At 67.4% G+C, this 112,153-nt stretch carries 101 protein-coding genes and 2 rRNA genes (2 of these 103 running past the window's edge); 49 read left to right on the top strand and 54 right to left on the bottom strand.

The features are described from left to right. The 7 genes from HFGMBDPB_RS14875 to HFGMBDPB_RS14845 form a co-directional block, all read left to right on the top strand. Window positions 1-308: the 3' portion of an HlyD family secretion protein gene (locus HFGMBDPB_RS14875; RefSeq protein ID WP_012202692.1), read on the top strand. The gene continues 784 nt to the left of window position 1, outside the view; the window shows 308 of its 1,092 coding nt (coding positions 785-1,092); its start codon lies beyond the left edge, outside the window; it ends in the stop codon at window positions 306-308. Further along, entirely contained in the window at window positions 305-3,061 is a 2,757-nt protein-coding gene (rbbA, locus tag HFGMBDPB_RS14870; protein WP_212645652.1) for a ribosome-associated ATPase/putative transporter RbbA, read from the top strand. Before HFGMBDPB_RS14875 ends, rbbA begins: the two co-directional genes overlap by 4 nt. 1 nt (window position 3,062) lies before the next feature. After that, window positions 3,063-4,193, top strand: coding sequence for an ABC transporter permease (locus tag HFGMBDPB_RS14865; RefSeq protein WP_017405871.1), 1,131 nt, complete (start codon window positions 3,063-3,065; stop codon window positions 4,191-4,193). A 53-nt stretch (window positions 4,194-4,246) separates the two neighbouring features. After that, window positions 4,247-4,780, top strand: coding sequence for a hypothetical protein (locus tag HFGMBDPB_RS14860; RefSeq protein ID WP_016453976.1), 534 nt, complete (start codon window positions 4,247-4,249; stop codon window positions 4,778-4,780). Between the two features lie 116 nt (window positions 4,781-4,896). Continuing rightward, entirely contained in the window at window positions 4,897-7,206 is a 2,310-nt protein-coding gene (locus HFGMBDPB_RS14855) for a DUF3141 domain-containing protein (protein ID WP_212645651.1), read from the top strand. Next, a complete protein-coding gene (locus HFGMBDPB_RS14850; protein WP_209799452.1) occupies window positions 7,203-8,669 on the top strand; it encodes a bifunctional enoyl-CoA hydratase/phosphate acetyltransferase in 1,467 nt (488 codons plus the stop codon). Before HFGMBDPB_RS14855 ends, HFGMBDPB_RS14850 begins: the two co-directional genes overlap by 4 nt. Beyond that, on the top strand, window positions 8,666-9,913 hold the full coding sequence (locus HFGMBDPB_RS14845; RefSeq protein WP_212645650.1) for an acetate/propionate family kinase: 1,248 nt from the start codon (window positions 8,666-8,668) through the stop codon (window positions 9,911-9,913). The genes HFGMBDPB_RS14850 and HFGMBDPB_RS14845 overlap by 4 nt, the downstream gene beginning before the upstream one ends. A gap of 13 nt (window positions 9,914-9,926) precedes the next feature. Here HFGMBDPB_RS14845 and HFGMBDPB_RS14840 read toward each other — a convergent pair whose 3' ends face one another. Beyond that, window positions 9,927-10,277, bottom strand: a complete 351-nt coding sequence (locus HFGMBDPB_RS14840) for a chorismate mutase (RefSeq protein ID WP_016449526.1) — start codon at window positions 10,275-10,277, stop codon at window positions 9,927-9,929. Next, window positions 10,274-11,773 carry an anthranilate synthase component I gene (gene trpE, locus HFGMBDPB_RS14835; protein WP_013804687.1) on the bottom strand — a complete coding sequence of 500 codons (1,500 nt, stop codon included), beginning with the start codon at window positions 11,771-11,773 and terminating at the stop codon, window positions 10,274-10,276. The genes HFGMBDPB_RS14840 and trpE overlap by 4 nt, the downstream gene beginning before the upstream one ends. 357 nt (window positions 11,774-12,130) lie before the next feature. Here trpE and HFGMBDPB_RS14830 point away from each other — a divergent pair, with 357 nt between their 5' ends. The 4 genes from HFGMBDPB_RS14830 (at window position 12,131) to HFGMBDPB_RS14815 (ending at window position 15,043) form a co-directional block, all read left to right on the top strand. Continuing rightward, complete coding sequence (locus tag HFGMBDPB_RS14830; RefSeq protein ID WP_013804688.1) at window positions 12,131-12,526, top strand: hypothetical protein; 396 nt, start codon at window positions 12,131-12,133, stop codon at window positions 12,524-12,526. After that, the gene (locus tag HFGMBDPB_RS14825) at window positions 12,523-12,972 is read left to right on the top strand and encodes a hypothetical protein (RefSeq protein WP_016449524.1); all 450 of its coding nucleotides are present in this window, start codon (window positions 12,523-12,525) and stop codon (window positions 12,970-12,972) included. The genes HFGMBDPB_RS14830 and HFGMBDPB_RS14825 overlap by 4 nt, the downstream gene beginning before the upstream one ends. Beyond that, window positions 12,972-13,952, top strand: coding sequence for a CBASS cGAMP-activated phospholipase (locus HFGMBDPB_RS14820; protein WP_212645649.1), 981 nt, complete (start codon window positions 12,972-12,974; stop codon window positions 13,950-13,952). Before HFGMBDPB_RS14825 ends, HFGMBDPB_RS14820 begins: the two co-directional genes overlap by 1 nt. Window positions 13,953-14,446: 494 nt before the next feature. After that, the gene (locus HFGMBDPB_RS14815) at window positions 14,447-15,043 is read left to right on the top strand and encodes a chalcone isomerase family protein (RefSeq protein ID WP_013804690.1); all 597 of its coding nucleotides are present in this window, start codon (window positions 14,447-14,449) and stop codon (window positions 15,041-15,043) included. Here the strand turns inward: HFGMBDPB_RS14815 and HFGMBDPB_RS14810 are convergent. The 8 genes from HFGMBDPB_RS14810 to HFGMBDPB_RS14775 all read right to left on the bottom strand — a co-directional run bounded on the left by HFGMBDPB_RS14810 (window position 15,018) and on the right by HFGMBDPB_RS14775 (window position 23,252). Then, entirely contained in the window at window positions 15,018-16,433 is a 1,416-nt protein-coding gene (locus HFGMBDPB_RS14810; protein ID WP_016450792.1) for a sensor histidine kinase, read from the bottom strand. The two genes, HFGMBDPB_RS14815 and HFGMBDPB_RS14810, sit on opposite strands and share 26 nt — an antisense overlap. Beyond that, complete coding sequence (locus tag HFGMBDPB_RS14805; RefSeq protein ID WP_017407765.1) at window positions 16,402-17,088, bottom strand: response regulator transcription factor; 687 nt, start codon at window positions 17,086-17,088, stop codon at window positions 16,402-16,404. Before HFGMBDPB_RS14805 ends, HFGMBDPB_RS14810 begins: the two co-directional genes overlap by 32 nt. Further along, window positions 17,066-17,566: a hypothetical protein gene (locus HFGMBDPB_RS14800; RefSeq protein ID WP_126311078.1), complete on the bottom strand. Its 501-nt coding sequence runs from the start codon at window positions 17,564-17,566 to the stop codon at window positions 17,066-17,068. The genes HFGMBDPB_RS14805 and HFGMBDPB_RS14800 overlap by 23 nt, the downstream gene beginning before the upstream one ends. A gap of 170 nt (window positions 17,567-17,736) precedes the next feature. After that, on the bottom strand, window positions 17,737-18,429 hold the full coding sequence (locus tag HFGMBDPB_RS14795) for a hypothetical protein (RefSeq protein WP_016450790.1): 693 nt from the start codon (window positions 18,427-18,429) through the stop codon (window positions 17,737-17,739). A gap of 244 nt (window positions 18,430-18,673) precedes the next feature. Beyond that, complete coding sequence (speE, locus tag HFGMBDPB_RS14790) at window positions 18,674-19,969, bottom strand: polyamine aminopropyltransferase (protein WP_212645648.1); 1,296 nt, start codon at window positions 19,967-19,969, stop codon at window positions 18,674-18,676. Between the two features lie 146 nt (window positions 19,970-20,115). Continuing rightward, a complete protein-coding gene (locus HFGMBDPB_RS14785) occupies window positions 20,116-20,793 on the bottom strand; it encodes a phosphoglycolate phosphatase (RefSeq protein ID WP_034348084.1) in 678 nt (225 codons plus the stop codon). A 152-nt stretch (window positions 20,794-20,945) separates the two neighbouring features. Next, window positions 20,946-22,706, bottom strand: coding sequence for a methyl-accepting chemotaxis protein (locus tag HFGMBDPB_RS14780; protein ID WP_212645647.1), 1,761 nt, complete (start codon window positions 22,704-22,706; stop codon window positions 20,946-20,948). Between the two features lie 69 nt (window positions 22,707-22,775). Beyond that, window positions 22,776-23,252 (bottom strand): chemotaxis protein CheW, encoded by a 477-nt coding sequence (locus HFGMBDPB_RS14775; RefSeq protein WP_016450786.1) that lies wholly within the window; start codon window positions 23,250-23,252, stop codon window positions 22,776-22,778. Window positions 23,253-23,574: 322 nt separating this feature from the next. Here HFGMBDPB_RS14775 and HFGMBDPB_RS14770 point away from each other — a divergent pair, with 322 nt between their 5' ends. The 6 genes from HFGMBDPB_RS14770 to HFGMBDPB_RS14745 all read left to right on the top strand — a co-directional run bounded on the left by HFGMBDPB_RS14770 (window position 23,575) and on the right by HFGMBDPB_RS14745 (window position 31,634). After that, window positions 23,575-25,272: a methyl-accepting chemotaxis protein gene (locus HFGMBDPB_RS14770; RefSeq protein WP_047327994.1), complete on the top strand. Its 1,698-nt coding sequence runs from the start codon at window positions 23,575-23,577 to the stop codon at window positions 25,270-25,272. A gap of 74 nt (window positions 25,273-25,346) precedes the next feature. Next, window positions 25,347-26,597, top strand: coding sequence for an HD-GYP domain-containing protein (locus HFGMBDPB_RS14765; protein ID WP_016450585.1), 1,251 nt, complete (start codon window positions 25,347-25,349; stop codon window positions 26,595-26,597). A 211-nt stretch (window positions 26,598-26,808) separates the two neighbouring features. Further along, the gene (locus tag HFGMBDPB_RS14760) at window positions 26,809-27,180 is read left to right on the top strand and encodes a response regulator transcription factor (RefSeq protein WP_017404901.1); all 372 of its coding nucleotides are present in this window, start codon (window positions 26,809-26,811) and stop codon (window positions 27,178-27,180) included. Further along, on the top strand, window positions 27,180-27,944 hold the full coding sequence (locus HFGMBDPB_RS14755) for an HD-GYP domain-containing protein (RefSeq protein ID WP_016450587.1): 765 nt from the start codon (window positions 27,180-27,182) through the stop codon (window positions 27,942-27,944). The genes HFGMBDPB_RS14760 and HFGMBDPB_RS14755 overlap by 1 nt, the downstream gene beginning before the upstream one ends. Window positions 27,945-27,953: 9 nt before the next feature. Beyond that, window positions 27,954-28,793 carry a substrate-binding periplasmic protein gene (locus HFGMBDPB_RS14750; protein ID WP_016450588.1) on the top strand — a complete coding sequence of 280 codons (840 nt, stop codon included), beginning with the start codon at window positions 27,954-27,956 and terminating at the stop codon, window positions 28,791-28,793. Between the two features lie 24 nt (window positions 28,794-28,817). Then, on the top strand, window positions 28,818-31,634 hold the full coding sequence (locus tag HFGMBDPB_RS14745; RefSeq protein ID WP_249343437.1) for a sensor histidine kinase: 2,817 nt from the start codon (window positions 28,818-28,820) through the stop codon (window positions 31,632-31,634). A gap of 26 nt (window positions 31,635-31,660) precedes the next feature. Here the strand turns inward: HFGMBDPB_RS14745 and HFGMBDPB_RS14735 are convergent, their stop codons facing one another. Together HFGMBDPB_RS14735 and HFGMBDPB_RS14730 are read right to left on the bottom strand one after the other, a co-directional pair. Further along, entirely contained in the window at window positions 31,661-34,252 is a 2,592-nt protein-coding gene (locus HFGMBDPB_RS14735) for a putative bifunctional diguanylate cyclase/phosphodiesterase (protein ID WP_223275343.1), read from the bottom strand. A 257-nt stretch (window positions 34,253-34,509) separates the two neighbouring features. Beyond that, window positions 34,510-35,424, bottom strand: coding sequence for a LysR substrate-binding domain-containing protein (locus HFGMBDPB_RS14730; protein WP_016450592.1), 915 nt, complete (start codon window positions 35,422-35,424; stop codon window positions 34,510-34,512). A 162-nt stretch (window positions 35,425-35,586) separates the two neighbouring features. Between HFGMBDPB_RS14730 and HFGMBDPB_RS14725 the strand changes: the two genes are divergently transcribed. The 6 genes from HFGMBDPB_RS14725 (at window position 35,587) to HFGMBDPB_RS14700 (ending at window position 41,118) form a co-directional block, all read left to right on the top strand. After that, window positions 35,587-36,336: an SDR family NAD(P)-dependent oxidoreductase gene (locus HFGMBDPB_RS14725; protein WP_212645668.1), complete on the top strand. Its 750-nt coding sequence runs from the start codon at window positions 35,587-35,589 to the stop codon at window positions 36,334-36,336. Between the two features lie 62 nt (window positions 36,337-36,398). Next, window positions 36,399-37,406 carry a TRAP transporter substrate-binding protein gene (locus tag HFGMBDPB_RS14720; RefSeq protein ID WP_212645646.1) on the top strand — a complete coding sequence of 336 codons (1,008 nt, stop codon included), beginning with the start codon at window positions 36,399-36,401 and terminating at the stop codon, window positions 37,404-37,406. Then, window positions 37,403-37,945, top strand: a complete 543-nt coding sequence (locus tag HFGMBDPB_RS14715; RefSeq protein WP_212645645.1) for a TRAP transporter small permease — start codon at window positions 37,403-37,405, stop codon at window positions 37,943-37,945. The genes HFGMBDPB_RS14720 and HFGMBDPB_RS14715 overlap by 4 nt, the downstream gene beginning before the upstream one ends. A gap of 12 nt (window positions 37,946-37,957) precedes the next feature. Continuing rightward, window positions 37,958-39,217: a TRAP transporter large permease gene (locus HFGMBDPB_RS14710; RefSeq protein WP_212645644.1), complete on the top strand. Its 1,260-nt coding sequence runs from the start codon at window positions 37,958-37,960 to the stop codon at window positions 39,215-39,217. A 33-nt stretch (window positions 39,218-39,250) separates the two neighbouring features. Further along, window positions 39,251-40,114: a transketolase gene (locus HFGMBDPB_RS14705; RefSeq protein WP_209803279.1), complete on the top strand. Its 864-nt coding sequence runs from the start codon at window positions 39,251-39,253 to the stop codon at window positions 40,112-40,114. Further along, window positions 40,111-41,118: a transketolase family protein gene (locus HFGMBDPB_RS14700; RefSeq protein WP_212645643.1), complete on the top strand. Its 1,008-nt coding sequence runs from the start codon at window positions 40,111-40,113 to the stop codon at window positions 41,116-41,118. Before HFGMBDPB_RS14705 ends, HFGMBDPB_RS14700 begins: the two co-directional genes overlap by 4 nt. Before the next feature lie 12 nt (window positions 41,119-41,130). On the opposite strand, the gene HFGMBDPB_RS14695 is transcribed toward HFGMBDPB_RS14700, so the two are convergent. From HFGMBDPB_RS14695 to HFGMBDPB_RS14685, 3 genes are all read right to left on the bottom strand, one after another. Continuing rightward, the gene (locus tag HFGMBDPB_RS14695) at window positions 41,131-41,811 is read right to left on the bottom strand and encodes a winged helix-turn-helix domain-containing protein (RefSeq protein WP_212645642.1); all 681 of its coding nucleotides are present in this window, start codon (window positions 41,809-41,811) and stop codon (window positions 41,131-41,133) included. Window positions 41,812-41,839: 28 nt separating this feature from the next. Next, window positions 41,840-43,273, bottom strand: coding sequence for a hypothetical protein (locus HFGMBDPB_RS14690; protein WP_244387661.1), 1,434 nt, complete (start codon window positions 43,271-43,273; stop codon window positions 41,840-41,842). 112 nt (window positions 43,274-43,385) lie between these two features. After that, entirely contained in the window at window positions 43,386-43,592 is a 207-nt protein-coding gene (locus tag HFGMBDPB_RS14685) for a hypothetical protein (protein ID WP_158528308.1), read from the bottom strand. Window positions 43,593-43,735: 143 nt separating this feature from the next. On the opposite strand from HFGMBDPB_RS14685, the gene HFGMBDPB_RS14680 reads away from it, so the two are divergent. Together HFGMBDPB_RS14680 and HFGMBDPB_RS14675 are read left to right on the top strand one after the other, a co-directional pair. Next, on the top strand, window positions 43,736-44,785 hold the full coding sequence (locus HFGMBDPB_RS14680) for a porin (RefSeq protein WP_212645641.1): 1,050 nt from the start codon (window positions 43,736-43,738) through the stop codon (window positions 44,783-44,785). 156 nt (window positions 44,786-44,941) lie between these two features. Then, the gene (locus tag HFGMBDPB_RS14675) at window positions 44,942-45,268 is read left to right on the top strand and encodes a CzcE family metal-binding protein (RefSeq protein ID WP_212645640.1); all 327 of its coding nucleotides are present in this window, start codon (window positions 44,942-44,944) and stop codon (window positions 45,266-45,268) included. Window positions 45,269-45,383: 115 nt separating this feature from the next. On the opposite strand, the gene rpe is transcribed toward HFGMBDPB_RS14675, so the two are convergent. Further along, complete coding sequence (gene rpe, locus HFGMBDPB_RS14670; RefSeq protein ID WP_016450603.1) at window positions 45,384-46,067, bottom strand: ribulose-phosphate 3-epimerase; 684 nt, start codon at window positions 46,065-46,067, stop codon at window positions 45,384-45,386. 116 nt (window positions 46,068-46,183) lie between these two features. On the opposite strand from rpe, the gene apaG reads away from it, so the two are divergent. From apaG to HFGMBDPB_RS14650, 4 genes are all read left to right on the top strand, one after another. Then, window positions 46,184-46,591, top strand: a complete 408-nt coding sequence (gene apaG, locus HFGMBDPB_RS14665; protein WP_016450604.1) for a Co2+/Mg2+ efflux facilitator ApaG/CorD — start codon at window positions 46,184-46,186, stop codon at window positions 46,589-46,591. 52 nt (window positions 46,592-46,643) lie between these two features. Next, on the top strand, window positions 46,644-48,611 hold the full coding sequence (tlpB, locus tag HFGMBDPB_RS14660; RefSeq protein ID WP_061289849.1) for a transporter-like protein TlpB: 1,968 nt from the start codon (window positions 46,644-46,646) through the stop codon (window positions 48,609-48,611). Between the two features lie 198 nt (window positions 48,612-48,809). Then, the gene (locus HFGMBDPB_RS14655) at window positions 48,810-50,072 is read left to right on the top strand and encodes a cation:proton antiporter (RefSeq protein WP_016450606.1); all 1,263 of its coding nucleotides are present in this window, start codon (window positions 48,810-48,812) and stop codon (window positions 50,070-50,072) included. After that, window positions 50,062-51,186: a YbdK family carboxylate-amine ligase gene (locus HFGMBDPB_RS14650; RefSeq protein WP_013804717.1), complete on the top strand. Its 1,125-nt coding sequence runs from the start codon at window positions 50,062-50,064 to the stop codon at window positions 51,184-51,186. The genes HFGMBDPB_RS14655 and HFGMBDPB_RS14650 overlap by 11 nt, the downstream gene beginning before the upstream one ends. Window positions 51,187-51,206: 20 nt before the next feature. Here HFGMBDPB_RS14650 and HFGMBDPB_RS14645 read toward each other — a convergent pair whose 3' ends face one another. From HFGMBDPB_RS14645 to HFGMBDPB_RS14630, 4 genes are all read right to left on the bottom strand, one after another. Next, window positions 51,207-53,327, bottom strand: a complete 2,121-nt coding sequence (locus HFGMBDPB_RS14645) for an alpha/beta hydrolase domain-containing protein (RefSeq protein WP_016450607.1) — start codon at window positions 53,325-53,327, stop codon at window positions 51,207-51,209. 123 nt (window positions 53,328-53,450) lie between these two features. Beyond that, a complete protein-coding gene (locus tag HFGMBDPB_RS14640) occupies window positions 53,451-54,437 on the bottom strand; it encodes a Bug family tripartite tricarboxylate transporter substrate binding protein (RefSeq protein WP_016450608.1) in 987 nt (328 codons plus the stop codon). A 48-nt stretch (window positions 54,438-54,485) separates the two neighbouring features. After that, window positions 54,486-54,857: an AtuA-related protein gene (locus HFGMBDPB_RS14635; protein ID WP_013804720.1), complete on the bottom strand. Its 372-nt coding sequence runs from the start codon at window positions 54,855-54,857 to the stop codon at window positions 54,486-54,488. Then, window positions 54,854-56,302, bottom strand: a complete 1,449-nt coding sequence (locus HFGMBDPB_RS14630) for an acyclic terpene utilization AtuA family protein (RefSeq protein ID WP_212645639.1) — start codon at window positions 56,300-56,302, stop codon at window positions 54,854-54,856. Before HFGMBDPB_RS14630 ends, HFGMBDPB_RS14635 begins: the two co-directional genes overlap by 4 nt. A 70-nt stretch (window positions 56,303-56,372) precedes the next feature. Here HFGMBDPB_RS14630 and HFGMBDPB_RS14625 point away from each other — a divergent pair, with 70 nt between their 5' ends. The 5 genes from HFGMBDPB_RS14625 to HFGMBDPB_RS14605 all read left to right on the top strand — a co-directional run bounded on the left by HFGMBDPB_RS14625 (window position 56,373) and on the right by HFGMBDPB_RS14605 (window position 61,127). After that, entirely contained in the window at window positions 56,373-57,272 is a 900-nt protein-coding gene (locus HFGMBDPB_RS14625) for a LysR family transcriptional regulator (RefSeq protein WP_047219821.1), read from the top strand. A gap of 65 nt (window positions 57,273-57,337) precedes the next feature. Further along, window positions 57,338-58,303 carry a thiamine-phosphate kinase gene (thiL, locus tag HFGMBDPB_RS14620; RefSeq protein ID WP_212645638.1) on the top strand — a complete coding sequence of 322 codons (966 nt, stop codon included), beginning with the start codon at window positions 57,338-57,340 and terminating at the stop codon, window positions 58,301-58,303. Window positions 58,304-58,341: 38 nt separating this feature from the next. After that, entirely contained in the window at window positions 58,342-59,994 is a 1,653-nt protein-coding gene (locus HFGMBDPB_RS14615; protein ID WP_212645637.1) for a DUF4139 domain-containing protein, read from the top strand. Window positions 59,995-60,124: 130 nt separating this feature from the next. After that, window positions 60,125-60,625 carry a phosphatidylglycerophosphatase A family protein gene (locus tag HFGMBDPB_RS14610; protein WP_012202641.1) on the top strand — a complete coding sequence of 167 codons (501 nt, stop codon included), beginning with the start codon at window positions 60,125-60,127 and terminating at the stop codon, window positions 60,623-60,625. 10 nt (window positions 60,626-60,635) lie between these two features. Beyond that, on the top strand, window positions 60,636-61,127 hold the full coding sequence (locus HFGMBDPB_RS14605; RefSeq protein ID WP_212645636.1) for a CinA family protein: 492 nt from the start codon (window positions 60,636-60,638) through the stop codon (window positions 61,125-61,127). Here HFGMBDPB_RS14605 and HFGMBDPB_RS14600 read toward each other — a convergent pair. From HFGMBDPB_RS14600 to HFGMBDPB_RS14545, 12 genes are all read right to left on the bottom strand, one after another. Next, complete coding sequence (locus tag HFGMBDPB_RS14600) at window positions 61,108-61,422, bottom strand: helix-turn-helix domain-containing protein (RefSeq protein WP_012202639.1); 315 nt, start codon at window positions 61,420-61,422, stop codon at window positions 61,108-61,110. The genes HFGMBDPB_RS14605 and HFGMBDPB_RS14600 overlap by 20 nt on opposite strands. A 33-nt stretch (window positions 61,423-61,455) precedes the next feature. Next, a complete protein-coding gene (locus tag HFGMBDPB_RS14595) occupies window positions 61,456-62,280 on the bottom strand; it encodes a YecA/YgfB family protein (protein WP_016450524.1) in 825 nt (274 codons plus the stop codon). Between the two features lie 159 nt (window positions 62,281-62,439). Beyond that, window positions 62,440-62,961 carry a hypothetical protein gene (locus HFGMBDPB_RS14590; protein WP_249343435.1) on the bottom strand — a complete coding sequence of 174 codons (522 nt, stop codon included), beginning with the start codon at window positions 62,959-62,961 and terminating at the stop codon, window positions 62,440-62,442. Between the two features lie 12 nt (window positions 62,962-62,973). Then, window positions 62,974-64,068, bottom strand: a complete 1,095-nt coding sequence (locus HFGMBDPB_RS14585) for a type VI immunity family protein (protein WP_212645634.1) — start codon at window positions 64,066-64,068, stop codon at window positions 62,974-62,976. 34 nt (window positions 64,069-64,102) lie between these two features. Continuing rightward, window positions 64,103-65,191 carry a type VI immunity family protein gene (locus HFGMBDPB_RS14580; protein ID WP_249343434.1) on the bottom strand — a complete coding sequence of 363 codons (1,089 nt, stop codon included), beginning with the start codon at window positions 65,189-65,191 and terminating at the stop codon, window positions 64,103-64,105. A gap of 37 nt (window positions 65,192-65,228) precedes the next feature. After that, window positions 65,229-65,984, bottom strand: a complete 756-nt coding sequence (locus HFGMBDPB_RS14575; protein ID WP_212645632.1) for a hypothetical protein — start codon at window positions 65,982-65,984, stop codon at window positions 65,229-65,231. Continuing rightward, window positions 65,981-66,403 carry a hypothetical protein gene (locus tag HFGMBDPB_RS14570; protein ID WP_249343433.1) on the bottom strand — a complete coding sequence of 141 codons (423 nt, stop codon included), beginning with the start codon at window positions 66,401-66,403 and terminating at the stop codon, window positions 65,981-65,983. Before HFGMBDPB_RS14570 ends, HFGMBDPB_RS14575 begins: the two co-directional genes overlap by 4 nt. After that, window positions 66,382-66,990, bottom strand: coding sequence for a DUF4123 domain-containing protein (locus HFGMBDPB_RS14565; protein WP_017405334.1), 609 nt, complete (start codon window positions 66,988-66,990; stop codon window positions 66,382-66,384). The genes HFGMBDPB_RS14570 and HFGMBDPB_RS14565 overlap by 22 nt, the downstream gene beginning before the upstream one ends. Before the next feature lie 6 nt (window positions 66,991-66,996). Next, complete coding sequence (locus HFGMBDPB_RS14560) at window positions 66,997-67,308, bottom strand: PAAR domain-containing protein (RefSeq protein ID WP_016453939.1); 312 nt, start codon at window positions 67,306-67,308, stop codon at window positions 66,997-66,999. A 45-nt stretch (window positions 67,309-67,353) separates the two neighbouring features. Further along, window positions 67,354-69,732, bottom strand: coding sequence for a type VI secretion system Vgr family protein (locus HFGMBDPB_RS14555; RefSeq protein WP_212645631.1), 2,379 nt, complete (start codon window positions 69,730-69,732; stop codon window positions 67,354-67,356). A gap of 269 nt (window positions 69,733-70,001) precedes the next feature. Then, entirely contained in the window at window positions 70,002-71,144 is a 1,143-nt protein-coding gene (locus tag HFGMBDPB_RS14550; protein WP_012202629.1) for an acyl-CoA dehydrogenase family protein, read from the bottom strand. A 48-nt stretch (window positions 71,145-71,192) separates the two neighbouring features. Beyond that, complete coding sequence (locus tag HFGMBDPB_RS14545; RefSeq protein WP_126312935.1) at window positions 71,193-72,758, bottom strand: AMP-binding protein; 1,566 nt, start codon at window positions 72,756-72,758, stop codon at window positions 71,193-71,195. Between the two features lie 161 nt (window positions 72,759-72,919). Here HFGMBDPB_RS14545 and HFGMBDPB_RS14540 point away from each other — a divergent pair, with 161 nt between their 5' ends. Genes HFGMBDPB_RS14540 through HFGMBDPB_RS14525 form a run of 4 tightly spaced genes read left to right on the top strand, consistent with a single transcriptional unit; the run spans window position 72,920 to window position 77,076 of the window. Then, a complete protein-coding gene (locus tag HFGMBDPB_RS14540) occupies window positions 72,920-74,107 on the top strand; it encodes a thiolase family protein (RefSeq protein WP_047327981.1) in 1,188 nt (395 codons plus the stop codon). A gap of 22 nt (window positions 74,108-74,129) precedes the next feature. Beyond that, window positions 74,130-74,909: an SDR family NAD(P)-dependent oxidoreductase gene (locus HFGMBDPB_RS14535; RefSeq protein WP_016450520.1), complete on the top strand. Its 780-nt coding sequence runs from the start codon at window positions 74,130-74,132 to the stop codon at window positions 74,907-74,909. A 40-nt stretch (window positions 74,910-74,949) separates the two neighbouring features. Further along, window positions 74,950-75,912 (top strand): Bug family tripartite tricarboxylate transporter substrate binding protein, encoded by a 963-nt coding sequence (locus tag HFGMBDPB_RS14530; protein ID WP_046988291.1) that lies wholly within the window; start codon window positions 74,950-74,952, stop codon window positions 75,910-75,912. A gap of 21 nt (window positions 75,913-75,933) precedes the next feature. Next, a complete protein-coding gene (locus HFGMBDPB_RS14525) occupies window positions 75,934-77,076 on the top strand; it encodes a CaiB/BaiF CoA transferase family protein (protein WP_126312934.1) in 1,143 nt (380 codons plus the stop codon). 1 nt (window position 77,077) lies between these two features. Here HFGMBDPB_RS14525 and HFGMBDPB_RS14520 read toward each other — a convergent pair whose 3' ends face one another. Continuing rightward, entirely contained in the window at window positions 77,078-77,860 is a 783-nt protein-coding gene (locus HFGMBDPB_RS14520) for an IclR family transcriptional regulator (RefSeq protein WP_126312933.1), read from the bottom strand. A 140-nt stretch (window positions 77,861-78,000) separates the two neighbouring features. On the opposite strand from HFGMBDPB_RS14520, the gene HFGMBDPB_RS14515 reads away from it, so the two are divergent. After that, window positions 78,001-78,864, top strand: coding sequence for a BUD32 family EKC/KEOPS complex subunit (locus tag HFGMBDPB_RS14515; protein WP_212645630.1), 864 nt, complete (start codon window positions 78,001-78,003; stop codon window positions 78,862-78,864). 30 nt (window positions 78,865-78,894) lie between these two features. Here HFGMBDPB_RS14515 and HFGMBDPB_RS14510 read toward each other — a convergent pair whose 3' ends face one another. After that, window positions 78,895-79,719, bottom strand: coding sequence for an IclR family transcriptional regulator (locus HFGMBDPB_RS14510; protein WP_013804735.1), 825 nt, complete (start codon window positions 79,717-79,719; stop codon window positions 78,895-78,897). A gap of 160 nt (window positions 79,720-79,879) precedes the next feature. On the opposite strand from HFGMBDPB_RS14510, the gene HFGMBDPB_RS14505 reads away from it, so the two are divergent. From HFGMBDPB_RS14505 to HFGMBDPB_RS14495, 3 genes are all read left to right on the top strand, one after another. Beyond that, window positions 79,880-80,860, top strand: a complete 981-nt coding sequence (locus HFGMBDPB_RS14505; protein WP_034389537.1) for a Bug family tripartite tricarboxylate transporter substrate binding protein — start codon at window positions 79,880-79,882, stop codon at window positions 80,858-80,860. 34 nt (window positions 80,861-80,894) lie between these two features. Then, window positions 80,895-83,291 carry a cytochrome P450/oxidoreductase gene (locus HFGMBDPB_RS14500; RefSeq protein ID WP_212645629.1) on the top strand — a complete coding sequence of 799 codons (2,397 nt, stop codon included), beginning with the start codon at window positions 80,895-80,897 and terminating at the stop codon, window positions 83,289-83,291. 414 nt (window positions 83,292-83,705) lie between these two features. Next, window positions 83,706-84,257: a GNAT family N-acetyltransferase gene (locus tag HFGMBDPB_RS14495; protein WP_046241091.1), complete on the top strand. Its 552-nt coding sequence runs from the start codon at window positions 83,706-83,708 to the stop codon at window positions 84,255-84,257. Window positions 84,258-84,270: 13 nt separating this feature from the next. Here HFGMBDPB_RS14495 and sugE read toward each other — a convergent pair whose 3' ends face one another. From sugE to HFGMBDPB_RS14480, 3 genes are all read right to left on the bottom strand, one after another. After that, window positions 84,271-84,588 (bottom strand): quaternary ammonium compound efflux SMR transporter SugE, encoded by a 318-nt coding sequence (gene sugE, locus HFGMBDPB_RS14490; protein ID WP_013804742.1) that lies wholly within the window; start codon window positions 84,586-84,588, stop codon window positions 84,271-84,273. Between the two features lie 190 nt (window positions 84,589-84,778). Next, a complete protein-coding gene (locus HFGMBDPB_RS14485) occupies window positions 84,779-85,267 on the bottom strand; it encodes a putative toxin-antitoxin system toxin component, PIN family (protein WP_016454612.1) in 489 nt (162 codons plus the stop codon). Continuing rightward, the gene (locus HFGMBDPB_RS14480; RefSeq protein ID WP_046987251.1) at window positions 85,264-86,544 is read right to left on the bottom strand and encodes a THUMP domain-containing class I SAM-dependent RNA methyltransferase; all 1,281 of its coding nucleotides are present in this window, start codon (window positions 86,542-86,544) and stop codon (window positions 85,264-85,266) included. Before HFGMBDPB_RS14480 ends, HFGMBDPB_RS14485 begins: the two co-directional genes overlap by 4 nt. 115 nt (window positions 86,545-86,659) lie before the next feature. Here HFGMBDPB_RS14480 and ocd point away from each other — a divergent pair, with 115 nt between their 5' ends. Both ocd and rocF read left to right on the top strand, forming a co-directional pair. Next, window positions 86,660-87,733: an ornithine cyclodeaminase gene (gene ocd, locus HFGMBDPB_RS14475; protein ID WP_070080758.1), complete on the top strand. Its 1,074-nt coding sequence runs from the start codon at window positions 86,660-86,662 to the stop codon at window positions 87,731-87,733. Window positions 87,734-87,750: 17 nt separating this feature from the next. Next, window positions 87,751-88,716, top strand: a complete 966-nt coding sequence (gene rocF, locus HFGMBDPB_RS14470) for an arginase (RefSeq protein WP_026062796.1) — start codon at window positions 87,751-87,753, stop codon at window positions 88,714-88,716. Between the two features lie 6 nt (window positions 88,717-88,722). Here rocF and rtcA read toward each other — a convergent pair whose 3' ends face one another. Genes rtcA through HFGMBDPB_RS14445 form a run of 5 tightly spaced genes read right to left on the bottom strand, consistent with a single transcriptional unit; the run spans window position 88,723 to window position 93,615 of the window. Beyond that, on the bottom strand, window positions 88,723-89,766 hold the full coding sequence (gene rtcA, locus HFGMBDPB_RS14465) for an RNA 3'-terminal phosphate cyclase (protein WP_046239902.1): 1,044 nt from the start codon (window positions 89,764-89,766) through the stop codon (window positions 88,723-88,725). Window positions 89,767-89,775: 9 nt separating this feature from the next. Beyond that, a complete protein-coding gene (locus HFGMBDPB_RS14460) occupies window positions 89,776-90,591 on the bottom strand; it encodes a nucleotidyltransferase domain-containing protein (RefSeq protein ID WP_046239903.1) in 816 nt (271 codons plus the stop codon). A gap of 53 nt (window positions 90,592-90,644) precedes the next feature. After that, entirely contained in the window at window positions 90,645-91,862 is a 1,218-nt protein-coding gene (locus tag HFGMBDPB_RS14455) for an RtcB family protein (RefSeq protein ID WP_200903756.1), read from the bottom strand. Between the two features lie 59 nt (window positions 91,863-91,921). Further along, complete coding sequence (locus HFGMBDPB_RS14450) at window positions 91,922-92,419, bottom strand: hypothetical protein (protein ID WP_046239904.1); 498 nt, start codon at window positions 92,417-92,419, stop codon at window positions 91,922-91,924. A 56-nt stretch (window positions 92,420-92,475) separates the two neighbouring features. Beyond that, complete coding sequence (locus tag HFGMBDPB_RS14445) at window positions 92,476-93,615, bottom strand: slipin family protein (RefSeq protein ID WP_046239905.1); 1,140 nt, start codon at window positions 93,613-93,615, stop codon at window positions 92,476-92,478. A 698-nt stretch (window positions 93,616-94,313) separates the two neighbouring features. Here HFGMBDPB_RS14445 and rtcR point away from each other — a divergent pair. Beyond that, window positions 94,314-95,939: an RNA repair transcriptional activator RtcR gene (gene rtcR, locus HFGMBDPB_RS14440; RefSeq protein WP_046239906.1), complete on the top strand. Its 1,626-nt coding sequence runs from the start codon at window positions 94,314-94,316 to the stop codon at window positions 95,937-95,939. Between the two features lie 21 nt (window positions 95,940-95,960). Here rtcR and HFGMBDPB_RS14435 read toward each other — a convergent pair whose 3' ends face one another. The 9 genes from HFGMBDPB_RS14435 to HFGMBDPB_RS14395 all read right to left on the bottom strand — a co-directional run bounded on the left by HFGMBDPB_RS14435 (window position 95,961) and on the right by HFGMBDPB_RS14395 (window position 104,591). Further along, window positions 95,961-97,577, bottom strand: a complete 1,617-nt coding sequence (locus tag HFGMBDPB_RS14435) for an RNA polymerase factor sigma-54 (RefSeq protein ID WP_016450698.1) — start codon at window positions 97,575-97,577, stop codon at window positions 95,961-95,963. A gap of 54 nt (window positions 97,578-97,631) precedes the next feature. After that, entirely contained in the window at window positions 97,632-98,429 is a 798-nt protein-coding gene (gene lptB, locus HFGMBDPB_RS14430) for an LPS export ABC transporter ATP-binding protein (RefSeq protein ID WP_016450697.1), read from the bottom strand. Then, window positions 98,426-99,088 carry a lipopolysaccharide transport periplasmic protein LptA gene (gene lptA / locus HFGMBDPB_RS14425; protein ID WP_016454602.1) on the bottom strand — a complete coding sequence of 221 codons (663 nt, stop codon included), beginning with the start codon at window positions 99,086-99,088 and terminating at the stop codon, window positions 98,426-98,428. The genes lptB and lptA overlap by 4 nt, the downstream gene beginning before the upstream one ends. 172 nt (window positions 99,089-99,260) lie before the next feature. Then, window positions 99,261-99,911, bottom strand: a complete 651-nt coding sequence (locus tag HFGMBDPB_RS14420; protein WP_016450695.1) for a thiol:disulfide interchange protein DsbA/DsbL — start codon at window positions 99,909-99,911, stop codon at window positions 99,261-99,263. Window positions 99,912-99,992: 81 nt separating this feature from the next. Next, complete coding sequence (locus HFGMBDPB_RS14415) at window positions 99,993-100,673, bottom strand: SPOR domain-containing protein (RefSeq protein WP_133073156.1); 681 nt, start codon at window positions 100,671-100,673, stop codon at window positions 99,993-99,995. 20 nt (window positions 100,674-100,693) lie between these two features. After that, entirely contained in the window at window positions 100,694-102,391 is a 1,698-nt protein-coding gene (gene argS / locus HFGMBDPB_RS14410) for an arginine--tRNA ligase (protein ID WP_016450693.1), read from the bottom strand. A gap of 54 nt (window positions 102,392-102,445) precedes the next feature. Next, window positions 102,446-102,892: a DUF2214 family protein gene (locus HFGMBDPB_RS14405; protein WP_016450692.1), complete on the bottom strand. Its 447-nt coding sequence runs from the start codon at window positions 102,890-102,892 to the stop codon at window positions 102,446-102,448. A 129-nt stretch (window positions 102,893-103,021) separates the two neighbouring features. Then, window positions 103,022-103,627 (bottom strand): DUF3016 domain-containing protein, encoded by a 606-nt coding sequence (locus HFGMBDPB_RS14400; protein WP_209803321.1) that lies wholly within the window; start codon window positions 103,625-103,627, stop codon window positions 103,022-103,024. A gap of 28 nt (window positions 103,628-103,655) precedes the next feature. Further along, window positions 103,656-104,591, bottom strand: coding sequence for a LysR family transcriptional regulator (locus HFGMBDPB_RS14395; RefSeq protein WP_026062476.1), 936 nt, complete (start codon window positions 104,589-104,591; stop codon window positions 103,656-103,658). A gap of 304 nt (window positions 104,592-104,895) precedes the next feature. Here HFGMBDPB_RS14395 and HFGMBDPB_RS14390 point away from each other — a divergent pair, with 304 nt between their 5' ends. The 3 genes from HFGMBDPB_RS14390 (at window position 104,896) to HFGMBDPB_RS14380 (ending at window position 107,629) form a co-directional block, all read left to right on the top strand. Then, window positions 104,896-107,088, top strand: coding sequence for a malate synthase G (locus HFGMBDPB_RS14390; RefSeq protein WP_212645628.1), 2,193 nt, complete (start codon window positions 104,896-104,898; stop codon window positions 107,086-107,088). 80 nt (window positions 107,089-107,168) lie between these two features. Further along, a complete protein-coding gene (locus HFGMBDPB_RS14385) occupies window positions 107,169-107,423 on the top strand; it encodes a cysteine-rich CWC family protein (protein WP_013804760.1) in 255 nt (84 codons plus the stop codon). 17 nt (window positions 107,424-107,440) lie between these two features. Next, on the top strand, window positions 107,441-107,629 hold the full coding sequence (locus tag HFGMBDPB_RS14380; RefSeq protein WP_012202595.1) for a 4-oxalocrotonate tautomerase: 189 nt from the start codon (window positions 107,441-107,443) through the stop codon (window positions 107,627-107,629). 63 nt (window positions 107,630-107,692) lie between these two features. Here the strand turns inward: HFGMBDPB_RS14380 and HFGMBDPB_RS14375 are convergent, their stop codons facing one another. Further along, entirely contained in the window at window positions 107,693-108,322 is a 630-nt protein-coding gene (locus HFGMBDPB_RS14375; RefSeq protein ID WP_349305371.1) for a hypothetical protein, read from the bottom strand. A gap of 138 nt (window positions 108,323-108,460) precedes the next feature. Between HFGMBDPB_RS14375 and HFGMBDPB_RS14370 the strand changes: the two genes are divergently transcribed. Next, window positions 108,461-109,228 (top strand): class II glutamine amidotransferase, encoded by a 768-nt coding sequence (locus tag HFGMBDPB_RS14370; protein WP_034400144.1) that lies wholly within the window; start codon window positions 108,461-108,463, stop codon window positions 109,226-109,228. Between the two features lie 152 nt (window positions 109,229-109,380). On the opposite strand, the gene rrf is transcribed toward HFGMBDPB_RS14370, so the two are convergent. Continuing rightward, a 5S ribosomal RNA gene (rrf, locus tag HFGMBDPB_RS14365) occupies window positions 109,381-109,493 on the bottom strand. Between the two features lie 126 nt (window positions 109,494-109,619). Continuing rightward, window positions 109,620-112,153: ribosomal RNA gene (locus HFGMBDPB_RS14360) — 23S ribosomal RNA — on the bottom strand; it runs 285 nt beyond the window's last position.

The raw sequence follows: 112,153 nt of genomic DNA, 5'->3' as shown, positions 1-112,153 counted from the left end.
CCGCCGGGCGCATCGCCCTGGGCAGCGAGGTGCGCCTGGTGCTGGACGCCGCGCCCGAGTACGTGATCCCGGCCCGCGTCTCCTTCGTCGCCAGCCAGGCCCAGTTCACGCCCAAGACCGTGGAGACCGCCAGCGAGCGCCAGAAGCTGATGTTCCGCGTGCGCGCCCAGATCCCGCCGGAGCTGCTGCGCCGCCATCTGGAACAGGTCAAGACCGGCGTGCCCGGCATGGCCTGGCTGCGCACCGATGCCAGCCATGAGTGGCCCGCCAACCTGGCCATCAAGCTGCCAGCCCAGCCCGCGCAATGAGCGAGAGCACGACGCCCCACGCCAGCGGCTGGGTCGTGCGCCTGAAGGGCGTGCACCAGCGCTATGGCCAGGTCGAGGCGCTGGCGGGCATCGACCTGGACATTCCCGAAGGCCGCATGGTCGGCCTGATCGGGCCGGACGGCGTGGGCAAGTCCAGCCTCATGGCGCTGATCTCCGGGGCGCGCAAGATCCAGGAAGGCAGCGTCGAGGTGCTGGGCGGCGACATGGCCCAGCGCCGGCACCGCGAGGCCGTCTGCCCGCGCGTGGCCTACATGCCGCAGGGCCTGGGGCGCAACCTCTATCCCACGCTGTCGGTGGAGGAGAACCTGCAGTTCTTCGCGCGCCTGTTCGGCCATGACGCGGCCGAGCGGCGCCGGCGCATCGACGACCTCACCCAGGCCACGGGCCTGCGCAAATTCCTGGAGCGGCCAGCCGGCAAGCTGTCGGGCGGCATGAAGCAGAAGCTGGGCCTGTGCTGCGCGCTGATCCACGACCCCGACCTGCTCATTCTTGACGAGCCCACCACGGGCGTGGACCCGCTGGCGCGCGCCCAGTTCTGGGACCTGATCGCGCGCATCCGCCGCCAGCGCCCCGGCATGAGCGTGCTGGTGGCCACGGCCTACATGGACGAGGCCCAGCGCTTCGACTGGCTGGTGGCCATGGACGAGGGCCGCGTGCTGGCCACGGGCACGCCGGCCGAGCTGCTGCAGCGCACGGGCAGCCGCTCGCTGGAAGAGGCCTTCATCGCCCTGCTGCCCGAAGAGAAAAAGCGCGGCCATGCGCCCGTGACCATCGCCCCCCTGCCCGAGGGCGGCGAGGACGACATCGCCATCGAGGCCAGGGACCTGACCATGCGATTTGGCGACTTCGTCGCCGTGGACCATGTGTCCTTCCGCATCCGCCGCGGCGAGATCTTCGGCTTCCTGGGCTCCAACGGCTGCGGCAAGAGCACCACCATGAAGATGCTGACCGGCCTGCTGCCGGCCAGCGAGGGCCAGGCCTGGCTGTTCGGCCAGCCCGTGGACCCGCGCGACATCGACACGCGCCGCCGCGTGGGCTACATGACCCAGGCGTTCTCGCTGTACGGCGAGCTGACCGTGCACCAGAACCTGGTGCTGCATGCGCGCCTGTTCGGCGTGCCCGAGGCGGACATTCCCGCGCGCGTGTCCGAGATGCTGCAGCGCTTCGACCTGCAGGCCGCGCAGCACAGCCTGCCGGCCGCCCTGCCGCTGGGCATGCGCCAGCGCCTGTCGCTGGCCGTGGCCATGGTGCACAAGCCCGAGCTGCTCATCCTGGACGAGCCCACCTCGGGCGTGGACCCCGTGGCGCGCGACGGCTTCTGGCGCCTGCTGGTGGAGCTGTCGCGGCGCGACCGCGTGACCATCTTCATCTCCACCCACTTCATGAACGAGGCCGAGCGCTGCGACCGCATGTCCATGATGCATGCGGGCAAGGTGCTGGACAGCGACACGCCCGCGCGCCTGGTGGCCAAGCGCGGCGCGGCCACGCTGGAGGAAGCCTTCATCGGCTACCTGGTCGAGGCCGGTGGCGGCGAGGCCCCGGCCGCCGAGGAACCGGCCGCGCCTGCCGCCCCCGCTGCCGTGGAAACGCACACTGCGCGCCGCCGCCATTTCAGCGCCCAGCGCATGCTCAGCTATGTCTGGCGCGAAGCGCTGGAGCTGCAGCGCGACCCGGTGCGCGCCACGCTGGCCCTGGTGGGCTCGCTGATCCTGATGTTCGTGATGGGCTACGGCATCAGCCTGGACGTGGAGGACCTGCGCTTTGCCGTGCTGGACCGCGACCAGACCACCATCAGCCGCAGCTATGCGATGAGCCTGTCGGGCTCGCGCTACTTCATCGAGCAGCCGCCGCTGACCGACTACGACGCACTGGACCGCCGCATGCGCAGCGGCGAGCTGACCCTGGCCATCGAGATCCCCCCGGGCTTTGCGCGCGATGTGCTGCGCGGCGGCTCCGTGCAGGTGGGCGCCTGGTTCGACGGCGCCATGCCCACGCGCGCCGAGACCGTGCGCGGCTACCTGCAGGGCATCCACCAGCACTGGCTGACCGAGCAGGCGCGCGAGCGCCTGGGCGTGGCGCCGGCCGGCCTCATCGACATCCAGACGCGCTTTCGCTACAACCCCGACGTGCGCAGCCTGCCGGCCATGGTGCCGGCCGTCATGCCCCTGCTGCTGCTGCTTTTGCCGGCCATGCTGACGGCGCTGGCCGTGGTGCGCGAGAAGGAAAGCGGCTCCATCACCAACCTCTACGTCACGCCGGTCACGCGCACCGAATTCCTGCTGGGCAAGCAACTGCCCTATGTGGTGCTGGCCATGCTGAACTTCCTGCTGATGTGCCTGATGGCCGTCACCCTGTTCGGCGTGCCCGTGACGGGCAGCTTTGCCACGCTGGCCCTGGCGGCGCTGATCTTCAGCGGCGCCTCCACGGGCTTCGGCCTGCTGGCCTCCACGCTGACGCGCAGCCAGATCGCCTCGATGTTCCTGGTGCTGATCGGCACGCTGATCCCCACCACGCAGTTCGCAGGCCTGGTCGACCCCGTGTCCTCGCTGGAGGGCGTGGGCCGCGCCATCGGCGAGGTCTATCCGGCCAGCCACATGATCGCCATCAGCCGCGGCGTGTTCAGCAAGGCGCTGGGATTTCGGGAGCTGGCCGGCTCGTTCGGGCCGCTGCTGCTGTCCGTGCCGGCGATCCTGGGCCTGGCCATTGCGCTGACCAGAAAGCAGGAGAGCTGACATGCGCACCCGCCTTTTCTCCAACATCTACCGGCTGGGCGTCAAGGAGCTGTGGAGCCTGTGGCGCGACCCCGTGCTGCTGGTGCTCATCGCCTATGTGTTCACGGTCTCCATCTACACGGCGGCCACGGCCATGCCCGAGAGCCTGCACAACGCGCCCATCGCCATCGTGGACGAGGACGGCTCGCCGCTGTCGCAGCGCATCGCGGGCGCCTTCTATCCGCCGCAGTTCGCGCCGCCGGCCATGATCGACCGCACGCAGATGGACCCGGGCATGGACTCGGGCACCTACACCTTCGTGCTCAACATCCCGCCCAACTTCCAGCGCGACGTGCTGGCGGGCCGCGCGCCCGAGCTGCAGCTGAACGTGGACGCCACGCGCATGAGCCAGGCCTTCACGGGCAACAGCTATGTGCAGCAGATCGTCTCGGCCGAGGTCAGCGAGTTCGTGCGGCGCTTTCGGGGCGCCACCGCCCTGCCCGTGGACCTGGTGGTGCGCGCGCGCTTCAATCCCGCGCTGGACAAGGTCTGGTTCGGCGGGCTGATGCAGATCATCAACAACGTGACCATGCTGTCCATCATCCTCACGGGCGCGGCGCTGATCCGCGAGCGCGAGCACGGCACGGTGGAGCACCTGCTGGTCATGCCGGTGACACCGACCGAGATCATGCTGGCCAAGATATGGTCCATGGGACTGGTCGTGCTGGTCACCGCCTTTGCCTCGCTCAACCTCGTGGTGCGCGGCGCCCTGGGCGTTCCCATCGAAGGCTCTCAGCCGCTGTTCCTGGCAGGGGCCGCGCTGTGCCTGTTCGCCACAACGTCGCTGGGGATCTTCCTTGCCACGCTGGCGCGCAACATGCCACAGTTCGGCATGCTGCTGGTGCTCGTGCTGCTGCCGCTGCAGCTGCTGTCGGGCGCCATGACGCCGCGCGAAAGCATGCCGCAGCTGGTGCAGACCATCATGCTGGCCGCGCCGACCACCCACTTTGTCGAGCTGTCGCAGGCCATCCTCTACCGCGGAGCGGGGCTGGACGTGGTCTGGAAGCCCTTTCTCGCACTGGCCGCCATCGGCTCCGTGCTGTTCGCCCTCACGCTCGCCCGCTTTCGCAAGACCATCGGCCAGATGGCCTGAGTTTCGTTCCGCCGCCAAGGCATCTTTCCACGTCAACCAGCAAGGAGTTCCATATGAGCGCACAGACCATTCCCCTCCATCTGCTCAAGGCCCAGCTCGAACTGCAGCTGCACCTGAGCCGGCTGCTGCAGGAAAGCGGCCAGCAATGGCTGGAACATGCCGCACGCAACGGCCCCGAGCGCATCGCCGAGACCGGCAACGAGATCGAGGGCGTGCAGCAGACCAGCAGCTGGCAGGAGCTGGCCACCCTGCCCGCCCAGGCCTTCTGGCGCCACGCCCACCTGCGCATGGGCCATGCCCAGGCCCTGGCCCAGACGGCCATGGCCAGCCAGATGACCCTGGCCCAGGGCGTGCAGCAGGCCGTGCACGACTGGCAGCAGCAGGTGGCAGCCACGCTGAGCGGCGGCGCCCAGGGCGCGGCCGACACTGCCGTGCCCTGGAGCGACCTGCTGGCGCGCTGGACCTCGGCCGTGCAGTCCATGGCCCAGTCCGTGACCCCATCCGTCACCCCGCCCGACCATGCGGCGCAGCAGCCCATTGCAGCGGCTGCCGCCGAAACGGCCCGGGACGCTGCCGCCCACGGCTGAAGAGCCCAGGGACTGACACAAGCCGCACGGTCCCGCAGGCGCGGGGCCGTTTGGCGGCCATTCACACGCAATCTGCAAGCAGGGGGCAGGACATGCCCGTTAAAGGAGTGGGCCAGATGAACGAGCACCTCGATAGCCACGGCACCGTGGACGTGGGGGCACTGTGGGGCGATCCGCTGAAGCTGCCCCAGGCAGCTGCACAGTACGCCACCGATGCCTGGCAGCGCACGCTGCTGTATGCCGACATCCGGCGCCAGCGCGGCAACCAGTACCGCGCCCACCTGGCCGAGGAAGTGCCCAATGTGCTGAGCTTCCAGGCCGAGATCGTGATGTCGGGCCTGGAGCTGCCGCGTCCCGTCAACTACGGGCTGGCACGCATCGCGCCCATGGAGGGCACGGTCATCGACCCGGCCAAGCGCCCCTTCATCGTCGTCGATCCGCGCGCGGGCCACGGCCCTGGCATCGGCGGCTTCAAGCCCGACAGCGAGATCGGCGCCGCGCTCAAGGCCGGCCATCCCTGCTACTTCGTGGGCTTCCTGCCCGACCCCGTGCCCGGCCAGACCGTCGAGGACGTGATGCGCGCCGAGGCCGAATTCGTGCGCAAGGTCGCCGAGCTTCACCCCGAGAGCCGGGGCAAGCCCGCCGTCATCGGCAACTGCCAGGCCGGCTGGCAGATCCTCATGACGGCCGCCGTCTGGCCCGAGCTGTTCGGGCCCATCATCGTGGCCGGTGCGCCGCTGTCGTACTGGGCCGGAGACAACCCCATGCGCTACGGCGGCGGCCTCATGGGCGGCAGCTGGGTGACGGCACTGACCAGCGACCTGGGTGCGGGCCGCTTCGACGGCGCCTGGCTGGTGCAGAACTTCGAGAACCTCAACCCCGCCAACACGCTGTGGGAAAAGCAGTACCAGGTCTATGCCGACGTGGACACCGAGGGGCCGCGCTACCTGGGCTTCGAGAAGTACTGGGGCGGCCATGTCTTCCTGGAAGGCCGCGAGATGCAGTACATCGTGGACAACCTGTTCATCGGCAACCGGCTGGCCACGGCCGAGCTGACGACCTCGGACGGCGTGCGCATCGACCTGCGCAACATCCGCTCGCCCATCGTGGTGTTCTGCTCGCATGGCGACAACATCACGCCGCCGGGCCAGGCCCTGGGCTGGATCACCGACCTGTACCGTGATGACGAGGACATCGCCGCCCACGACCAGACCATCGTCTTCGCCACGCACGACAGCATCGGCCACCTGGGCATCTTTGTCTCGGGCGCCGTGGGCCGCAAGGAGCACCGCGAGTTCGCGGCGCACATCGACATCATCGACCTGCTGCCCGCCGGCATCTACCGCGCCGAGATCGCCGACCGCCCGGCCGGTGTGCCGGCACAGGACCTGACCGACGACGCCTACCTGATGAAGATCCGCCGCAGCGACCTGGCCGAGGTGCGCGACATCGTCCGGCCCGACCCCGAAAGCGAGCGCCACTTTGCCGCCGCCGCGCGCGTCTCCGAAATCAACCTCGCCCTGTACCGCAACACCGTGCAGCCCTGGGTGCAGGCCCTGTCCACGCCGTTGTCGGCGCGCTGGCTGCAGGCCATGCATCCGCTGCGCGTGGGCTATGAATACTGGTCGGACTCCCACCCGCTGGCCCCTGCCGTGGCCCAGGCCGCCGAGCAGGCGCGCGAGGACCGCCACCCCGTCGAGCCCGACAACCCCTTCCTGAAGGCGCAGCAGGCCATGTCGCAGGCCGTGGTGCATATGCTGGACACCTACCGCGACCAGCGCGACGCCATGCAGGCGCGGCTGTTCCACGCCATCTATGGCTCGCCCCTGGTGCAGGCCCTGGCCGGCCAAAGCCGCCAGGACGACGGCCCGCCGCGCCCGCACCCGGGCGAATCGCCCGAGCACTGCCAGTACATGTGCCAGGAACTGGCGCGGCTGCACGAAAGCGTGGCCCAGGGCGGGCTGTACGAGGCCGTCATCCGCGCCCTGTTCCATGTGCTGCGTGCACGCGGCGAGGCCGATGAGCGCCACTTCCGCCACGCCTGGCGGCTGCTGCAGGACCACCTGGGCGGCGTGCCGCCCGACATGGCGCAGTTCCGCCGCATCGTGCGCCGCCAGGCCCTGCTGATGCAGCGCGAGCCCGACGCCGCCATGGCCGCCATCACCCAGTTGCTGGCCGCCTCGCCGGCGGCCGACATCCGCTGGGGCATGACCACGGTGGACGAGCTGGCCAACCAGGGAGGCAACCTCAGCGATGCCGAGCACCAGCGCCTGCTGCAGGCCATGGCGCATTTCGTGCAGGCGCTGGAGGTGGCGCAGGCCAGGGAGGCCCCCCAGGAAGCGGCCCCACCCGAAGCCCCGGCCGCCAGGCCCACCCCGCGCGCACCGGCCAGCCGCGCGCACACAGGTACCCGAAAGAAGCGATGAACCTCTCCCCTGCCTCCCATGCGGCCCTGCCGCCCGAAGACCTGGCCCTGCTGCGCAACCACAGCTTCGACGAGCTGGAAGTGGGCGACAGCGCCAGCCTGGAACGCACGCTGAGCACCCAGGACCTGCGCCTGTTTGCCGCCCTGTCGGGCGCGGCCGTAGCCGACGGCGCTGGTGCCGGTGCCGCTGCCGGTGCTGGCACGGTTGCCGGCGCCGACGATGACGACACGGCCCTGATCGCCCACGGCATGTGGGGCGGCATGCTGCTGGCCTCGGTGCTGGGCACGCGCCTGCCCGGCCCCGGCACCACCCTGGTCGGCCAGACGCTGCGCTTTCTGGCGCCGCTGGCCGCAGGCGACCGGCTGACCGTGCGCGTGGAGGTGCTGGCCAAGCAGGCCGAGCAGCGCCAGGTCACGCTGGCCGTGGCCTGCACCAACCAGCATGGCGCCGCCGTGATCGAGGGCCAGGCCACCGTGCATGCGCCTGCGCGCCACATCGAGCGCCAGCGCACCAGCCTGCCCGAGATCCGCCTGGAGGCCGGTGGACGCGACGGCCTGCAGCGCCTGCTGGCCCATGTGGCCGGCCTGCCGCCCATCCGCGTGGCCGTGGTCCATCCCTGCGACGAGACCAGCCTCTCGGCCGCGCTGGACGCGCGCCGCGAAGGCCTGATCGACCCCGTGCTGGTGGCCCCGCGCGCACGGCTGGAGGCCGTGGCGGCCGAGCATGGGCTGGACCTGGGCGGCCTGCGCATCGAGGACGTGCCGCACAGCCATGCCGCCGCCACGCGCGGCGCCGAGCTGGCCGCCTGCGGCGAGGTCGAGGCCATCATGAAAGGCAGCCTGCACACCGACGAGCTCATGGCCGAGGTGGTGGCCGCCGCCGCCGGCCTGCGCACCAAGCGCCGCGTCAGCCACTGCTTCGTGCTGCAGACGCCGCACTACCCGCGCCCCTTCATCGTGACCGATGCGGCCATCAACCTCGCGCCCGACCTGCAGCAAAAGGCCGACATCGTGCGCAATGCCATCGCCCTGGCCCATGCCATCGGCGTGCCCGAGCCCAAGGTCGCCATCCTGGCCGCCGTGGAGACCGTGAGCCCGCACATGCCGGCCACGCTGGACGCCGCCGCGCTGTGCAAGATGGCCGACCGGGGCCAGATCGCGGGCGGCGTGCTCGACGGGCCGCTGGCCTTCGACAACGCCGTGTCCATGGCCGCCGCGCGCACCAAGGGCATCGATTCGCCCGTGGCGGGCCAGGCCGACATCCTGGTCGTGCCCGACCTGGAAAGCGGCAACATGCTGGCCAAGCAGCTCATGTACATGGGCGAGGCGGCCAGCGCCGGCATCGTCATGGGCGCCAAGGTGCCCGTGATCCTGACCAGCCGCGCCGACAGCCGCGCCTCGCGCATCGCCTCCTGCGCCATCGCCCTGCTGCTGGCCCACCGCTACCGGAACTCGCCGCCATGATCCCTGCCCACACCGCATCCTCCCCCGCCCGCGAACTGGTCGTTGTGCTCAACTGCGGCTCGTCCAGCATCAAGTTCGCCGTCTTCGACGGTGCACAGCGCCTGCTGCCGCGCAAGCCGCTGTGGAACGGCAAGGTCCAGGGCATAGGCGGGCCCGCGCCCGACTTCGGCGAGAGCGGCGTGCCGCCCTTTGCCATCACCCTGGACACAGCCCACCCCTACCGCGCCGCGCTGCAGCTGATCCGCGAGCGCATCACCGCGCGCCTGGCGCAGTTGGACGGCGCCCGCGTGGCCGCCATCGCCCACCGCGTGGTGCACGGCGGCAGCCGCTACTTCGAGCCCGTGCGCGTCGATGCCGGCGTGCTGGCCGACCTCAAGGCCTTCATCCCGCTGGCGCCACTGCACCAGCCCTTTGCGCTGGAGGCCATGGACATCCTGCTGCGCGAGCGGCCCGAACTGGTGCAGGTGGCCTGCTTCGACACCGCCTTCCACCACACGCTGCCCAAGGTCGAGCAACTGCTGCCCCTGCCGCATGCGGCCTGGGAACGCGGGCTGCGCCGCTACGGCTTCCACGGCCTGTCCTACGAATACATGGCCACCGCCCTGCCCGAGCGCCATGGCGACCTGGCGCTCGGGCGCACCCTGGTGGCCCACCTGGGCAGCGGCGCCAGCCTGTGCGCCATGCAGGGCCTGCAAAGCGTGGCCACGACCATGGGCTTCTCTGCGCTGGACGGCCTGATGATGGGCACGCGCACCGGCGCGCTGGACCCCGGCGCCGTGATCTACCTGATGGAAATCGAAAAGCTCAGCCTGCAGGAAGTGGGCCGCATCCTGTACCACGAGTCCGGCCTGCTGGGCGTCTCGGGCACCTCGTCCGAGCCGCGCGTGCTGCTGCCGCTGGAGTCAGGCATCGATGCCCAGGCCGAGCGCGCCCGCGATGCGCTGGCCCTGTACGTGCGGCGCATCGTGCGCGAGATCGGCGCCCTGGTCGCCGTGCTGGGCGGCCTGGACCTGCTGGTGTTCACCGCAGGCGTGGGCGAGCACAGCGCCGAGATACGGCGGCGCGTGTGCGAGGGCCTGGGTTTTCTGGGCCTGCGGCTGGACGCCGAGGCCAATGCGCGCGATGCGGCCGTGATCTCGGCCACCGGCAGCGCCGTCACCGTGGGCGTGGAGCCCACCAACGAGGAATGGGTGGCGGCGCGCCATGCGCTGCGCTGGCTGCCGGGCAACGCGATCCCCGCATGAGTGTGAACAGGCCCTAGGAACGATCGTCCTGCGCACCGCCTTCGCGCAGCCGCGCGAACTCGCGGTGCTCGTAGGCAATGCATTCCTCCATGAGGTGGCGGTACACCGCCTCCATCATGTCGGGCTGGCCGCCCTCGGCGGCCGTGCGCTCGCGCACGCGGCGCACGATGGCCTCGATGCGGCCCTCGTCGCGCACCTGGGCCGCATCGGCCTTGATGCGCGCGGCCTGCTGCATGTAGCCCATGCGCGTGACCAGCAGCGGCACCAGCACATCGTCCAGCGCATCCACATTGCGGCGCACATCCAGCATGTCGGTGCAGTGCTGCACCAGGTCGATGGCCTGCTTGGCGCGGTCCGTGCTCATTCCAGTCCTTCCTCCACCAGCTCGGCCGCGCGCATCAGTGCGCGGGCCTTGTGCTCGGTCTCTTTCCATTCCATCTCGGGCACGGAATCGGCCACCACGCCGGCCGCCGCCTGCACATAGAGCGTGCCGTCCTTGATCACGCCCGTGCGGATGGCAATGGCCAGGTCCATGTCGCCCGCAAAGCTCAGGTAGCCGCAGGCGCCGCCGTAGATGCCGCGCTTGGTGGGCTCCAGCTGGTCGATGACCTCCATGGCATGCACCTTGGGCGCGCCCGTCAGCGTGCCGGCCGGGAAGGTGGCCTTGAACACATCCATGTTGTCCATGCCGTCGCGCAGAATGCCCTCCACGTTGCTGACGATGTGCATCACGTGGCTGTAGCGCTCCACGGCAAAGGCCTCGGTCACCTTCACGCTGCCCGTCTTGGCGATGCGGCCGATGTCGTTGCGCGCCAGGTCGATCAGCATCACGTGCTCGGCGCGTTCCTTGGGGTCGGCCACCAGCTCCTTTTCGGTGGCCTTGTCGGCCTCGGGCGTGGCGCCGCGCGGGCGCGTGCCGGCCAGCGGGCGGATGGTGACCTTCTGGCCCTCGTCCGTGTTCTCCTGGCGCACCAGGATCTCGGGGCTGGCGCCCACCACATGGAAATCGCCCAGGTGGTAGTAGTACATGTAGGGGCTGGGATTGAGCGATCGCAGCGCGCGGTACAGGCTCAAGGGGCTGGCCGTGAAGCGCTTGTGGATGCGCTGGCCCACCTGCACCTGCATGAAGTCGCCCGCGGCGATCAGCTCCTTGGCCTTCTCCACGGCCGCCAGGTAGTCTTCCTTGGCAAAGCTGCGCTGGGCCGGATGGCTCTCGCCGGCCTTGATCTGCGGCGCGCTGACCGAGTAGCGCAGCAGATCCTTCAACTGCCGCAGCCGCTTCTTGGCGCGCGTGTAGGCCTCGCTCTCGCCGGGGTTGGCATAGACGATCAGGTACAGCTTGCCCGACAGGTTGTCGATCACCGCCACTTCCTCGCACTGCAGCAGCAGGATGTCGGGGCAGTTGAGCGTATCGGGCGGGCAGGAATCTTCCAGCTTCTTCTCGATATAGCGCACGGCGTCGTAGCCGAAGTAGCCGGCCAGCCCGCCGCAAAAACGCGGCAGCCCCGGGCGCAGCGCCACCTTGAAGCGCTTTTGGTAGGCAGCGATGAAGTCCAGCGGATTGCCCTTGGCCGTCTCCACCACCTGGCCATCGGTCACCACCTCGGTGCATGCCGCATCGCCGAAGCCGCTGGCGCGCAGCAGCGTGCGTGCAGGCAGGCCGATGAAGCTGTAGCGCCCGAAGCGCTCGCCGCCCACCACGGACTCCAGCAAAAAGCTGTGCTTGCCGTCACCGCCCGCATGGGCCAGCTTGAGGTAGAGGGACAGGGGGGTTTCGAGGTCCGCAAACGCCTCGACCATCAGAGGGATGCGGTTGTAGCCCTGCGCAGCAAGGCTCTTGAATTCGAGTTCGGTGATCACGGGGAAAGACTCCGGATTGCGTGGCGCTGGCAGACCTGGTGTGGGTGCGGGCTGCGTATGGATTGCGCCGATTCATTCGATTGGCCCGTAGGGCCTCGGGTGCACGCCGGGTCGCGCCCCGGGTGCTTCAGCTGTTCAGTTGGACAGGCTTGCGCCAGGGCCAGGCTCCCCGGTCTCCACAACCTGCAATGAACATGCGATGAATGAACATAGCGGGCAAGTGTAGCGCAGACGCGGCGGGGTACAAGTGCGGACCGGCGCCTTGCAGGGGCGCCGCAGGGGCCTGCCATGGCCACAATTGACACCCTGGTCAGCCTGACCAACAATGGCAGCACAACCTGACCAGAAAGGTCGACCATGCCGTCCCATTTCTCCGCCCGCACCGACGCTGCCTTGCCCGAGGGCGAGCGCGACCCGCTGAACCGCGCCCTGCGGGACCTGAGCCACCAGGTCGGATCGGCCATGCCGCGCAACACCACGCCCATGCCGATCTCGGTCTTCAAGGCGCAGTACGGCGCGGTGCTCAAACAGGCCGATCACGACGGGGTGGCCCTCATCTCCCAGGGCCGCAAGCGCTACGTGATCGTCAGCGAGGAGCACATGGTGGCCCTGTCCGCCAACGAACGCGCCCCCCGCACGGTGGCCGACATCTGCCGGTCCCTGCCGCTGCCGCGCCAGGCCGTGGATCTGTCCGCTGCGCAGATGTCCGGGGCGCGCGGCGATATCGACGTACCCGCCCGGCGCGCGCCATGAGCCGCTACCTGCTGGGCCCCCGCTGTCTGCTGTGGATGGCGAACCAGGAGCCCGCAACCCTGCAATGGTTCTCCACCATCCGGCCGCTGGACTGCATCGTCAGCGACCTGTCCATGGCCATCGCCAAGGCGGCCGTGGCCGAGGCATTCCACGACCTGCGTGACCGCAACGAGTGGTTCTCCCTGCTCGATGCGCTGTATGCCAACCTGCGGGCCGAAGGCGCCTCCATGCTGACCAGCGTGGACAACAAGGTGCTGGAGCGCTTCATCGAATGGCGCAACTTCGCGCCGCTGGACAGCCAGGGCCCGCAGGGCACGGCGCCCCTGGCGCAGGACCTGCGGCTGCTCATCGCCACGGCCGACCTGCTCAAGGTCTGCTACACCGAGCCCGCCAACCTCTACCTGACGCAGGCCGCAGCCCGGGGCGTTGCCGTGCACGCGCTGTGATGGACTTCGACGTACCGCCCCTGTCCAGCGCGGTGCGCCAGGGCCTGCGCCGGCGCCGGGTCGTCCTGAGCCTGTCGGGCGGCGGCTATCGCGGCCTCTTCAGCGCCCATGTGCTGGAACGCATCCACCGCGAATTCGGCAACGGCGACCTGCTGGAGAAAGTGGACCTGTTCGCCGGCACCTCCATCGGCGCCATCATCGCCACCGCCCTGGCCAGCGGCTGCCAGCCCGCGCGCATCAAGCAACTGCTGCTGGACCACGGCCCCGCCATCTTTCCCTCCAAATGGCTGCCCGGCCTGCGCCAGGCCATGGGCAAGGCGCTCTATGACAGCGCCCCGCTGCGCGCAGCGATCAAGGAGGCCATGCCGCAAGCGGAGCAGTCCGCCCTGGGGCAACTGCAGGTGCCGCTGCTGCTGCCCGCCGTGAACTGGAATTCATCGCAGCTGCACGTGCTGGCCAGCGGCGCCCTGCCCGACAGGGACCGGCTGGGCCTGACGCTGATGGACGCCATGCTGGCCTCATCGGCCGCCCCCACCTACTTTCCCGCGCACGCCGCAGCAGGCCATGTCTTCGTGGACGGCGGACTCGCCGCCAACGCGCCCGACCTGCTGGCCCTGCAGGCCGCCCGCCAGCTCTGGGGGCCGGCCGCCGACATCGTGATGATCAGCATAGGCACCGCCAACCCCCAGCAGGGCCAGGACCCCGTGGCCATGCCCCGGCGCGGGCTGACCCTGGTCAAGCCCCTGCTGGACCTGGTCATGGCCGCCCAGGAGGTCCAGGCCGTCAAGGCGGCCCGCCAGGAACTGGGCACCAGCAGCTACCTGCGCCTGAACTTCACGCAGCCCCCAGCCCAGCAAAAGCGCCTGGGCCTGGACATCGCCAATGCCGACAGCACCCGTCTGCTGCAGGCCCTGGGCGACGAATGCATCGCCGCCCTCACGGAGCAGGAAAAGACGCTGCTGAAGAACGTCCTGGGCTGAAACGCCCAAGGCTTCTCGCCCACCCGGCCGAGCGCAGCGAAGGCCCGCACCCACTCCCCGTATGTCAGCGCCTGCGCCGTGGTGGTTGCGGGGTTGCAGTCCTGCCGAAGGACAGGACTGCTTCGTCATCTGACTCGCCGTGATTGTTTGAACGTAGCGCGCAGCGCGAAGTGAGTTTCACGGCGAACCCCGCAACCGCCACGGCGCAGGTTGCCCCGCAGCGCAGCGAAGGGGACGCGGACATTCGGGCGCTTTTCTTTGCTCACTTTCTTGTAGCGAGACAAGAAAGTGAGTCGGCTGCCGGGCCGAAACCCGGCCTCGAAAAGAAACGCCCCGACAGGGGCTTGCAAACAGAATCAGCGCGGAAACGCCGCCAAAGCAGCGCCATCCACCGGCCCGCGAAAACCCTGTTGCCACCCCCACCCGATCCCCACAACATGTCGCCCGGACGTAACAAACCGCAACCGGGCCACAGCCCCCGCGCAGGAGACACCATGACCGCCTTGCCCCGCTGGATGAAGACAGCCGCCCTGGCCATGGCGCTGGCGATGCCGCTGGCCGCCACTGCCCAGGAGCCGCCGCGCACCGTCGCGGGCGTGGCCTATCCCGCCCAGGCGGGGGTGGGCGGCCAGACGCTGCAGCTCAATGGCGCGGGCATTCGCTACAAGGCCATCTTCAAGGTCTACACGGCCGGCCTGTACCTGGAAAAGCCGGCCGCCAGCCTGCAGGAGATCGCGGCCCTGCCCGGCCCCAAGCGCGTGAGCGTGACCATGCTGCGCGAGATCGATTCGGCCGAGCTGGGCAAGCTGTTCGCGCGCGGCATCGAGGACAACATGGAGCGCGCCCGCTTCTCGCGCCTGGTGCCTGGCGTGCTGCGCATGAGCGACATCTTCACGCAGCACAAGAAGCTGCTGCCGGGCGAGAACTTCTCGGTGGACTGGGTGCCGGGCCAGGGTGCCCAGGTCTTCGTCAAGGGCCAGGCCCAGGGCGCGCCCTTCCAGGAGCCCGAGTTCTTCCAGGCGCTGCTGGGCATCTGGCTGGGCCCGCACCCGGCCGACGATCAGCTCAAGAAGGCATTGCTGGGCGGTTGAACGGCTGCGCGGGCTCCTGAACCGGCCCGGCAAAGCGCGCCTGGATCTCCAGCCCCGTGGCACCGGGCAGGGCCGTGAGCGTCCAGCCGTGGGCGCGCGCAATCTCCAGGCAGATGGGCAGGCCCAGGCCCGCACCCAGGTCGCGCCGCTCGCTGCTGCGCCAAAAGCGCTCGAAGATGCGCGGCAGGTCCTCGGGCGGCACGCCACGGCCCTGGTCCAGCACCGAAAAGCCCAGGCCGCAGGCCTTCACGGTGACGGTGGCGCCCTGCGGGCTGTGCTGCACGGCGTTCTCGATCAGGTTCTTGAGCAGCACGAAGAGCGCGCCCCGGTCGGCACGCCAGGCAGGCGAGCCGTCCTTGACCTCGCAGTGGATGTGCACGCCGCATTTTTCGGAGGCGCGGGCCATGAAGTCGCAGACCTCGCCAATGATGTCGGCCGGCGCAATGTCTTCCATGCGGTAGCGCTGGTGTTCGCAGACCTCGGCCAGGTGCAGCAGCTGCTGGACCTGGCGCGCCATGTGGTCCACGTCCTTGAGCAGCTCGGGGCTGCGCCGGTCCTCGGGCTCCAGCTCGATCTGCACGCGCATCAGGGCCAGCGGCGTCTTGAGCTCATGCGCGGCCATGGACAGGAATTCCTGCTGGTTCCTGAAGCCGGCCTGCAGCCGGTCCAGCACGTGGTTGAAGGCCTCGACCAGGGGCGCGAACTCGCGCGGCAGGTCCTTGGGCTGCAGCCGCGTGCCCAGCGTCTGCGGGGTGATGCGCTGCGCATCCTGCGCGGCCACGCCCAGCGGCCTGAGCATGCGCTGCAGCGTGCGGTGCGTGGAGAACAGGAACACGACCAGGAAGACCACGCCGATGGCCACCATGCCGCGCCACAGCGCGGGCAGGCCCACCGATTCGCGCAGCCAGTCCACCATGCGGTCGCTGACGGCTATCTGCACGTGCCACGTCGTGCCGTCGTGGACCAGCGTGGCCGTGCCCGCGCGCATGACCACGCCGCCGCGCTCGTAGGCAAAGGCCTTGAGCTCGGGGTCGAAGCCCCGGCCGGTCTGCGTCAGCGGCTGCATTTCGCCGTTGGGGGCGAAGACCACGCGGCCGCGGGCGTCGGTGATGCGCAGCTGCATTTCCTCGCCCAGGCTGGTCAGCATCCAGGCCTTGAGTTCGCGCTCGCTGAAACCCTGGGGCACGCCCTTGGCATCGAAGCTCACCCACTCGGCCAGCTTCTCGGCCGCATGCCCCATGCCGCGCTGCAGCGCATAGCTGTCGAAAGGCTTGGCGACGAGGATCACCAGCGCGCCCACCAGCAGCGCGCTGAACACCATGCTCAACCCATAGACGGCCAGCAGCCGCGAGCGCAGGCTACCGGGCCAGCAAAGGTTCGCGAAGCGCATAGCCCTGACCCCGGATGTTGACGATTTCCATGCACGAGCCGGCCGCGGCCAGCTTGCGGCGCAGCCGGTGCAGGGCCACATCGAGGGCGTTGGGCGTGACCACGCTGCTCATGCCCCAGGCCGCCGCCTCCAGCGTGGAGCGGCGCACCGTGGCGCCGGCCTTGCGCACCAGGCTGAGCATGATCTGCAGCTCCGCCGGCGGCAGCGCGATGGCCGAGCCCGCGCAGTGCATGCAGGCCTGCTGCGGGTTGATGCTGATGTCGCCCAGCTGCGGCGCCAGCTCCTGCACCAGGGCCGGGCGGCGCAGCAGGGCGCGCACGCGGGCAATCAGCTCTTCCATGGGAAAGGGCTTGGTCAGGTAGTCGTCGGCACCGGCCTCCAGGCCGCCCACGCGGTCGCTGAGCGCGTCACGGGCCGTGAGCATCAGGCAGGGCGTGGAGCGGCCTGCGGCGCGCAGGCGCTGCACCAGTTGCAGGCCGTCGCCATCGGGCAGGCCGCGGTCGATGACGATCACGCCGTAGTCGATGTCCTGCAGGGCCAGCCAGGCCGTGGAGATCTGGTGGAAGACATCGGTCTCTATGCCGGAGTTGGCCAGCGAGCGGCTGACCAGCGTGGCCAGCCTGGCATGGTCCTCAATTAATGCGATGCGATTCATGGTTTCCGTCGTTGCCGCACAGGGACAGCAGATGCTCCCTGATCCCGGTGATGCGCTGGGGCGCCATGGGCTCGACCAGCACATGGATGACCCACAGGTCCTCGACCATGGCACGGCATTGCAGGGCAATGTCCTCGGACACCAGATCGTCGGCGCAGGCCGCATCCACGAAATCAAACCATATGTTCTGGAATCTTGCGCGGGTCAGCAACTGTGCGGCCGTCTTCTGGCCGCGCTGGCGGGACAGGGCATGGTCGCAGACGCAGCGGATATAGGCGCGCAGGTGGCGTGCGGGGCCTGGAGGCTCCTCGGCCAGCGCCTGCAGCAGGTCCTCGCGGAACTTGAGGATAAGCAACTCGAAGATCGTCTCCAGCCGCACGGCACGGTGCTGGCTGCATTCTTGGAAGCGCGAACCCAGGGAATACGCCTGGCCCGCCGCCTGGATACCTATCACGTCCTGGTAGATGGAGGCTTGCATTGCGATGGCACGTTCTGTCGTTTCAGGCTCCGTCGGTCCGCCGCGAGAGCGGCAAACCTGCGGGGAAAACGGCCATGCTCCCCGATTACGTCTTACTGGCGACTTACCGGCCCCTGAATCTGCCCCATTACACCGGAAATATGCAGGCGGCCGGTTTGATCAATATTGGCTCAAATATCTTCCTGCCAGCCAGCAACATACCTGACCAGCGCCCACTGTGCCAGCCACAGTGCCATATATCCAAATGTCTCCACCAGCTCCTCCAGCACGATCACCTGATAATCAAACCATTGCTGCAGGACAATGAAACCATGACCTTCCGCATTGGTGGATATCACCATGGCCGCGACAAATGTCGCCAGGCTGAATATCGGCAGCGCCTTCTCGCGCACCAGGCGCTTGATGACCTTGTTCCAGACACCGTGGCGCACAAACCAATAGCAGCACAGCAGCAGCATGGCGCCCACCACCCATTTGACGGCGGGCCGGTACCACAGCACCTGGGAGCTGATCACCGGCCCCCACTTGCCAGCCTCCAGGCTGGGCAGGAAAGCTGCGCCCCAGGCCAGTTCACGCCCCAGAAAAGCCAGCCAGAACAGGGAGGCGATCCACCACAGTGGCGCTGCAAAGGAGCCTTTTTGCCGCCGCGCCGCAACCAAGGCCGCCACCATGCCCAGCAGCAGGGTCACGGCCTGGATATTCTCCAGGAATCCATTTTCCCAGCTCAGGCTTTGCGGCAATACAAAGCTCAGGGGAAAGCTCAATACCAGCCCTGCCAACAAAGCCCAATTCCAAAGCCGCAGCAAGGAATCATCATGGTATTTGGACGCGGATATTCTTGTTTTTGAAAGGGAAGCAGTCATTTTGATACAGGGCGTCTGGCGCTTTATCTGTTGATATGGTTTTTGCAAGCACGCAATATCCCGGAAATACTTACCAGGAAGCCGGAAAAATGGCGGGCGCACGGGCCTTCCCGCCGTTTTTCATTACAGCAGACTTGCCACCAGATTGCAGCACTGTGTCAAATTTGCCCTGCCGGGCGCGCAGTTGCCACCGCAGCCCGGCCAGGGCGGGCCGGGCTCGGCCCGTTGCCAGAACGGGCCGAGCTCAGGCGACGCGGACCGCGCGCGGGGGCAGCGCCGCCAGGGGCGCGGGCTGCACCAGGTCGCGGTAATAGTTGGGCAGCGCGAACAGTGCGGGGTGCACTTCGGCGTTGTAGTAGCGCAGGTCGGGCAGGCGGCGCTCGGCCAGGCGCTGGCGCAGCTGGGCGGGGGGCAGCGCCGCCGCGTCCAGCGTGTCGGAGGCCACGGCCAGGCCCCAGTAGGCGCCGTACAGGGGGATGTACAGGCCGTAGCAGCGCACGATGGCAAAGCGCTCGCGCAGGCTGGCCACCAGCCGCGCCACCTGCTCGCCATGGAAGACGGGGCTGCCCAGGTGCAGCACCAGGGCGCCGCCCGGCGCCAGCACGCGCTTCATGCGCGCCAGGGCCTGGTCGGAGTACAGCGCGCTGGCAGGCGTGTCGGGGTCGGTGAGGTCCATCAGGGCGAGGTCGAAGCGTTCTTCGGTGCGCTCCACCATGGCCATGCCGTCGCCTATGCGCAGCTGCAGGCGCGGGTCATCGAACACGCCCCGGTGCACCTGCTGCAGGTGCGTGCGCGCGGCCTGGACCACGGCCTCGTCCAGCTCGGCCACCACCACCTGCTCCATGGACGGGTGCTTGAGCAGTTCCTCGGCTGCGCCGCCATCGCCGCCGCCCAGGATCAGCGCCTTGCGCGGCGCCGGGTGGGCCAGGGCAGCGGGGTGGACCAGGGCCTCGTGGTAGAAGAATTCCTCGCCTTCGGAGGTCATGAAGCGGCCATCCAGTCGCAGCACCTTGCCGAACTGCGGCGTGTGCAGCAGCTCCAGTTCCTGATGGGGCGTCTGCACGGTTTCGCGCCGCGTGGCGCGCCAGCCAAAGCGCGCATGGGGCGTGAGCGCCTCCAGCGCCCAATCGCCCTCATCGGCCGCCGCCGTGGCCTGGGCGCCGGGACCGATGTCGCCGCGCATCAGATGCTGGCGCACCACGCGGCCCGGCGCGTAGGCGGCGATCACGCCCTCCATCAGCGCGCGGGCCTTGCCCGAGTTGTCGGCGGAGAAGTTGCAGATGTAGACATCGACGGTGACGCAGCCGGTCTCGGGCCAGGTGTGTATGGCCAGGTGCGATTCGGCCAGCAGCACGGTGCCGGTGACGCCGCCGGGCTGCCCCTGGTAGTCAGGGAACTTGACCCAGCGGTCCTCCACCAGGGTCAGGCCGGCCTGCGCGGTCTGTGCGCGGCACAGGGCGGCGATGGCATCGGCGTCGAGCATATGGCGCTCGTCGCCCTGGCATTGGTAGAGATCGGCGGTCAGGTGCAGTCCGTGCATGTCGCGTGCTTCCTCCTTGTCTGTGGCCGGATCGCGGCCAGGATGGCAAAGCAGACGACTCTAGCAAAAACATAAATCGCACCGTCAAAGTGCGTTAACCATCGCCAAATCCCATTCTTTTTCCAAAAAACCTGGAACTGTGCAAATCAGGCCAGTTCGGTCAGCGCATCGACGAAGCCATCGGCATCGACCTGGCGCACGGGCTGGCCGTGGTTGTAGCCGTAGCTCACCAGCACCACGGGGCAGCCCGCGGCGCGCGCGGCCTGGGCGTCGTTGCTGGAGTCGCCCAGCATCAGCGTGCGTGCCGGGGAGGTGCCCAGGGCCTCGCAGGTCTTGAGCAGGGGCAGCGGGTCGGGCTTCTTGCGCTCGAAGGAATCGCCGCCGAAGACCTGTTCGAACAGCGGTGCCAGGCCTTTTTGCTCCAGCAGCGGCCGGGCGAAGGACAGCGGCTTGTTGGTCAGGCAGGCCAGGCGCAGGCCGCGCGCGCGCAATGCCTGCAGGCCTTCGAGCACGCCCGGGTAGACATCGGCGAACTGGCCGTTGAGCTGCAGGTAATGGTGTTCGTAGCGTGTCCAGGCCTGGTCATAGGCGGCGTCCACATCGGCCGCGCCCACATGGGCCAGCACCGAGCGGATCAGGTGCTCCGAGCCCTTGCCCACCATGTTCTCTATGGCCTGCGGGGCGATGGCCGGCAGTTGCAGGTCCGCCAGCATGCGGTTGAGGGCTTCGGCGAAGTCGCCCAGGGTGTTGACCATGGTGCCGTCGAGATCGACGATGGCGGCATCCAGGTGCGTGGGGTTCAACGGAATAAGGTTTGCAATCATGGCCATGGAGTATCGATAACCGGGGGCTGCCTGCGCAGGAACAGCGCTGAAAATATCAGAACTTGCACGGGCCCTGGACTTGGGCCCTGCGGCTCCTGGCAGACCCGGCATGGCGGCGGCCGCGCACCCCGGCGCACGCAAGGGGCCGTTGATCAGAACGACACCCAGTCGTCCTGCTCCTGCTCCTGCGCTTGCGCCTGCTTGTGCGCAGGGCTCACCGGGCTCACGGGGCGCAGCACGGGCCGGGCAGCCTGGCGGGCGGGGAGCGCCGCTTTCGCGGGTGCCGGATTGCGCGCCTGCACCGTCGGCTGCGACAGCGGCGGTGTCGAGGCAGGCTGTGCCGCCTGGCCGCCCAGCTGGAAGATCGACACGGCCTGAACCAGCTGCTGTGCCTGCGTTCTGAGGCTGGCCGCCGCTGCCGCGCTTTCCTCCACCAGCGCCGCATTCTGCTGCGTGACCTGGTCCATCTGGCTGACGGCCTTGCCGACCTGCGCCACCCCCGCGCTTTGCTCATCGCTGGCACTGCTGATCTCCCCCATGAGGTCGGTCACGCGCTGGATGGACTGCAGCACCTGCGCCATGGTGGCGCCAGCCTGGTCGGCCAGCTCGGTGCCCTGCTTGACCCGTGTGGTGCTGGTGGCGATGAGCTGCTTGATTTCCCGGGCGGCCTGCGCGCTGCGCTGCGCCAGGTTGCGCACCTCACCGGCCACCACGGCAAAGCCTTTGCCCTGCTCGCCTGCGCGCGCAGCCTCGACTGCGGCATTGAGCGCCAGGATGTTGGTCTGGAACGCGATGCCGTCGATCACGCCCACGATTTCGCCGATCTGGCGCGAACTTTCGCTGATGTCCTGCATCGCGTTGACGACCTCCTGCACGGAGCCGCCGCCCTTGGTGGCCACCTGGCTTGCGCCCAGGGCGAGTTGATTGACCTGCCTGGCGTTGTCCGCGTTTTGCTTGACGGTGGTCGACAGCTGCTCCATCGACGCTGCAGTTTCCTGCAAGGCGCTGGCCTGCTGTTCGGTGCGCTGGCTCAAGTCGGCATTGCCGTTGGCGATCTCCGTGCTGCCGCCCGCCACCCCGTCGGCATTGCTGCGCACGTCCTGCACGACCGAGGCCAGGCTCTGGAGCATGGCATTGAGCGATGCCTGGACGCTGCCTTCAGGGGCCTGGTGGCGCAGCAGTTCAGGGCTGAGATTGCCTTGGGCGATCTGCCGGGCGACATCGCCCAGTTGCGCCGGCTCTGCGCCCAGGGAGCGCGTCAGGCCGCGTGCTATCAGTTGCCCCATCAGCACGGCCAGGACAAAGGCCGTGACGCTGGCGGCGATCAGCATGTTTCTGCGGTGCGCGTAGGCCTGCGCGGCCTCCTCGATCATCTGCTGTGAACGGATGCGGGTCAGTTCACTGTACTGGCGGGTGGCCTCGATCAGCTGCGCCAGCAAGGGCCGGCACTCTTCGTTCATCTTGCGGATCGCTGCCTCCTTCTGGTTTTGCAGAGCCAGGGCCACGATATCGGTCGCAACCGGTCCATAGCGCTGCTCCACGCCCACAATCTTGGCAACCAGATCGCGTGCATCGGTCGCAACATCCTTCAAAGCCATCTTGGCCTGGAGTTCGGCCAGCGAGGTGTTGACGTCGGTGTGCGCGGAGGTCACGGCATCCTTCTCCGCCGCCAGGTCTGCAGGCGAGGTCACCAGCACCAGGTTGCGCGCCGCGATCGCCCTGCGGTCCACGGCTGTGCGAACCCTCTCTGCCAGGTGTGCACGGGCGTTGATGCCTTCGACGAAGTGCACGAGATTCAGGTTCGCCTCGCGCAGCGCCTGCAATGCCAGCAGGGACACCACTACGGTGAGAAGTGCCAGGCAGGTGAAAGCCACGGAAAGTTTGGTCTTGACCGTCCAGAAGCGGGGATTCATGGCGCGTCTCCAGTTGGGTTGGCAAATTGCGGCGTAGAGGCGGGAAAGAGGTGTGCCGGAGCAAATGGCTCAGCTCACAGCGCAGTCCGGCAGGGCTGCCGTGGCCGTCACCAGGAGCTTGTCGGCATCGATGAGCAGCAGCGAACGCTCCTCGAGCACGCCCATGGCCAGCAGGCAGTCATTGACCAGGCCCCCGCCCATGGCGGGCACGGCGCGCAGGTCCTGCGGCATGAGCGTCACCACGTCGGTGACACCCTCCACCACCATGCCCGTCACTCCGCCAGGCAGGCGCAGCATGATGGTCACGGTGCAGGCGTCGTACGGCTTGGCCGCAAGCCCCAGCCTGAGCCGCAGATCGATGACGGGAATGACCTCCCCGCGCAGTTCCAGCACGCCGTTGAAGTAGGCGGGGCCATTGGCAATGCGCATGGGCGACTCGTAGGACCGGATCTCCTGCACTTGCAGCAGGTCGATGCCGAACTCCTCATCGTCCACAAGGAAGGAAAGCCATTGCCTGGCGGTGTCGGTTGTCAGTGTAGGTGGCATCTTCATCACTCCAATCAAATTTATTTGATGAATTTGATAAAAATTTAACAGAGAGAAAAGAACAGCACAACCGGTTGTTACATTTTTGGGGGTGTTGATGCTTCGACACGTGAGCCGTCGCCAAGCGCTGCCGGGCTGTGGCGACGGCTTGTCCAAGGAGGTAGAGGACTGCGTGGCGGCTCGGCGCAGCAGATCCCGGAGCAATGGCTTGGCGAGACTGAATTGATAAATTCAATCCCCTTAGATGAACTCAAGCTTGGTAAATTATCAATTGCATCATATTGATCAAAATTCCTAGCCACTTCTCTGGAGCCCCACCACCATGTTCCTTCGCCTTCTGTCCATCCGCACACGGCTCATCGCTGCCTTCACCCTGCTCCTGCTGCTGCTGAGCACGGTCGCGGCCATCGGCTCACTGCAGATCGCCCGGGTCCAGTTCAATGCCAACGACCTGGGCACCAACTGGCTGCCTTCCACCAATGTGCTGGCCTCGATCCGCGCCACAGCCAACGCGGCACGCCGCGCCGGGCTGCGCCACGTGATCGAGGAGGACGCGCAAAGGAAGCGCGCCCAGGAGGACCTGCTGCTGCAGGCCCAGAAGTCACTGCAGTCGGACCTGGCCGTCTATGAAAAGCTGGTGTCCTCGCCAGAGGAGCGGCAGCTGTATGAAAGGATGCTGGTGCTGTGGGACGCGGCCCGAGCCGCTGACCGAAAGATGGTCGAGCTGTCCAGCGGGGGCCCCGAACAGGTGGCCCAGGCGCGCGCACTGGCCACGGGTGCGACCGCTCAGGCCTTCGCCCAGCTCATGGACGTCGTGGGCCAGGACATCGCGCTGAACCAGGAGGGCGGGCGCAAGGCCACCGAGCAGGCCGAGAAGGACTACCACCTGGCGCTGTACCTGCTCGGCGGGCTGGCCACGCTGGCGGTGTCCCTGGGCGCCGTGCTGGCCTGGGCCATCACGCGCTCGATCACCGAGCCCCTGCACATGGCGGTCTCGGTGGCGGACACCGTGGCGCGGGGCGACCTCACGGCCAGCATCGTGGTGCAGGGCCGGGATGAGCCCGCCCGGCTGCTGGGCGCGATGCGCGACATGAACGGCAAGCTTCGCGAGATCATGGCAAGCATTCGCCTCAGCAGCGACAGCATTGCGACGGGGTCGAGCGAGATCGCCTCCGGCAGCCTGGACCTGAGCCAGCGCACCGAGCAGCAGGCCAGCAACCTCGAGGAGACGGCCGCATCGATGGAGGAGCTCACGGCCACGGTGCGCACGAATGCGGACACGGCCCAGCAGGCCAGCAAGGTGGCTTCGGCCGCGTCGGCCTCGGCTGCCGAGGGAGGCCAGTCCGTGGCCCTGGTGGTGCATACCATGCAGGACATCTCGCAGGCCTCGCGCAAGATCGCCGAGATCACGAACGTCATCGACGCCATTGCCTTCCAGACCAATATCCTGGCGCTCAACGCTGCCGTGGAGGCCGCGCGGGCCGGCGAACAGGGCCGGGGCTTCGCGGTGGTCGCCAGCGAGGTGCGCGCGCTGGCCCAGCGCTCGGGCACGGCGGCCCGCGAGATCAAGGAGCTGATCGGTGCCAACCTGGAAAAGGTCGAGCAAGGCACCCAGGTGGCCACCCGGGCTGGCGAGCAGATGGGCCGCATCGTGGAGCAGGTGCGCAGCGTGGACACCATGATCGGCGAGATCTCCAGCGCATCGGCCGAGCAGGCGGTAGGCATCCGGCAGGTCGGCGAGGCGGTGAGCCAGCTGGACCAGATGACGCAGCAGAACGCGGCGCTGGTCGAGCAAAGCTCGGCCGCTGCGGGCAGCCTGGAGCAGCAGGCCGCTTCTCTGGCGCAGATCGTCTCCACATTCAGGATGCACCCCGAGCATGGGGCAAGCCACCCCGCCGCGCCGCGTGCCGCCAACGTCCAGGCCATGGGGCCCAGGCAAGCGCTGCCGGCCGTTCAGGCAAGCGTATCGCCGGCCCGTGCGCAACCGCAGGTCAAGGAGGAGGAATGGGCGGCCTTCTGACCTGGATCCGTACAGAAGCAAGGAAATGGCGGCAAGATGACGTATTCATGTGAACCGTTGCGGGGCCCTTGTTCATGATCAAGCGCATCAGTGTGCGGCAGCTGCGGCTGGGCATGTTTCTGGAGAGCTTTTGCGGCAGCTGGATGGAGCATCCGTTCTGGCGCAGCCGCTTCAGGCTGGAAGACCCTGCCGACCTGGCGAGGATCCTGCACGCCCCCATCCAGGAAGTGTGGATCGATACCGCCAAGGGCCTGGATGTCGCGCAAGACGAGCCGTCTTGCTCGCGCGAGCAGGTGGACACCGTGATCGACGCCCAACTGTCCGAGATCTCGCAACTGGCCGAGTTGGAGTGCGAGCTGCGGCCCGTTGCCTTCGATGAGGAGGTGAAGCGGGCCGCCCGGATCTGCCGCCAGTCCAGGCAGGCGATCACCGCCATGTTCCGCGAGGCGCGCATGGGCAGGGAGATCAACCAGGACGAGGCCCGCTCCGTGGTCGCCGAGGTGTCCGAGTCGATCATCCGCAATCCGTGCGCCTTGGTCAGCATCGCCCGGCTCAAGAGCAGCGACGACTACACCTACATGCACTCGGTGGCGGTCTGCGCCCTGATGATCGTGCTGGCACGCCAGCTCGACCTGCCACCGCAGCAGGTGCGCCAGGCGGGCTATGCGGGGCTGCTGCACGATATTGGAAAGATGGCGATCCCCGCCCCCATCCTGAACAAGCCGGGGCGCCTGACCGACAGGGAGTTTGCCGAGGTCCGCGAGCATCCGGCGCGAGGCCTGGAGCTGCTCCTGGCCGGCGGTGTCGATGATCCGGTGGTGCTGGACGTCTGCCTTCACCATCATGAGAAGGTGGATGGCACAGGCTACCCCCACGGGCTGCGCGGCGAGGACATCAGCCTGTTCGCGAAGATGGGCGCGGTCTGCGATGTCTACGACGCCATCACCTCGGACCGCCCCTACAAGCGTGGCTGGGACCCTGCCGAGGCGGTGCACAAGATGGCCGAATGGAGCGCCGGGCACTTCGACAAGACCGTATTCCAGGCCTTCGTCAAAAGCATAGGCATCTACCCGGTGGGCTCTTTGGTGCGGCTGACAACGGGCAGGCTGGGGGTCGTCGTGGACCCTGGCCGCCAGTCCCTGACCTGTCCGCAGGTCAAGGTGTTCTATTCCACGGCCAGCGGCATGCGGATGGCGCCGGAGACCGTTGACCTGGCCCGGCCCGGGTGCCAGGAGAAGATAGCCAGTCGGGAAGACCCCGCGAAATGGGGCTTCACCGACCTCGATGCCCTGTGGAAAGACCCGGCCTGGGAACGGGCCACATAAAGACGGGGCTGCCGGCTCCCGCACAGGGGCAAAAGACCTGTTCCCGGCCTGGGGCCGGAACCCGCCCCGCTGCGGGCGGCAGCATCCGGCGCCCACGGGCGTGCAGGCCAGGCAACAGATTTGATAGATAAATTCAATAAAATTTGATTGAATTGATATTTATGATTCACATGCCGGCCCACACCTTTGTTGCGGCATGAAAGATCTCCCCATGCAAAAGATACTGATCGCCGAGGACCATGCCGACATCCGCAAGCTGCTGCGCATGACACTGGAATTCAGCGACTTTGACGTCATAGAGGCTTGCGATGGCGACGAGGCCTGGGCGATGGCCGAGAGGCTCAGGCCCGACATCGTCCTGCTCGACATCATGATGCCGGGCACGCTCGACGGCCTGGAGGTGTGCAGCCGCATCAAGCGCTCCTACGAACTGCTGCATACGCAGGTCATCCTGCTGACGGCCCGGGGCAGCGCCGAGGACCGCAAGGCGGGCCTGCTGGCCGGAGCCGACGAATACCTGGTCAAGCCCTTCAGCACCCTGAAGCTGCTGGAGACGATCGAAAAGCTCGAGAGGATCGACTGATGGCCCAGTACCAGACCGCCTCCCCCCGGGAGCCATCGCGACGCTTCGATCCTGCGGCCGTGGAGCAGATGGAGCAGCTCATCCAGGACTTCGGCCGCATGTACCGCGAGCGCAACGATCTGCTCAAGGAAGTGACACGCGCCCACCACGAGACCCTGCTGCGCCTGGCCATGGCCGCCGAGTTCAAGGACGACGACACCGGCTCGCACATCATCCGCATCGGCTACCTGTCGGAGGCCTTGGCCCTGCGCCTGGGCTGCCGCATCGAATTCGCCAGCCTGCTGCGCAAGGCGGCCCCGATGCATGACATCGGCAAGGTCGGCATTCCGGACACCATCCTCAAGAAGCAGGGCCCGCTGGATGCGCAGGAGCGCCTGGTCATGAACCGGCATGCCGAGATCGGCGCGCATCTGCTGGGCCAGTCGCGCATCCCGGTGTTCCAGATGGCGGCCGAAATCGCCGCCAGCCACCACGAACGCTTCGACGGCAAGGGCTACCCGCAGGGATTGGCAGGCGAGGACATCCCGCTGTCGGCGCGCATCACCTCCATCGTCGATATCTTCGACGCGCTCACCATGGACCGGGTGTACCGGCCGGCGTTCGGGCGAGCACGGGCCCTGGAGATGATCGCGGCGGAACGGGGCAAGGCCCTGGATCCCGGCATCGTCGACGCGTTCATGGACAACATCGAAGAGCTGGATGCGCTGCGCCTGGCGCTGACCCGGCAGTCCCCGTCCTTCACCGATCTGATCGACACACCCTGAAAGCCCGCCATGCATCCATCATCGACATGTTTCGGCGCACCGTCCCCAAGGCGCGTGCTGGCCCGCCTGGCAGCCGTTGCCGGATTGCTGCTGTGTCTGGTGCCATGGTCCGGCTCTGCCGCAGCTGGCGAGGTGCTGGAGCGGATTGCATCCACGGGCGCCCTGCGTGTGTGCATATGGCCCGACTACTACGGCATCACCTTCCGCGACCCGCGCACGGGCCGGCTGACGGGCGTGGATGCAGAGCTGTCGGCGGAGCTGGCCAGGGAGCTGGGCGTACGGCTGCAGTATGTGGATTCCTCCTTTCCCAGGCTGATACCTGACCTGCTGGAGTCGCGCTGCGATGTCGCCATGTTCGCCGTGGGCATACTCCCCCAGCGGCAAAAGCAGCTGCGCTTCACGCAGCCCTATCTGAACAGCGACATCTACGGCGTCACCACCAAGAGCAATCAGGCCGTGCAGTCCTGGGCGGACATCGACCAGCCCGGCGTGCAGGTCGCCGTGCAGCGCGGCACCTTCATGGAGCCCGTGATGCGCGAGACGCTCAAGCATGCGCAGATCGTGTCCATCGAGCCGCCCCAGACCCGCGAGAAGGAGCTTATGGCAGGGCGCGTGGATGTGTTCATGACCGACTACCCCTACAGCCGCCGGCTGCTCGACAGCTCCGACTGGGCCCGGTTGATCGCACCGCCCAAGCCGTTCCACGTGCTTCCCTACGGTTATGCAACCAGTCCTGCCGACGCCCAGTGGCTGGCGCGCCTGGACCAGTTCGTCTCCGACATCCGGCGAGACGGCCGCCTGGCCCGGGCAGCGCGCAACCACGGGCTGAGCGCCATCGTCGCGCCTTGAACCCTCCGATGGAGCGCCTTCATCATGTCTGGCCGAGCCGGCACGCATCATTTTCTGGGGGCCAGGCGCAGCGCCCACCTCAAGGCATTGGTGCTGACCTTTGCCCTGTGCGTGCTTGCCGGGCTGGTGCTGTTCGTCTGGAGCCAGCTGCATGCCGAGGCCGAGCAGAGCAAGGCCCAGGCGGCGTTGCTGGCCCGTGTGCTGCAGGATCAGACGAACAAGACCTTCGAGACCGGCGAGGTCGCCCTGGCCAGCCTGGCCAACAACCCGGTCATCCTGTCCGCCGACAGCCCCGGCGCAGCGCGCGAGGCGGCCTTGGCGCAAGTGGTCGGCCAGTTGCCGGTTCTGCGCAGCATGGCGCTGCTCGATGGCAAAGGACGCATCCTGGCGAGCACACAAGCGGGCGAGGCCGGCCTGCAGATCGAGCTGCACAAGCTGCTGCCTGACAGGGCATCGGCTCCGGTCCCGGGCAAGGTCCAGCTGGGACGCCTGGTCACCGGCCGCAGCCTCTCCTCCCTGGCAGCGACACCGCATGCGACACCGCGGGGCGTCCGCTACCTGCCCCAGATCCTCGCATTCAAGCGCGACAACGGCGCACCGGCCGTGCTGGTGGCCCTGATCAATCCTGATGCCTTGGCCAACTTCTACCAGTCCACGCTGGAGTCCCTCAGCTACGAGGCCATGCTGCTGAGCTACGACGGCCAGGCGCTGGCCAGCACGAATGCGGGCACCGGCGTGCAGGCGACCGCCGTGCTGCAGACACCGCTGTTCCGGCAATGGCTGCCGCACAGCGAATTCGGCTCCTACGTCGGCGCGGGCATGCTCGGCTCCCATGAGGTCGTGTCCTTTCGCACCGTGCGCAACTGGCCTCTGCTGCTGGTGGTGGAGGAGCCCTACTCGGAGGTGGTCGCGCGCTGGCGCGACAAGGCATTCGCCTTCTTCGTTGCCGGCCTTGCGCTTCTTGCCCTGGTGCTGGGCCTGAGCGGGTCGGTGCTCAAGACCCGCAGGGTCCAGAAGTCGTCCCAGCAGTCCATGGAAAAGGCCCAGGCGCGCCTGGCCCGCAGCGAGCATGAGATGGCCGTGCTCATGCGCAGCGTGCAGGAGCTGATCTTTCGCACCGACATCCAGGGCCGGCTGACCTTCGTGAACGCACGCTGGGAGCAATGGACCGGGCAGCCCAGCGTCGAGGCGCTGGGGCAGCCGCTGGAAGGCATCGCGCGCGAAGCCTGCAGACCGCAGATCCATGCCCTGCTCGACCCCCAGGCCAAGCTGGCCCTGCGCAACTGCCAGGCCATGTTCCAGCTGCCGGGCCACCGGGAAATACTCTGCGACATCGCCGTCGTCCCCCTGCTGCGCGACGGCCGGCTCGTGGGCTTCGCGGGCAGCGCCGTGGACGTGACGGCCCGCTGGAAGGCACAGCAGGAGCTGCAGACCCAGCTGGCCTTCCAGCACCTGCTGTTCGAGACCACGCCCCTGCCCATGCTGGTCACCGACGCGGACCACCGCGTGGTACTGGTCAACAAGGCCTGGGAGGACTTCTTCGGCCGCGGCCGCTATGCCGTGCTCGGCCACGAGATCAAGGGCCTGCACTCGCGCGAAGATGCCCTGCTGCAGATACGCAGCAACCAGGTCGTGATGCGCTCGGGCCAGCGCATGGTGCTGGAGGCCCGGCTGCCCCACATGGACGGCAGCTACCGCGACGTGCAGATCTCCAAGGCGGCGGTCAAGGATGCCCAGGGACAGACCACCGGCGTGCTCAGCATCTTTGTGGATGTGAGCGAATTCCGCGCGGCCGAGCATGCCACGCGCGAGGCCCGCGACGCGGCCGAGGAGGCCTTCCGCGTGAAGTCGGAGTTCGTCGCCAACATGAGCCATGAGCTGCGCACCCCGCTGCAGTCCATCATGGGCTTTGCCGAGCTGGGCAGCCTGCGCTCGCGCGGCAATCCCGCCATGGCCGACATGTTCAACGACATCCATGCGGCAGGCCAGCGCATGCTGGCCCTGGTCAATGACCTGCTCGATGTGGCCAAGCTGGACAGCGCCGTGGGAACCATCCACCTGGAGCGCACGGACCTGCGCAGCCTGATCCGGCCGGTCGTGCGCGAGCTGGAGCCGCAGCAGCAGCACAAGCTCATCGACCTGCGGCTCGAACTCGACGACGCCCCGCTGATCGCCAAGGCCGACCCCGTGCGCTTCCAGCAGGTGGTGCGCAATGTGCTGGCCAATGCCATCAAGTTCTCGCCCATCGGCGGGCGCATCGATGTGCAGGGCCGCATCGACGGNATGCTGGCCCTGGTCAATGACCTGCTCGATGTGGCCAAGCTGGACAGCGCCGTGGGAACCATCCACCTGGAGCGCACGGACCTGCGCAGCCTGATCCGGCCGGTCGTGCGCGAGCTGGAGCCGCAGCAGCAGCACAAGCTCATCGACCTGCGGCTCGAACTCGACGACGCCCCGCTGATCGCCAAGGCCGACCCCGTGCGCTTCCAGCAGGTGGTGCGCAATGTGCTGGCCAATGCCATCAAGTTCTCGCCCATCGGCGGGCGCATCGATGTGCAGGGCCGCATCGACGGGCAGGGCGATATCTGCATCGCCTTCTCCGACCAGGGCCCGGGCATTCCGCCACAGGAGCTGGACAAGATCTTCCAGCCCTTCGTGCAGTCCAGCAAGACCAAGGACGGCTCGGGCGGCACGGGCCTGGGGCTGGCCATCTGCCGCAAGATCATCGACGCCATGGACGGCACCATCGTGGCCGGCAACGGCCCGGCAGGCGGCGCCATCTTCACCATCATCCTGCCCAGCCGCAGTGCGCAGGAGACCCGACCGGCCGAGCTGACATAGCCTGCGCGGGCGCGGTGGCGCGAGGCTCAGGCCTCGGACGGCATGTGCCGCCCATGCACCAGCCAGTTGTCCCCTGCCTGCCAGCGCGCGGCCCAGGCGGGCAGCTGGTCGGCGGGCATGGGCCGGGCGATGCCGTAGCCCTGGGCCACGTGGCAGCCCATTTCGCGCAGGCGGCGCGCATGCCTGGGGGTTTCCACGCCTTCGGCCACGGATTCGAGCTGGAAGGTGCTGGCCAGCTGGATCACGCCTTCAACGATGCCCAGGTCGTCCGGGTCGGCCAGCATGTCGCGCACAAAGCTCTGGTCGATCTTCAGCGACTGCACGGGCAGCTTGCGCAGGTAGGTGAGCGAGGAGTAGCCGGTGCCGAAGTCGTCCAGCGCAAAGCGTATGCCCAGCTGCCGGCACTGCCCCATCACCTGGATGGCCTGCTCCATGTCGGCAATGGCGGCGCTTTCCAGGATTTCCAGCTCGATCAGGTGCGGCGGCAGTTCGGGATGCCGGGCCAGCACCTGGGCCATGGTGGCGTGGAAGCCGCCATCCAGAAGCTGGTTGGCGCTGACGTTGATGCTCACGCACAGGTCCAGGCCCTGGTCGAGCCAGCGTGCCGCCTGGGCCACGGCCTCGCCGATGACCCAGTCGCCCAGCGGTCGCTCCAGGTCGCTGCCCGCGATGAAGGGCAGGAACTCGGCCGGCGAGCGCAGGCCCTGGCGCGGGTCGTGCCAGCGCAGCAGGGCCTCGGCGCCCACCAGCCTGCCGCCACCCAGCTCCACCTTGGGCTGGTAGTGCAGCAGGAATTCGCCCTGCTCCAGCGCACGGCGCAGCCAGCCCAGCTGCAGGCGGCGCGCATCGGCCTTGCGGTCGTTTTCCGGGTCGAACAGCTGGTAGCGGTTGCGCCCGGCCTGCTTGGCCACGCACATGGCCTGGTCGGCATGGCGCAGCAGCAGGTCGGGGTCGGCCTGGTCGTCGGGGTAGAGGCTGACACCCACGCTGGCGGTCACGGTCAGCACCCGGTCCTGCACGGGCACGGGGCGGCTGGCCGCCTCCAGCACCCGGTCGAGGATGGAGGTGCAGTGCTCGACCGAGCCGATCTGCGACAGCAGCAGCACGAACTCGTCGCCACCGAGCCGGGCCAGCGTGTCCTCGGAGCGCAGCACGCTCTTGAGGTGCTCGGCCACGCCCACCAGCAGCGCATCGCCGGTTGCAACGCCGTGCAGGTCGTTGATTTCCTTGAAGCCGTCCAGGTCCAGAAAGCACACGGCCAGGGAGCGCCCCTCGCGCGCCGTGCGCAGCATGGCCTGGTTGAGCCGCTCGACCAGCAGGCGGCGGTTGGGCAGTCCGGTCAGCAGGTCGTAGTGGGTGACGCGGTCGAGCTCGGCCTCATGGGCCTTGATGTGGCTGATGTCGGTGAAGACGCCGATGTAGTGCTCGATCTCGCCGCCGGCACCCTGCGCGGCGGAGATGGACAGCATCTCGGCGAAGATCTCGCCCGATTTGCGGCGGTTCCAGATCTCGCCGTGCCAGAAGCCGTCGCGCGCGATGCAGGCCCAGATCTGCCGGTAGAACTCCGGCCCGTGCAGGCCCGAGGACAGCACGCGCGGCGTCTGGCCGATCACCTCCTCGGGCGCATAGCCGGTGATGCGGGTGAAGGCCGGGTTGACGCGCGTGATGCGCCGCGCCGGATCGACCACCATGATGCCCTGGTGGCTGCTGTCGAACACCACGGCGGCCTGGGCCAGCTCGCGCTCGAAGCGCTTGCGCTCGGTGATGTCCCGGGAGATGCCGAACAGGCCTGCGATGTGGCCTGCCGTATTGCGCACCGGGCCCTTGGTGACCAGGAGGTCCAGCGTCCTGCCCGGCTCCACCGTCAGCTGCTCCTCATGCGTGGCCACCTCCTGTCGCAGCACAGCCTGGTCCTTCCTGCGGATGGCGCTGGCGATGCCGAAGGGAAAGAGCGCGAAGTCGTCCTTGCCCACGATGTCTTCGGCCTGCCGGCCCACCAGGCTGGCGGCGGCCCGGTTGACCAGCAGATAGCGCCCGCGCAGGTCCTTCACGAAGACGGCATCCGAGGTGCCGGAGATCACCGAGTCCAGCAGCTGCCGCTGCATGTTGGCCTTGCGCAGCGAACGCTGCAGCGTCTCGGCCAGCACGCTCACGGCCAGGCCGTTGACGGCCACCACCCCCCATTGCGCCCAGTCGCGCACGGCGACGCCGTCCGTCTGGTCCAGGCTGTAGGCCGCAAAGGCCGTGGCCAGCAGGCCCGGCCCCAGGCCGCCGATCAGCGCACTGACCAGCACGGGCAGCATGAACAGCAGCAGCAGCGAGCGTTCACCGAAATGGCTGGCCAGCGTGCTGCTGGCGGCCAGCACGGCCAGGCTCATGGCCAGGGCAAACAGATAGGAGGCCCAGACCGGGAAACGGCGCGGCCCCATTTCCTGGGTGATGGCGGAGGCGCCGCCGCTGTGCGCGGCCGGCACCGAGCACAGCGCGAAGAACAGCAGGAAGTCCGTGGCCAGCACAAAGAACAGCCCCTTGGCGACGGAAAGCCAGCCGATATCCGCACTGCCTGCCAACGCGAACAACAGCTTGTCGGACAGAATGATCCAGGCGAATGCGAGCAATCCGTAGCTCACCGTGATCAGTCCGATAAATCGGCGTCTTGCTGATTTGGCCATTTCAGCGTGGCACTCCCTGTGTATATGGCTGTCCGGAATTATTGCCAATCCCTGCTGGCAATCGCGTCGTCATTCGCCGAAAACAGGGGGCAATAAAACCATTTGCCGCGCACTCGCTCATTCATAGAGAAATTGCATCGCAGGCCTTTTCCGCCGGATGCGGGAATATCTGTCCGGCCCCTTTTCCCGGTCCGGCCGCCAACTCATTCCGGGCACTGGCGGCAGGGCTGCTGCTCGGTGCGGGCGGCCTCGGCATGCAGCCAGGCCAGGAAGGCCGCCACGGCGGGGCGCCGGGCGTTGCGCGCGGGGTAGACGGCAAAGTGGGCCTTGACGCGCAGGGCCCGGTCCATGCCGAAGGGGGCCACCAGCCGGCCGTCGGCAATGTGGCCGCCCGCGTTCATGGCGCTTTCCAGCGCCACGCCCAGGCCCTGCGTGGCCGCGTCCAGCGACATCTGGGCGCGGTCGAAGCGCACGGCAAAGCGCTCTGGCGCGCGCAGCTGCGAGAACGCCTGGAACCAGTCCGACCACTGGACGATGCTGACGTTGCTCTGGATCAGCGGCACATGCAGCAACTGCTGCACGCGCTGCAGCCCATGCTCGGCCACGAACGCGGGGCTGGCCAGCGGCAGGATGTGCTCCTCGAACAGGGGCTCCACCTCCAGCTCTGGCCATTGCGCAATGCCGTAGCGGATGTCGATATCGGCCTGGCCCAGCGCGAAGTCGCTGTGCGAATGCGCAGCCGACAGGTTCAGCGCAATGTGCGGGCAGGCCCGTGCGAAGTCCCGCAGCCGGGGCATGAGCCAGAGGCTGGCGATGCTGGGCGCGCAGTGCACGTAGAGGCTGTTGCTCATGCTGTGGCGCAGGTCCTCGGTGGCCGAGACGATGGCCGCCAGCGCGCCGCCCACGCGTTCCAGGTAGGCCTGCCCCGGGCGGCTCAGGCGCACGCCATGCGCGCTGCGCTCGAACAGGCGCACGCCCAGCTGCGCCTCCAGCTTGGCCACCTGGTGGCTGACGGCCGAGGCCGTCAGGTGCAGCTCGGAGGCGGCCAGCGCGAAGCTGCGCCGGCGCGCCACGGCCTCGAAGGCCTGCAGGTGGGCACTGCTGGGAATGGATGCCATGGCAAGTTCCTCGAAGACGCGGGCAGCTCACGGGCAGACCCCGGGAGACCCCGTACGTGAGCTGAAGAACTGTCATCTTAGGCTGATGAAACATCGTTTGTCTTCATGCTCGTGACAGCCCAAGAGGGCTGCATCCACCACCACTACAGCGGAGACAGGCACATGCTGCTCAAGGACAGGGTCGCCATCATCACCGGCGGCGCAGGGATCAACGGACTCGGTTTTGCCACGGCGCGCCAGATGGCCGCCCAGGGGGCCCGCGTGGCCATCCTCGACCTGGAGCGGGCCGACCCGGCCGGCGCGGCCGCGCGGCTGGGCGAAGGGCACCTGGGGCTGGTGGCCGACGTGACGGACAAGCCCTCGTGCGAGGCGGCGGCCGCCGCCGTGCTGCGCGCCTTCGGCCGCATCGACGCGCTGGTCAACAACGCGGGCATCACGCAGGCCGTGGGCACGCTGGAGATCGGCGGGGCCGACTACGACCGCGTGCTCGACGTGAGCCTGCGCGGCACGCTGTACATGTCCCAGGCCGTGCTGCCGGCCATGCGCAGGCAGCAAGCGGGCGCCATCGTCTGCATCTCTTCCGTCTCGGCCCAGCGCGGCGGCGGCATCTTCGGCGGGCCGCACTATTCGGCCGCCAAGGCCGGCGTGCTGGGGCTGGCCCGCGCCATGGCGCGCGAGTTCGGCGCCGAGGGCATACGCATCAACTGCGTCACGCCGGGCCTGATCGAGACCGATATCACCCAGGGCAAGCTCGGCCCCGAGCGCAAGCGCGAGATCTCCGCCACGACTCCGCTGGCCCGCCTGGGCCGCGCCGACGATGTGGCCGGCGCCTGCGTATTCCTGGCCAGCGACCTGGCCGCCTATTGCACGGGCATCACGCTCGATGTGAACGGCGGGATGCTCATCCACTGAGCCCCGCGCGCCTGGCCATGGCCTGCATGGCCGCACACAACCCAAGCAAAGGAGACAAGACCATGCAAAGCACGCTTTTCCACCGCGCCGCCCTGGCCGCCTGCGCCCTGCTGCTGCCGGCCCTGGCCTGTGCCCAGGCCGTCAAGCTCACGCTGGGGCACGGCGCCGCGCCCGACAATCCGCGCCACCTGGCATCGCTGAAGTTCGCCGAGCTGGTGAAGGCGCGCAGCGCGGGCCGCATCGAGGTGCAGGTCGCCCCCTCGGCCCAGCTGGGCGACGACGCGGCCATGGTCACGGCCCTGCGCACGGGCGCGCTGGACCTGTCGGCCAATTCCCAGGGCGCGGTGGCCGCGGCCGTGCCCGAGTACGCGGCCTATGGCATGCCGTTTCTCTTCGCCACGCCGGCCCGTGCCTTCCAGGTGCTGGACGGGCCGCTGGGCCGGGAGCTGGCCGACAAATCGGCCGCCAAGGGCATGGTGGTGCTGGGCTACTGGGACAACGGCATACGCCACATGACCAACAGCAAGCGGCCCCTGCGCAGCGTGGACGATCTCAAGGGCCTGAAGATGCGCACGCCGCCCGACGCGGTGCTGGTGGACATCATCCAGGCCCTGGGCGCCGAGGCCCAGCAGATCAAGTTCGCCGAGCTGTACGTGGCCCTGCAGCAGGGCGTGGTCGACGGCCAGGAAAACCCGCTGGCCAACTTCCACGCCAGCAAGCTGTACGAGGTGCAAAAGCACCTGGCGCTGACGGGCCACATGTTCCAGATGACGCCGCTGATCATGGGCAAGCGCAGCTGGGACCGGCTGCCGGCCGCCGACCGCACGCTGCTGGCCGAGGCCGCGCAGGAGGCCACGGCCTACCAGCGCCAGCTGGCGCGCGAGGCCGACGACAAGCTGCTGGACAACCTCCGCGCCAAGGGCGTGGAGGTGAGCACCATCGACGCGCGGGCCTTCGCCCAGGCCACGGCCAAGGTGCAGGACAAGTGGCTGGCCAGCCCTGCGGGCCCCTATATCGCCAAGGTCGTCAAGGCCGCAGGCGCGCAGTCAAGCGCAGGGAGCCATCCATGAACCTCATCGAACGCCTGGTCACGGGCCTGTGCCGCGCCGTGCTGTGGACCAGCACCCTGGTGATCTTCGTGATCCTGGTGTGCAACACCGCCCTGCGCTATGCCAGCGGCACCAGCCTGCAGTGGGCCAACGAGGTGCCCGAGCTGCTGTTTCCCTGGCTGGTGATGTCGGGCGTGGTGCTGGCCGCCGCCCATGGCGCCCACATCACCACCAGCTTCCTGGTCGAGGCCCTGCCGGCCCGCGTGCAGCGCGCCACGGCCGTGCTGGGCTGGCTGGCCGTGGCCGCCCTGTACGCCACGCTGGCCTGGTCCACGCTGAACATGCTGGAGATCGTGCATGACGAGCGCAGCCAGATCCTGGGCATTCCCGGCTCGCTGACCTATGGCTGCGTGATGGTGGGCATGGCCTTGCTGGCCCTGCTGGCCCTGCAGTCGGCCTGGCGCGCCTGCGTGGCGGGCAGGGACCGGGTATCCGCGCAGGCCGGTGCCGCTGGTGCGTCTGCCGAACCGGCCCGGCCCGTGGCCGGCGCGCACTGGTGAAGGGAGGGTGCCATGTCCTTCATCATGCTTTTCGTCTTCATGGCGGGTGCCGTGATCGCCATGCCCATTGCGCATGCGCTGCTCATGGGCGCCATGGCGGCGGCGGCCACCTCGGACCGCGTGCCGCTGGACCTGCTGGTGCAGCAGATGGTGGCCCAGGTGCAGAGCTTTCCGCTGATCGCCATCCCGTTCTTCATGCTCACCGGCTCGCTGATGATGGGCGGGCGCCTGGGCGAGGCCCTGGTGGGCGTGCTGTCGGCGCTGATAGGGCGCTTTCACGGCGGGCCGGCCCAGGTGGGGGTGATGTCGTCCACGCTGTTCGGCGGGGTGTCGGGCTCGGCCGTGGCCGACGCCTCGGCCATCGGATCGCTGATGATCCCGTGGCACAGGCGGCTGGGCTATCCGCCCGCGTTCTCGGCGGCCACGCTGGCGGCGGCGGCCACCATCGACATCCTGATCCCGCCGTCGATCCCCATGATCCTGTTCGCGCTCAGCGCCAATGCATCGATTGCGGCGCTGTTCGTGGCGGGCATCGTGCCGGGGCTGCTGATGTGCGCGGGCTTCATGGGCGTGTGCTGGTGGGTGGGCCACAGGCGCGGCTTTCCGCGCGACACCACGCCCTTCGCCTGGCCCGCCTTCCGGCGCCACCTGCTGTACGCCAGCCCGGCCCTGCTGCTGCCGGTGCTGATCATCGTGTTCCTGCGCTTGGGCATCGCCACGCCCACCGAGGTGGCCGTGCTGTCCACGCTGTATGCGGGCCTGGTGTCGGCCGTGGTGTACAGCGACCTGGGCTGGCGCCGGCTCAACGATGCGGTGGTGCATGCGGGCCTGGCCACGGGCGTGGTGCTGCTGGTGATCATGGCCTCGGCGGCCATCGGCTGGCTGCTGACCTTCGACCGCATGCCCGATGGCATCGTCCAGTGGGTGCAGTCGCATGTGCATTCAGCCTGGCTGGTGATCGTGCTGATGAACCTGCTGATGCTCTTCATCGGCATGTTCATCGACCTGCCGGCCGCCGTGCTGCTGCTCACGCCGGTGTTCGTGCCGCTGGCCCAGAGCATCGGCATGGACATGACCCAGCTGGGAATCATGATGGTCGTGAACCTGGCCCTGGGGCTGTACACGCCGCCCGTGGGCACGACGCTGTTCATCACGAGTTCGCTGGCCCGGGTCAAGGTGGGCCAGACCGTGCGCGAGCTGATTCCCTTCTACCTGGTGGCGCTGGCGGTGCTGGCGCTGGTGTCCTATGTGCCGGCCAGCATCCTGCGCTGAGCCGCGCGCCCTTCCATCCCGAGGAGACGATGCATGAACCAAGAACCACTGCAACAGCGCCTGGACCGGCTCGCGGCCTGTGCCTGGCGCATACGCCGCCGCGCCCTGCAAATGGGCGAGGTGCAGGGCCAGGGCTACATAGGCCAGGCCCTGGGCTGGGCCGATGTGCTGGCCGTGGCCTATGGCGACGCGCTGCGGCTGCGGCCCGATGAACCCGGGTGGGAGGGCCGCGACCGCTTCCTGCTCTCGCACGGCCACTACGCCATCGCCTTCTACGCGGCCCTGGCCGAGGCGGGCATCCTGTCCGACGAGGAACTCCAGACCTATGGCAGCGATGACAGCCGCCTGCCCATGTCGGGCATGGCCAGCTACACGCCGGGCATGGAGATTTCGGGCGGCTCGCTGGGCCAGGGCCTGCCGATCGCCGTGGGCATGGCGCTGGCGCTGCGCCACAAGGGCAGCGATGCCTTTGTCTACAACTCCATGTCCGACGGCGAGCTGGACGAGGGCTCGACCTGGGAGGCCGCGCTGTCCGCCGCCCACCACGGCCTGGGCCGGCTGATCTGCCTGGTGGACGTGAACAACCAGCAGGCCGATGGCCCGTCCACGCGCATGCTGGGCTTCGAGCCGCTGGCCGACAAATGGGCCGCCTTCGGCTGGCATGTGCAGCGCGTGGACGGCAACGACCTGGCCCAGGTGGTGCAGGCCTTCGACGCGGCACGGGCGCTGGCCGAGGACCGGCCCCGCGTCATCCTCTGCGACACGCTGATGGGCAAGGGCGTGCCCTTCCTGGAGCAGCGCGAGAAGAACCATTTCATCCGCGTCGATCCGCCCGAGTGGCAGCAGGCCCTAGCCATCCTGGACGCATCGCAACCCCTGGAGCCCGCCCTGCCATGAACATGCCTCTTGCCATCCCCAAGCCCCGGCCGACCACCTCGGCCATGATTGCCTCCATCGCGGCCGAAGGGCAGCGCGTGCAGGCCGCGCCCTTCGGCAAGGCGCTGGTGGAGCTGGCCGCCAGCCGGCCCGATGTGGTGGGCATGACGGCCGACCTGGCCAAGTACACCGACCTGCACCTGTTCGCCCAGGCCCACCCCGAGCGCTTCTTCCAGATGGGCATGGCCGAGCAGTTGCTCATGGCCGCCGCCGGCGGCATGGCCAAGGAGGGGCTCACGCCCTTTGCCACCACCTATGCCGTCTTCGGCACGCGCCGGGCCTATGACTTCATCCACCAGGTGATTGCCGAGGACAACCTGGACGTCAAGATCTGCTGCGCCCTGCCCGGCCTGACCACGGGCTACGGCCCCAGCCACCAGGCCACGGACGATCTGGCCATGATGCGGGCCGTGCCGGGGCTGACCATCGTCGATCCCTGCGATGCACTGGACATCACCCAGGCCGTGCCCCAGATCGCGGCGCACCGCGGCCCCGTCTACATGCGGCTGCTGCGCGGCAACGTGCCGCTGGTGCTGGACGAGTACGACTACCGGTTCGAGCTGGGCAAGGCCAAGATGCTGCGCGAGGGCCGCGAGGTGCTCATCATCTGCAGCGGCTTCATGACCATGCGCGCGCTGGAGGCCGCCCAGCTGCTGGCCACGGACAACGTGGGCGCCGCCGTGCTGCACTGCGCCACCATCAAGCCGCTGGATGTGCAGGCCATCGTGCAGGCCGTGGCCAGCGGGCCGCGCCTGGTGGTGGTGGCGGAGAACCATTCGGTGGTGGGCGGCCTGGGCGAGGCCGTGGCCGGCGCCCTGCTGGAGCGCGATGTGCGGCCCGCGCGCTTTCGGCTGGCGGGCCTGCCCGACGCCTTCCTCGACGCGGGCGCCCTTCCCACGCTGCATGAGCGCTACGGCATCAGCGCCCAGGCGCTGGCAGGGCGCATCCGGCAGTGGCTGGGGTAGGCAAGGCTGCGGTCACGGGGAATCTGTCCGCAGCGCCAGCATATAGCCCATGCCGCGCACCGTGTGCAGCAGCTTGACCGCATAGGGATCGTCGAGCTTGCTGCGCAGCCTGCACACCGCCACGTCCACGGCGTTGTTCAAGGCATCCACGGGCAGGCTCCAGACCTGCTCCACCAATTCGGCACGCGAGACCACATCGCCCTGGCGCTGCAGCAGCAGCCACAGGACGGCGAACTCCTGCCGGGTCAGGTCCAGCCGGCGACCGGCGCGTTCGACCCGCTTCTTGGACAGGTCCAGCACCAGATCCGCCAAAGTCAGGCGCATGCCCTCCCGCCCGGCGGACCCGCGCATGCGCAGCCTTGCGCGGGCCAGGAACACCGGCAGCCTGATGGGCTTGACCAGGTAGTCATCCGCGCCGTGCTGCAGGCAGAACACCTGGTCCTCCAGGCTGTCGTTTGCGGCAACCACGATGGCGGGGGTGCTTGTGGCCCGGCGCAGGGCCTGCAGGACCTCTCGCCCGCTCAACGCGGGCAGGTCCAGGTCCAGCACCACCAGGCTGTAGGCACGGCTCAGTGCCATGTCGCGGCCCTGCCGGCCGTCATGCGCGACGTCCACGTTGAACCCGTCCTGGCACAGGCCCTGGCACAGGTACTGCGCCGATGGAGGATGGGCGTCCACGATCAGGACTTTCATGCTCGCTCCTTTGACCGCACGGCAAGGCTCAGGCCAGCACCTGCCTGAGCATCTGCTGCTGCCGTCGCGCCCATTTCGTGCCGACGCGGATGGCCTCGCGCTGCCGGGAGGAGGCGGAGGCGAAAAAGACCGTCTCGCTGATCTGCAGCCGGTGGAACAAGCGCCGCAACTGAAGCGAACGTGCCCGCAGCGATCCTTCCGGCACCAGGGATTCCTGGCGCTGCGCCGAGAACAGGAAAGCGGCCTGCTCCAGGCAGCAGCGGGCCTCGGGCGTGGTCGCTGGCACGGCCCGGGGCTCGCACAGCCGTGCCTTCGCCACAAAGGGGTTGTGGCCCACCACCAGGCCCCAGGGCCGCATGGCGGTCAAGGGATCGACCGACAGCGCCTCCTGCTTGGTGAGACCGAATGCCCGCGCCAGGCGCAGCCGCATGGCCAGCCGCGGCGCATCGGGCCGCACCGCCTCGATGGCCGTGAGCGCCTCCTCGTCGCCCCCGTCCACGGGCAGCAGCAACGAGCGCAGCAGCAGCCCGGCCTGCTCGTCGTCCTTGGCCGCCGCGGCATGGAGCAGGGCCACGCCCTGCTCCATGGATTCGATGCGTGTGGCGTCACGCAGCACCAGCGCACCCAGGCGGCGCTGGGCCTCCGCCAGGCCGTGCCGCGCCGCCTTCTCCAGGCAAAAGCGCGCCAGCGTGGGATTGGCCACCGAACTGCGGTAGTCGGAACACAGGCGAAACAGGTGCAGCCAGGCGACGGCGATGCCGCCATCGGCGGCGCGCAGCAGCAGGGCTGCCGCCTTGCGCAGGTTCTGCGCGTGCACGAGGTTGTCTGGCGCAAGGTGAGCGCAGGACTGGCCGGAAAGCGCCCGCCCCAGCGCATGGCAGGCGTGCAGGTCGCCATCGGCGGCGCAGCGCTCCAGGCTGCTTTCTATCCAGCCCACCGCCAGCCGCCCCAGGCCATGGCCTGCCATCTCCGCCTGGTGAACCAGGTCGGCGATCAGCTGCTGTATGGCGGGACAGGCAGCGGCATGGGGCAGATCGCCCAGGAGCTCCAGCATCTGCACTGCGCGTGGCGACTGGCCCATGGCCATGGCCTGGCGGGCTTCGCTGGCCATGACCTCGGCAATGTCCTGCGGCTGTACGGCGCGCAGGATCTGCAGGACCTGCAGCAGCTCGCCGCAGGTGAGCGCGGATGCGCCGCCTGCCCCGTGGCACGGAAGGGAAGCGCTGCACCGGCCCAGGCATTCCAGCGCCAGATCGAGTTCCCCCCGGATGAGATGCCATGCGGCGAGCTTCTGGCGCCCGACATCCTCGTACTGCGCAGCGATCCTCAAAGGCTCCAGCAGCCCGTGCTCCAGCAACTGCCTCAGCGGCAGATGCAGGGCCATGCAGACCGAGGCCTGGCGCCTGGCCTGGGGCAGTGCGGCCTGCAGGTAGCCGAGCCCCACGGAAATGCTTCTGGGCACGCCCGGCCCCCCTGCCAGATAGGCCTCCCCGAGCTGAAGCCTGGCCCCCGTGTCCCCTCTTCTTGCCAGCATCCTCAGCTTGACATCCTCGCGACGCATTTTCGCCCCCCGCCTATCTTTCAATACCCACCCACAGCCGCATCAGCGATACGACACGGATTATTTTTATTTCACCGGAGTCAATCCCCTGAATGCTATCAATGCCCAACATCCATACACCCGACAGCAAAGTGACATTCAAGACATTTTGAAGAAAGGTAACTGTCATGAATGGCAGCCCCTCCCGTCTGGTGTTGGCGGGGTGGAACAGGTTTTGCACGAAAAGCCTGTGAATGGCTTGCCATGCCCTGCCCATTTCTTTTCAAGACCGAATGCGATCGCCTGCGGATTCTAGTATTTACCACAGCATCCGTTTTGAAAATGGATGCGCATGGAATCCACCATTCAATACAAGGATCAGGCATGAAATTCAATCGCATATTGGCGGCGGCATTGCCCGTCATTTCGCTGGCGGCCAGCGCGCAGTCATCCATCACCCTGTTCGGCATCGTAGACGTCAATGCGCGCTACGTGAGGAACAGCGACCTGCCTGGCAACCTGACCATGAACAACAGCGGCCTGGCCTCCGGGCGGCTGGGATTTCGCGGCGACGAGGATCTGGGCGGCGGACTGAGGGCCGGCTTCTGGCTGGAGTCGGACGTCAATGCCGACACGGGCACGTTCAGCTCCACGGGCAAGTTCTTCCAGCGCCGTTCCACCGTGAGCCTGTCGGGAGGTTTCGGCGAAGTGCGCCTGGGCCGCGACCTTTCGCCGGCTTCGGCACATACCTACAAATACGATCCGTTCGGTGTGATCGGACTGGGCGGTTCCGCCGTGGCAAGCCGCATGCCGGACGGCTTCTCACCGTCCTACTACCGCCGCGACAACGCGATCCAGTACCTCTCGCCCAGCCTCTGGGGCCTGCGTGCGGAATTCATGTACGCCATGGACGAGAACCCATCGAGCAACGTGGGCCGCCACGTGGCAGGCCGGGTGCACTACGAAAACGGTCCATTGAGCCTGTCGCTGTCCTATGGCACGACCGACATCGGCGCCGCCGGCGCCAAGTTCAGGCAGTATGGCGCGGGCGCCTCGTACGACTTCGGTTTCGCCAAGCTCATGGGCCACTTCCAGCGGGAGGACCTGCCTTTCGGCACCTACGGCAGCAGCACCATGGGCTCCGAGGACCGCTGGCTGCTGGGCATGACGGTTCCCGTGGGCAGCGGCCATCTCCGCGCCTCCTATGTGCGTACCGATTCGCGCAAGGGTCCGGTGGCATTCAATGGCAGCGATGCGAACAAATATGCCATCGGCTATGTGCATGATCTGTCGCGCCGCACGGCCTTGTATGGAACCGTGGCCCGCATATCCAACAAGGGCAATGCGAATTTCGCCCTGTCGGGCGGTGCACCGGGGCTTGCTCCCAAGGGCACGTCAACGGGTGCGGAAGTGGGCATACGCCACAGTTTCTGATTTCCTTTCCGGGATTATTCCCGCCAGCGTTGCAAAACCGCTGGCGGCAGGCCGGGCAATGCCCTTTTTCCGCATTCACCAAACCATTGCCACGGCCTGCCCATCCATCCATGTTCCGTTTGAATTGAAAATCCCATTTGCGCCAAGGAGCATTTCATGAAAAACATCAATGCCCTGTATATCGCAGGCATTTTTCTTGCCTGCCCAATGGCCCATGCGGACACTTTTCCCAACGGTCAATCGCATTACGGCTCGCCCGCGCCTGCAGGCTCCTACCGTAGCGTCGATCTGTCGCAGACGACGCCCATCAACGTCACCTGCGGCGAAACCCTCAATTTCACCAGCAAGGGCAGGACATTCGCGTGGAAGGTCAGCTCCATCCGGCACAGCCATGTGCCGGTGGCGCGCTTTGCGCCGCCCGGTTTCGACACGCAGGGCCGCAGCATCTTCGTCATGCCCGCAGAGCACGAGCGAGGCGGCTGAAGGGGCCGCGTCGCTGCGGCCTGCGCTGCGCAGAATCCAACTCAACGCAATTCGACGCAGCAACGAAAAGGGCCCGCAATTCGCGGGCCCTTTTTTGCTGGAGGCAGGCCGAAGCTCAGGCCGCCAGGGCGCCGCGCATGGCGTCGATCACGGCCTTGTAGTCGGGCTTGCCGAAGATGGCGCTGCCGGCCACGAAGGTGTCGGCACCGGCATCGGCCACGCGGCGGATGTTGGTTTCCTTGATGCCGCCGTCCACCTCCAGGCGGATGTCGCGGCCGCTGGCCTCGATGCGCTTGCGCGCGGCCTCGATCTTGCGCAGCGTGCTGTCGATGAAGCTCTGGCCGCCGAAGCCGGGGTTCACGCTCATCAGCAAGATGAGGTCGATGTCGTCGATGACCCAGTCCAGCACGTCCAGCGAGGCGGCCGGGTTGAACACCAGGCCCGGCTTGGCGCCCTGGGCACGGATGTTCTGGATGCTGCGGTGCACGTGGGCCGTGGCATCGGGGTGGAAGCTGATGTAGTCGGCGCCGGCCTTGGCGAAGGCCGTGGCCAGTTCGTCCACGGGCGTGACCATCAGGTGCACGTCGACGGGCACGGGCTGGCCGTCGGGCGTCTTCGCATGGGGCTTCAGGGCCTCGCAGATCATGGGACCGAACGTGAGGTTGGGCACGTAGTGGTTGTCCATCACGTCGAAGTGGATCCAGTCGGCGCCGGAGGCGATCACATTCTTGACCTCGTCACCCAGACGGGCGAAGTCGGCAGACAGGATGGAGGGGGCGATGCGGTAGGTGGGGCTCATGGCCTGCGATTGTCGCAGCTAGCCCATACCGGCACCAGCGACGGCACAAAGCCATGGGCGGCGGCGCGTGGGGACGTTCGCAAGCCGGTACATTGCGGGCAGTTACCATTGCCGCCATGCCCATGAACGAGTTCCAGGTCCAGGTCCGCCCCGCCTTTTTGCCAGAGCAATCCGCTCCAGCGGCAGGCGTGTACGCCTTCTCCTACACGATCACCGTGACCAATACCGGCCAGGTGCCGGGCCAGTTGATCGCGCGCCACTGGATCATCACCAACGAACTGGGCCATGTCGAAGAGGTCAAGGGCCTGGGGGTGATCGGCCGCCAGCCGCTGCTGCAGCCCGGCGAGACCTTCGAGTACACCAGCGGCTGCCAGCTGCGCACGCCCAACGGCAGCATGCAGGGCACCTATCTGTGCATCAGCCACGAGGGCGAAGTCTTCGAGTGCCCCATCCCGCGCTTTCATCTGCAGTCGGGCGCTGGCGGCGACAGCTTTCCAGACCCTGACAACCGCGTGCTGCACTGAGCGCGTTCCTCGGGGGAGGCGCTAGTCTTCCGCCCTGCCGCAAGACCCCTACATGAAGCGAATCACCCAAGACCTGCCCGGCCTTCTGGCCGCACTCGACCCCGAGGCCGACCTCGCGCACCGCCATATCTGGCTGATCCACCTGCTGGAGTGGGTGCGCGCGCCCAAGCCGTCGGTGGACGGCGCGGTGCAGCGCGTGCAGTTGCTGGTGGAGGCCGTGGAGGCCGATCCGGCCGTGCGCCAGCGCCTGCATGCGTGGTGGCTGCGCTTCATCGATACCGTGGACATCACGGCGCTGCTGGCCGATTTCGGCTTTGCGCCGCGCACCAACATGTTCAGCGAGCTGTCCGAGCGCGTGCGCTACAAGCTGCTGCCCAGCACGCCGGAGACGGTGGATGCCTCCGAGCTGTTCATGCTGGCCATGCCCGACGAATTCGACGCGCGCTGGCTGCACGCGCTGGAGGCGCCGCTGCTCGAACGCATCGCACTGCTGCTGACCGATGGCAGCGAGGGCCAGGGCAGCAGCTTCTGGCAGAACAGCCTGCTGGGCTCCATCACCTATTGCACGGGACAGATCCTGTCCACGGGCTTCTCGCCCGAGCTGCGCCTGCGCATGGACGAGCAGGCGCGCGACGACCAGCCCTTCCACGCCCTGATCCACGATGCGGAAAGCCTGCGCGTGGAGGTGCTGCACGCGCTGCGCACCAACGACCGGCGCGACGCGGCCGAGGCCCGGCTGCGCGAACGGCTGGATGCCTGCCGCGCAGCCGTGACATCGGTGTACGCGCATTTCGAGTCCGAAGGCATTTCGGTGGGCCTGGTGTTTCGCCTGCGCCAGCTGCGCGCGCGCATCCTGCGCGTCAGGCGCCTGCTCGACTGCCTGCTGGCCGACAACCGCGCCACCGAGACGGCCGACCTGCTGGCCAACCTGGTGTCCGTGGGCATCGAGCGGCGCAGCCTGCGCGCCCTGCTGGCCACCAATACCTCGCTGCTGGCCGCCAAGGTGGCCGAGCGCAGCGCCGAGACCGGCGAGCACTACATCACGCGCACGGGCCGGGAGTACCTGTCCATGGTGACCAAGGCCGCCGGCGGCGGCTTCGTGATGGCCTTCACCACGCTGCTCAAGTTCGCGCTCTACGCGCTGGGGCTGTCGGCTTTCTGGGGCGGGCTGGCCGCGGGCATCAACTACTCCATCAGCTTCGTGCTGATCCAGCTGCTGCACTTCACGGTAGCCACCAAGCAGCCGGCCATGACGGCGCCGGCCATGGCCGCCAAGCTCAAGGACCTGCGCGCCAGCGAGGCCATCGAGGAATTCGTGGACGAGGTCGCGCACCTGGTGCGCTCCCAGGTGGCGGCCGTGCTGGGCAACGTGCTGGTGGTGCTGCCCATGGTGCTGCTGCTGTCGCTGGGCTATGCCCAGCTGTTCGGCCACACGCCCATCGACGAGCCGCATGCGATTGCCGTGCTCGATTCGCTGAGCCTGCTGGGCCTGTCGCCGCTGTTCGCTGCCTTCACGGGCGTGCTGCTGTTTGCCAGCAGCCTGATCGCGGGCTGGGCCGAGAACTGGTTCGTGCTGCGCCGGCTGGACTCGGTGATCCGCTACAACCCCGGCATCACGCGCTGGCTGGGCGCCGGGCGCGCGGATCGCTGGGCGCATTTCTGGCGCAAGAACATCTCGGGCTTTGCTGCCAATGTCTCGCTGGGCATGATGCTGGGCCTGGTGCCGGCCTTCGCGGCCTTCTTCGGCCTGGGGCTGGAGGTGCGCCACGTCACGCTGTCGGCCGGCCAGATCGGGGCCGCCATGGCCGCCCTGGGCTGGGAGGTTCTGCACTCCGACATGTTCTGGTGGGCGATTGCCCTACTGCCCATCAATGGCGCGTTGAACGTCACTGTCAGCTTTTATCTGGCATTCCGCGTTGCGCTGAGGGCACACAATGTCAGCGGAGTCGACCGCTCGCGCATCTATTCGGCCATCCGCCGCCGTCTGCGCACAGCGCCGCTGAGTTTCTTCCGCCCCTGAGCCTGCGGGACCTCGGGAACCACGCGGAACCCACGTGCTGGCGTGCCCGCCCGGCCTTGCAGCCTGGCAGTCACGCCAGTGGATCGCCAACGAAGTGTCCCCGTGCCAGGCGCACGGGACGCGGGCTTGCCCGCGCCGCAGGGAAGGCCTTGCGGAGCTTCGCTTGCGGGCCACTGGCTCGCGCAAAGGACGTCGCTGATGAATGACATGCTGAGCTTCTGGGAACCGTGGCTGCGGCCTTCGGCCGGGCTGGCCACGGTTCAGTGGTCCCTGCTGCTGGCCGTGGCCACCATGGTCGGCTATGCCTGCCAGCGCCATGCCGCCCTGCCCAAGGTGGTCGGCTACTCGCTGGTCGGCGGCATTGCCGGGTTGATCGGCTTTGGGGCCAACACCACCTGGCCGCTGCAGGGCACGGGGCTGTTCCTGCTGGAGCTGGGCGTGGCCATCGTGCTGTTCGAATGCGGCGGGCGCATCACGCTGCGCTGGTTCCGCCACAACCCCATGGTGCTGGTGCAAAGCGTGGCCGAGTCCGCGCTGACCTACGTGCTGGTCTCCCTGGTGCTGGGCTGGCTGGGCATGGCCCCCGAAGTGGCCGGGCCGCTGGCCCTGGTGGCCATGGCGGCCTCGCCCCTGGTGCTGACGCGCGTGGTGGCCGACATGCGTGCCGCAGGCGCCGTGACCGATCGCGGCCTGGTGCTGTCCACCCTGTCCACGCTGTATGCGCTGGCCCTGGGCAGCGCCAAGGCGGGCATGCTGACGCAGCCCAAGGCAGGCTTCGTGGCCTCGATCATGCCGGTGCTGGTGGTCTTGGGCGTCTCGGTGGCCGTGGCCCTGGTGCTGGCCGTGCTGATGCGCCTGGCGCTGCGCTTCATGAGCCCGGCCAGCGAGAACACCTCCATCCTCTTTCTCACCCTGATTTCGGCCAGCGTACCGCTGACCTCGTACCTGGGCGGCTCGGCGCCGCTGGCGGCGCTGCTGGGCGGCATCCTGCTCAAGCAGTTCAACCCGCGCCCCTGGGCCTGGCCGCGCCAACTGGGCACGGCGGCCTCGCTGCTGACCATGCTGATGTTCGTGCTGGTCTCCACCGTGGCCGCACAGGCCGACTGGAGCGCGCCGGTGGCCGGCGTGGTGGGCGCCGTGATCCTGGCGCGCCTGGTCGCCAAGACCCTGGGCGTGGCCGTGGGCAATGTGGGCACGGGCGCCAACTGGCGCCAGGCCTTCTGGGTGGGCTGCGCCATGGCGCCCATGTCATCGGTGGCGCTGCTGATCGCCTCGCAGTTCGTGGCCGCCGCGCCCGAGCTGGGCGCGCAGATCGCAGGCGTGGCCCTGCCCACCATTTTGGTGATGGAGGTGCTGGGCGCCGCCCTGGCCACCGTGGCCATCTACCGCTCCGGCGAAAGCTCCCGTCCCTGGAAGCCGCTGAGCCGCTCGAACACCGCAGGAGATGAACGTGAGTCTTGAAGCCTTCAACTCGTCCGAACCGCTGACCCTGGGCGTGGAGCTGGAACTGCAGCTGGTCAACACCCACGACTACGACCTGGCCCCCTACGCCGAGGACATGCTGCGCCTCATGCTCAAGAACCCGCTGCCCGGCAGCGTGGTGCCCGAGATGACGAACAGCATGATCGAGATCTCCACCAGCGTCTGCCATTCGGCCTCGGAGGTGCTGGGCCAGCTCAGCCAGATCCGCGATGCCCTGGTCAAAAGCGCCGACAAGCTCAACATCGCCGTGGTGGGCGGCGGCACCCACCCCTTCCAGCAGTGGCATGAGCGGCGCATCTACGACAAGCCGCGCTTCCAGGAGCTGTCGCAGCTGTACGGCTACCTGTCCAAGCAGTTCACCATCTTCGGCCAGCACGTGCACATCGGCTGCCCCGACGCCGATGCGGCGCTGCTGATGCTGCACCGCATGTCGCGCTACATCCCGCATTTCATTGCGCTGTCGGCCTCCAGCCCCTATGTGCAGGGCCATGACACGGCCTTCGACTCGGCGCGGCTGAACTCGGTGTTCGCCTTTCCGCTGTCGGGCCGCGCGCCCTGCGTGCTGCACTGGAGCGAGTTCGAGCAGTACTTCGACAAGATGACGCGCACGGGCGTGGTCAAGAGCATGAAGGACTTCTACTGGGACATCCGGCCCAAGCCCGAGTTCGGCACCATCGAGATCCGCGTGTTCGACACGCCGCTGACCATCGAGCGGGCAGCCGCCCTGTCCGGCTACGTGCAGGCGCTGGCCGCCTGGTTCATGGACACCCAGCCCTTCACGCCCGTGGAGGACGACTACCTGGTCTACACCTACAACCGCTTCCAGGCCTGCCGCTTCGGCCTGGAGGCCGTGTACGTGGACCCGGCCACGGGCGAGCACATGCCGCTGGCCGACCACATCCTCAAGACCATGGATGCCGTGGCCGACTACGCGGCCCGCCATGGCGCCGCGCCCGCCCTGCACCTGCTGCGCAGCGACGTGGCCGCCGGCAGCAACGATGCCCGCTGGCTGCGCGAACGCCAGCGCAGCGAGCAGCTGCTGGCCGAGGTCTCGCGCCAGGCGGCCATGCGCTTTCGCGGCCAGGCCGTCTGAGGCCTGCGTTCAGCGCAGGCTCAAGGCAGCACCGCCGCCGCACGCGCGGCGGTGATCTGCGCGTCGGCGTCGCGCTGCAGCAGCAGGCGCTGGCGCACCAGGTCCTGGGCCGCCGCCGTGACGGCGCTCACGTAGCCGGCCTGGTCGACATACAGCTCCTCCAGTGACGGCCGCCCGTCACCGGCCGCCAGCCGCGCCGCGCGCGTCTTGTGGAAGGGGATGAAGCTGCCCGTGAGGTTGGACAGGTCCACGATGCCCGGCGTGGCCACGTAGTTGAACTCCATGCTGGTGCCCAGCGGTGCCCGCGCTTCCACGCTGCGGATGCCTGCGCGCGTGAGGCCGGTGGCCGCATCGACCTGGGGCACGAGGATGGCGTAGTCCTTGCCCGTGGCGCGCGGCGGCTGCAGCGTGGCGATGCCGCTTTCGTCCTGCGGCACGTACTGCGGGCCGAAGTCGAGCAGCGCAAAGCCGTTGTGGCGTGCCAGGTAGCGGAACTCGGGGATGGCGGTCTGCACGCCGCCCACGCTCCAGCTCAGGCCCTTCATGGCGGGAAAGACCAGCTTGTCGGGCCGCACCAGGGTGCCGTCGGCCAGCCTGGGCACCTGGCTGGCCGGCGGCTCGGTGCCGCGCACCACCCAGTCCTCCAGCGCGATGAACAGCGCGCGGAAGGTGTCGTTGAAGTGCACCACGGTGCCGGCCGGATAGACATTGCGCGTGGGCGCATAGCCGATGCTGGCCGTGCCGCCTGCGCCGCCGTGCTGGGTGCTGGCGTAGTAGTAGATGCGCGCATTGGCGGGCTGGGCGATGTCGCGCAGGCCGTTGGCATCGGTCAGCACGGGCGAGCCCTGCAGCTGCCAGAACTCCGTGCCGGACAGGCCCAGGAAGAACTTGGGGCAGGTGTTGCTGGCTTCGCAGCGCTTCATCACGCCGCCCTGGCGGCCGCTGACCTCGTCGCTGTAGTCCTTGTCCAGGCCGCGCGGCGCGGTCTGGCCAAAGGCCGTGTGGTCGGTGCGCAGGCCGCCCCCGCCGCCGGGCACGGCAAAGCGCGTGTTGATGTTGGTCTGGCGCGCGGCCACGTGGGCATACATGCCGTCGAAGACCTTGCCGCCATCGAGCGCCTGGTTGAAGCCCAGGTGCAGGAAGGTCTTCATGGCATTGCCCGACTGCGAGGTGCCCTGGCCGATGGTGTGCGTGATGCGCCCGGCCAGCGGATTGGCCTTGCCGTCGGCATCGGCCGCCTTGGCGCGGAAGAAGCTCACCGTATCGCGCAGCGCGGCCAGGCCCACGCCCATGACCTTGGGGTCCTTGGCCACATAGACCAGCTCGTAGAGGTACTGCGGGTCGAACCCGCCCTTCAGGCAGACATTGGTGGCGCTGGGTGTGCCGGGGAAGGGATTGGCGGCGGCATCGCAGCTGGCGAACTTCCAGTCGCCCGCAGGCACGGTCTGGCGCGCATCGGTTTCGTTGATGCGGCGCGTGAGCGAGTAGCCGGCCTGCGTGTTGTCCAGGCTGGCGGGCTCGTAGGGGATCATGGTCCCGTTGAACACGCCGCCGGGCAGGGCCATGGAGGGCACGGCGGCGGCCGGGACCAGCTCGGTGCGGTAGCTGCCCGTGATGCTGCTGCCGTCCTTGTTGCGGGCCACGGGCACGGTGACCGTCAGGCGCGCTGGCGTGGACTTGGGCACATCGCCCTGCCAGGCCGAGTACAGCAGCACGTAGCCGCGCTCCAGGTAGACCGCATCGCCGGGCGTGGCCGTGGGGTTGGGCATGGTCAGGATGTTGCCGCGATTGGGCGCGTCATAGCGCAGCACACCGCTGGCCTTGGACATGTCCTTGGGCTTGAGCATGACGAAGTCGGTGCTGTACTCCACCATGCCGCGCGCATTGAGGGGCGCCAGCGCCAGGTCCTGGATCACGGCGTTCTTCGGGTCGGCCGGGTCCAGCTCGCCGCGCAGCACGCCGGTGACTTTTTCGTAGGCGCCGACACTGCCGTAGCTGCCGGCAAAGTCCTCGGTGGCGCTGATGCTCAGCTGCATGCGCGGCGCCTGCGAACCGGCAGGCGAGTCACTGCCGCCGCAGGCGGTCAGCAGGCCGGATGCGGCCAGGGCAAGGGCCAGTGGATGGGTGGATCTGATGTGCATGTTGTCTCCTTGGGGTCATGGCACAGGCAAGGCTGCGCCCTGGCCGCCGTGCATTGCGGCGGCCTAGGGCGGTTCGGAAAAAAAGGAACGGGAGAGCGGGGAACGGGAGAGCGGGGGAGCGGCCTACTCGGGCTGGATGCCGGCGGCCTTGATCACCTGGCCCCACTTCTGGGTCTCGGCGGCCTGGAAGGCGGCCAGTTCCTGCGGTGTGGCCGTCCAGCCCTGGGAGCCGGACATGTCGAAGAAGGACTTGGCGCCCGCGCTGTGCACGGCGTCGGACAGCAGGCGGTTCAGGCGGGCCACCACGGCCTCGGGCGTGCCGGCCGGCGCATAGGCGGCGAACCAGTAGCCCATGTCATAGCCCTTGACGCCGGCTTCCTCCAGCGTGGGCACCTCGGGCAGCTGCGGGCTGCGCTGGGTGGTGGAGTAGCCCAGGGCGCGCAGCTTGCCCGACTTGACCTGGGGCACGCCGGTGGAGGTGTCGGTGATCATCAGGTCGATCTGGCCGCCCAGCAGGTCGGTGATGGCCAGCGGATTGCTCTTGTAGGGCACGTGCATCAGGTCCACGCCGGCCAGCTGCTTGAGCATTTCACCGGCCACGCGGCTGGAGGAGCTGCCGCTGCCGAACGACAGCTTGCCCGGCTGCTTCTTCGCCGCCGCCAGCAGATCGCCCACGTTCCTGTACGGCGCATCGGCGCGCACCACCAGCACCTGGCCGCCCTTGCCCAGCCCGGCCACGGGCGCGAAGTCCTTGACCGCGTCATAGGGCAGCTTCTTGTACAGATGCTGGTTGGCCGCGTGCGTGGTGTTGGTGGTGATCAGCACCGTGTAGCCATCGGCCGCCGAGCGCGCCACCTGCTGGGCCGCGATCATGCCGCTGGCGCCGCCCTTGTTCTCAACCACCACGGCCTGCTTGGTCGCCGTGGTCACGGCCTGGCCCAGCGCCCGTGCCAGCTGGTCGGTGGCGCTGCCGGCCGCAAACGGCACGACGAAGGTGATGGGCTTGGACGGATAGTCCTGTGCCAGGGCCGGTGCGGCGGCGGCTGCGGCCAGCGCGCAGGCGGCCAGCGCGAGCACATGGCGGCGGGGGAAGTTGTGCGAAAGGTTCATGTCTGTCTCCTTTGTTGTGATGAATGTGTGACGGGCGGGTCCTGCCGGCTACTCCGGCGCCAGGTGGGGCAGCAGCGAAGCCGGTATGTGGACCTGCATCTGTAGCAGCCAGTACGACAGCGCCTTGCCGTGGCTGTCGAGGTTGAGCGCATCGTTGACGCCGCCGTCCAGCACCGCGTCCAGCACCCAGTTCATGGCCTGCAGGCGCTGCAGCACGAAGCGCTGCACGCGCGCAGGGCGCCGGGCGGCGAAGTGCGCGGCCACGCGCTCTTCGGTGATCTGCTCCACCAGCACGGGCCAGCAGGCGGCATTCCAGGCGATGAGGCTGATGTTGGAGCGGTTGCCCTTGTCCCCCGTGCGCCCGTGCGCCAGGCGGTACAACGGCACGGTGACGGGCATCGTGGTTGGCAGTGTGTTCATGCGGCGTGCTCCCCGGCCTCTTTCTCGACCCCTTTATCGACCCCTTTGTCGGCCTCTTCCTCGGCCCACTTCCACCCGGTGGCGATGCTCTGCTGCGCCAGCAGGCAGGACACCGTGCCCAGCCGCGCGCGCAGCGCCGTGCGCACGCCGCCGCCGCCGGCCGGCCCGCAGGTGTACAGCGCATTGACCTCGCGCGGCAGGCGCCGCGCCTGGGCCTGCGTGGGGCGCAGCCAGGCGGCGCGCAGGCGCACGTCCTGGGGGGCGGCTGCGCCGGCCGGCTGCGCGTCGCGCCAGCGGCCGGCGTCGTCGCCCAGCACGCTGGCCACGCCGATCCAGTCCAGGCGCAGGTCGCCTGCGGCCTCGCCGCCCAGGCGCTCGCGCAGCACCTCGCCGGCCAGCCGGGCGCGCTCCAGGGCGCGCGGGCCGGCATAGGAGATCTCGCCCTCGGCCAGCCAGCCCGAGGCATGGCAGACATTGACCTTGTAGTGGCCGTTGTGCGCATGGCCGCGCACGCCGCTCAGGCGCACGGCGTCAGGCCCCACCTGGTGCACCTCGGCCTCGGACAGGTCGGCCACCACGTCGGGCGTCAGATAGGCGGCCGGGTCGTGCACCTCGTACAGCAGCTGTTCCTTGACCGTGCGTTCGCTGACCAGGCCGCCCGTGCCTTCGGGCTTGGTGATGGTGCAGTCGCCCGAGGGCTCGATGATGGCGATGGGATAGCCCAGCCGCGCCAGGCCCTGCACGTCCTTGAAGCCCGGGTCGGCGAAGTAGCCGCCCGTGACCTGGGCGCCGCATTCCAGCAGGTGGCCGGCCATGGTGGCGCGCGCCAGGCGGTCCCAGTCGTCCCAGGCCCAGCCGAAATGCGCCATGGCCGGCCCCAGGGTCAGCGAGGGGTCGGACACGCGGCCGGCCACCACGATCTCGGCGCCGGCCTGCAGGGCCTCGGCAATCGCGCGCGCGCCGATGTAGGCGTTGGCACTGACCAGCGAATCCTCGGGGAACTCCGCGCCCAGCGCGGCCCGCAGCGCCCCGCGGTACGCCGGGCCGCTGACATCGTCGCCATGCACCACGGCGATGCGCGGCACGCGCAGGCCCAGGCGCTGCGCCAGCCGCTGGATGCAGCGCGCCGCGCCTTCGGGGTTGGCGGCACCGAAATTGCTGACGATGCGTATGCCATGCGCCAGGCAGTCGGCCAGCACGGGCTCCAGCAGGTCCTCCAGCAGGGGTTCGTAGCCCGCGTCGGGCTGCTCGCGCCGCGCGAGCTGGGCCAGCGCCAGCGTGCGCTCGGCCAGGGTCTCGAAGATCAGGCAGGCGCTCTGGCCGCTGGCCGCCAGGGCGCGCACCACGGGCGCGGCGGCATCGGTGCGGTCGCCCGAGAAGCCGGCTGCGCAGCCCACCCACAGCGGGGGCCTGTCCGGGGCAAGAGAGGGTTCCAGGTTGTCCATGAGAGCCAATGTAGGCAGCCGCTGCTAATCTGTGAAATCGATTGTTCGGATCGACTTATCCAAAAACCCGATGAATATCTCCTCCCGCCAGCTCGATGCCTTCATCGCCCTGGCCCAGCTCAGCAGCTTCACCCTGGCCGCGCAGCGCTGCCATCTGTCGCAGCCGGCCTTCAGTGCCCTGATCAAGGGGCTGGAAGACGGCGTGGGCGTGCGCCTGTTCGACCGCAGCACGCGCCATGTGGCGCTGACGCAGGAGGGGGCGCAGTTCCTCGATGCCGCGCAGCGCATACGCGCCGACCTGGGCGATGCCGTGCACGGCCTGCGCGAGGCGGCGGCGCTGCAGCGCGGGCGTGTGTCCATCGCCCTGCTGCCTTCGCTGGCGGCGGCCTGGCTGCCGCCCGTGCTGGCGCTGTTCCATGCGCGCCATCCGGGCATACAGCTGCAGGTGTCGGACCTGCTGTCCGAATCGTGCATCGCCCAGGTGGCCTCGGGCCAGGCCGACCTGGCGCTGGCCGCCATCCGCGCCGACACCGAGGAGCTGCAGGCCGAATGGTTCTGCGCCGACCGGCTGCACCTGGTCTGCCGCGCCGACCATGCGCTGGCGGCCCTGCCCGCGCCGGCCATGGCCGACCTGCGTGACCAGCCCTTCATCCAGCTCGCGCGCCACAGCAGCGTGCGCCAGTACCTGGAATCGCAGGAGCAGGCCCCGCCCCTCAACACCTTGCTGGAAGTGGAGCACCTGGCCACCGTGATGGGAATGGTGCGCGCGGGCCTGGGCATCAGCGTGGTGCCGGCCCTGGCGCTGTTCCACTTCGTGCAACCTGGCCTGGTGACGCGCCCGCTGGCCGATGCCGACCGCCGGCGCGACCTGTACCTGGTGCGCAGGCGCCAGCGCAGCCTGTCGCCGGCCGCCCAGGCCTTCCACGCGCTGGCGCTGGAGCATCGGCCCGGTGCGGGCGAGACCACCTGATACGGGGCAGCACGAACCTCGCAGCACAATAGCCCGATCGCCAACCGCCTCCGAAAGCCGCCACCGTGGGTGAATTCGACCTGATCCGCCGCTTCTTCCAGCGCCCCGTGCGCCGCGCCGCCCTGGGCGTGGGCGATGACTGCGCCCTGCTCGCCCCGGCGCCGGGCATGCAGCTGGCCGTCTCCAGCGACATGCTGGTCGAGGGCCGGCATTTCTTCGCCGACGTGGACCCGCGCCTGCTGGGCCACAAATCCCTGGCCGTGAACCTGTCCGACCTGGCGGCCTGCGGCGCGCGCCCGCTGGCCTTCACCCTGGCCCTGTCCCTGCCGCGCGCCGATGCGGCCTGGACCGAGGCGTTTGCGGCCGGCCTCCTGGCGCTGGCCGACGCCCACGGCTGCGAGCTGGTCGGCGGCGACACCACCCAGGGGCCCTTGAACATCTGCATCACCGTCTTCGGCGAAGTGCCGCCCGGCCAGGCCCTGCTGCGCAGCGGCGCGCGCGCAGGCGACGACATCTGGGTCAGCGGCAGCCTGGGCGATGCCCGCCTGGCGCTGGAAGCCCTGCTGGGCCACACCCCCCTGCCACCCGGCACGCTGGCCGCCGCGCGCCAGCGCCTGGAAGCGCCCACGCCGCGCGTGGCCCTGGGCCAGGCGCTGCTCGGCATTGCCAGCAGCGCGCTGGATGTGAGCGACGGCCTGCTGGGCGACCTGGGCCACATCCTGGAGCAATCCCGCGTGGGCGCCAGCCTGGACACGCGCCTGATCACGCCCCTGCTCGATGCCGGCAGGCACACGCCCCTGGCCATCGACCTGCTGCACCAGTGCACCCTGTCCGGCGGCGACGACTACGAGCTGTGCTTCACGGCCCCGGCCGACCGGCGCGATGCCGTGCAGGCCGCAGGCCGCGACAGCGCCACGCGCGTCACGCGCATCGGCTGCATCGAGGCCCCGCCCGGCCTGCGGCTGATCGGCCCGGACGGTGCGGCCATGGCGCCCCGATGGACCTCGTTCGACCACTTCGCTGCGGCCTGACGCCGCGCCAAACCACTTTCATCCGAGAAGGACTGCCCATGGTTCAACGCTCCGCCCTGCCCGCCCTCTCTGCCCTGGCAGCCGCCTGCTTCCTGCTGGCAGGCATCCCGGTCCAGGCCCAGGCACAAGCCCAGGAAGCCACCATCGCCCGCGCCCCCATCGCGCGCGTCACCCTGTATGCGGGCGTGGCCTCGGTGGAGCGCACGGCGCGCATCACGGCCGCCACGCGCCAGCTGGTGTTCGAGTGCCTGCCCGGCTCCATCGACCCGCAGAGCCTGCAGGTCAGCGCCGATGCCGGTGTGCGCCTGGGCGACTACAAGCTGCAGTCGCAGCCGCGCGAACTGGCCTCCAAGGCCTGCGCCAGCCCGCTGGAGCAGCAGATCCGCACGCTGGAAGACCAGCTGGCCGCGCTGGAGGCCGACGAGTCCGCCGCCAAGCTCGTGGGCGACTACCTGCAGGGCCTGGCCAAGCCCGGCGATGACGCCAAATCCCCCGCCCTGCCCGCCGCCAGCCAGCTGGGCGCCGCCACCGAGGCGCTGCGCAGCACCAGCCGTGGCAACACGCTGCGCGCCCACCAGATCCTGCGGCAAAAGCAGGCGCTGCAGGAGCAACTCAGGCCGCTGCAGCTCGAACGCGACCGCACGGGCGCAGGCAACGCCCAGGTGATGAAGGTCACCGTGCAACTGGCCAGCCCGGCCGATGCCAATGTGCAGCTGACCTACCAGGTGCGCGGCCCGAGCTGGCAGCCCACCTACCGCGCCCAGCTGGACCCGGCCAAGGGCACGGTGGCCATCGAACGCCTGGCCCTGGTGGCCCAGAACAGCGGCGAGGACTGGAGCCAGGTGCAGCTGCTGCTGTCCACCGGCCAGCCTTCGCGCAGCACGCAGGCACGCCTGCCCAATCCCTGGACGCTGGATGTGGAACGGCCCCGCCCCGTGGCCGCCATGGCCCCTGCGCCAGCGCCGGCCCCGGCGGCCCCTGCGATGATGCTGGAGCGCGCCCGCAAGCCCGGGGCGGCCGGCGAGGCCGCCGAACTGCCGGTGCTCGATGTCGCCAGCCTCAACACCGCCTACGCCACGCAGTTCTCCGTGCCCTACCGCATCAGCGTGCCCTCCAGCAGCGAGCGCGTGACCCTGGCCCTGGGCTCGCAGAACGTGCCGGCCACCTTGCTCACGCGCACGGCGCCCGCCGTGGAAGAGGCCGCCTACCTGGTGGCCCAGCTGGCCGTGCCGGCCGGTGTCTGGCCCGCAGGCCCCGTGGCCCTGTTCCGCGACGGCGCCTTCGCCGGCCAGGGCCGGCTGGACTTCGGCAACGCCGCCGCGCTGGCCCAGGGCCTGTCCTTCGGCCGTGACGACAAGGTGGTGGTGCGCAACCTGCCCGTGGACTCGGCCACGGGCAGCGGCGGCCTGCTCAGCAGCAGCACCGAACGCCAGGTCACGCGGCGCTTCCAGGTGGACAACCGCCATGACCGCGCCATCGAGCTGCAAGTGGTGGACGCCGCACCCGTCTCGCGCAACGAGCAGATCCGCGTGCAGTCCCAATACAACCCGCAGCCGTCCACCACGCGCTGGAACGACCGCAACGGCATGATCGCCTGGCAGCAGCCGCTGGCCGCTGGCGCCAGCGCCAGCTTCGAGGCCCGCCACCAGATCCGCCATCCGCAGGATCTGGCGGTCGAAGAGCGTCAGTGAAGCACCAGGGCCGCGCTTATGATCTCGCCCCATGAGTGACGCGCCGCTGCGGCCGGAGGTTTCCGGCGATCCTGCTACCCCCACCTATGCCTCTGCGGCGCGCCCACCGGAAGGCCCGCCGCAGGGCGGCATGGCACGCCCCACGCTGGAATTCATGATGTCCCACCCGGCCCACTTCATCGCCATGGGGCTGGGCTCGGGGCTGGGGCGCATCGCGCCCGGCACCGTGGGCACGCTGTGGGCCTGGCTGTCCTTCCTGCTGCTGCAGCACTGGTTCACGCCCCAGCAGATCGGCCTGCTGATCGCGGGCAGCATTCCGCTGGGCTGGTGGGCCTGCACGGTCACGGCGCGCCACATGCGCGTGGCCGACCCGGGCAACCTGGTCTGGGACGAGATCGTGGCCTTCTGGCTGGTGCTGTGGCTGGTCATGCCCACGGGCTTCTGGGGCCAGCTCATCGCCTTTGCGCTGTTTCGCTTCTTCGACGCCGCCAAGCCCCAGCCCGTCAAATGGGCCGACCGGTGCTTCAAGGGCTTCGGCTGGCGCGGCGGCTGGGGGATCATGTTCGATGACCTGGTGGCCGCCTTCTGCACGCTGCTGGTCATCGCCCTGTGGCGCCATTTCATCGGCTGAAGGAGCTGGCATGAGCGCATCCAACGAACTCGTCGAAACCCTGGCAGGCCTGCTGCTGCAGCGCGGCTGGATGCTGGCCACGGCCGAGAGCTGCACGGGCGGCATGATCGCTGCGGCCTGCACGGACCGCGCCGGCTCCAGCGAATGGTTCGAGCGCGGCCTTGTCAGCTACTCCAACGCGGCCAAGCACGACCTGCTGGGCGTGCCCGAGGCGCTGATCGCCGAACACGGCGCCGTGAGCGAGCCCGTGGCGCGCGCCATGGCCGAAGGCGCCATCGCCCACTCACGCGCGCAGTGCAGCGTGGCCGTGACAGGCGTGGCCGGGCCGGGCGGCGGCAGCGCCGCCAAGCCCGTGGGCACGGTCTGGTTCGGCTGGAACGTGTACGGCACCACGCACAGCGAATGCGTGCGCTTTGACGGCGACCGCGCCGCCGTGCGCCAGGCCACCGCGGTCCATGCCTTGCAGCGCCTCAATGCGCTGATCAGCGCAAGGCTTTTATGAGCCGGTGCGCGATCTCCTGCAGCGGTGCAGGCAGGGCGCGGTAGCTTTCCAGCAGGCGCTGCTCGTCCACGGGCAGCGGCGCGTTGTCGTCTTCTAGCCCGGCGGTCAGCTCCAGCGCCGTGGTCTGCAGCGCCAGGGCCACGCGGGCCAGGGTGTCGTTCTTGAGGGTGCGGATGGCCCCCGATTCGATCTGCGACACGGCCGAGGCCGTGATGCCCGCCGCCTCGGCCAGCCGGCCCTGGGTCATGCCCAGTTCGGCGCGGCGGGCGCGTATGCGTTCACCGATATGTCTCATGGCCCGTGCATCCAAAGCCTGTGGCGCGGGCGCTCAGGCGCCGTGGCACTTCTTGAACTTCTTGCCGCTGCCGCAGGGGCAGGGGTCGTTGCGGCCCGGCTGCTCGCCCTTGACGATGGTTTCCTGGCGCGGGCCCATGCTCTTCCAGATCTGGCGCAGGTCGTACAGCGCCCAGATGGCCTCGCCGAACTGCTCCACGCGCTCCTGGCTGGTGCTGGCGGGGCCGTCCTCGTCGTACATGCAGACTTCGGGCTTGCCGGTGTCGTCCTCGGTCAGGGCCACAACGGCGTTGAGCGCCTCGTTGAGCCAGCCGGCGGCTTCCTTGTCGCGCGGGGCGGCCCATTCCTCGGCCCAGTTCTCGACCACGAACATGAAGCCCAGCGCCCAGATCTGGCCGAACGAAGGAATCTCGCCGTCATCGGGACGCTCTTCCTCGGGCAGCGACAGGATGGCGCCGCGCATGTCCATGGCCTCGGGCTGGAAGGTGCGGTCGTCTTCCAGCGTCTTCACGTCGGCGTCCAGCTGGGTGCGGATCTCGTCCATGCGCAGGCCCACCAGCTCCAGAAAGCGCGCCTGCTGCGCCGCGTCCTTGAACACTTCCATCAGCGGCAGCGGCTGGCCCTCGGCCGCCTCCAGCGTGCCGCCGTCGCCCAGCAGCATGGGCAGCCACTCGGCGGCCGGCACCTCGCGGCGCGTGCAGATCAGCGCCGTCAGGAAACCGTCGCAGAACTCCCACTGCGGAATCTCCTCGCCGCGCGTGCGCAGCTCGTCGAGCAGATCGTCAAGCTCCTCCAGCGCCTCGGGCGTCAGGGCAGGCTCGTCGGGCAGGGCGGTGGCTTCGTGGGCGTCGTTGGACATGGCGGAAATCTCTAGGGAAAACAGGGAGAAGGAACCGGCCACGGCCAGCCCCTCGAATGAATGGCCCGCAGTGTAGCCGCGCCGCCATGTCCGTGGCGCCCGGTCGGAACTGGCGCCCACGGGGCCCTATCGCCCCACATGGCCCACATGGCCCACCCGCTACCCGGCTCCCTGCCAGGCCGGGAGCATGGAAAGCCCCACCCATTCCCCGACCCGGCTCATCGTCAAATTCTGCAAAGCGCCGCTGGCGCCGCCAAAGACTGCCACCAGTGCCCATGTCTGCTCGTCGAAACCGCAGGTCGTGCAGCAGGCCATCTGGGGCAGGCACATCGCCTCGGCCGGGTCCTGGGCCAGCAGGCTGACGAATTCCTGCGCGGTCACGGTCTCCGGATCCAGGCCCATGGGCCAGGACCCCTTCCAGCGCTGCGCATCCAGGGTCACGCTGTGCACGCCCCATGTCGGAGCGCCTGGCATGTCGCCCCAGGCCAGGCGTTGAAGGACCAGGCCCAGCCCCGTCTCCGCCCATGTCACCGGGTAAGGCGGGGCGTGATCGATCTTCAGCAGCTGCGCATCGCTCAATCCCGCTTGGCGCAGGGCCAGGCGCAGGTAATCCTGCCGGCTGTGCCGTCCCAGCGTGCGCAACACGGCATCCATCAACGGGGCGATGGGCTGTGGCTTCATGGTGCTTTCCATTCAGAACTCATCAAAACGACGCATATAGGCGTCGCATGCCAATTGCCACGCGTCTTCGTCGTTGGATCCTGATGGCGGGGCACCGATAAAGTCATTGAGCCGGGATTTGGCACGGACAGGCTTGAGCAGACGCGCCGCCTCGCCAAAGGCCGGCAGTGTCAGTCCCTTATCCATGTCCCCCAGCCCCGGAAAATCTCCTGCACGAATTCCCAGGCAGTTGCCCACATCTCCGGCAGAAAGGTATTGGCTGGCCTCAACCTGCTTACGCACTGCCTCCCGTCCGCCCAGTTTTTCCAGCAAGGCATCACTGACAAAACTGAGCCAATTGATACTGTACATGGCGTTGTTGAAGTCATGGCTTATCAACGCAAGGCTGCCCAAGGCATTCAATCCAGGAAACCGCTGCAAATAGGGATAAAGTACTTGCTGCCCTTGGCTAATAGGTCCGATATTTCGTTCTTCAACCGTTGACATGACCCCCCACCCTGCAATGGCCCAGAAGGGTTGCATCAATTCCACCACCTGAGAGGTAATGCGACCCACATTGCTTTCTGGCGGCTGGTTGATGATCCACCACGCGGGAAATGCCATGCGAATGAAAGACATGGAAGGACCTATTCCAGGGGAGGTGTGCCGGTCATGTGGCCATGTGAACTCTTCGTTAGCTATGCAACAGCGAAGACGAAAGTTTTGTGCATTATCCGTCCACGCTTCCGGCGGCTTTGGCGAGCCAGAGGCCAAGTGAAACATCATTGCATAACCTTTAGGATTATCCAGGCTCTTTTGCTTCTTCGTGGTCAGTTTCTTCTGCGCCGCACTACTGATTAATCTAGCCGGCATACCATCATGCCAGTAAACCAGCTTCTCTTTACCGACAGCCTCACAAAAGAGATCAACCACCTTCCATGCACGCTCACGCACAGCCAGAGAATCTCCTTCATGAAATACCATTTCAATGGTCCAGCCTGCTCGTGCGCAAATACATCCAAATCTATCCTGCAACGCCATCCCCTTGAGAATATCCAGTGTTTCCACCATGTTGGTGCCCGATTTTTCATTGACTGATGGCCAGTCGAAGTCATGTCTTGCATCCATTGCCGCTCCTCCACTCCTTAATAATCCCCGGAAATCAGAAAAAATCAAACCGACTCATATAGGCATCGCATGCCAGCAGCCACGCATGTTCATCATTGGAGCCCGAAGGCGGTGGGCCGATGAAGTTGTTGAGCCGGGATCTGGCGCGAACAGGCTTGAGCAGGCGCGCCGCCTCGCCAAAGGCGGGCAGCGTCAGTCCTTGATCCATATCCCCCAGACCAGGAAAGTCTCCCGCACGGATTCCCAGGCAGTTGCCCACATCCCCGGCCGAAAGATACTGACTGGCCTCCACCTGCTTTCGCACGGCCTCTCGCCCGCCCAGTTTTTCCAGCAAGGCATCGCTGACAAAACTCAGCCAGTTGATGCTGTACATGGCGTTGTTGAAGTCATGATCGAACAATGCAAGACTTCCTATGGCATTCAATCCTGGGAACCGCTTCAGATAGGGATACAGCACCTGCTGGCCCTTGCCATCGGGTCCAATATTGCGTTCTTCCACTGCAGGAATGACACCCCACCCGGCAATAGCCCAGAAGGGTTGCATTAATTCCACCACCTGGGAGGTGATCCGGCCCACATTGCGCTCGGGCGGCTGACCCAGAATCCACCATGCGGGAAACGCCATGCGAATGAAAGACATGGCAGGACCTATGCCAGGCGAGATATGGCGGTCATGTAGCCAAATACCTTCATCGTTGTTTATACGGCAGTGAAGTCGAAAGTCTTGAGCATTTTCAACCCAGTCATCTGGTGGCTTTGGATTTCCCGAAGCTAGATCAAAAATCATCGCAAACCCTTCGGGATTGTTAAGCGTACTCGGCTTGTGTTTGGCAATTCTCGCTTGTGCTTGCTTGCTGGTCAGTGACATAGGCGCCAGACCCCACCATATTGCAAGCTTGTCTGCGCCAACAACCTCACAAAACAGATCAATCACTTTCCATGCACGCTCACGTACGGCCAGTGAATCCCCTTCATGGAACACCATTTCGATGGTCCACCCAGCTCTTGCGCAAATACGTCCAAATCTATTCTGTAATACCATCGCTTTCAGAATATCCATAGTCGCCACGGTAGCTTTTTGCAGTTCTTTAGTGCTTAAAGGTTTATTAAAGTCTTTAGCCATATCCATCTCCATATCTGACCGTACCGAAGCCATTGCTTCAAAATGTCACGCCGAGGACTCTTGCCAGTGCGGTTCCCACCGCACCTACACCTCGGAGTACACGCCCCAATGCGGACGCACCGGCCGCAGCCCCAATTGCTGCTGCCGTATCCGCATTTACCCGTTCTGCCAAATAAATTTCCTTTTCTCTGTTGGCCTGCCATCGCATTGCTTGGTTCAATACGCCTTCGTTCGTCGTTTCTCCATCGCCTTCGCAAGCACAACTTCCTGCGTCTAAGGCATCCTTGAAAAACTTTTCTTTAAAAATGTCGCTATATGCCTGAAACTGTATCTTGCCGTCTGGCCCAAATTCTGAAGAAAATTTATCCCCCGGGAATTTCATCTCATAGACCCGCTGCACGTTGTCCAGCACAGGCGGAAGGCGCGGGTTCTTCACCACGACCACATCCGGGATGCGCGAGCCCGCAGGCCGGCTGCGCGTGGGTCGTACGGGCTCCCTGCGCGACATGACGGGGGCCTTGTTCAGGTACGGCACTTCCTGCTTGTAGTAGCCCCGGTAGCCTTCAAACCCGTCGGCCTGCATGACCACGCCGGCCACGCAGCGCTGGCCCAGGCCGCCGGTCATGCAGCAGCAAAACAGCTCGCACAGCGCCCTGCGGTCCAGTTCGTTGTCGAAGTCCCGGGTGCCGCATACCTTGTTGAAGCCCACAAGCACGACGGCCTTGCACAGGTCCCTGGACCGCTTCAGGCGATTGAGGGCAATGAAGGCGGGGACCAGTTGTTCGCAGCTCATGCGCCAGGCCCGCCGAGGGGCGAGGAGGACTCGCCCACAGGCGTGCGCCGCCGCACCACGTCCCAGATCCCCATCGGCAGCTCAAGCATCATCAACTGGATGCGGCCGTCAGGCGGCAGGTCGGTGCGCGCGAGAAATTTGCGCACGGCGGGAAATTCGTCGAAGCGCTCGCCAAACTGGTGGCGCAAGGCCAGGAAGCCGATGACATCGTCCGGCGTCGACAGGCCCCAGCCCACCGCGCGGTCAAGGCCTCGCCGGGTATGGGCCAGCAGCCTGTCATGCGGCCAATCCTGCTCGCTGAGATGGCAGGTCTGCCGCACGATGGCGGCAATCCCTTCTTCGCTGGGCACGAGGTTGCGGCGCAGCGTGCGCTGCATTTCCAGGGTTGAAATTTCCATCATGGCGAAGACACCTCCCATTGCCTGTTGTCCAGGCGCGCCAGGCCTGTGACGTGGTCCAGAAACTTGCGTTGCGCCATGCCGACCCAGATCCCCTCGGGATGCGGTGCCAGGCAGGCGAGGATGCTGTGGCCGCGGAACCAGTCCCCCAGATGCGCCGGGTCGAACTGCGCCAGCAGGCGAGGCAGCACGCGCGGGTCGTAAAAGCGCAGCCACAGCCGCTGGCCGCCGTCTCCCCTGGCCTGCAGAAACCGCTTGAGATGGCGCTTGAGCGCAGGGGCCGGCAGCCGGCTGATCAGGAAAATGCCCCAGTGCGCCTGCCAGCCTTCATGCGGCCAGCGCTGGAACAGCGGACTGCCTGCATGCACCCGCATGAGATAGGGCGCGTAGCGCGCATAGCGGGCGGCGGGCATGCCGTCATACAGGCAGGTGATGCCGGACTGCGGCGGCTCGGCCAGGATGGCGTCATGCAGGTGCTCATCCGCCGCCGCGTCCACGATGGCGTAGAGCAGGCCGTCATAGGTCGCCGCCACCTTTTCGAGCACGGCCTGGCGTGCCATCTGGAGTTCGTCCGGCGTGCCGGGGCCTGGGGGGATCAAGGTGGACATGGCGATTCAGTCCTCCATGGCCGACACGAAGGCGGCCCCCGATTGCGCGGCTTCGGCCAGGCACCGGCCCGCATTCGCACCGATCCAGACGGTGGTGCAGCCCGAGACGACCACGCCGCCGTGCACGGTCCTGTCCCCCATGCGGGCTGCGGGCCTGCCGCCGATCAGTACCGTGGCTTCGCCTTCGGCAATGGCGTCGGGCGGCGAACGGGGGCACAGCGCCTGGTCCGTGACCCTGGCCGCCGGCATGCCGCCGATGAGCACATCGGCCTGGCCGGAGAGAATGGCGCCGCCCCCGTGGGCGGGGCAGGCATGCATGTCGCCCACTCTTGCTGCAGGTTGTCCCATGCGAGTGCCCCGGGTTCAGCAGTTGATCTTCACCAGCGGCGACTTGATCTCGACCATGGCCGGAGAGATCTCGATGGAGCTCGCCCCCGATTGCAGCCGGATGCTTCGGGTGCCGGTGACGATGACCTGTTGCCCATCGACCGTCAGCGTGGTGCCCGCCGCCAGGGCCAGCTGTCCGCCCGCATCGACCAGGCTGTTGGCGCCCACCCGCAGCGCGTGGTCGTTGCCGACGTTGACCGCCTGGTCCTGCCCTACCTCGGTGCTGTCGTTGTTCTGGATGGTGCTGCTGCGGTTGTTGCCCACGATGAGGCCTTCATCGTTTCCAACCTGCGCGCTGCGGTTGCGCCCCACGGTCCGGCTCCAGTCCATCCCCACGCTGTCGCTTCGCAGGACACCCACGTTGCTCATCAGCACCGCGCCTACGTTGAGGTTGTAGGCACACCCCACGGTGACCATCTTGAACAGGCCCGTGCCCTGCGTGTAGCCGATGCCCACGGTTTCGGATTTCATGCGCCCCGTGGCCAGGGTCCAGTTGCGGCCGATGCTGTCGCGTCCATTGGCATCCACGGTTTTCGTGCGGTTCTTGCAGATGCGGATGCTTTCATCCAGGTCCACCGTGCGCGTGCGGTTCTGGTGGACGGTGAGGGTCTCGTCCAGGTCCACCACCTCCGTGCGCCAGCCGTGGACATCGATCTTCTCGTTGCGGTCCACGGTCTCCGTGCGGTCGCGGTGGATGACGCTGGTCTCGTCCCGGTCGATGGTCTTGCGCCGGTCGTTGCCCACCCATTTGTCTTCGTCGTTCTCGACTTCGGTGAGCTGGTCCTTCTGTGCATGCAGCCACAGCTGTTCGGCGCCCGCCTTGTCCTCGAAGCGGATGGCGTTGGCGTCGCCCTGGCCGTTCTTCATGCCTGACCCCGGGTTGCCATCCTTGCTCGATCGGGTCTTGATGCCCGATTGCGTGGCATTGGCCGGCAGCGCCCAGGGCGGCATGTTGGCCGCGTTGTAGACGCAGCCCGTGACCAGCGGATAGTCGGGGTCGCCATTGAGGAAGTCCACCACCACCTCATGCCCTATGCGGGGGATCGAGATGGCGCCAAAGCCCGGGCCGGCCCAGTTGGTGGCCACGCGGATCCAGCAGCTGGAGTTCTGGTCCTTCTTGCCCAGCCGGTCCCAGTGGAACTGCACCTTGATGCGGCCGTATTCGTCGGTCCAGATTTCCTGCCCGGCCGGGCCCACGACAATGGCCGTCTGCGGCCCCGTGGTGCGCGGCTTGGGCGTGGTGCGCGGTGGCTTGAAGGCAAGATCCGTGGGCTGGGCCTGCAGCTCGTAGCGCTGGAAGGAGCCTTCTTCCTTGGCGCCGTCCCGGGTACTCGGTGCGGATGGGACGCCACGTACGCTGGAGATCGCGCTGACGCGAGGGTTTTCTTTCAGGTGGTAGCTCAGGCCCGTGATCAGGTACTGCCGGTTCTGGTCACCACGCGGGTAGTTGTAGAGGCTGAAGGTGTAGCCCGTGGCCAGCGCCCGATGGCAGGACTGGCCCCGCACCCGGCTGTGGCCCGTGAGGCCTTGCTTCAGGCGCACGCGGATGTAGGCATCTCCGTCGCCGTACTCCGTGTAGCCGCCCGGCCATTCGTAGGTTTCATGGCCGTCGTGCGCATGGCCCGGTGGATCGCGGCGCATGTGGGACAGTTCGGCCCGGGGCTTTTTGAAGTCGTAGTCGTCGATGTAATGGCGGCCCGGCTTGATTTCCTGCTCCAGCTGCCAGGCGTGGATGTTTTCCTGATCGCCCGCGGCGGCTTTTTCCGGGGGATAGAAGGGAATGGATTCGCCGCCGGGCAATGCGCCGTGCGAGGCAATGATGTCGTCGCACAGCACCAGGGTGTGTTCTCCCATGGCATGCGCGAAGTGGTAGTAGATGCCTTCGTGCTCCATCAATCGCGAGACGAAGTCGCAATCGCTTTCGTTGTATTGCACGCAGTAATCCCAACTGCGATAGGCGCGGGTGAGTTTCCTTTGCAGGGGATGGCCATAGACGCCCAATACCTGCTCGATGATGTCGGGCACGGTCTGGTTCTGAAAGATGCGAAAGTCGCTCTTGCGCGTGGCCAGCCACAGCCAGGGGCTCAGGCGGGCCTTGTAGGCGTAGTGGCGGTGGTCCTGGCCCTGCATGCCGAAGCGGGTGACGATGCCGTCGATGAAGCGCCTGCCGCCGCCCTGGGTTTCTATTTCTATGGTGGCGTTTTTGCCCAATAGGGCCTTGGGATCGATGCTTTCGCTTTCGCTGAGCATTTCCACATCGAGGCTGAAGAGCTGGCTGATGTTTTCCTGGCCGCGCAATTCACGGAAATGCAGTTCATCGCCCAATGGCGTATGGATGGTGACTCGGCGTGTCATTGGTGCTCTCGCCCTGTGGGGGCGCCCTCCCGATCTTTCGATACGGAAAGATCATGGAAGAATGAGCCGCTCTATGGAAATTCCAATTTCTGCCAAAAAATAGGATTGCCAAAAGGAAAATTGCCGCTTCTCCCACTCGGATCGGGCTTGGGAAAAGCCTAGGACAAGCGGCCGGAGCAAGGGCCTTCATGATGTGCAGCCGCCACACATCGCCCCGGCTGGCCGCCCCCGGATCAGGGCGCCGCACGCCCGCGCAGCCGCTCAGGGGTTCAAAGAGTCCTTGCGATGATCTCCTTCATGATCTCGTCGCTGCCACCGTAGATCCGCCCTATGCGCGCATCGGTCCAGGCGCGGCCGATCTGGTATTCGGTCATGTAGCCGTAGCCGCCGTGCAGTTGCAGGAATTCGTCGAGCAGGCGGTTTTGCAGCGCCGTGGCATTGAGCTTGACCATGGCCGCCCGGTCGGGCGCGAGCGCGCGGCGCAGGTGCAGGGCGATGCAGTCGTCCACGAAGACGCGCAGCATGGTGGCCTGTGCCTTGGCCTCGGCCAGCTTGAAGCGCGTGTTCTGGAAGTCGAACACCGGCTGGCCGAAGGCCTTGCGCTCGCGCGTGTAGGCAATGGTCTTGTGCAAAAAGGCCTCGATGGAGGCGGCGGCGCGCACGGCCACCACCAGGCGCTCCTGGGCCAGTTCGTGCATGAGGTACCTGAAGCCCGCGTTCTCCTCGCCCAGCAGGTGGTCGGCCGGCACGCGCACGTTGTCGAAGAACAGCTCCGAGGTGTCCTGCGCCATGAGGCCGATCTTCTCGAGCTTGCGGCCCTTGGAGAAGCCGGGCATGCCGTCCTCGACCACGATCAGGGACACGCCCTTGGCACCCATCTCGGGCGCGGTCTTGGCGACGACGATGACCAGCTCCGAGTTGATGCCGTTGGTGATGAAGGTCTTCTGGCCGTTGAGCACGTAGTGGTCGCCCTCGCGCCGCGCCGTGGTGCGCACGGACTTGAGGTCGCTGCCCGCGCCGGGCTCGGTCATGGCGATGGCGCCGATCAGCTCGCCCGCGGCCATGCGCGGCAGCCAGCGGTCCTTCTGGGCCTTGCTGCCATAGGCATGGATGTAGGGCGCGACGATGTCCGAATGCAGCGGAAAGCCCAGCCCGCTGGCGCCCGTGCGCGCGATCTCCTCCAGCAGCACGGCCGCATGGCCGAAGTCGCCGCCGCCGCCATAGGGCTCGGGCAGCATGGGGTTGAGCAGGCCTTCGCGCCCGGCCTTGCGCCAGACCTCCTTGGGCACGATGCCCTGGCGCTCCCATTCGGCATGGTGGGGGACGATCTCGCGCTCGAAGAAGCGGCGGGCCTGCTCGCGGAACTGTTCATGGTCTTCGCGGTAGACGGAGCGCTCGGTCAGGTCTTGCATGGGTCGGTATCCGGTGGTTGTCGGTGAGGAAAGACGGGGAAGGGCCGTTCAGGCGCTGCGCAGGTTGAAGCCCGCGTGGGGCTGCTCGCGCAGCCTGTCCTTGAGCACGCGGCGCAGCAGCTTGCCCGTGGGCAGGCGCGGCAGCTCGTCCACGAACTGCAGGCGCTGCGGGCGCTTGAGGCGCGACAGCGTGGCGCCGGCCTCGGCGACGATGGCGTGCGCCATCTCTGCACTGGCCGCATGGCCCTGGCGCAGCACGACCACGGCCATGGGCTGCTCGCCGAAGTCGGGCTCGGGCACGCCGACCACGGCCACCTCCTGCACGGCAGGGTGCGTGGCCAGCGCGTTCTCTATCTCCTGCGGATAGAGGTTGACGCCGCCCGACAGGATGAGGTCGGCCCGCCGGTCGCTGAGGAAGAGGTAGCCCTCCTCGTCCACATGGCCCAGGTCGCCATAGGTGGCCCAGCCACGCTCGTCGATGGCCTCGCGGGTCTTGGCGGGGTCGTTGAGGTAGGCGAAGGGCGCCACGTCCGAGAAGAACACACGGCCGATCTGGCCCGCAGGCAGCTCCTGCCCGTCGTCGCCCACGATGCGCAGCCGACCGTAGCTGGCGCGGCCCACGGAGCCTGGGCGCCGGCGCCATTCGGCGGAGTTGATCAGCGTGATGCCGCAGCCTTCGGAGCCTGCGTAGTACTCCAGCAGGATGTCGCCCCACCAGTCCAGCAGCGCCTGCTTGACGGCCACCGGGCAGGGCGCGGCCGCATGGATGGCGCAGCGGTGGCTGGACAGGTCATAGCCGTGCCGCACCTCCTCGGGCAGCTGCAGCAGGCGGCCCAGCATGGTCGGCACCCATTGGCTGTGGGTGATGCGGTAGCGCTCGATCATCGCCAGCGCCTGCTGTGCGTCGAAGCGCGCCGTGATCACCACCGCGCCGCCGCCGTCCAGCGTGCGCAGGCAGTAGCGCAGCGGCGCTGCGTGGTACAGCGGCGCGGGCGAGAGGTAGACCGTGTCGGCGTCAAAGCCCATGTTGCGCTGCCAGGCCAGGAATTCGGGGTCGGCCTGCGTGCGGTAGAGCGCCGCCGGCAGCGCCTTCTTGATCCCCTTGGGCCGGCCCGTGGTGCCCGAGGAGTACAGCAGGTCGCGCCCCAGCGGACGGCCTGACAGGTCGATGGGCGCGGGCGCCTGCACACGCCAGGCGGCCAGGGCATCGGCCAGCGACGGCAGGCCCGTGGATGCGCAGTCTCCGTCCACCGAATGCACGGAGGCGGCCAGTTCGGCCGGCAGCTGCGCCGCCGTGGCGGCCGAGGCAAAGACATGGCGCGCCCCGCTGTCGCCCAGGATGTAGGCCACCTCGGGCGCCGTCAGGTGGGTGCTGATGACCACCGCGTACAGGCCCGCCAGGCGCGCGGCCAGCACCAGCTCCAGGATCTCCACGCGGTTTTCCATCAGCACGGCCACCGTGTCGCCGGCCGCCAGGCCCTGCCCCGCCATCCACTGCGCCACCTCGCGCGAGCGCTGCGCCAGCGCGCCCGCCGTGTGCTGCTGGCCGCTGTCGCCCATGGTCAGCGCAACGCGGTCGGGCCGGGCATCGGCCCAGCTGTGAAAGTCATGCACGCCTGTCTCCTTTGGTTTTTTGAATCCGCCGTCTCGAATTCATCGGGTTTCAGCAAGTATTTTTGTTTGCGCGCGGTTTTTCATCCGGGAAAACGCTTTGTTCAATGCAAATTTCGAGACTTATCATTCATTTCGTGAACCTCCAGTCTCATTAAATCAGCATGAACACTCCCGTCATCGTCGATGCCATCCGCAGTCCCATGGCCCGGGCCAAGCCCGATGGCGCCCTGGCCCAACTCCACCCCGTCGATCTGCTCAGCCAGGTGCTGGAGCAGCTCGTGCAGCGCAACCGCATCGACCCCGGCGCGGTGGACGATGTGATCACCGGCTGCGTGAGCCAGGCCGGCGAGCAGGCCGGCACGCCGGGCCGCCTGGCCTGGCTGGCCGCAGGCCTGCCGGCCCATGTGCCGTCCACCACCATCGACCGCAAGTGCGGCTCCAGCCAGCAGGCCGTGCACTTTGCCGTGCAGGCCATCATGTCGGGCACGCAGGACATGGTGATCGCCTGCGGCGTGGAGTCCATGAGCCGCGTGCCCATGGGCAGCTCGCGCATGGGGCAGAACACCACGGGCGCGCGCTTCGATGCGCGCTTTGCGCCGGGGCTGGTGGGCCAGGGCGTGTCGGCCGACCTCGTGGCCGCGCGCTGGGGCCTGAGCCGCGAGGAACTGGATGCCTATGCCGCGCGATCGCACCAGCGCGCCCATGCGGCCCAGTCGGCCGGGCACTTCGAGCGCGAGATCGTAGGCATCACCACGCCTGCCGGCCTCTTCACGGCCGACGAGACCATCCGCCCGGCCACCACGGCGCAGAAGCTGGGCGCGCTCAAGGCCGTGTTCCAGAACGACGAGCTGTCGGCGCGCTTTCCGCAGATCCGCTGGCACACCACGGCGGGCAATGCCTCGCAGATGACCGACGGCGCCAGCGCCATGCTGCTGATGAGCGAGAAGCGCGCCCAGCAGCTGGGCCTGCGCCCGCGAGCGCGCTTCGTGGCGCTGGACGTGGTGGGCGACGATCCGCTGTACATGCTCACGGCCCCCATTCCCGCCACGCGGCGCGTGCTGGCCAAGGCCGGCATGCGGCTGGAGCAGATGGACCACTGCGAGATCAACGAGGCCTTCGCCTCCGTGCCCCTGGCCTGGCTGAAAGAGCTGAGGGAACTGGGCGCCGACCCCGAGCGGCTGAACCCGCGCGGCGGCGCCATCGCCCTGGGCCATCCGCTGGGGGCCTCGGGCATCCGCCTGATGACCACCATGCTGCACGCGCTGGAGGACAGCGGCGCGCGCTACGGCCTGCAATCCATGTGCGAGGCCGGCGGCATGGCCAACGCCACCATCATCGAACGCCTGTGAGCCAGGCACGGGAGACACATCCATGCAACTGCAAGAGAACATGACGGCCCTGGTGACGGGCGGCGTATCGGGCCTGGGCGAGGCATCGGCCCTGGCGCTGCTGGAGCGCGGCCTGAACGTGGTGGTGGTGGACCTGAACGAGGACCGCGGCGCGGCCATGGTGGACGCCGCCCGCCAGCGCCACGGCAGCCGCCTGCGCTTCGTGAAGGCCGACGTGGCCGACGCCGACCAGATGGCCGCCGCCATTGCGGCCGCCGAGGACTTCGGCGAGTTCCGCGCCCTGGTGCACTGCGCGGGCGTGGGCGGGCCGCTGCGGCTGGTGGAAAAGGACGGCAGCCCGGGCTCGCTGGACAAGTACACGGGCATCGTGCGCGTGAACCTGATCGGCACCTTCAACACGCTGCGCCTGGCCGCCGCCAGCATGGCGCGCAACGAGCCCGTGCAAGGCGAGCGCGGCGCCTGCGTGCTCACGGCCTCGGTGGCGGGCTACGAGGGGCAGATCGGCCAGATTCCCTATGCCTCGGCCAAGGCCGGCATCATCGGCATGACCATCGTCGCCGCGCGCGACCTGGCCACGCGCATGATCCGCGTGTGCACCATTGCGCCGGGCCTGTTCGACACGCCCATCCTGGCCAAGCTGCCCGACAACATCCGCCAGTCGCTGGCCGCCTCCGTGCCCAACCCCGCACGCCTGGGCCACCCGTCCGAGTACGCGCTGACCGCGCTGCACATTCTTGAAAATCCCATGCTCAATGGCGAGACGATTCGCCTGGACGGTGCCATTCGGATGAGTCCTCGCTGAGAAGCGCCCCGGCCCAGCACACGCGCGGAGAAGAAACACCATGTTCAAACGTCTCACGCTGGCGGCGGCTGCCTTGCTGTGCGCCACGGCCGCCATTGCAGCCGATGCCTGGCCCACCCGGCCCATCACCCTGGTCGTGCCGGGCGCGGCCGGGGGCTCCACCGACATTCCCGCGCGGCTGCTGGCGCTCAAGCTGGGCGAGCGGCTGGGCCAGCCCGTCATCGTGGACAACAAGCCGGGCGCGGGCGGCTCCATCGGTGCCAGCCAGGTGGCACGCGCGCAGCCGGACGGCTATACGGTGCTGGTGGGCAACACGGGCTCCAACGCCATCAACTACACGGCCTACAAGAAGCTGCCCTACAGGCCCGAGGACTTCGTGGCGCTGACGGACATGATCTCGTTCTCCAACGTGCTGGTCGTGCCCCAGGCATCGCCGGTGCGCTCGCTGGACGATCTGCTCAAGGCCGCGCGGCAGGCGCCGGGCAAGCTGTCGTTCTCCTCGGCCGGCGTGGGCCAGACCACGCACCTCATGGGCGAGCTGCTGCGCGAGCGCACGGGCGTGGACGTGGTGCATGTGCCCTACCGCGGCTCGGCACCGGCCACGGCGGCCATCGTGTCGGGAGAGACGCAGTTCATGTTCGACAACCTCACGGCCTCGCTGGTGCATATCAAGGCGGGCAAGCTGCATCCCATCGCCGTGACCGGCGCGCAGCGCGAGCCTGAGCTGCCCAACGTGCCCACCGCCACCGAGCTGGGCCTGCAGGACTTCGACAAGGTCGGCTGGATGGGTTTCTTCCTGCCCGCGCAGACGCCGCCCGCCGTGGTGCGCAAGCTCACCGACGGCCTGGTCGCCGTGCTCCGGGACCCCGAGGTGGCGCGCCGCTACCGCGAGCTCGGCGGCCGCCCGGGCGGCATGCCGCAGGCGCAGTTCACCCAGCTGGTGGACAACGACCGCAAGAGCTGGGGCGCGCTGATCACCAGCCGCCAGCTGCAACTCGACTGAACCGATTTCGACGGAGACGCCATGAAGGTGCTGGACAGCGTGCGCGTGCTGGAGATTGGCGGCATCGGCCCGGGGCCGTTCTGCGCCATGCATCTGGCGGACCTGGGAGCCGATGTGGTGTCCATCGTGCGGCCCGAGGCGGAACCCGCCGCCACCTCATCCGCCTCAGCCACCTCAGCCGCCTCCGCGCTGTCGCGCGGCAAGCGCTCGGTGTTCGCCGATCTCAAGTCGCCCGAAGGGCGTGACCTGGTGCTGGCCCTGGTGCGCGATGCCGATGCGCTGATCGAGGGCATGCGGCCCGGCGCCATGGAGCGCCTGGGCCTGGGACCCGAGGCCTGCCAGGCCCTCAACCCGCGCCTGGTCTATGGCCGCATGACGGGCTGGGGCCAGGACGGACCGCTGGCCCAGGCAGCCGGCCACGACAACAACTATGCCGCCGTCTCGGGCGCGCTGTGGGGATGCTCGCCGGCCGGCGCGCGGCCGGTCTCGCCCTTTGCCACGCTGGGCGACATCGGCGGCGGCGCCATGTACCTGATGACGGGGCTGCTGGCCGGCATCGTGCAGGCACGCGCCACGGGGCGCGGCACCGTGGTGGACGCGGCCATCGTCGATGGTGCGGCGCACATGCTCAACCTCATGCTGCACGCGCGCCAGCGCGGTCTGGTGGCCGACGAGCGCGGCCACAGCATCCACGACAGTGCGCCGTTTTACGAAACCTATGCCTGTGCCGATGGCGGCTTCATCACCGTGGGCGCCATCGAGCCGCAGTTCCACGCCCTGCTGCTGGACAGGCTGGGCCTGGCCGGTGCCGCAGCGTTCCAGGGCCCCCAGTGGGACCGCGCCGCCTGGCCCGCGCGGCGCGCGCAGCTGCAGACGCTGTTCGCCTCCCGGCCCCGCGCGCACTGGCAGCAATTGCTGGAGGGCAGCGATGCCTGCTTCGGCGCCGTGCTCAGCCCTGTGGAAGCCGCCAGCCACCCGCACCTGCAGGCGCGTGGCGTCTATCTGCAGCCCGAAGGCGGCGCCCTCCAGGCCAGCCCCGCGCCACGCTTTGACGGCCAGGCCTATGCCCCGGGTCCTGCGAGCGCCGCAGGCTCCGACACCGCCAGCGTGCGGGAGAAGGTGAGCGCAGGGCGCGCGCAGGAAGTCTGGCGCAGCGCCCGCTGATTCACGAGAGGCTGGAGGCGCCCAGCATGCCTTCGACCAGGCGCACCAGCGTGATCAGGCGCGGCCCGGCATCGCTTTCCAGCGCGCGGCTTTGCGGGCTGTAGATGGGCAGGGAGACCGAGAACACCCAGTACTCGCCGTCCTGGGCCGTGGACATGGGCACGGCAATGGACTGGATCTCGCGGTGCAGGTCGCCGTGGCTGCGGCAAAAGCCGTGCTCGGCCAGGTCGCGCCGCGCATCGTCGAGCCGCTCGCGCAGTTGTTGGGCGCGTGCGGGATCGTCGGCCTGCAGTTCCGCGATGAAGGCCTCGCGCTCGGCCTCGGGCAGGCTCAGCAGGTAGGCGCGGCCCGTGGCGGTGCGCGACAGCGAGATGTGCACGCCGATCTCGGGCAGGAAGACCTTGTTGGTCAGGCCGTTGGCCAGCTCCACCAGGCACAGCTGGCGGCCGTGGCCCACGGCCAGCTGGATCTGGCCCTCCAGGTGATTGGCCAGCTCCTGCATGTGCGGCCGCGCGAACTGGCGCATGTGCATGCGCGCCAGCACGGGCGAGGACAGGTTCAGCAGCCCCACGCCCGGCACGTACTTGGACAGGCGCTCGGAGTAGCGCATCAGGTTCAGTTCGCACAGGGTGTCGATCAGGCGGAACAGCGTGGGCTTGGGCAGGCCCGTCATGTCCATCAGGTCACGGGCGCTGAGTTCCTGGTGCTTGTTGGAAAAGCACTGCAGTACGGAGATGCCGCGCACCAGGGCGGCCACCAGCTTGCCACTGTCTTCGGAATTCATGGATTGATGAGGGCTGAAAAGATGAAACGATTGTCTCAATTTTCAGGGTGCCGCCGCACAGATTTCCAGGGCCGTGCGCAGTGCAAACCCGTAAACAGGCCTTGCCCCGCGCAACGGACATGACACGGCACAATCGGTCCATGCTTGGCGCCCTGCGCCTCCCACCAGAAAAGCCTGCCGTGTCCGAACCGTTTGCCGCCGTCCCGCCTTCCGAATCGCCAGACTACGACGCCTTCCTGCGCGCCCATGTGCTGAGCCAGCCTTTGAGCATCCAGCGCTATGACCGCGGCGACGAAACCATCTGGGTCAAGCGCGCGGGCGCCAGCAACCCGGCGTGGCGCTATCGCGCCCTGGCCCTGCTGGCCGCCGGCCTGCGCCTGCCCGTGCTGCGGCCCGTGCCCAACCCGGGCGGCCACGAAGCCATCCGCACCGAGGTACGCCGCCTGCGCCAGCTCGCGCAGCGCGGCCTGCGTGTGCCTGCCGTGCTGGCCGAGTGCGAGGACGGCTTTGCCATGCGCCACCTGGGCAGCCCCGGCGTGGAGGCGCCCTCGCTGGGCAATGCCATGGAAGCCGCCCTGCCCCGGGGGGATGGCAGCACGCTGGCGCTGTGGCTGCAGGGCCTGCAGACCCTGCAGCAGGTGCATGGCAGCGGCGACTGCCTGAGCCAGGCCTTTGCGCGCAACATGGTCTGCTGTGCCGACGGCGTGATCGGCTTCATCGACTTCGAGGACGACCCTGCCGCCCACCTGCCCCTGGCGCTGTGCCGCGTGCGCGATGCCCTGTGCTACGCCCACTCCACGGCCTGGATACTGGAGCAGGCCGGCGCCATGCCGGCCGCGCGCACGGCCTGGCGGGACTTCGTGCAGTCCATGGAGCCCGAGACCCGCGCCCTGATGGCGCGCACCGTGAAACAGCTGGCCTGGGTGCGCCGCCTGCCTGAGAGCCGCCGCCTGGGCCGCGACATGCAGCGCGTGCGCATGGCCTACACGCTGGTGACGCCGTAGCGGCAGCGGGCTGCACGCCTCAACCGGGCCTCAGCCGGGCAGATGGCCCAGCGAGGCGCTGACGCGCGCCGCTTCGGCGCGCAGGGCCCGGGCCACAGCGCCCTGCGGGTCCGGGTCGAAGCCGCCGCTGGCGCCCAGCGCGCACAGCACGCCCACCACATGGCCTGTGTAATCGTGCAGCGGCGCCGCCACGGCGCTGATGCCCGGCAGGTTGACGTCGCGCACCGAGGCGCAGCCCGCAGCGCGGATCTCGCGGCGCAGCGTGCCCAGCGGGTCCGCGCCATCGAGCAGCGCGCGCCGCGCGGCCGGCGCCTCGGCCAGCTCCCGGGCCAGCAGCGCATCCACGCGGGCATCGTCGTCCATGAAGGCGAAGAAGGCGCGCCCCGTGGCCGACCACAGCAGCGACATCACCGAGCCCACGCGCACATTGACGGTGACCGGCAGGCCCGGCTCCTCGAAGCGCACGATGGTCGGCCCCAGGTTGCCCATCACGGCCACGAAGCTGGTGACCTGCAAGGCCTCGCGCAGGTGCAGCAGGGCCGGCTCGGCCAGGCGGATGGGGTCGGACTGCCGCATGGCGGCCAGGCCCACGCGCATGGCCTCGGCCGCCAGCGCGTACTGCGTGCCGCCACGGTCCTGCTCCACCAGCCCCTCGGCCATCAGGCTGGCCAGGTAGCGGTGGACCTTGGCCGGGCTTTCCTCCACCGCGCCCGCGATGGCCGTGAGGCTGGCGCGTCCGCCCAGCGTGGCCAGGGCCTTGAGCACGGCCAGGCAGGTCTCGGCGGCCTGCACGCGCTGGCGCCTTTCGCGCGGCGGCGCGGGCTCGTCAATCTCGGAGGCAACAGTGGAAGTCATGGCGGCAGGACGGGTCTGGAAAGGCCTGTTTTAAGGGCTGGCGGGGCATTGTGCCGCAGCTTGCGGGTAATCCCGGGCGGTGTTTTTACGCAATGCGTAGAAAAATTACGCAAAACAAGATTCCATGGATTCCACCCAGGCCTCACCGGAGACAAGCCCCATGCACAAGCGCCTTTTCCTCACCACACTGGCCGCAGGCCTGCTATCGGCCACCGCCCTGCCCGGCGCGCTGGCCCAGGACGGATTCCCCAGCAGGAACGTGCGCTGGATCGTTCCCTACGCGGCCGGCGGCGGCTCGGACTTCCTGGCCCGCACCATAGGCCAGGCCTGGGGCGGCCAGGTGCACCAGCCCATCGTGGTGGACAACCGCCCGGGCGGCAACACGGCCATAGGCGCCTCGGAAACCGCGCGTGCGGCCGCCGATGGCTACACCGTGCTGTCGGCCGACAACGGCACCCTGGTCTTCAATCCCGTGCTCTACAAGAGCCTCAGCTACAACCCCGCCAGGGACCTCGCGCCGGTCACGCTGATGGGCCGCTTCCCGATGATCCTGGTGGCCGGCCCCGGCATGGCAGCGGCCACGGCCAAAGACTTCCTGGCCCAGGCGCGCACCAGCAAGGACGGCGTGAACTACGCCTCGGCCGGTGCCGGCAGCCCGCACCACCTGGCCATGGAACTGCTCAGGGTGGAGGCCGGCCTGAAGCTGGTGCACGCGCCCTACAAGGGCGCGGCGCCGGCCCTGGGCGACGTGGCTGGCGGCCAGGTGCCCGTGATGATGGTGGACCTGGCCGCGGGCGCAGGCTTCATCAAGGGCGGCAAGGTCCGCCCGCTGGCCGTGGCCAACGCCACGCGCCTGCCCCAGTTGCCCGACGTGCCCACCTTCGCCGAGCTGGGCCTGCCCAAGGTGCAGGCCGCCGCCCTGGTAGGACTGGTGGCGCCCGCCAGGACCCCGGCCCCGGTCATCGCGGCCCTGCACCGGCAGGTCGTGGCCGCGATCAACGAGCCCGCCGTGCGCCAGAAGCTCGTGGATTTCGGCGTGGAGCCCGTGGGCAACACGCCCGAGCAGTTCGCCGCGCTGCTGGCCAGCGAAAGCACGCGCTGGCACCAGCTGATCCGCGACCAGAACATCACTTTGGATTGACCCTCCGCGCCTGCCTGCCTGCGAACAACCTGCCATGACTGCCTCCGCCGCCCCCGACACCGCCCCGTCCGCCTCTGCGCCAGCATTTGCGCCCGGCTCTGCGCCCGCCTCCGCGCGCTGCCCCTTCGACCACCGCCAGCCCAGCGGCCAGACCGGCCCCACGGGCTGCCCCGTCAGCGCAGGTGCCGCGGCCTTCGACCCGTTCAGCGACGGCTACCAGCAGGACCCGCCCGAATATGTGCGCTGGGCGCGCGAGCAGGAGCCGGTGTTCTACAGCCCGCAACTGGGCTACTGGGTGGTCACGCGCTTCGACGACATCAAGGCGGTGTTCCGCGACAACATCGCCTTCAGTCCCTCGATCGCGCTGGAGAAGATCACGCCCACGGGCGAGGAGGCCAATGCCGTGCTGGCCTCCTACGGCTTCGCGCTGAACCGCACCCTGGTCAACGAGGACGAGCCCGCCCACATGCCGCGCCGCCGCGCGCTGATGGACCCGTTCACGCCCGAGGAGCTGCGCCACCACGAGCCCATGGTGCGCGAGCTGGCGCGCGCTTATGTGGACCGCTTCATCGACGACGGCCGCGCCGACCTTGTGGACCAGATGCTGTGGGAGGTGCCGCTGACCGTGGCCCTGCACTTCCTCGGCGTGCCCGAGGAGGACATGGACCGGCTGCGCGAGTACTCCATCGCCCACACCGTCAACACCTGGGGCCGGCCCCGGCCCGAGCAGCAGGTGGCCGTGGCCCATGCGGTGGGCAACTTCTGGCAGCTGGCCGGCAAGGTGCTGGCCAAGATGCGCGAGAACCCCGATGCGCCGGGCTGGATGCAATACGGCATACGCAAGCAAAAGGAGCTTCCCGAGGTCGTCACCGACTCCTACCTGCACTCCATGATGATGGCCGGCATCGTGGCCGCGCACGAGACCACGGCCAATGCCACGGCCAACGCCGTCAAGCTGCTGCTGCAGCATCCCGGCGCCTGGAAGCAGATCTGCGAGAACCCTGCGCTGATCCCCAATGCCGTGGAGGAATGCCTGCGCCACAACGGCTCGGTGGCCGCCTGGCGGCGCCTGGCCACGCGCGACGTGGTGATCGGCGGCGTGGCCGTGCCGGCGGGCTCGAAGCTGCTCATCGTGACCTCGTCGGCCAACCACGACGAACGGCATTTCGCCGATGCCGACTTCTTCGACATCCACCGCGACAACGCCGCCGACCACCTGACCTTCGGCTATGGCTCGCACCAGTGCATGGGCAAGAACCTGGCGCGCATGGAGATGCAGATCTTCCTGGAGGAGTTCACGCGCCGCCTTCCCCACATGCGGCTGGCCGAGCAGCGGTTCACCTACGTGCCCAACACCTCGTTCCGGGGCCCCGAGCACCTGTGGGTGGAGTGGGACCCGGCCCTCAACCCCGAGCGCGCCCGTCCCGCCCTGCTGCAGGCGCGCCAGCCCGTGCGCATCGGCGAAGCCCTGCAGGGCGGCGCCAGCCGGCCCATGGTCGTGGCCGAGGCCGAGGCTGCCGCCGAAGGCGTGCTGCGCCTGCGCCTGAAGGCCGCCGATGGACACGCCCTGCCGCGCTGGACGCCGGGCTCGCACATCGACCTGCAATGCGGCGACACGGGCCTGTCGCGCCAGTACTCGCTGTGCGGCGACCCGCAGGACACCGGCAGCTACGAGATTGCCGTGCTGCGCGAGGCCAACGGCCGTGGCGGCTCGGCCTGGGTGCATGCGCATCTGCACCGCGGCGCCACCGTACAGGTGCGGGGCCCGCGCAACCATTTCCCGCTGGACGAAGGCGCCAGCCACCTGATCCTGGTGGCCGGCGGCATCGGCATCACGCCCATCTCGGCCATGGCACGGCGCGCCAGGGCGCTGGGCCTGTCCTATGAAATCCACTACAGCGGCCGGCGCCGCGCGGGCATGGCGCTGCTGGCGCCGCTGCAGGCCGAGCATGGCGCCCGGCTGCACCTGTACGTGGCGGAGGAAGGCCGGCGCGCCGACTACGCCGCCCTGCTGGCCACGCCGCGCGCCGGAGCCCGCATCCATGCCTGCGGACCGGCGCGCCTGCTGCACGGCCTGGAGGCCGCCAGCCGCCACTGGCCCGAGGACAGCCTGCGCGTGGAGCATTTCGTCTCCACCGTGGGGGCGCTGGACCCTGCCAGGGAGCAGGGCTTCGAGGTGGAACTGCGCGCCTCGGGTCTTGTGCTACAGGTGCGCAACGACCAGACGCTGCTGGACGCCCTGCGCAGCGCGAAGATCGAAGTGCAAAGCGACTGCCGGGAAGGGCTGTGCGGGTCCTGCGAAGTGCCCGTGCTCGACGGCGAGGTGGACCACCGAGACATGGTGCTCACGCGCGGCGAGCGTGCGGCCTGCACCAAGATGATGAGCTGCTGCTCGCGCGCCAGGAGCGGCAGGCTGGTGCTGGGCCTGTAGTCAGGACTCCGCTGCCCTGTGCCCGCAAGCCCGGCGCCCAGAAACACAAAAGCCCCAAGGCCATCATCGGCAATGGGGCGATCGCATCGGTGGGCGCGCTTCAGGGCGCACCTGCCTCCAACCGGATTACTGGTTGGCGATTTCGAGCTCGGCGTTGCGGGCTTGCTGGATGAAATCGATCAGGGAATAGATTGCTTGGCGCATGGTGAACTTCCTTACTGAGACGCTCAACAATCACTGGCGGCATGCATCTCAAGTGCCGCGAATGCCGGGAAAACCCTCTAAGCGTTTACCCTAGGAATAAGTATAAACCACTAGATCCCGGCGTGCAAACGCACAGTTGTAAGCGCACGTCAAGATTCCGCAGAGGTGCCCAACTGCGTCCCAATGTCAGGCATGGGATGATTCAGGCTTATGACCGCGCCTTCCGTTTCCCTCGCACCCTGGCACATAGAGCCGCTGAACCCGGCCGAGGCGCCGTGGCCGCTGCTGCTGTCGGCGGACCCGTCGCGGGAAAAGGTGCGCGGCTATCTGGCGGGCTCCACCTGTTTTGCCGCGCGCGAGTCCTTCCAGCGCGAAGGCCAGCCGCCGCGTCCCGGCGGGCGCGGCGAGGTATTGGGCATGTGCGTGCTGGTGCCGCTGCGCGACAGCGGCGACGAGGCCTCAGGCCCACCCGCCTGGGAGCTGATGAACATCGCGGTTGCGGAATCGCTGCATCACCGGGGCCTGGGCACCGCCCTGCTGCGCCAGGCCATCGCCTGGGCGCGCTCGCAAGGTGCTCCCCGCATCGAGGTCGGCACCGGCAGCTTCGGCGACCAGCTGGTCTTCTACCAGCGCGCGGGGTTTCGCGTGACGGGAATCGTGCGTGACTTCTTTCTGAAGCACTACACCACCCAGCTGTGGGAGCGCGGCGTGCAGCACCGCGACATGCTGCGCCTGACGCTGGAGCTGGGCACGGGCCGCTGAACGGCCGCCCCGCTCAGTCCGAAGACATCTTCATCAGCACCAGGCCCGAGACGATGAGCACGGCCGCGCCGATGCGCATGGCGCTGACCTGCTCGCCCAGGACCGTGATGCCGACCAGGAAGGCGCCCACGGCGCCGATGCCGGTCCAGATCGTGTAGGCCGTGCCCAGCGGCAGGCTGCGCATGGCCACGGCCAGCAGGCCGAAGCTGGCGATCATGGTGACGATGGTGATGGCGCTGGGCACCAGCCGCGTGAAGCCGTGCGATTGCTTCATCGAAAACGCCCAGACCACTTCGAGCAGCCCCGCCACCAACAGATAGACCCATGCCATGGAAAACTCCTTGTGAAGCCGGGTCGTCCCGGCGCATGCATGTCCCGATGTGGGGGAGGCCGTCCTCCTGGCAGAAGGGCTTGTGCCTCCTGCATGGCCGCCAGTTTAGGAGAAAGCCTTCAAGCCGGCCGCACCCAGCCTGTTGCCCCATTGCCGCCTGGGTGGTTGCTGCACAACAGCATCCAGGGCGTCAGGCGGCCAGTGCCTCTTCCTGTTCAGCCAGCAGGATGTTGCCCACGGTGGCGCCCAGGCCGGCCACGCGCTTGCGCAGCTTGAGCACGGCCTTGTCCTTGCTGATCAACAGCGCCTGGTGCTGGCTGGCCAGGTCCAGGAAATGCTGGTCGTCGGGGTCGGTGCAGGCAAAGCGGATGCGCGGCGCATCGGCCACGTATTCGACGGCTCCGTCGAAGGCCGAGAGCACGCCTTCGGCCGTCTTGCCGTAGAAGGCCACGCGCGGCGCGATCTGGCTGTAGTGCAGCACGCGTTCGAGCTCGATGCGCTGGGCCTGGTCGGCGATCCAGCGCATCTGCCCCTGCTCCACCAGCTCGCGGATCGGCGGAACATGCGGATCGTCGAAGATCAGCATATCAAGGACCACATTGGTATCGAGCACCACGGGCCGGGGCAGGGGACCTTCGTAGCCGTCGTTGCACTGCGGCCAGCGCAGCACGATCTTCATGGCACGGTGCCCTCTGCCGGGCCTTCGGCGGCCTTTCTGGGCTTGACAGCGCCGCGGACCATGTCGAAGCGGAACAGCCGGCATTCGATGGGGCCGTTCCACATGGGCGTGCGCCGCGCTTCCTTCAGGCGCATCTTGCCGGGCAGCTTGAGGTCGGGCGTGAGCATCCAGGCGCTCCAGCCGCTGTAGTTCTTCTTCCAGTGGGTGGCCAGCTGGCTGAAGAATTCCACGCCGTCCTCGGTCTGGGCCGTCTCGCGGCCCGCGCGCTCGACCACGGCCATGCGCTCGCCGGCGCTGCGGCCGGCCGAGCCGGCTGCGGCAATGCGCTCGCCATAGGGCGGATTCAGCAGCATCAGGCCGGGCTGCTCGCAGGGCGGCATGCGCTGCAGCGCGTCGCCGCCGCGCAGCTGCACGGTCTGGCCCACGCCCGCGCGCTCGGCGTTGCGCTGGGCGAAGTCCACCATGCGGTGGGACACGTCGGAGCCATAGATGCCCACGGGGCTGTCGGGCAGGATGGCGGCCTCTGCCTCGTCCAGCATGGCTTCCCACACATGCCTCTGGAAGGGCACGAGCTTTTCGAACGCGAAGCGCCGCAGGATGCCGGCCGGAATGCGCCGGGCGATCTGCGCGGCCTCGATCAGCACCGTGCCGCTGCCGCAGCAGGGGTCGTACAGCGGCTGGGGATCGTCGCCGTGCGGGTCCCAGCCCGTGGCGGCGATCATGGCTGCGGCCAGGGTTTCCTTGAGCGGCGCATCGCCCTTGTCCTCGCGCCAGCCGCGCTTGAACAGCGCCTCGCCCGAGGTGTCGATGTAGATGGTGGCCTCGTCGGTCGTCAGGTGCAGGTGCACGCGCACGTCGGGGTGGCGCGTTTCCACGTCGGGGCGCACGCCCTTCCTGTCGCGGAAGCGGTCGGCAATGGCGTCCTTGACGCGCAGCGCCGCAAAGTTGAGGCTGGTCAGCGGGCTGTGCTGGGCCGTGACTTCGATCTTGAAGCTCTCGCGCGGGGAGAACCAGATCTCCCAGGCCACTTCGCTGGCGGCGCGGTACAGGTCGTTTTCGTTGCGGTACAGGGTCTGCGACAGCTGCACCAGCACGCGCTGGGCCAGACGGCTGTGCAGGTTCAGCAGCAGGGCGTCGCGCCACAGGCCGCGCACCATCACGCCGCCACGGCCGACCAGGAGGTCGTGGCCGCTCAGGCCGGTGATCGCGTGGACCTCGTCGGCCAGAAATCCCTCGACGCCGGCGGCGCAGGGCAAAAACAGATGCAGTTGGTTCATAGCTTGGGTGCCGAGCATACGCGCACCGCGATTCCCCGCGCAGGCGCCAGCCGAAACCCGCTTGCCTGCGCTTCGGCCCGGGCCTACAGTGGAAGCAACCGCGAGGGAGAGCACCATGAAGACTCGAACCACGCCCGTCCACACGGATTTCCTCGGCGCCACGCAGGCCGCACGCCTGGTGGCGCAGGTCGGCGTCGCCGCCTGCCTGGCCGGCCTGGCCGATGCCATCGAGCAAGACTTCGCGCGCTGGCCCGATTTCGAGAAATCGGCCCGCCTCGCCCACCATTCGCCCGGCGGCGTGATCGAGCTCATGCCCGTGTCCGATGCGCTGGACTACGCCTTCAAGTACGTCAATGGCCATCCAGACAACGCCGACCGGGACCTGCCCACGGTGATGGCCTTCGGCGCCCTGGCCGACGTGGCCACGGGCCTGCCGGTCTTCCTGTCCGACCTGACGCTGGCCACGGCGCTGCGCACCGCGGCCACCTCGGCGCTGGCCGCGCGCCGGCTGGTGCGGCCGGGCTGCCGCAGCATGGCGCTGATCGGCGCAGGATCGCAGTCCGAATTCCAGGCCCTGGCCTTCACCCACCTGCTGGGCGTGGAACGGCTGCGCATCTTCGACATCGATGTCCAGGCCATGCGCAAGCTGGTGGACAACCTGGGCCATGCAGGCATTGCCGCCCAGCGCATCACCTGCTGCACCAGCAGCGCCCAGGCGCTGGAAGGCGCCGACATCGTCACCACGGTCACGGCCGCCAAGCGCCGCGCCTGCGTGATCGCCGATGCCGATGTGCGCCCCGGCACCCACATCAATGCCGTCGGCGGCGATTGCCCCGGCAAGACCGAACTGCCCGTGGAGTTGCTGCGGCGCGCGCGCATCTTCGTGGAGTTCACGCCCCAGACGCGCGTGGAAGGCGAGATACAGCAGCTGCCCGCCGACGCGCCCGTGACCGAGCTGTGGCAGGTCATCAATGGCCTGGCGCCGGGACGCGGGCACGACACCGAGATCACGCTGTTCGACTCCGTGGGCTTTGCGCTGGAAGACTATTCGGCCCTGCGCTGGTTGCGCGCGCTGGCCCACGACACCGGGCTGATGCAGTCGATCGACCTGGTGCCTGCGCTGGCCGACCCCCGCGACCTGTACCGGCTGGTGCGCGAGGCCGGGCAGGCAGAACGCGGCTTTGGCTGACACGGGGACTGCATACCATGGGTCCCATGAGCATGAACACCCATACGACCCCGCAGACCGCACGCGCCCTGAGACTCATAGGCGTGCCCACCGACATCGGCGCCAGCCGCCTGGGCAGCGCCATGGGCCCCGACGCGCTGCGCGTGGCCGGCCTGGCCCCGGCGCTGCGCCAGCTGGGCTGCCAGGTGCGCGACATCGGCAACCTGGCCGGTCCGCCCAATCCCCAGACACCGCCCGAGCAGGGGCTGCGCCACCTCGCACCGGCCCGCGCCTGGATGGACGCCGTGCACCAGGCCGTGGGCCAGGCGCTGGACGATGGCGAGCTGCCGCTGATGCTGGGCGGCGACCACAGCCTGGCCATGGGCTCGATCAGCGCCGTGGCCGCCCACTGCCGCCGCCTGGGCCGCGCGCTGCGCGTGATCTGGCTGGACGCCCACGCCGACTGCAACACGCCCGATATCTCGCCCAGCGGCAACCTGCACGGCATGCCCGTGGCCAGCCTGTGCGGCCTGGGGCCCGAGCCGCTGACCGCGCTGTCCCAGGGCGGCGATCCGGCGCTGGATGCCGCCTCGCTGTGCCAGATCGGCCTGCGCAGCGTGGATGACCAGGAAAAGCGCCTGCTGCATTCGCTGGACATCGAGGTGTACGACATGCGCGCCATCGACGAACTGGGCATGCGCGAGGTCATGCGCCGCGCGCTCGACGGCCTCGCCGGCAGCGACACCCACCTGCACCTGAGCTTCGACGTGGACTACCTCGATCCCGACATCGCGCCCGGCACGGGCACGCCCGTGCGCGGCGGCCCCAGCTACCGCGAGGCCCAGCTGTGCATGGAGATGCTGGCCGATACCGGACGCCTGGGCTCGATGGACCTGGTGGAACTGAACCCGGCGCTGGACCTGCGCAACCAGACGGCCGAGCTGGTGGTGGACCTGCTGGAGAGCCTGTTCGGCAAGAGCACGCTGGTGCGGGCCGATCGCTGAGGCCGCTCAGGCTGGCGAGAGCGAAACACGCCAGCCGTCGCCCGGTGCGTCCGTAGCGAAGCGCACAGGCACAAAGCGCTCGATCACCTCGAAATTGCTGCGCGCATGCGGCGTCAGTTCCGTGCAGGTGTAGCTGGCACCGCGCCCGCTGCGCCAGACGGCCAGCGCCAGCGGCAGGGCCCATTGGTCGGCCAGGTACGGGCCCAGCGCGGCCCGGCTGCCCTGGTGGCGGCGCACCTCGCGTGCCAGGTCATGCGCCACCTTTTCGGCGCTGACGCCCTTCTTGCCGAACTGCGTGAACACTTCGCTCAGGTGCTCATAGGCCAGCGTGGCCAGCAGCGCGTTGCCCGGCCCCTCGTTCTGGCGCACGGCAGCCACCTGCAGTTGCTCGCCAGACCAGTCCAGGGCCTGGCCCAGATGGTCCAGTTCGCGCTGGGCCACCGCGCGTGGCAGCGCGGGCGCAAAGCATTCGGCATGGCTGGCCAAGGGGGCGCCGCGTTCGGTGATATCGAAAGGCACAAGCCCATTGGTTGCCGGCGTGATCGTCACGTCCATCTCGCCGCCACCGGCCGGATAAAAGCCCAGCCGGCGCAGCCGCAGTTCGCAGCGCGCGCCCAGCCTGTGCAGCAGCGGCGCATAGCTGCGCTCCAGGAAATGGAAGGGCGGCGCGGCCGGGTTGTGGGTGCCGCCGCCCAGGGTCAGGCGGCTTTCCCCATTGGCCAGCATCAGCGCGGGCCACAGCGTCTGCAGCAGCAGGGTGCAACTGCCCGCCGAGGCGATCACGAAGCGGTACTCGCCCGCACGCACCGGCCCCGGTGTGAATTGCAGCGTCTGCGAATTCATCTCGGCGCCCTGCATCTGCGCGCCGCAGATTTCGGCGGCGGCATTGACGCAGGCCAGGTGCTGGCGCATCAGGCCCGGCTTGGCGCGCCCGGCACGGATGCGCTGCATGGCAAAGGGCTGACCCGTGCACATGGACAGCGCCAGCGCGCTGCGCAGCATCTGGCCTCCGCCCTCCCCGGCGGAGCCGTCGATCTCGATCACTTTCATTTTTCTCTTTCATTCATTGCCGCCAAAGCGCGCCACGGCATCCCGCAGATAGCGGTCCAGCGGCGCCGCATCGGCCTGGCCCCCCGGATCGGGCGCATGGGCCATGGCATGGGCCAGCTCGCGCTCCAGGAAATCATGGACGCGCACCCGGCGCGGCCCCTTGGCGGCCTCGCCCAGGCGCATCTTGAGCTCCAGCAGCTCGTTGAGCTCGGCCAGCAGGCCCGCATCCTCCAGCGTGCCCGCCGCCAGCTGTGCAAAGCGCATGGGCGGCGCACCGCGCCCCTCGCGTATCCAGCGCGCGGCCAGCAGTGGACGCAGCACGTAGAAGTACTTCTTGTAGCGCACCACATCACCCTGCAGGTGGGCGCGCAGGTTCTTGCGCGCCATGGCCACGTAGTGGTGGTAGCCGCGCACCGGCGAAAAGCCCTGCTCGGCCAGCAGATGCAGGCGCTCGGCCCAGGGCTGCTCCTGCCGGTAGACCACGGGCGAGCGCAGCCATTCGAGCAGCGTGGGGTTGGAGGCGCGCAGCAGCCCCAGCGCCTTGCGCAGCTCCCAGCCGCTGACATCGAGCTCGCCGCTGAGCGGCTGCTCTATGACATCGCGGCCCGGCGCCACCGTCAGATACCAGGGCAGGCGGTGGACGTAGATGAAGCGCACGTCATAGTCGCTGTCGGGCGAGGCAAAGCCCCAGCCGCGGCTGCCCGACTCGCAGGCAAACAGCACCGTGACCTCGTGCCTGCGCTCCACCTCGGCCAGGTTGGCCAGCACCGTGGCGCGCATGGCGTCGGAGACCGGATGCGCGCTCAATACCTTCTCTTCCCTCATGCTCTCATCCTGCTTTCTGTTCCGGAGGATGAGAGCCCGGGGCCCTCATCCACTCACCCTTTCACGCACACCACTTGCTTCAGGGTGTGCACCACCTCCACCAGATCCTGCTGCGCGGCCATGACCGCATCGATGTCCTTGTAGGCCATGGGAATCTCGTCCACCACATTGGCATCCTTGCGGCATTCCACGCCCTCGGTGGCCTTGATGTGGTCCGCCACGCTGAACATCTTCTTGGCCTTGGTCCGGCTCATCACGCGGCCCGCACCGTGGCTGCAGCTCTCGAAGCTCTCCGGGTTGCCCAGGCCGCGCACGATATAGCTGCGCGCGCCCATGCTGCCCGGGATGATGCCCAGCTCGCCGCGCCGCGCGCTCACCGCGCCCTTGCGGGTGATGAACACGTCCTGGCCGAAATGGCGCTCCTGCTGCACGTAGTTGTGGTGGCAGTTCACCGCCTCCACATGCGACTCGAAGGGCTTGGCGATCACCTTGCGCACCGTGGCGATGAGGTTGGCCATCATCACCTCGCGGTTGCGCATGGCGAACTTCTGCGCCCAGGACACGCCGCGCACATAGTCGCCAAAGTAGCGGGCCCCTTCCTCGAAATAGGCCAGGTCCTTGTCGGGCAGGTTGCGCTGATGCAGTTCTGCGTCCTTCTTGGCCAGCTCGATGAAATGGGTGCCGATGGCATTGCCCACGCCGCGCGAGCCCGAGTGCAGCATGAACCACACGAAGCCCGCCTCGTCCAGGCAGATCTCGATGAAGTGGTTGCCGCTGCCCAGCGTTCCCAGGTGCTTGCGGTTGTTGGTGTTGGCCAGGCGCGGATGCAGCTCGCACAGCAGGTCGAACTCCTCGGCCAGCGTGGCCCAGACCTGGTCCACCGACACGGGCGGGTTCTCCCAGCTGCCTGGATCACGGCCCCGGTGGCGCGGCACCGAGCCATGCGGCACGGCCTGCTCTATCGCCGAGCGCAGCGGGCCCAGGTTGTCGGGCAGGTCCTCGGCGCGCAGCGTGGTCTTGGCAGCCATCATTCCGCACCCGATGTCCACGCCCACGGCCGCCGGGATGATGGCCTTGATGGTCGGAATCACCGAGCCCACGGTGGCGCCTATGCCCAGGTGCACATCGGGCATGGCCGCGACATGCTTGAACACCACGGGCAGGCGCGCGGCGTTCTCCAGCTGCTTGCGCGCCTCGTCCTCCACGGGCACGCCCTTGGTCCACATCTTGATGGGCACGCCGTTTTCCACGTTGTGTTGCAGGTAGTTCATTGCGTTGTCCTTCAGTCTTCTTGTCTGTTCGTCTTGTTCAGGTCTTGCTGCCGCGCGGCTCATCCACGCATCAGGCGAGACAGGTCCCGCTTGCGGATGGCGCTGCCCAGGCTTTGATAGTCCCGCAGCGGGAATTCATGCTCCAGCCAGCGCTTTCGGTATTCCTCGACGCCCATGCCGCAATAAATACCGTCCAGCACGCGGTACACGCTGCGCACCACGTCCTCGCGGGCCATCTGCCCACGGGCCAGCACTTCATAGTCATCCATGGCGGTGATGCCCCAGCTGGCCCAGTCCGCGTACTGCCGCAGCTCGTATGAAAGGGTGTCGTGGCCACCCTCCATGCTCAGGTGCACTTCGCCGGGCTCGTCCATGAACACGGCGGCAGCGCGGTGCGCGCCCTTGGCCAAGGCCAGCGCCATGGCGGCCAGATCACCCAGCGAATCATGCAGGTAGGACACGGCACACACCAGTTCCTCCTCGGGCGTGCTGAACTTCAACGTCGCCCAGCCCGCCTTGCCCACCTCATAGCTCCATAGTTCTTCGAATGCGGCCATGGCCGTACCTCTCTTTTGTTTCTTCGTTGTCCGTTGTGTGCCGACCAGCCTGCCGGTCAACGCATCTTCACCAGCCCGTTGAGCACCTGGTCCAACCCTCCGAACACGGAGATCTTGTCGATGCGCTCGGCCACGCGTTCCAGCGTCTCCAGCTCCTTCATGCGCAGGGCCACGGGGTTGTCCTCCATGACCTTGGCGGTGTTGAGCAGCGAGCGCGTGGCCGCTGTTTCCTCGCGGCGGCGGATCACGTTGGCCTGGGCCTGCTTTTCGGCCTGCACCACCTGGGTCAGGATGGCCTTCATCTCGCCGGGCAGCACGATGTCCTTCACGCCCACGCTCTCCACCACCATGCCGAAGGGCTGCAGCTTGGCCGCCATGTGAGCGGTCACCACGTCGTCGATCACCGTCTTGTTCTCCAGCAGCTCATCGAGCGTGCGGGTGCCCACGGCGGCGCGCAGCGCGAACTGCAGCTCCCGGTACAGGTGCTCGGCGGGCTTTTGCAGCTGGGCAAAGGCGCGCAGAACGTCGGTGTGGCGATAGGTGGCGCTCAGGTTCAGGCGCAGGCTCACCTTGTCGCGGGTCATGATGTCCTGGCCCGAGACCTCGACGGCCTGCAGGCGCAGGTCCACCAGCTCCACGGCAATGCTGCGGCCGAACTTCCAGAACGCATGGCTGCCGGCCTGCAGCAGGCGGTCCACCTTGCCGTCGATGGTCAGCAGCGCGCACTGGCCTGCGGGCACCTGCACCTGCAGCACGCCGTTGAGGCCGGACACGCTGCGCTGGCGCAGCTGCGTCTGGGTCAGGCGCGCCGCCAGGGCGGCGGGCAGCTCGGCGCCGGCCTGCAGGTCGACCACCTGCACGCTCACATCCACCAGTCCCTTCCAGTACAGGCGGCGCGTGCCGGGCGGCAGGATCTCGACCAGCACGCCGTTTTCGCTGCGCAGGCCCGCCTCGGTTTCGGACAGTTCCACGCGCAGGAATTCGGCGGCCACCACGGCGGGCTCCTGGGCCATCAGGTAGTCGGCCAGGCCGTGCGTGAAGGCGGGCTGCTCCAGGGCAAAGGTTTCCACGCGCAGCTGGTCGGTGCCGGCAAACAGCCAGTGCCGGCCGCTGTGCAGCACGCGCTCGAAATCGCCATTGCGCAGCAGCAGGGCGCGTTCGTTCTTCTTGACGGTGATGCGTTGGATCTTCAGCATTTCTTCTTCTCCTCGTTCGGCGTCTTCGCCGCAATCCATAGGGGTGCCGTTACAGCAGCGGCAGGGTTCCAGGGGGCACGGCCCGGGCCTTGCAGTGCGCCGTGGCGGCAACCCTGGAAACAGGTTGCAGCGTGGCTGGCTGCGGGCGCGGACCGTGCCGGGACCTGGCACAGCCGCCGCTGCTGACGGGGGGGCGGCCTGGGGCTGCATCGCAACCCGGCGGCCACCTCCCGCGTTCGGCGGGTGGTCTTTCGACCGTTTCAATAGCCCGGCCTTGCGGCCGGAAGAGTGGACAGGAATCGAACCTGCGACAGTCCTCTTGCGAGGGTGCTCTACCAGACTGAGCTACCAGTGGCTGGCAAGCCTGGAGTCGAACCAGGCGTCCCTTGCGGGACGGTTTCCACAACCTTGCCGTCACCCAGCGCCTGCGGCGTGCGGCATGCGGGAAATCGACAAGCCCCTGGGGGCCCGGACTTCCGGCACCGGCGGGGCGGGCCTTTGCCCCAACCCCGGCCTGTGAGCGGTCACCGCCTGCACTGGATGCCTTGGTTATTGCGAGATGCGTGCCAGCCCGGCATCAGGCGCCAAACAATTCTTCAACCCCTTGATTTATTTGGATAAATCTCAAATCACACTTTTCTTGATTTCTTCTTCAATCCAAAGAAACTAGAATTTCAGCTATCCAACTAGACAAAAACATGGAAAAGAAAAAGGTCGTCATCGGCTTTCTGGGTACGCAGCTGGACTCCGGCAGGGGCGCGGGGCGCTGGGAGAAATGGCGGCCGACCCTCTCCCTCATGCAGCACGAGGATCTGGTGGTGGAGCGGCTGGAGCTGCTCTACACGCCGCCCCATCTGGCCCTGGCGCAGCTGCTGCAGGGCGACATCGCCACGGCATCGCCCGAGACCCAGGTGAACCTCGTGCCCATGGACATTGCCGATCCCTGGGATTTCGGCGAGGTCTATGCGCGGCTGTTCGACTGGACGCAGGCCTATCGCTTCGACCCCGAGCGCGAGGAGTACTGGACCCACATCACCACGGGCACGCACGTGGCACAGATCTGCCTGTTCCTGCTGGTGGAGTCGCGCCGCATTCCCGGCGTGCTGGCCCAGACTTCGCCGCCCCGGCGCCAGCGCATGGGCGACCCGGGCAGCTATGCGCTGATCGACCTGGACCTGTCGCGCTACGACGTGATCGCCCAGCGCTTCGGCGCCGAGCAGAGCGAGGCCGTGCAATTTCTCAAGAGCGGCATCGCCACGCGCAATGCCGGGTTCAACGCGCTGATCGACGAGATCGAGCGCGTGGCCGTGCGCTCGCGCGCGCCCATCCTGCTCACGGGTCCCACGGGTGCGGGCAAATCGCATCTGGCGCGGCGCATGTACGAGTTGAAGAAGGCCAGGCACCAGGTGCAGGGCGAGTTCGTCGAGGTCAATTGCGCCACGCTGCGCGGCGATGGTGCAGCCTCGGTGCTGTTCGGCCACAAGAAGGGCGCGTTCACGGGCGCTGCGGCCGACCGCGCCGGCCTGCTGCGCAGCGCGCACCAGGGCGTGCTGTTCCTGGACGAAATCGGCGAGCTGGGCCTGGACGAACAGGCCATGCTGCTCAAGGCCGTGGAGGAAAAGCGCTTCTATCCCATGGGCAGCGACCGCGAGGTCAGCAGCGATTTCCAGCTGGTCGCCGGCACGCACCGCGACCTGCGCATCGACGTGGCGCAGGGGCGCTTTCGCGAGGATCTGTTCGCGCGCATCAACCTGTGGTCCTACGCGCTGCCGGGCCTGGCCGGGCGCCCCGAGGACATAGAACCCAACATGGACCACCTGCTCGCGCGCTCGGCCGACGAGACCGGCCAGATGGTGCGCTTCAACGTGGAGGCCCGCGAGCGCTATCTGCGCTTTGCGCGCTCGCCCGAGGCGCTGTGGAGCGGCAACTTCCGCGACCTGTCGGCCAGCATGACGCGCCTGGCCACGCTGGCTGACGGAGGGCGCATCTCCACGGCCCTGGTCGATGCCGAGATCCAGCGCATGCAGTGGCTGTGGCAACGGGGCGAGGCAGCGCAGCCCGCCCCCGCCGGCGCCGGCTGCGGCCTTGATGCGCTGTTGCCCGCCGATAGGCTGGAGCAGATGGATCTTTTCGACCGCATGCAGCTCGAAGCGGTGCTGCGCGTGTGCAGGCAATCGCCCTCGCTGTCCGATGCGGGGCGCCGCCTGTTCGACCAGTCACGCACCCAGCGCAGCGTGGTCAACGATGCCGACCGCCTGCGCAAATACCTGCTGAAATTCGGCCTCAAATGGGATGACGTGGCCGGCCGCGCGCCTGCGGCCTGAGAGCGTGCGCGCCCTGCGCGGCTACAGCGCCTTGCGCAGCGTGGTCGGCGGGATCTTGAGCAGCTCGCGGTACTTGGCCACCGTGCGCCGCGCGCATTCGATGCCCTGCTCCTTGAGCATGTCGGCGAGCTGGTTGTCCGACAGCGGCTTCCTGGGGTCCTCGGCTGCGACGAACTGCTTGATGAGCGCGCGCACGGCCGTGCTCGACGCGTTGCCGCCCGCCTCGGTGCCCAGGCCCGAGCCGAAGAAATACTTGAGTTCGTAGGTGCCCTGCGGCGTGGCCATGTACTTGGCCGTGGTCACGCGGCTGATGGTGGATTCATGCAGGCCCAGCGCATCGGCAATGTCGCGCAGCACCAGCGGGCGCATGGCCAGCTCGCCATGCACGAAGAAGTTCTTCTGGCGCTCCACGATGGCCTGCGACACGCGCAGGATGGTGTCGAAGCGCTGCTGGATGTTCTTGATGAACCAGCGCGCCTCCTGCAGCCGCTGCTGCAGAGCCGCATGGCCTTCGCTGCCCCGGTGGCTGCGCAGCGCGCTGGCATAGATGTCGTGCACGCGCAGCTTGGGCATGACATCGGGGTTGAGTTGCACGCTGAACTCCATGCGTCCCGCACCCATGCGCACCGGGCGCACGATGACATCGGGCACGACGATCTGGCGCTGCACGTCGGCGAAGCGCCGGCCCGGGCGCGGCTCCAGCCGGGCGATCAGGACCATCGCCTCGCGCAGCCGCTCCTCGCGCGCGCCGCACAGGCTGGCGAGCTTGCGCAGGTCACGCCGCGCCAGCAGGTCCATGGGCTGGGCGCAGATGTCCAGCGCGGTGCGCAGCACGGCCTGCCGATCTTCGTCCTCGGCACTGCCGTCGCCTTCGCGCTCGGCATCGGCCAGTTGGTCGCGCAGCTGCAGCGTCAGGCATTCGGCCAGGTCGCGCGCGCCCACGCCCACCGGCTCCAGGCTTTGCAACAGGCGCAGCGCCACGGTGAAGCGGTGCACCAGTTCCTCGCACTCCTCCAGGTCGTCGCCCGCCAGGCCCTGTGCCAGCTCGTCGAGCGGGTCTTCCAGGTAGCCGTCGTCGTTGAGGTTCTCGATCAGAAAGCGCAGCGCGGCGCGATCCACCTCGCCCAGGCGCAGGCTCAGGGCCTGGCGGTGCAGATGGTCGGTCAGGCTTTCTGCGCTGCGTGCCAGCTCGGTGGCATCGGTCTCGTCATCGTCACCCTGGCCGCGCGTGCGGCTGGAAGGCGCATCGCTGCCCCAGTCGCGGTCGTCGTTGCCCGAGTTGGTCTGGCCATCTCCTTCCCAGCTCAGGGATTCGGCCGTGCCGGAGGTCTCGGCGGCATCGCCGGAGGATGTGTCCGACGGCGCCTCCCATTCCACCGCAGCCGATGGCTGGTCCGCACGGCTTTCCTGGAAGGAGTCCGCGGCGTCGGCGCCGGGCGCCGCAGGCTCCGGGGCGCTGCTTGCCGCTTCGTGGTCGCCGTCGTCGTTCGCCAGCTCCAGGAAGGGGTTGTCGCCCAGCATCTGCTCCACTTCCTGCGCCAGCTCCAGCGTGGACAGCTGCAGCAGCTGTATCGACTGCTGCAGTTGCGGGGTGAGCGAAAGATGCTGGGAGACGCGCAGCGACAGTCCGGGCTTCAAGCGGCAGCTCCTTCGCGCAGGCAATCTCGCAGACGGGCCAGGCAGGGCATGGCGCTACATCCGGAAGTGTTCGCCGAGGTAGACGCGCCGCACTTCGGCGTTGTCCACGATCTCCTCGGGTGTGCCTTGGGCCAGCACATGGCCGTCGCTGATGATGAAGGCATGGTCGCAGATGCCCAGCGTCTCGCGCACGTTGTGGTCGGTGATGAGCACGCCGATGCCGCGCGCCTTGAGAAAGCCGATGATGCGCTGGATCTCGATCACGGCGATGGGGTCGATGCCGGCGAAGGGCTCGTCCAGCAGGATGAAACGCGGCTGCGTGGCCAGGGCACGTGCAATCTCGACGCGGCGGCGTTCGCCGCCCGACAGCGCCAGCGCGGGCGATGCGCGCAGATGGTCCACGCGCAGCTCCTGCAGCAGCGCCGTCAGGCGCTCCTCGATGACGCTGCGCGCCAGCGGCCGGCCCTGCTCATCCCTTTGCAGCTCCAGCACGGCGCGCACGTTGTCCTCGACGCTGAGCTTGCGAAAGATCGATGCCTCTTGCGGCAGGTAGGACAGGCCCAGGCGCGAGCGCTGGTGGATGGGCATGTTTCCCACGGCCTGTCCGTCGATGAAGATGTCGCCGCCGTCGCTGCGCACCAGGCCCACGATCATGTAGAACGAGGTGGTCTTGCCCGCGCCGTTGGGGCCCAGCAGGCCCACGACCTCGCCCTTCTTCACGGACAGCGACACGTCCTTGACCACCTTGCGGCTGCCGTAGGACTTGGCCAGATGGCGCGCCTGCAGGCTGCTGCCCTGTTCGGCGCGTGGGGAGGAAGCGTGGGCAGCGGGGGCTGAGGCCTCGGTACTCATCGCTTGGTACCACCAAGGCTGTCCAGGGTGTTGCTGGGCTGCAGGGATGTGCCCGGCGCGCCTGCGGCGGGAGCGCGCGGCTGCGAGCCCGGTGTGCCCTCCTTGGGCGCCAGCACGGCGCGCACGCGCCCGCCCTGGCCGGCGGTGGAGCTGGGCTGGCCGCCGCTGGTCTTTTGCCCATCGACGGTGAACACGTCGGTGAGGTTGTTGTAGACGATGATGGAGCCCGTGATCTCGTCGCTGAGCTGGCCGCCGCGATAGCGCCGCAGTTCGCCGCGGCGGATGAACTTCACAAGATCGGCCTTGCCGTCGTATTCGATGACCTCGCCCTCGCCTTCCACGAATTCCTCAGGCTGGCCGGGAACGGTGTCGCGCTTTTGGCGGAAGAAGGCGCGCTTGCCCGCTTCGGCCGTGACCACGCCGTACTGAAAGCCTTCGGGGTCCTGGCGCACATCGAGCTGGGCACCGCGCAGCACGATGGTGCCCTTGGTCATCACCACGTTGCCGGTGAAGACGCTGGTCTGCTTGAGTTCGTCATGGCGCAGCGCGTCAGCCTCGATGTTCATGGGCTTGGTGCTGTCGGCCTTTTCGGCCTGGGCCAAACCGGCGAAAGCCGCCAGGGCGGCTGCGAGCAGGAGGGGGGAAAGTCGTTGTTTCATGGAGGGCACGCTTCTTGCATCCATTGTAGGGGGTGTCGCGCGCAACCGTTCCTGGCGTCTTTCAAGCCGGGGGGCAAAGCGCTGACACGAAGGCACAAAAAGAGGTTTCCAAAAGCGACAGGCCCGCTCAATGGCGGGCCTGTCACGGGTGGTCTGGGCCGAGGCCCCTACCTCAGCCCTTGCGGCTGGTGGCGATCAGCTGATCGACCACGCGCAGCACATTGGTCATGTTCCCGGCCTTGGTGCCATCGGTGTAGTAGCGGCCCGCCACGCCCATGGCCGGCACGCCTTCCACGTCATAGTCCTGCTGCAGCTGGGTGGCCTTGCGCACCTGGTTGGAGACCGTGAAGGAGTTGTAGACCTCCTTGAACTTGGCCACGTCCACGCCCTGCTTGCCCACCCAGGCGAAGATCTCGTCGTCCTTGGCCAGGCGGTTGCGTTCCACATGGATGGCGTGGAAGGCGCGCGCATGCATGGTATCCAGCAGGTTCATGCCTTCAAAGGCGTAGTACAGCTTTTGCTGGGGCACGAAGCTGGCGTTGAATGCCACGGGCACGCGGTGCACGACCACGTCGGCCGGCGCCTGGTTCTTCCAGGCGGCAAAGGTGGGCTCGAATGCATTGCAGTGCGGGCAGCTATACCAGAAGAACTCGACCACCTCGACCTTGCCGGCGCCGGCGCTGGTGGGTGCGGGCTTGGCCAGCTTGATGTAGTCCTTGCCCTCCTTGGGCGCTGCCGCCTGGGCCTGTGCGGCGGAGGTGCCCAGCGTCAGCGCGCTGGCAGCGGCTGCCGAGGCAGCCAGGGAAAAGTCGCGGCGATTCATCAAAACAAACTCCTCGTTCAATGCTGCAGATTAGGAGGCTGGGGTTTGCCAAAAAGTTCAGCGCTCTTGCTCAACGCTGTTTCAGCGAGCGGCGCGCACCAGCGTGGACTCGACCCCGGCGCCATCGAGCTTTTGCTTGAGTTGCTCGGCATCGTCGCGCTTGGTGAACGGACCCACGCGCACGCGGAAGATGGTGATGCCGTTTTGCTCTCGCTCACTCACGCGCGCCTCCCATCCCAGCATGGCCAGCTTGGCCCGCTGCGCATCGGCATCGCCCTGGCTGCGGAAGGCGCCGGCCTGCACGAAGTAGTTGAAGGCAGCCTCGGCCTTTTCCGTCTTCTCGGCAGCGGCGGAACGCGCCTTCACCAGATCACCCAGCGGGTCGGCGGAGGTCTTGCCATCGGTCTTGGTGTCGGGCTTGGCGGGCGGCTTGGCCGGGTCCACGGGCGCGGGCGGCGGCGTCACGCCGCCGGCCACGGCGGGCGGGGTGGGCGCTGCTGGCGTGGTGCTGCCGGGGAGGCTCGGCGTGACGGCAGCCGGTGGTGGCGGCGCCGGGTTCTTGCCCTGCAGCGGTGCGTTGGGGTCCCAGTTCTTGTTGCGCTGGGCCTCTGCCGCGTCCTGGTCGGCCGTCTTGCCGCCCTTGGAGAGAAAGGGCACGGGCACCTTGGTCACATAGACGGCGACGGCCAGGGCTGCTGCCAGCCCGACGATCATGCCGATGATGAGACCGATGACGGTGCCCCCACGTTGCTGTGTCTTCATAGATGGCTTGTCGCTCGAAGTTACATGCGTTGCGGGGCCGAGACGCCCAGCACTGCCAGGCCATTGTGCAATACCTGGCGCGTGGCCGAGATCAGCGCCAGGCGGGCGAGCTTGACCTTTTCATCGTCCACCAGGATGCGTTCCGCGTCGTAGTAGCTGTGGTACAGCGAGGCCAGTTCACGCAGGTAGAAGGTCACGTCGTGGGGCGCATTGCCTTCTGCGGCCGAGGTCAGCATGGCCGGGTACTTGGCCAGCTGCAGCATCAGCGCCTGGGCCTGCGGGCCTTCCAGCGCCGACAGGTCCACGTCCTTGAGCGTGTCCGCATCGCCGCCCCAGGCTGCCAGCACCGAGCAGATGCGCGCATGGGCGTACTGCACGTAGTACACGGGGTTGTCATTGTTCTGGGCCACGGCCAGGTCCACGTCGAAGGTGTACTCGGTGTCGGGCTTGCGGGACAGCAGGAAGAAGCGCACCGCATCCTTGCTGGTCCACTCGATCAGGTCGCGCAGCGTGACGTAGGAGCCGGCGCGCTTGCTGATCTTGACTTCCTCGCCGCCACGCACCACGCGCACCATGGTGTGCAGCACATAGTCGGGATAGCCGGCCGGAATGCCCACGTCGGCGGCCTGCAGGCCGGCGCGCACGCGTGCGATGGTGCCGTGGTGGTCCGTGCCCTGGATGTTGACGACCTTGGAATAGCCGCGCTTGAACTTCTGGATGTGGTAGGCGACATCGGGCACGAAGTACGTGTAGTTGCCGTCCTGCTTGCGCATCACGCGGTCCTTGTCGTCACCGTAGTCGGTGGACTTGAGCCAGAGCGCGCCGTCGAGTTCGTAGGTGTGCCCGCCCGCGATCAGGCGCTGCACCGCATCCTCGACATGGCCGTTGGTGTAGAGGCTGGATTCGAGGTAGTACTCGTCAAAGTGCAGGTTGAAGGCCTGCAGGTCCTTGTCCTGCTCGTTGCGCAGATAGGCGACGGCGAACTGGCGGATGTTGTCGTAGTCCTCGACATCGCCGTTGGCCGTGAATTCGCGGTCATCGGCCTTGACGGTCTTGCAGGCCTTGAAATCGTCTGCGATGTCCTGGATGTAGGAGCCGTTGTAGAAGGCCTTGCTTTCCGGATTCTCGGGATCGATGGGCCAGCATTCGTCGCCGGGCTTGAAGCCCTTGGCGCGCAGTTGCGTGCTCTTGGTCAGCGTGTCGATCTGCACGCCCGCGTCGTTGTAGTAGAACTCGCGGTGCACGCCCCAGCCCTGGGTGGCATAGAGGTTGCAGATGGCATCGCCCAGCGCGGCCTGGCGGCCATGGCCCACGTGCAGCGGGCCGGTGGGGTTGGCGGAGACGAACTCGACCAGCATCTTGGCGCCACGGTCGGCCTGCCAGCCGAATTTCTCGGCCTGTCCCAGCACTTCACGGATGATCTGCTGCTTGGCGGCGGGCTTGAGACGGATGTTCAGAAAGCCGGGGCCGGCGATCTCGATGGCATCGACCCAGCGCTGGAAAGCCGGCGTGGCCTCCAGCGCAGCCTTGAGCTGTTCACCGAGCGCGCGCGGATTGAGCTTGAGTGGCTTGGCCAGCTGCATGGCGGCCGTGCAGGCGAAATCGCCATGGGCAGCCACCTTGGGGGATTCGAAAGCGGCACGGGCACCGGCGCCGGGCGACAAAGTTTCAAGCTCGCCGGCCAGAGCCGCGAGCAGTTCCTGTTTGACGGAGAGCATCGGCGGATTCTACGTGGCAGGCCCGCCCCATGCCGCCAGACAGGAAAACCGGGCCTACATGCCCCGCGCCCAGAACACCGCCACCACCGCGATCACAGGCACCACATGCGCCTGCCACATCACCCAGCGGCGCGTGCTGGCCACCTCGGCAGGCTGGGGCAGGCCCTGGCCGGCATCCAGCGCGCGGCGCCAGCGGCGGAAGGCCAGCGTGGGCTTGATCGACAACACGGCGCCGACCACGAACAAAGTCATCTTCAGATGAAACAGTGGCTGCGAGACGTACCAGGACATGCCCTTGACGCCCCACACCAGGCGCGCAATGCCGGTGAGCACCAGGAACACCACCGCCAGCCCGTAGATCATGTCCAGCCGCGCCAGGCGCTGGACCACGGCGGCACTCATCCACTCGCTGCGGCACAGCGCCGCCTGGCTGGACAGGAACACCACGAAGGTGAGGATGGCCAGCAGGTGAAGGCTGGCCAGAATGGCTTCTATCGTCATGGGGAATCCGTATAGAAATTGAGCCTCTTGGGCCATGCTGCATTACGCCAGAAACGGCGACCGCCATCGGGATGCCCGAGGCAATCGGTAGACCACTGCGGTCCTCCCGTCGCGCCGGCTCTTGCGTCGTTACTTCGGCAGTTCCGCGCGCAACCAGTCATCCAGCAGCGTCTTCTCGTAGCGCAGGGGATCGTTGGGATACAGGTCGGGGCGCATCATGAAGGTCGCATCGCGCAGTTGGCGGCTGCCCTCGCGCAGCAGCTTTCCGTCGGCATCCAGCAGCTTGAAACGCAGGTCGATGCGCGGCGGATAGATATCGCGGACGATGCGCACATCGGCGGCCTGGGGTCCGCGCCAGGGCTCGAAACTGCCTGCGCGCTGCACATCGGTGAGGTGAACTTCAAGCCGCTGGCCCTGGGACAGCCTGGGCGCGGCACGCTCGGCCAGGAACTGGGCCAGCGCATCGACCCAGGCGCGGCGCGCCTTCTCGGACTCCTGGGGTCCATTGCGCCCGGCATCGAACCGCGAGGGATCGTCAAAGGTCACGCTCACGATGCCGGCAGGCACCGCGCCCTGCCGCATCCCGTCCGGCCGGCCCTGCCCCGGCCCCTGGACGGCGCAGCCTGCCAACATGCCCAGGCAGGCGGCGCCCAGCGCCATGCGCATCCAGCGCCGCCGTCCTGGGGCCGCGCCCTGCGTTGCGGATACCGCTTCCGTCGCGATCGACACTGCCATGCTCATTCCTCCTTGCTGGGCGGCCCGCTCAGGCCGCGTGGGTTCGACGCCAGAATTCCGGCTGCTCGTAATGGTGCTTGAGATAGTCGATCCACAGCCGTACGCGCAGCGGCATGTGCTTGCGCTGGGGAAAGACCACGAAGATGCCGTTCGGTGGGGCCGCAAATTCCTCCAGCACCGCCACCAGGCGCCCGGCGGCGATCTCGGCCTCCACCTCCCAGGTGCTGCGCCAGGCAATGCCCCAGCCGCCCAGGCACCAGTCGTGCAGCACCTGGCCGTCGGAGCAGTCCAGCGGACCGCCCGGCTTGAAATGCACGACTTCGCTGGTACCGCTGTCCGGGTGCGGAATGCGAAAGGCCCAGCCGCGCGTCTGCGAGGCATCGCTGGACAGCGTCAGGCAGTCATGCTGGGTCAGCTCGCTGGGGTGGCGCGGCGTGCCGCGGCGCTCCAGATAGGAGGGCGTGGCCACGCACTGGCGCCGGTTGTCGGCGATGCGCACGCTGACCAGGGCCGAGTCGGGCAAGTCGCCTACCCGCACCGCGCAGTCAAAGCCCTCACCGGCCAGATCGACCACGCGGTCGCTCAGATTCAGGGAAATCGTCACATCGGGGTGCAGGTCCCGAAAACGCGGCACCAGAGGCGCCACATGCCGCCGACCAAAGCCTGCCGGCGCCGTGATGCGCAGATGTCCTGTGGCCTTGACCCCGCCCGCACTGACGCTGGCCTCGGCGTTGGACACATCGGACAAGAGGCGCTGGCAATCCTCGAGAAAAGCGCTGCCCTCGTGCGTGAGCGAGATGCGGCGTGTGGTCCGCACCATGAGCTTGACGCCCAGGTGCTCTTCCAAGGCATCCAGTCGCCGCCCCATGATGGCTGGCGCCACGCCTTCCGCCTTGGCCGCTGCCGTGAGGCTGCCGCGCGTGGCCACCGATACGAATGACTCGAATGCCTTGAGCTTGTCCATGACTGCTGTCCGTTTCTTTTCCGTGTTCTTGTGGGGCATGCGCATGCATGCCTGTCTCCTGGGGTCCGCCTTTTTGCGCAGTAGGCACTGGCTGTCTGCCATTTGCCCTTCGCACCGGGCTGCATGCCAATTTCCGATGGTTTTGGCAGGCGCATAACCTTCCCACATTTTTGCGTAAAAGTCACGAGTTTTAAGATTTATGGTCTATTTATGTACGCAAATAAATCTAATAAAGTATTCCTTATAGTCAGGCCCGTAAAGGGTCCAGGCCAGTCTTTCCATCCATCCAACCGGGGTTCCCACCATGACCGATCGCACCCAAGCCCACAGCCTGCAGGTGGCCACAGAGCTGCACCGCTTCATCAATGAACAAGTGCTCCCGGGCACGGGTGTCGTGCCCGAGGCATTCTGGAAAGGCTTCGACGAGATCGTCAACGACCTCGCCCCCCGCAATGCCGCCCTGCTGGCCGAACGCGACCGCCTGCAGGCCGAGCTGGACACCTGGCACAAGGCCCATCCCGGCCCCATCACCGACATGGCCGGCTACCAGCAGTTCCTGACGCAGATCGGCTATCTGGTCGAGCAGCCCAAGGATGCCAAGGCGACCACCACCAATGTGGATGCGGAACTGGCCATCCAGGCCGGCCCCCAGCTGGTCGTGCCCATTCTCAATGCCCGCTATGCGCTCAACGCCGCCAACGCGCGCTGGGGTTCGCTGTATGACGCGCTGTACGGCACGGATGCCATCGGCGAGGACGGCGGCGCGGAAAAGGGCAAGGGCTACAACCCCGTTCGCGGCGCCAAGGTCATCGCCTTCGCACGTGATTTCCTGGACCAGGCCGCCCCGCTGGCCTCGGGCTCGCACAAGGATTCCGCCGGCTACCGCGTGGAAGCTGGCCAGCTGGTCGTCGCGCTCAAGAACGGCGGCACCACGGGCCTGAAGAACACCGCCCAGTTTGTGGGCTACCAGGGTGATGCCGCAGCGCCCTCTTCCGTGCTGCTGCTCAACAACGGCCTGCATATCGACATCCGCATCGACAAGACCACGGCCATCGGCCAGACCGATGCCGCCGGCGTGGCAGACGTGGTGGTCGAAGCCGCCCTGTCCACCATCCTGGACCTGGAAGACTCCGTGGCGGCCGTGGATGCCGAGGACAAGGTGGTGGGCTATGCCAACTGGCTGGGCATCCTCAAGGGCACGCTGACCGAGACCTTCGACAAGGGCGGAAAGAGCATGACGCGCGGCCTGAATGCAGACCGCGAGTACACCGGCGCCGACGGCAAGCCCGTCAGGCTGCATGGCCGTTCGCTGATGTTCGTTCGCAACGTCGGCCACCTGATGACCAACCCGGCCATCCTCTGGGGCAACGGCAAGGAAATCCCCGAAGGCATCCTGGACGCCATGGTCACCACGGCCATCGCCGTCCATGACATCAAGGGTCTGGGCGCCAACGGCATCCGCAACTCGCGCACGGGCAGCGTCTACATCGTCAAGCCCAAGATGCACGGCCCTGCGGAAGCCGCCTTCGCCAGCGAGCTGTTCGGCCGCGTGGAAAAGGTGCTCGGCCTGCCCGAGAACACCGTCAAGCTTGGCATCATGGACGAGGAGCGCCGCACCAGCGTCAACCTCAAGGCCTGCATCGCCGCCGCCGCATCGCGCGTGGCCTTCATCAACACCGGCTTCCTGGACCGCACGGGCGACGAAATGCACACCGCCATGTATGCCGGCCCCATGGTCCGCAAGGCCGACATGAAGGGAAGCGCCTGGCTGGCCGCCTATGAGCGCAGCAACGTGCTCGTGGGCCTGGGCCTGGGCCTGCGCGGCAAGGCGCAGATCGGCAAGGGCATGTGGGCCATGCCCGACCTGATGAAGGCCATGCTGGAGCAAAAGATCGGCCACCCCAAGGCCGGCGCCAATACCGCCTGGGTGCCCTCGCCCACGGCCGCCACGCTGCACGCCCTGCACTACCACCAGGTCAACGTGGCCGAAGTGCAAAAGCAGCTGGAGCAGACCAATGCCGACGCCGAGCGCGCCAACATCCTGGCCGACCTGCTGCAGGTGCCCGTGGTCAAGGAAGACAAGTGGAGCGCGGCTGAAAAGCAGCAGGAGCTGGACAACAACGTCCAGGGTATCCTCGGCTATGTGGTGCGCTGGGTGGACCAGGGCGTGGGCTGCTCCAAGGTGCCCGACATCCACAACGTGGGCCTGATGGAAGACCGCGCCACGCTGCGCATCTCCAGCCAGCACATCGCCAACTGGCTGCAGCACGGCATCGTGACCGAGGCGCAGGTGCGCGAGACCTTCGAGCGCATGGCCGCCGTGGTCGACCAGCAGAACGCGGGCGATGCGCTGTACAAGCCCATGGCCGGCCACTTCGACACCTCGATGGCCTACCAGGCCGCCTGTGACCTGGTCTTCAAGGGCAAGGAGCAACCCAGCGGCTACACCGAGCCCCTGCTGCATGCCTGGCGCCTGAAGGTCAAGGCCGCCGCCTGACGCGGGCGGCGCCCGGCGCTTGAAAAAGCACCCAGGCTTGCCTGAGGTGCTTTTTTCATGGATCTACACTCAGAACCACGATGAGTGCCCCTCCCCCCGATGCCAGCCTGTGTCCGCTGTGCGGCCGCAGCAATCAGTGCGCCATTCTTGCGGGCGTTGATCCGCTGAACTGCTGGTGCATGGACACGCCGGTGGCACCCGATGCATTGGCCCGTATTCCGGAGCCCCTGCGCAACAAGGCATGCCTGTGTCCCGCCTGCGCACTTGGCACCGACAAGCCTCGACCGCCCGCGTCGGCCGATATGATGTCGCCGACCCAACCCCCTAGAACTTGATCCCTGAGGAGATTGACATGCCCACGTACCACGTCGAAATGATGGAAGGCCGCACCGTCGAACAAAAGCGCAAGCTGGTCGAAGAGATCACGCGCGTCTCGGTCGAAGTCCTCGGTGGCTCGCCCGAATCGGTGGACATCCTGATCACCGACATCAAGCGCGAAAACTGGGCCACGGGCGGCAAGCTCTGGTCCGAGCGCAGCTGAGGACTTTTCCTCCAACGCATGCAAAAGGCAGCTTCGGCTGCCTTTTTCCATGAAGTTGCAGCTTTACTTGCGCATTTCTCCAAGTGCCTGCAGCGCACTGGCAGCCACGGTCCACGGCACAGGATGGGAGTCTCTGGCCTGCCAGTACCTGGCAACCCCATCCATGGAAACCTGGGTCAAAACCACCTGGGCGGCGCCGGCCGCATAGGCTTGAAAAGCGGCATCGGTCATCCGTGCCTGGTAGCCAGAGAGATCGCCTCTACGGAAAAGCGCCCATGCGCCTTCGACACACTGCAGCTGCAGGCGCAGATGTGCATCGCCAGACAGCAACGCTTGCATGAACAGATCGCGCGTGGCTTCATACGTCGTGGGAGCAGCACACAGCAGTGCAATGCGTGACTGGGGATCTCTCTGCAAGGCAGCGGCCACCTTGCGGGCCAGCATGCCATCGGCACGCCAGACCTTGCCACTGCGGCAATCCGCCACGGCCGGGCCCAGGGTCGAGCAGGTCAGCAGCACGGCATCGATATCGGCAGGGTCTGCCAGCGCATCAAGCTGCCCCGCCGTTTTCTGCCGAAGCGACGCATTCATGCCGCCGGCAGCCTCCGCCTCCAACAGCAGTTCCTCATGCACCTGATGAACGATTGAGTGGGCCGGCCAGCCCAGTTCGGCAGCAGCCTGCTCGAAGATCACGGCGTTGCTGTGCGCCGTATGCAGACAGAGGATGGGCATGGGTGTGTTCCGTTTTTTTGCCGTTGCCCCGCATTGTGCTTGCAGCTGCCGCGCCAGGCGTTAGGCTATGGCTTGAACTACGCAAACAACGATACCGCCATGTGCCAGCTGCTTGGAATGAACTGCAACACGCCCACCGACGTGCGCTTCAGCTTCTCGGGGTTCACCCAGCGGGCGGGCAATACCGGCGACCATACGGACGGCTGGGGCATCGCCTTCTTCGAGGACAAGGGCCTGCGCCACTTCGTCGGCTACGAGCGCGCCATCGACTCGCCCATCGCCAAGCTGATACGCGAGTACCCGATCAAGAGCCGCAACGTCATCGCCCACATCCGCAAGGCCACGCAGGGCGCGGTAAGCCTGCAGAACTGCCACCCCTTCGTGCGTGAACTGTGGGGCCGCAACTGGGTCTTTGCCCACAATGGGGATCTCAAGGGCTTCGCTCCGAAACTGCATGCCCACTTCCATCCGGTAGGCAACACCGACAGCGAGCAGGCCTTCTGCTGGATTCTTCAGGAGCTCTGGAAGTCCCATGCCGGCCTGCCCAGCGTCCAGGAACTCACGCACACGCTGCGCGAACTGGCCAAGCGCATCTCGCCGCACGGTACCTTCAACTTCCTGCTGTCCAACGGCGAAGCGCTGTGGGCCCATGCCACCACACACCTGTGCTATATCGAACGACGCCACCCCTTTGCCCAGGCCCATCTGTCGGATGAAGACCTGGCCGTGGACTTCGCCCGGGAAACCACACCCCAGGACCGCGTGGCCATCATCGTCACGGCGCCATTGACCAAGAATGAGACCTGGACTTCAATCCAGTCGGGCGAACTCAAGGTCTTTGTACAGGGCGAATGCCTGCCGCTTTGAACCATTGCGCATTCAGGAATAAAAAGAGAGCGCGTCAGCGCTCTCTTTTTTTGGGTTGTCCGTTTTGGCTGTTCAGCCTGTTTCCCCGTTTCCTGTAGCCCAATGCAAAAAACCCCGTAGCTTTGGGCTACGGGGTTTCTTGGGCTGTAAGAGCCTGACGATGACCTACTTTCACACGGGAACCCGCACTATCATCGGCGCAAAGTCGTTTCACTGTCCTGTTCGGGATGGGAAGGAGTGGTACCAACTTGCTATGGTCATCAGGCATAACTTGTTGTCATGCTGCTCTTGTGAGCAACACAACGAATTCATAGAGTCTGTAATCAGCTTTGTATTTTGACTGCGCCTTACTTGGCATAACCANCTTGATGATCAACGTCATCAAAGTTATAGGGTCAAGCCTCACGAGCAATTAGTACTGGTTAGCTTAACGCATTACTGCGCTTCCACACCCAGCCTATCAACGTCCTGGTCTTGAACGACTCTTCAGGGGGCTCAAGGCCCCGGCAGATCTCATCTTGAAACGAGTTTCCCGCTTAGATGCTTTCAGCGGTTATCTCTTCCACACTTAGCTACTCGGCAATGCCACTGGCGTGACAACCGATACACCAGAGGTGTGTCCACTCCGGTCCTCTCGTACTAGGAGCAGGCTTCCTCAAATCTGCAGCGCCCACAAATGGCGAACAGCCATACCCTTGGGACCGACTACAGCCCCAGGATGAGATGAGCCGACATCGAGGTGCCAAACACCGCCGTCGATATGAACTCTTGGGCGGTATCAGCCTGTTATCCCCAGAGTACCTTTTATCCGTTGAGCGATGGCCCTTCCATACAGAACCACCGGATCACTATGTCCTGCTTTCGCATCTGCTCGACTTGTCAGTCTCGCAGTTAAGCACGCTTATGCCATTGCACTATCGTCACGATGTCCGACCGTAACTAGCGTACCTTCGAACTCCTCCGTTACGCTTTGGGAGGAGACCGCCCCAGTCAAACTGCCTACCATGCACTGTCCCCGATCCCGATAAGGGACCTGGGTTAGAACCTCAAACGCACCAGGGTGGTATTTCAACGTCGGCTCCATGAGAACTAGCGTCCTCACTTCAAAGCCTCCCACCTATCCTACACAGATCCGTTCAAAATCCAATACAAAGCTACAGTAAAGGTTCATGGGGTCTTTCCGTCTTTCCGCGGGGAGATTGCATCATCACAAACATTTCAACTTCGCTGAGTCTCTGGAGGAGACAGTGTGGCCATCGTTACGCCATTCGTGCAGGTCGGAACTTACCCGACAAGGAATTTCGCTACCTTAGGACCGTTATAGTTACGGCCGCCGTTTACTGGGACTTCAATCAAGAGCTTGCACCCCATCATTTAATCTTCCAGCACCGGGCAGGCGTCACACCCTATACGTCCACTTTCGTGTTTGCAGAGTGCTGTGTTTTTATTAAACAGTCGCAGCCACCGATTTTTTGCAACCGCTTTGGGCTCCCTTTGTTCAAGTTCACCTACTTGCGGCATACCTTCTCCCGAAGTTACGGTATCAATTTGCCGAGTTCCTTCTCCAGAGTTCTCTCAAGCGCCTTAGAATACTCATCTCGCGCACCAGTGTCGGTTTGCGGTACGGTCGTGTGTAGCTGAAGCTTAGTGGCTTTTCCTGGAAGCAGGGTATCACTCACTTCGTCTGCAAGCAGACTCGTTATCACCCCTCATCTAAGCCCGGCGGATTTGCCTACCAGGCACGACTACAGGCTTGAACCAACATATCCAACAGTTGGCTGAGCTAACCTTCTCCGTCCCCACATCGCACTACACATCGGTACAGGAATATTGACCTGTTTCCCATCAGCTACGCATCTCTGCCTCGCCTTAGGGGCCGACTCACCCTACGCCGATGAACGTTGCGTAGGAAACCTTGCGCTTACGGCGAGGGGGCTTTTCACCCCCTTTAACGCTACTCATGTCAGCATTCGCACTTCTGATACCTCCAGCACCCGTTACCAGGCACCTTCACAGGCTTACAGAACGCTCTCCTACCACTTGCAATAAATTGCAAATCCGCAGCTTCGGTAACTGGCTTAGCCCCGTTACATCTTCCGCGCAGGACGACTCGATCAGTGAGCTATTACGCTTTCTTTAAATGATGGCTGCTTCTAAGCCAACATCCTGACTGTTTTAGCCTTCCCACTTCGTTTCCCACTTAGCCAATTTTAGGGACCTTAGCTGGCGGTCTGGGTTGTTTCCCTCTTGAGTCCGGACGTTAGCACCCGGTGCTCTGTCTCCCAAGCTGTACTCTGCGGTATTCGGAGTTTGCATAGGTTTGGTAAGTCGCCATGACCCCCTAGCCTAAACAGTGCTCTACCCCCGCAGGTAATACTTGAGGCACTACCTAAATAGTTTTCGGAGAGAACCAGCTATTTCCAAGTTTGTTTAGCCTTTCACCCCTATCCACAGCTCATCCGCTAGTTTTGCAACACTAGTCGGTTCGGACCTCCAGTACCTGTTACGGCACCTTCATCCTGGCCATGGATAGATCACTTGGTTTCGGGTCTACACCCAGCGACTGGACGCCCTATTCGGACTCGATTTCTCTACGGCTCCCCTATTCGGTTAACCTTGCCACTGAATGTAAGTCGCTGACCCATTATACAAAAGGTACGCAGTCACCCTTGCGGGCTCCTACTTTTTGTAAGCATGCGGTTTCAGGATCTATTTCACTCCCCTCCCGGGGTTCTTTTCGCCTTTCCCTCACGGTACTGGTTCACTATCGGTCGATGATGAGTATTTAGCCTTGGAGGATGGTCCCCCCATATTCAGACAGGGTTTCTCGTGCCCCGCCCTACTTTTCTCTAGCTCAGTACCACCAGTCGGTTTTCACATACAGGGCTATCACCTACTATGGCCGGACTTTCCATTCCGTTTTGT

The organism is Delftia sp. PE138, assembly GCF_018320755.1.
Classification (GTDB): Bacteria; Pseudomonadota; Gammaproteobacteria; order Burkholderiales; family Burkholderiaceae_C; genus Comamonas; species Comamonas tsuruhatensis.
This window is presented reverse-complemented; position numbering and strand designations above follow the sequence as displayed.

Bases quoted from the DNA above. Each gene is read 5' to 3' on its own strand.
- rbbA (WP_212645652.1), top strand. From the start codon at position 305: ATGAGCGAGAGCACGACGCCCCACGCCAGCGGCTGGGTCGTGCGCCTG.
- HFGMBDPB_RS14865 (WP_017405871.1), top strand. From the start codon at position 3,063: ATGCGCACCCGCCTTTTCTCCAACATCTACCGGCTGGGCGTCAAGGAG.
- HFGMBDPB_RS14860 (WP_016453976.1), top strand. From the start codon at position 4,247: ATGAGCGCACAGACCATTCCCCTCCATCTGCTCAAGGCCCAGCTCGAA.
- HFGMBDPB_RS14855 (WP_212645651.1), top strand. From the start codon at position 4,897: ATGAACGAGCACCTCGATAGCCACGGCACCGTGGACGTGGGGGCACTG.
- HFGMBDPB_RS14850 (WP_209799452.1), top strand. From the start codon at position 7,203: ATGAACCTCTCCCCTGCCTCCCATGCGGCCCTGCCGCCCGAAGACCTG.
- HFGMBDPB_RS14845 (WP_212645650.1), top strand. From the start codon at position 8,666: ATGATCCCTGCCCACACCGCATCCTCCCCCGCCCGCGAACTGGTCGTT.
- HFGMBDPB_RS14840 (WP_016449526.1), bottom strand. From the start codon at position 10,277: ATGAGCACGGACCGCGCCAAGCAGGCCATCGACCTGGTGCAGCACTGC.
- HFGMBDPB_RS14830 (WP_013804688.1), top strand. From the start codon at position 12,131: ATGCCGTCCCATTTCTCCGCCCGCACCGACGCTGCCTTGCCCGAGGGC.
- HFGMBDPB_RS14825 (WP_016449524.1), top strand. From the start codon at position 12,523: ATGAGCCGCTACCTGCTGGGCCCCCGCTGTCTGCTGTGGATGGCGAAC.
- HFGMBDPB_RS14820 (WP_212645649.1), top strand. From the start codon at position 12,972: ATGGACTTCGACGTACCGCCCCTGTCCAGCGCGGTGCGCCAGGGCCTG.
- HFGMBDPB_RS14815 (WP_013804690.1), top strand. From the start codon at position 14,447: ATGACCGCCTTGCCCCGCTGGATGAAGACAGCCGCCCTGGCCATGGCG.
- HFGMBDPB_RS14810 (WP_016450792.1), bottom strand. From the start codon at position 16,433: ATGCGCTTCGCGAACCTTTGCTGGCCCGGTAGCCTGCGCTCGCGGCTG.
- HFGMBDPB_RS14805 (WP_017407765.1), bottom strand. From the start codon at position 17,088: ATGAATCGCATCGCATTAATTGAGGACCATGCCAGGCTGGCCACGCTG.
- HFGMBDPB_RS14800 (WP_126311078.1), bottom strand. From the start codon at position 17,566: ATGCAAGCCTCCATCTACCAGGACGTGATAGGTATCCAGGCGGCGGGC.
- HFGMBDPB_RS14795 (WP_016450790.1), bottom strand. From the start codon at position 18,429: ATGACTGCTTCCCTTTCAAAAACAAGAATATCCGCGTCCAAATACCAT.
- speE (WP_212645648.1), bottom strand. From the start codon at position 19,969: ATGCACGGACTGCACCTGACCGCCGATCTCTACCAATGCCAGGGCGAC.
- HFGMBDPB_RS14785 (WP_034348084.1), bottom strand. From the start codon at position 20,793: ATGATTGCAAACCTTATTCCGTTGAACCCCACGCACCTGGATGCCGCC.
- HFGMBDPB_RS14780 (WP_212645647.1), bottom strand. From the start codon at position 22,706: ATGAATCCCCGCTTCTGGACGGTCAAGACCAAACTTTCCGTGGCTTTC.
- HFGMBDPB_RS14775 (WP_016450786.1), bottom strand. From the start codon at position 23,252: ATGCCACCTACACTGACAACCGACACCGCCAGGCAATGGCTTTCCTTC.
- HFGMBDPB_RS14770 (WP_047327994.1), top strand. From the start codon at position 23,575: ATGTTCCTTCGCCTTCTGTCCATCCGCACACGGCTCATCGCTGCCTTC.
- HFGMBDPB_RS14765 (WP_016450585.1), top strand. From the start codon at position 25,347: ATGATCAAGCGCATCAGTGTGCGGCAGCTGCGGCTGGGCATGTTTCTG.
- HFGMBDPB_RS14760 (WP_017404901.1), top strand. From the start codon at position 26,809: ATGCAAAAGATACTGATCGCCGAGGACCATGCCGACATCCGCAAGCTG.
- HFGMBDPB_RS14755 (WP_016450587.1), top strand. From the start codon at position 27,180: ATGGCCCAGTACCAGACCGCCTCCCCCCGGGAGCCATCGCGACGCTTC.
- HFGMBDPB_RS14750 (WP_016450588.1), top strand. From the start codon at position 27,954: ATGCATCCATCATCGACATGTTTCGGCGCACCGTCCCCAAGGCGCGTG.
- HFGMBDPB_RS14730 (WP_016450592.1), bottom strand. From the start codon at position 35,424: ATGGCATCCATTCCCAGCAGTGCCCACCTGCAGGCCTTCGAGGCCGTG.
- HFGMBDPB_RS14725 (WP_212645668.1), top strand. From the start codon at position 35,587: ATGCTGCTCAAGGACAGGGTCGCCATCATCACCGGCGGCGCAGGGATC.
- HFGMBDPB_RS14720 (WP_212645646.1), top strand. From the start codon at position 36,399: ATGCAAAGCACGCTTTTCCACCGCGCCGCCCTGGCCGCCTGCGCCCTG.
- HFGMBDPB_RS14715 (WP_212645645.1), top strand. From the start codon at position 37,403: ATGAACCTCATCGAACGCCTGGTCACGGGCCTGTGCCGCGCCGTGCTG.
- HFGMBDPB_RS14710 (WP_212645644.1), top strand. From the start codon at position 37,958: ATGTCCTTCATCATGCTTTTCGTCTTCATGGCGGGTGCCGTGATCGCC.
- HFGMBDPB_RS14705 (WP_209803279.1), top strand. From the start codon at position 39,251: ATGAACCAAGAACCACTGCAACAGCGCCTGGACCGGCTCGCGGCCTGT.
- HFGMBDPB_RS14700 (WP_212645643.1), top strand. From the start codon at position 40,111: ATGAACATGCCTCTTGCCATCCCCAAGCCCCGGCCGACCACCTCGGCC.
- HFGMBDPB_RS14695 (WP_212645642.1), bottom strand. From the start codon at position 41,811: ATGAAAGTCCTGATCGTGGACGCCCATCCTCCATCGGCGCAGTACCTG.
- HFGMBDPB_RS14680 (WP_212645641.1), top strand. From the start codon at position 43,736: ATGAAATTCAATCGCATATTGGCGGCGGCATTGCCCGTCATTTCGCTG.
- HFGMBDPB_RS14675 (WP_212645640.1), top strand. From the start codon at position 44,942: ATGAAAAACATCAATGCCCTGTATATCGCAGGCATTTTTCTTGCCTGC.
- rpe (WP_016450603.1), bottom strand. From the start codon at position 46,067: ATGAGCCCCACCTACCGCATCGCCCCCTCCATCCTGTCTGCCGACTTC.
- apaG (WP_016450604.1), top strand. From the start codon at position 46,184: ATGCCCATGAACGAGTTCCAGGTCCAGGTCCGCCCCGCCTTTTTGCCA.
- tlpB (WP_061289849.1), top strand. From the start codon at position 46,644: ATGAAGCGAATCACCCAAGACCTGCCCGGCCTTCTGGCCGCACTCGAC.
- HFGMBDPB_RS14655 (WP_016450606.1), top strand. From the start codon at position 48,810: ATGAATGACATGCTGAGCTTCTGGGAACCGTGGCTGCGGCCTTCGGCC.
- HFGMBDPB_RS14645 (WP_016450607.1), bottom strand. From the start codon at position 53,327: ATGCACATCAGATCCACCCATCCACTGGCCCTTGCCCTGGCCGCATCC.
- HFGMBDPB_RS14640 (WP_016450608.1), bottom strand. From the start codon at position 54,437: ATGAACCTTTCGCACAACTTCCCCCGCCGCCATGTGCTCGCGCTGGCC.
- HFGMBDPB_RS14635 (WP_013804720.1), bottom strand. From the start codon at position 54,857: ATGAACACACTGCCAACCACGATGCCCGTCACCGTGCCGTTGTACCGC.
- HFGMBDPB_RS14630 (WP_212645639.1), bottom strand. From the start codon at position 56,302: ATGGACAACCTGGAACCCTCTCTTGCCCCGGACAGGCCCCCGCTGTGG.
- HFGMBDPB_RS14625 (WP_047219821.1), top strand. From the start codon at position 56,373: ATGAATATCTCCTCCCGCCAGCTCGATGCCTTCATCGCCCTGGCCCAG.
- HFGMBDPB_RS14615 (WP_212645637.1), top strand. From the start codon at position 58,342: ATGGTTCAACGCTCCGCCCTGCCCGCCCTCTCTGCCCTGGCAGCCGCC.
- HFGMBDPB_RS14610 (WP_012202641.1), top strand. From the start codon at position 60,125: ATGGCACGCCCCACGCTGGAATTCATGATGTCCCACCCGGCCCACTTC.
- HFGMBDPB_RS14605 (WP_212645636.1), top strand. From the start codon at position 60,636: ATGAGCGCATCCAACGAACTCGTCGAAACCCTGGCAGGCCTGCTGCTG.
- HFGMBDPB_RS14600 (WP_012202639.1), bottom strand. From the start codon at position 61,422: ATGAGACATATCGGTGAACGCATACGCGCCCGCCGCGCCGAACTGGGC.
- HFGMBDPB_RS14595 (WP_016450524.1), bottom strand. From the start codon at position 62,280: ATGTCCAACGACGCCCACGAAGCCACCGCCCTGCCCGACGAGCCTGCC.
- HFGMBDPB_RS14590 (WP_249343435.1), bottom strand. From the start codon at position 62,961: ATGAAGCCACAGCCCATCGCCCCGTTGATGGATGCCGTGTTGCGCACG.
- HFGMBDPB_RS14585 (WP_212645634.1), bottom strand. From the start codon at position 64,068: ATGGATGCAAGACATGACTTCGACTGGCCATCAGTCAATGAAAAATCG.
- HFGMBDPB_RS14580 (WP_249343434.1), bottom strand. From the start codon at position 65,191: ATGGCTAAAGACTTTAATAAACCTTTAAGCACTAAAGAACTGCAAAAA.
- HFGMBDPB_RS14575 (WP_212645632.1), bottom strand. From the start codon at position 65,984: ATGAGCTGCGAACAACTGGTCCCCGCCTTCATTGCCCTCAATCGCCTG.
- HFGMBDPB_RS14570 (WP_249343433.1), bottom strand. From the start codon at position 66,403: ATGGGAGGTGTCTTCGCCATGATGGAAATTTCAACCCTGGAAATGCAG.
- HFGMBDPB_RS14565 (WP_017405334.1), bottom strand. From the start codon at position 66,990: ATGTCCACCTTGATCCCCCCAGGCCCCGGCACGCCGGACGAACTCCAG.
- HFGMBDPB_RS14560 (WP_016453939.1), bottom strand. From the start codon at position 67,308: ATGCATGCCTGCCCCGCCCACGGGGGCGGCGCCATTCTCTCCGGCCAG.
- HFGMBDPB_RS14555 (WP_212645631.1), bottom strand. From the start codon at position 69,732: ATGACACGCCGAGTCACCATCCATACGCCATTGGGCGATGAACTGCAT.
- HFGMBDPB_RS14550 (WP_012202629.1), bottom strand. From the start codon at position 71,144: ATGCAAGACCTGACCGAGCGCTCCGTCTACCGCGAAGACCATGAACAG.
- HFGMBDPB_RS14540 (WP_047327981.1), top strand. From the start codon at position 72,920: ATGAACACTCCCGTCATCGTCGATGCCATCCGCAGTCCCATGGCCCGG.
- HFGMBDPB_RS14535 (WP_016450520.1), top strand. From the start codon at position 74,130: ATGCAACTGCAAGAGAACATGACGGCCCTGGTGACGGGCGGCGTATCG.
- HFGMBDPB_RS14530 (WP_046988291.1), top strand. From the start codon at position 74,950: ATGTTCAAACGTCTCACGCTGGCGGCGGCTGCCTTGCTGTGCGCCACG.
- HFGMBDPB_RS14525 (WP_126312934.1), top strand. From the start codon at position 75,934: ATGAAGGTGCTGGACAGCGTGCGCGTGCTGGAGATTGGCGGCATCGGC.
- HFGMBDPB_RS14520 (WP_126312933.1), bottom strand. From the start codon at position 77,860: ATGAATTCCGAAGACAGTGGCAAGCTGGTGGCCGCCCTGGTGCGCGGC.
- HFGMBDPB_RS14515 (WP_212645630.1), top strand. From the start codon at position 78,001: ATGCTTGGCGCCCTGCGCCTCCCACCAGAAAAGCCTGCCGTGTCCGAA.
- HFGMBDPB_RS14510 (WP_013804735.1), bottom strand. From the start codon at position 79,719: ATGACTTCCACTGTTGCCTCCGAGATTGACGAGCCCGCGCCGCCGCGC.
- HFGMBDPB_RS14505 (WP_034389537.1), top strand. From the start codon at position 79,880: ATGCACAAGCGCCTTTTCCTCACCACACTGGCCGCAGGCCTGCTATCG.
- HFGMBDPB_RS14500 (WP_212645629.1), top strand. From the start codon at position 80,895: ATGACTGCCTCCGCCGCCCCCGACACCGCCCCGTCCGCCTCTGCGCCA.
- HFGMBDPB_RS14495 (WP_046241091.1), top strand. From the start codon at position 83,706: ATGACCGCGCCTTCCGTTTCCCTCGCACCCTGGCACATAGAGCCGCTG.
- sugE (WP_013804742.1), bottom strand. From the start codon at position 84,588: ATGGCATGGGTCTATCTGTTGGTGGCGGGGCTGCTCGAAGTGGTCTGG.
- HFGMBDPB_RS14485 (WP_016454612.1), bottom strand. From the start codon at position 85,267: ATGAAGATCGTGCTGCGCTGGCCGCAGTGCAACGACGGCTACGAAGGT.
- HFGMBDPB_RS14480 (WP_046987251.1), bottom strand. From the start codon at position 86,544: ATGAACCAACTGCATCTGTTTTTGCCCTGCGCCGCCGGCGTCGAGGGA.
- ocd (WP_070080758.1), top strand. From the start codon at position 86,660: ATGAAGACTCGAACCACGCCCGTCCACACGGATTTCCTCGGCGCCACG.
- rocF (WP_026062796.1), top strand. From the start codon at position 87,751: ATGGGTCCCATGAGCATGAACACCCATACGACCCCGCAGACCGCACGC.
- rtcA (WP_046239902.1), bottom strand. From the start codon at position 89,766: ATGAAAGTGATCGAGATCGACGGCTCCGCCGGGGAGGGCGGAGGCCAG.
- HFGMBDPB_RS14460 (WP_046239903.1), bottom strand. From the start codon at position 90,591: ATGAGGGAAGAGAAGGTATTGAGCGCGCATCCGGTCTCCGACGCCATG.
- HFGMBDPB_RS14455 (WP_200903756.1), bottom strand. From the start codon at position 91,862: ATGAACTACCTGCAACACAACGTGGAAAACGGCGTGCCCATCAAGATG.
- HFGMBDPB_RS14450 (WP_046239904.1), bottom strand. From the start codon at position 92,419: ATGGCCGCATTCGAAGAACTATGGAGCTATGAGGTGGGCAAGGCGGGC.
- HFGMBDPB_RS14445 (WP_046239905.1), bottom strand. From the start codon at position 93,615: ATGCTGAAGATCCAACGCATCACCGTCAAGAAGAACGAACGCGCCCTG.
- rtcR (WP_046239906.1), top strand. From the start codon at position 94,314: ATGGAAAAGAAAAAGGTCGTCATCGGCTTTCTGGGTACGCAGCTGGAC.
- lptB (WP_016450697.1), bottom strand. From the start codon at position 98,429: ATGAGTACCGAGGCCTCAGCCCCCGCTGCCCACGCTTCCTCCCCACGC.
- lptA (WP_016454602.1), bottom strand. From the start codon at position 99,088: ATGAAACAACGACTTTCCCCCCTCCTGCTCGCAGCCGCCCTGGCGGCT.
- HFGMBDPB_RS14420 (WP_016450695.1), bottom strand. From the start codon at position 99,911: ATGAATCGCCGCGACTTTTCCCTGGCTGCCTCGGCAGCCGCTGCCAGC.
- HFGMBDPB_RS14415 (WP_133073156.1), bottom strand. From the start codon at position 100,673: ATGAAGACACAGCAACGTGGGGGCACCGTCATCGGTCTCATCATCGGC.
- argS (WP_016450693.1), bottom strand. From the start codon at position 102,391: ATGCTCTCCGTCAAACAGGAACTGCTCGCGGCTCTGGCCGGCGAGCTT.
- HFGMBDPB_RS14405 (WP_016450692.1), bottom strand. From the start codon at position 102,892: ATGACGATAGAAGCCATTCTGGCCAGCCTTCACCTGCTGGCCATCCTC.
- HFGMBDPB_RS14400 (WP_209803321.1), bottom strand. From the start codon at position 103,627: ATGGCAGTGTCGATCGCGACGGAAGCGGTATCCGCAACGCAGGGCGCG.
- HFGMBDPB_RS14395 (WP_026062476.1), bottom strand. From the start codon at position 104,591: ATGGACAAGCTCAAGGCATTCGAGTCATTCGTATCGGTGGCCACGCGC.
- HFGMBDPB_RS14390 (WP_212645628.1), top strand. From the start codon at position 104,896: ATGACCGATCGCACCCAAGCCCACAGCCTGCAGGTGGCCACAGAGCTG.
- HFGMBDPB_RS14385 (WP_013804760.1), top strand. From the start codon at position 107,169: ATGAGTGCCCCTCCCCCCGATGCCAGCCTGTGTCCGCTGTGCGGCCGC.
- HFGMBDPB_RS14380 (WP_012202595.1), top strand. From the start codon at position 107,441: ATGCCCACGTACCACGTCGAAATGATGGAAGGCCGCACCGTCGAACAA.
- HFGMBDPB_RS14370 (WP_034400144.1), top strand. From the start codon at position 108,461: ATGTGCCAGCTGCTTGGAATGAACTGCAACACGCCCACCGACGTGCGC.